The organism is Opitutaceae bacterium (assembly GCA_015075305.1).
In the GTDB taxonomy this organism is placed as follows: domain Bacteria; phylum Verrucomicrobiota; class Verrucomicrobiia; order Opitutales; family Opitutaceae; genus UBA6669.
In genome coordinates, this window is record JABTUS010000012.1 from 1 (window position 1) to 90,570 (window position 90,570).

Here is a 90,570-nt window from a genome sequence, read left to right on the forward strand (position 1 = left end):
AATCCGCGGCGGCAGCAATGGCAGGAAAGCTCTGTGGCGAGTGCGGCGCGCATGCAGTCATACGCAAAGATGGCTGTGATTACTGCACGTCGTGCGGCGCCATGGGCGCCTGCGGCTGACGTCATTACGTGCCGGGCCCTTCGGGGTCCGGCCGTCTTTTCCATGTGGATTCGACCGAGTCCGCAGCGCAAAGGCAAACAAGGAAAGGAGGCAGGAAATGCAGGTGGCTGATTTTTATCTGAACGGGCGTCCCGTGGGCGCCGAATTCTGCAAACAAAACTTCATGCACTCCGCCCTCTCGCAGGGCATGCCGGAAGATGAGGCTCAATCCATTTGGGATGAGGCGCTCAACGACGATTGGCGCGGCGCCCAGGCCCGGGAATCCATGATGGAGTATGGCGTCGAGATCGTCCTGCACTGATTTCGCCTCGAACGAGGCACTTTAGCCGTCGAACGACGGACCTCTTTTCCGCGTCAAGCGGAGACACTTTGCCAACAGGCGAAGTCAAGCGATGGCGCCGCAAGCGCCGTCAATCGAAACCCCGCGGGGATAGGCATCGAACCCCGCAAGGGGAGGTGTCGCCTGCGAACATGGAGTGCACACCATGCAGCAACAGCAAATTACCTCATCCATTCTGGACGAGAAACTCGCACTGGTATCGGTGAACATTGGCATTTATGCCGGTTATCGCCGCGCTACTCGCGAGACCATCAAGCAGCTCGGCGGCAACCTTCCGGACTGCAACGCGGTGACGGAGGGCAGCATCAAGGTCTTCCCGAATGAAGCGCTCAAGGAGTTCCAGACCGTTCGCCGAGCCCTTTTCCGCAAGATCGGGGCCAAGGGCGTCAAAGCCATGGGCTCGGGCAACCTTTTTGCCGTGCCCAAGGACGCTCTGCCCGAGATAGAGCAGGCGATCAAGGAGGCCGAGGCCGACTTCGATGCCGAGCTCGTCAATCTCGACCGCGATTACGACGCGATCTTCGAACGCCATGTCGCGGGCAACCCGACGGCCGAGACGATTCTTCGCGGCCTGAAAGTGGCCAAACCGGACGCCTTGGCGAAAATGCGCTTCGGCACCAGCCTGTTCCGCATCAACCCGGTTGTCCGGGAAGGCGAGGATCCGGCCAAAGGCATCGAGGGCATCGTGGCCGGACTGGCGCGGCGCCTGTTCGAGGAAGTGGCCGCCACCATGACGGAAACGGCCGAGAGCGAGGCGATCAAGAAGGGCCGTGCAGGGCAGAAAACCCTGCGTCCCATCAAGGCGGCGGTGGCCAAAATGCGTGGGCTCGAGTTCCTCGATCCGCGCTTGGTAGGCGGCGCGGTAGGCTTCATCGGCGAAATTCTCTCGGGGCTTCCCCAGGAGGGCTACATCGAGGACGTTGGCCAGGACGATGCTTTTTCGCGGCTGGCAAAGCTGGTCGAGGCGCTCTCCGATGCCGATGACCTCATCAACGCGGCATCGCGCCACGCCAATGGGCAGCCTGCCAAGGATATCCTCTTCCCAGCGCCTGCCGTCCCGGCTCCGCAGCCGGAGATGCAGTCGGCACGAATCGAGGAGCAGGCAAAAGCGGGCATTCCCGCCAAGCCGGCCACCCGGCCTGTGCCAGCCATGACGCGGCCCGGCGGCATTCCGCTGCCTAAACTGCCCATGGCGCCAGCTGCACCCCGTGTGCGTGCTCCTGCGCGCCTGATCTAAGGGGGGGGTGAAATGACTCAGCCCTTGGTTCGCAGCGACGCCCTTTGGGCGGCGCTGCCAGCAGTAGCGGGCTTCATCACCGACAAGACTGGTATCCCGATCTACAGGGGCGCCGGCGCTTGCACGGACGGCTCGAGCATCACGCTGCCGGCCTTGCCGGACGGGCTGCTAGCCTGGAGCGAAATCGTCAAGGCTATCGCCTACCTCTACCACGAGACGGCGCACATCCTGAAAACGGACTTCGCTGACTGGCAGACCATAGCGACACCGCTGGAGCGCGCCATCATGGGCGTTCTCGAGGATATTCGCATCGAGCTCTACGCAGTGCGCAGATTCCCGGCGGCCAGGAAATATCTAGGGGATCTGGTCCGCCAGCTCGCGGAAGCGGGCATGGCGGGCAAGCAGCCTTGTTTTTGCAAGGTGGATGATCAGCACATGTCGGAAGCAGAAGTAATGCAGTGGTACATGCTCTACCGGCTGCGCCACGACATCCTCGAGCAGAAAGGCATTGCTCCGGTGCTGGAAACGGCGGCCGCGGCGATGCCCAAGAAGTTTCCAGCCGGCATGCGTATCCGCCTGGATGGATTGATGTACCAGATCGCCGACTGCGAATCCACGCGGGACGCGCTCGACCTGACCGCCGAGATCATCAAGATGATCAAGGAGGAGAAGGAGAAGGAAGATAAAAAGCAGGACAACTCTTCCGGCAAGCCTCCTTCACAACAACTGCAAGCGGGCGGGGCATCTTCTCAGGAAGCCGGCAACGGCGAGCCAGAACAGGGCCCGCAGGAAACCGGCGCAGGAGACGATGGCGCAGGCACGGCCTCTGGTTCGCAAGGGCCGGGCGCCGACGGCCTGGGCAAGCTGCTGGGCATGGGCAACGAGCAGGTAGCCCAGGATCTTGGCAGCATGCTGCAGGAGTCTTTGAACCAGATTGCTACCCAAAAATGCGGGCGCGCCACCTCGATGCCTAACGTCTGGAAGTTGCCGCTGGCCGAAAAGCCGGCGGACATTGCCGGCGTGAAGGCTTCGATCAACGCAATCCGCACCAAGACGTTGCACTGGATGCATTCGGCGGCGCAGACCGACTTGCGGCATGTCCGTTCGGGCCTGACCATCGATGCCTCAAGTCTGCACTTGGCGCCGGTAGGAGGCGATATCTTTGTTGAAGAAGACGAAGGAATCGACCTAAACGCGGCCATTTCGATCGTCATCGACAGGTCAAGCTCGATGTCGCGTCTTATCGGCAGCGCGGCACAAGCGGCGCTGGCGGCGATGCTGGCATTCGACGTGCCGGGCATCAAGACCAATGTCGCGGTGTTCCCCGTGCACGGCAATGCTAAAGGCGTTAGCGACCACAACGGCGTTGCCGTTGTTAAGCGCTGGGAGGAATCTTCGCGCAACCTGGCCAGGCGTATCTCCAGCCTGACAGCGAGCGGCGGGACGCCGATGGCCGAAGCCATACTATTTGCCGCTGCCGACGTGCTGCGCCGCGAAGAATCGTTGCGGCTGGTCATGGTCGTCACCGACGGCGAGCCAAATGACAAGGATGCTACGCGCGAGATGATCAACAAAGCGCGTGCTTCTGGCATCAACGTCGTGGGGCTGGGCATCGGCGTCGATCCATCGCCAGTGTTCGGCGAGCGCAGCGCCGCCAAGCTGGAGAGTGTGCAGCAGCTCTCCGGCGCCATGGTTCGCCTCATCAGGGCGTCCATGCAAGACAGGTAACATTCAATTCCTTCCATCCCTCCCATACCGGGGGGGGATGGGAGGTTTTTTTTAACACCACCTTGGGGGGTTGTGCTAAAAAAACACGAACTATTTACTTTAGCGAAGCAATCGAAGCAATGATTTATCATTTTGGGCATGGACATCAAGAAATTCTGGCTATGTGCGAACTGAGGTTGGTTCCAACCCTGGATTGCACAGGGCGGATCATCAGAAAAACCTGAAACGCCCCACCTGATTTGAGACGATCGAGGATATGCCAACGAAGAAGACCGCGATCTACCGCACCGACCTGCTGCCGCACCGCATGAACGCCGGCAAGGAGGCGAAGGTTTGCGCCCTCATGAAGGCCTGGCGCCAGACGGCCGTCGCCCAGGCCCGCGAACAGTGGCGCCTGGTCTTCACCACCGGCCGCCCGAGCAAGCGGCATGACGTCAGCCGCACGGGCTACGACGTGCTCGGCACCAGCTACGACCAGCTGCACTTAATCAACCGCTGGCAAGCCTGGTACGACCCGAAGGTGCTGACGATGAAGGATGGCACTCCGATTCCGCCCGAGGTGCGCCGGCTTGCCCGCACGGTCATGCGGCACGTCCTTACCCGGCATCGCAAGCCGAACCTGCGCCTGGCGGGCATGATCGTCGATCAGCGCTGCATCGCCCTGCGCCGGCGCGATATGCCGTTGTCAGCTCGTTGGATGAGCTGCGACTGCGGAAACGAAATGGACCGCGACGAAAACGCGGCTCGCAACCTTTATGCGTACCGTGAGGAACTCGAAACGCCGGAGGAAAGACGCCGAAAACGCGCAAGGAGACAGGAGCAGGGTACGGCAGCAATGCCGCTTCCGGTGCCTGTCGCTGAATGCGAATTTGAAAAGGCAAGGTGCTAAACATGCGCTTCTAAAGTAAATAACCGACAAGAGGAGGTTTTGAATAATCTGCAGTTGCACACAAACAAACGAAGAACGGATTCTGGTGTTCTGAAAACCGGCATGCAGACCTTTGGCTGCTTCGAAGTTTCGATGCCTCCGATGGATGATGCCGCGGTGGCCGCCGAACTTTCGGTTGCGCGTCTGTTGCTCGAGGAGCGCAATGCCTGCGGTCACAACAAGATGGAGCAGGGCTACGCCTTGAAATGAGCTTTGGCAGTATTCGCAAGCTGCAGCGCCATGACTCAGACAAGGCGCATCTTGTTCCTTATGCGATGTTTTGAGGACGCGCTTATTGGGGCGGTAATTGAAATCCGAAAAATCCGATGTGGGCAACCAGGATCACCATAGAAGACCCGGGCGGGTCGAAATTGTTGGCCCCACCCTGTTTGATCGAGGTTGGCGGCATCGGGCCTACTGAAATCACTACGCACGCAATCGATCAGTATCTGGATCGGTTCGAGGCAGGCGTTGTCACCAAGAGAGCTTGGTTGCGATTGACCGACATGGCGCGCGATGCCGGGCTGGTCGCAAACACGGCACGATCAGCGCTGCATGATGCGAAGCATCGTAATGCCAGTAGTTTTGCGGTAAATCAGTCAAGAGATTGCACGTTTGTGGTGATTCCTCCGTCTAGCCTCCATGATCAATATCCAAAACTTGTAACGGTATCAGATTAAATAAAGAGGATAAGTAAAAATAATAGGTCAGCATTAAATATCAATTAACCGCATTAAATCCGATGCCGTAATTATTTGTTGAGATCGGACGCTCAAGGTGTCCAATTCTAGGAATCAAGTAATGGCTCTCCGTGATCAAGTTCAAAAATAAGCTCAGAAAGCATGCGCTGCGACAGGCTGGCGGAATGCGAATTTCTATTAAAATGGCGATGGCCGTTGATTATGGCGGTGTATTTTATGGGAGACGGATGTAGCAAAGGGTTCATCAAGGTATCAGAATCGATGCTACGTCACTGGGCTACACCATAAGCAAACGGAGCGCTCGCTGAGGGCTTGGGAAGAATTGTTCGTAGCAGAAGATTGGGTTATTGCGCGCGAGACAATCGATGATTGCATTTGCAACAACAAGAATGAGTTCTGATTCAATACCGGATGATCGCATCAGACGGAAAGCACTGTTGGTTCCAGTCGCGCGGAACATTTGTGCGAAACAACGAAGGAAGGGCGACCCGCATTCTGGGAGCGGGCATAGATATTTCTGCGCAAAAGGCGTCAGAGGCACAATTAATCCGGATGATCGAGCGGTATCGCAAAATGCGCGACCAGCCTGTTTGGCGCAAACACAGCTGGAGTTGGCACATGGAATATGACATCGCGCGCGGCATCGTGACGTTCGATGGGGTCTATGCAGGGATGACCGGGCGAGGCAGTGAGGAACAGTCCGTGCCCGTCAATGATTGGCAGGCGGACTTCATCGAAAACAGCTGGGGAACGTAACAGCGAAAATAGACCAGTGCCTTTGCGAGGGCTCGAGGAATTCAATTAACCTACGCAGTTAAACATCATGCGGACGGGATTCGGCGCATGTTGTGCCGCAGCCGGCCGCGGATGGGATGGTCAGCCAGCCGGGATTATTGGGCTGCGATTGACATCACGGATCGAGAAAATCATCTGATAGGCATTTCCGCAAGCGAGAAATTCTATCGGCGGTTCTGCGAAGGGTTCCTATTGGAGCGGCGGTCGTAATAGAGAACGCTTGCACATTATAATGCACTGCAAATCTAACAGGGTACAAGAATACCGAACTTCCAAAGCCCTGGATGATTGGTTCCGCAGATGTCATCCGGGAATGCTTCGCAAATGCGGGAGTATTACGAAACAGCAGTTATAGTTAATCCTTCCGTCACGCACGCATAAACATCATCACGTGATGGATATACAAAGTGTTTGTTCTTTGCTGGAACCATGCAGGATGGGATGGATATTTGGACCTTCGCGATATAACACGTAGCAGCGCAACGCGCGGCTTCTGCAACAAGCAGAAAGAATTGCAGGAAGCAGCGGATGGAAATCGACTGCATGTCCGGTGTATTGCATTGGACAGACGGGATGTATCGGCTGCACGAAACCACTCCTCAGGAGATAAGCATTACCAAAGAGAAGTGGCTCCGGTTGTTTGAACAACTTTCCCGATTATAAGTGGGCACCGGGCGGGTTGCCGCAGGTGCAGAGTTGTCCACGGCGTCGGTCGGCGCTTGCGACGAACCGACCGACGCGGTGGGCAACTCAGGGCGCACCAGGGCGTTCATGTTACGCGGCCTGCTTTGGTGGCGCAACGCCGCCAGATATTTTCCGCCGGCGTGAGCCAGTCAGACTGCTATGAGGACGGCTCGCGTTGTACCAGTCAAGGTAGTCGGCGATGTCGGCGCGAGCCGCACTCACACTCGCGTGGCCTTGAGAATTTTCCGCTCGTACTTCACGCTGCGCCAGGCGCTCAACGAAACGTTGTCGCGCCGCGCCGCGCCCGTCCATGGACAGCTTGCAGCCACGGGCGGACGGCGCTGGCAAATTCCTCGGCCGTGATTGGCTGCCTTGGTCAGTGTTGACGATCCGGCACACAGAGCGGGCAAACGCCTGTCAATGGCTTGGCATGCACGGCTTCGGCGGTAAGCGTGTTGGACAGACGCCAGGAGAGCACCCGGCGCGAATGCCAGTCCATCACCGCCACCAGATAGACGAAGCCGCGGCGCATCGGGATGTAGGTGATGTCGGTCGCCCAGACCTGGTTGGGCCGCTCGATGGCAAGATTCCTCAGCAGTTACGGATAAACCGGGTGGGCGGAATGGCGCCGGCTGGTGTTCGGTTTCCGGTAGGGCGCCTCGATGCCCATCTTCTTCATGAGCGTCGTCACGTGCTTGCGCCCGATCTCGTGGCCTTCGCGCCTGAGCATGTCGCGCAGCATGCGGGCACCGGCGAAGGGGTACTCCAGGTGCAGCTCGTCAATGCGGCGCATGAGCGCCAGGTCTTCCGGCGAGGTTGGTTGCGGCGTGTAGTAGGCGGTGGAACGCGCCAGTTCCAGAATCCGGCATTGCCGGGCCACCGGCAGGGGGTGGTTGCGGTCGATCATCTTCTTGCGCTCAGCAGGCCCGCCTTGGTGAGCGCGCTTTCTAAAAAATCGTTCTCCAGCGCCAATTGGCCGATCTTGGCGTGCAGCGGCGCCAGATCCACCGGCTCAGGTCGCGCTCCTGCATCAAAGACTTCCGCGGCGCGCTCAAGCAGCTGCCGCTTCCATTCGGTGATCTGGTTGGGATGCAGTTCGTACTGCTCGCACAACTCTGCCATCGTCCGGTCTTCACGCAGGGCGGCCAAGGCCACGCGGGCCTTGAACGCCGGATTGTGGGTACGGCGCGTGCGCCGCCCAGATGCCTTCTTCTTCTTCAACATCAGAAACTCCTCGGTCTTGGACCCGCTTCGGTCCGTCAATATACCCAGAGTTCCCACTTATGCCGTTGTTCAAATTTGCGGAGCCACTTCTGAGCGCGCAATTCAATTCTTCCTTCCGGAATACCAGGGCATGGTTCGCGACGCCTTGCATAATGCGCAGGAGTTAGGCCTCCCCTGGGACATAAAGGCAGAAAAAATTACTGCTCGAGGAAATAGGTTTTGGGCCAGAAGTCTTGGGTACGCCGAGGTTGTTGGCGGGGTTGTGGTGCGTATTTATGGGGCCATGATGGACATCACAACCGAAATGCGTGAGCAGAAACTAGGCCGGACCGGGAACTTTAGCAAATGCGCCGTAAACTCTCGATCCAATTCAGACCAGGGAGCATCCGGGGTGTAGGCCGTGCAGAGGGAGTGCTTTCTGTTCCGATGCCGCCCAAACTTAAATCTCCCGCCGGGGATTCCCCTGAGCTTTAGCCGGTGATGAAAGGCGGGCGGCGACAGCTGTTACCGGACTCACAAGAGCAGACAGGCCGGCATTTCGAGCTTCAGCGGCACGAACGGGGACGTCCAGCCGCTGTCCGGAATGTGGTCACAAGCACAAACCGAGCGGGCGCGTCTGGGCCTGCAAGGCATGTGGTTTCACTGGTCATCGCGATCTTGTTGGCAGCATCACCGCATTACTCCGATAACCGCCAGGACTTTACCTACGATAGCCAACTCCCCCGAAGCCGCATTAGTAAGGGGATAAGGAAATGTGTCGTAAGGCACCTTCTCCGATGGATACCTTGGGTTGTCGCACGATATCTCATATTCGTCACTCGATACCATCTGGCGTATCCGACGTATTAGCCTGCCATGCCGCATCTGCAGCAAATAAACACCGTTGTCTTCCAGGTGCCGCGGAAAGCGCCAAAAAACAATCTCGTCGCCATTGCGGATGTATGGCTCCATGTGGTCACTGGAGGCTGTCAGTAAATCGATATCGTCGTAGAGCACCCCGGGGAACTTTTCGCTTAACCAGCTTTTTGTAAAAGCGATCAGCTTGCGATCCTTTTTGTCGGAATAACAGGCAATCCTTGGTAACAACACCAGTTGGTCCGCTATTTGTAAGCGCTCTGCACGCTCCAGAAGGGTGAGCTTTGAGGAGGGAGCTCCCTCATTTGCAAGGAGGCTCTCACCTCTGAGCAGATAATCAACGGAGACTCTCAAGAGAATCGCCAGTTCGAGCAATAAAGGCGCATCAGGCATTCTTTCGCCCTGCAGCCACTTTTGAGCCGCTGAAATGGAAATACGGTTCTTTAGGGCGGAAACCAGCATTGTTGCAGCGCCGTTTGTACTGGCCGGGTAGCCGCCACCATCCAATGCCTTACGCAGGTTGCTTGCAAACATCTTCCTGACGTTTTCACCCCAAGCCTCATCACTAGCAAGAGGCGCAAAAAGGAGTGGCCCGGTTTCCGGAAGGGGGGAGATACTCATAAATGAATTTTAATCCATGTATGAGGCAGGAAGAATACTGGAGCAATACACCCAAAATGTATTAACTAACATGCATTTTAATGCTTTTTCCATTTGGGAAATATAATGATGCCAGCCCGGGCGTCACGGCGGGACAATTTAACACTATGAAATAAATAAGGATAATTAGAAGTGTGACATATTTCACGAATTAGATAATGCTAAAATAATTAATTATAAAGACCTAAACAATAATAATAATGGACGCAATGTATTGACTCCCGTAAAGTAAGAATGGAAAATCAACCACCAAAGCGCTTTCTTAAAAGAGGCGGGGAAATGGATGATCTGGCTCTCATCAATCTAAAGCTCGCGGAATTCGCTGTAGGGAAGTTCAACCAAGCTCAACGCGACTATCTCACCTATCTTCCGCGGTGTATCGGGAGGCTGCGCATCGATATAAAGATGATGCGCCATCTTCTATCAGAGGAAGGCGCCAGCGCCCACAACTCGATCGAAATCATTTCGGTCAATAAAAATTACCTTCATTACCTCAGAGTTGTCTCCCTGTTGATCAAAGGGGGGCAATTCCACAGGTTGTTGGAAATCAATATTGACTGGGAAATGGCAATTGCTATTTCCAACCTGTCAGGGGCGCAAATCATGCGCCTAGCAACCCTTTACCAAGGATGTCTGGCTGATATCGATCTCGCGTTCTTCAAAGCCGACTTTGCTGCCTGCATCGCATCCCACCATGCAACGGCAGCAATAACCGGGCAGAGACCTCGTTATGCGGCCCATCCCTGAACAACTACCTGGCAACGATCCAACCTGGCGGGCCGACCTGCTCGTTCTTGCCAGGGGGCTAATCGTTTACGGCGCCAAGCCCAAAATCGTGCGTCGCTACACTGGCGTTACAAAGAAAGACACGCGCGATCTATATCTCTTGCTGCATGGCACGCCGGCCAGTTGCGGGCCAGCAACGCAAGGCAAGGCAACATTCTTCACGACGGCACGGAATGGATCCCATGGTTCCGCGACAAGCTGGAACATACAAGGCAGCATTTTTTTGCGCTGCTATCTCGATATCGCCAAACTTTCCAGCCAACCCATGAATAAGGGGTGGCTGCTGCTGCAAGCCTTCGAAGAATATAAACGCCAAACAGAAAAACTTGCCCAAAGCGCTAACATTAAGCGATTGGACATCAATCAGGCTTTCGCTTTACTGGTGCTGGCAGGCGGTACGTCAGTCGCTGAGTATGCGGACATTGGGCTCATCCACTGCAAACATTGCGACCGTGAGTACCTGGTGAACAAGACGCGAGAACTAGCCACCCAACCATGTCCATTTGAGACAATGCAGAAGACCTATAAGCGGCGCCTTGAGACCTGTATTAGCAACTACCAAAACAGGACAGTAGCCGCATAAACATCAGACCTTTCAATTCGCAAGTACAAGCGCCAAGGCTTGACCTAAACCCCACCATCCCCCCCTGCCGCATGCCCTATTAGCCGTATTTTCCATCAACAGCAGAGGCGATAATTTGCCGCATGCTGAGCATTTTATGGAAGATCCTTGGGTGGAAGCCCGATAACAACGGGCTTTCGCGATCCATAACTCCTCCCGCAGGCCCGCAGATTCCACCAGTGGGGGGGGATCCACTGGAAGATGTCCCAAGATACCCCCCCTTCGATTCAGGAATTCCACTCAAACCAATCGAGCAGATACTGCAATCGCAAAAGGAGTTGATCGAGCGAATTTACCGGGCAAGCGGCCTATCAAAAGGAGAGTACGAGCGGTTGGTACTTCCGGTAATCGAGAATTTGGCCTCGTGCATTCACCTACTGCCTGCCACTGCAATTGAGAACCATAAACTGGCAGGAGGGCTCTTTCGGTTTTCGCTGGAAATCGGGCTCAATGCCATTCAGGGGGCTAATGCATCCGTTTTTCCAATCGGCGGCGGGATAGAACGACGACATTTCACCCAACCAAGGTGGGCGCTAGCGACGTTGCACGCAGGGCTGTGTAGTCAAATCTACAGGCCGCTGTGCTCGATGACCGTGCTTGCTCAGGACGGCCGCCAATGGCAACCCTTTCTAAGCCCGCTCTATTCGTGGGGGAAAGCGGAACGCCTCGAACGATATTTCATTCGCTGGCACGAGGAATCGTCCGTCTTTAGTACACAGGGCGCAGCTGCGTTTTTGGCCAGCAGGGTTATCCCCCACGAAATCATGCAGTATTTAGCGCAAGACAATAGCGATATCGTGCCTGCCATGACAGCGGCTATCTCTGGTTCTGACACATTCGGTGCCGGCAACCCGATAGTTAGAATCATCGCACCATTGATAACGCGCGTAATCGAGGAGGATCTGAGGTCTTCATCAATGAATTACGGGCACCAGAAGCTCGGCCTCCATCTTGAGCCGCACTTGATAGATGCAATGCGCCGCCTGGCGCAATCATCATGGGCTATAAACCGCGCTGAAAGCGTTGTGCTCATCGGGGCGGAAGGAGTATTTCTTGATTGGAGCCGCGCCGCAGAAGACATTACGGAGTTGATGCGGAAGGATCATTTCGCGGGCGTTCCGCGCCATCCGGACACGCTTGCAGAGCTATTGTGCAGCGCAGGAGTTTTTATACTCAATAAAGGCCAACCATTCTGGGAAGTTGTTCGTCCTGATGCCATGCAGCCCTGTGATACAGCAGTCAAGCTGGCACACCCTGCAATAATTCTCAAGCGCGATACACGGTTGGACGAATATTTGGGGGTTCGACTACTACTGGCACAACCCGAAGAAGAGATAGGGGAGAGCGCTCAAGAAGAGACGGCGCCCAAGCCTGGGAAAAGAAAAAAGAACAAAACAGGGCAGGCGGAAGTGCAACAAGAGGAAGATCCGCGTCAAGTCAGATTGTTCGACCCATCCGAGCCTGCGCAAGCACAGGAAAAAGAAGGCAAGGAGACAGCTGCAGCAGGCAAGCCACCACAATCGGCAGGCGAACGACTTCTCGCGGCCATTAAGCCTGAGCATGCCGCGATGATCAGAGTCATCCTGGTTAAAACAAAGGAAGGTGGCCTTACCGGCCACGTTGCCGCAATTCCTAACGGGCTGGGCATTTCTCTGGAGGAACTCTCATCGCATGGCGTGCATGTGCCGTCGTTTATAGAAGATCTAAGTAATCATAAGTGGTTATGGCAGGACGCAACGAAGCCGCTACGCAACATGCATGCGGTAGAGCATGACGGAGGCCGCGATCAAATGGTAATTCTGCGCCGCGACATAGCAACCGCGCTTGGCTTCAAGGTAGCTTGATGCGCAAACAGGAGGCCGCCAAGATACTGTCGCGCATGCTTCGATTTTGCCGGCTAACAGGGGAGGCGGGGCATATCTGGGAGGACTGCCCGGCGCTTCAAAGCGTGGCATTGAAGCTGTGTTGGTATCTATCCCCGTATATTGAGTGCGGCGGGGCAAACCTGCTGGCTAGCACTCTTACCAAAGCAATCTTGGATTATCAGGCAGCGCCGGCAGAATCCAGGGCACGCGCCTTCCTTCAAGCGGTACAGGGCGGAGCGATTGCGCTGTGCGCGGTCAGGGTGTCCGCCAAGGACGATGAAGAGAGCTGGCAGATTTGGGAATGCGAGGAGCCGCTCATGGACTGGATGGAGATGATCGGTGTCAGCGCGATCCAGGTGGTCTTTCGCGAGGAGCCGATCGACGCGGGCCCTGTGATAGTACGCATGATGGGGCATGTGTGTTCTGTACGCGATTTGCGGGTGGCCGGGATGGTCATCAAATAAACACGGACTGAGGCGCACGGCATGTTACGCAAATACGAAATGGTATGGCGGCGCAACTACGAAGCCTATGCGGTTGCAGCATGGGTGGTTGCCATTGCATTGATGACGCTCATCTGGGTAACCCTGGCGCTGCCTACGTCGGCATATATGACGCTTAGCGCCATGGCTAGCGCCTTTCTGGTTATGAATCTGGCGCGCGCCTGGCGGCTCTGGGGGATTACCAGCAATCTAAGCGGCAAAGGCATCAGTTTTCTGACGGACAAGGAACTGCTGGGTAAGTTAAAGCGGGGGAAGGGGGCGGTTTGGGTTGGCCGCGGATTTGACTGGCAAGCAGTTCATTCTCAAAGGCTCTACGAACTGAAACGCGCGAATCCGGAAGTCATGTATCCGCCAGCCATTTACATGTGGGCAAAGCAATTGCTGACAGGTGAGCAAGTGGCGGCATTGTCGCAGGATTATGTCGGCGCGCCATGGATACACGGCGTCGAGCCCGATGAGCGCGATATGTATGTGCCGCTGCAAAACTTCGTCGGCAATACCCTGATCCTTGGGACCACGCGATGCGGCAAGACCAGGATGATCGAAATAATTGTCGAGCAAGCCATCATGATGGGGCACACGGTCATCATGCTGGATCCAAAGGGAGACCAGGCGCTTGAAGCATCGATCAAGGCCGCGTGCAAGGCGGCCGGGCGCGAGAACGATTTTATGCGGATTCATCTGGCCTTCCCGCGCTCGAGTATTCGCATCGATCTTCTAAAGAACTACACCAACCCGTCCGACCTGGCTTCACGCATATCGTCGCTCATGCCGGGAGGAGACAAGAGCTCGTCATTCCGGGATTTCGCTTGGGGGGTGCTCAACGCAATCATTCTTGGCATGCTCTACGTCGGGGAGAAACCAACGCTGGTACGCATCCGTGGTTATGTCGAGAACGGTATTGTTGGGCTACTGCTGCGCAGCCTGCTTATATTCATGGACTCCAACCTGGCCAGTGGATGGGAGGAGGACGTTCTGCGTTACGCCAAAACGCTCAAACAGCCGCGCGGCAGGCAAGGGGAGGAATCGGAAGTCAATGTTCGCGCGTCCGTAGGACTGTTGGTCGCATATTATTCAGAGGTGCTGCGCCAGCGCGGTCATCGCCAAGAGTGCATCGAGGCGCTGAGCACAATCTATCATCACGATAGCGCGCACTACGGAAAAATGATCGCCAACCTCCTGCCAATCCTTGCCATGCTGACAACTGGGGAATTGGGGCCGCTGCTATCCCCAGACGCGGGAGACATTACGGACTCTCGCACCATTACCGACAATCAATCACTTATCCGGTCTAAGGCGGTCCTGTACTTCGGCCTCGATTCACTTGCGAACCAGGCAATTTCTTCGGCGGTCGGGTCGATGTATCTGTCCGACATGACATCGGTGGCTGCGGCAATCTACAACTACGAGCCAGACAGGGGAGAAAGAGAAAAAATATTCCTTGTCGTCGATGAATCGAGCGAAGTAGTCAACGATCCTTACATAACGATGTTAAACAAAAGCGCGGGTGCCGGAGTAGTGAATATCGCGGCAGCACAGACGGTTCCGGATTTCGCTTCAAGATTCGAGTCGATGGATAAGGCCCGCCAGATGCTCGGTAACTTCAACAACATGGTAGCCATGCGGCTCAAGGATAAAGTCACCCAGGAATATGCCGTGGAGACTTTCGGCGAAACGATAATTCAATCCAAGCAGCGTACACACACAAGTTCAACAGGAACGAAGACAAATATTACGCATTTCACGGGGAGCATCCAGGAAAAGGTAAACGAGAAGCTCGAGGCAGTTATTCCGCCGGACACGTTCGGTAAGATGCCGAACTGGCAGTACGTGGGATCGTTTAGCGGCGGGCGCATCATCAAAGGACGGCTGCCCATTATCAAGCACGCCGCCTGACTGTACACACCATGAGCTTAGTTACCCATACTGTTGCAGGCATCCTATTCGCATTGGCGGTACTGCTGCTCAGCCCGATCATAGCTTCTGGCGAAAGTTATCGGCAGGCACTAAATAGCGAGATCGAGGAATCTGTGCGCCTTATGGGGTATGAGCACAGTCGTAATGCGGTCGATGATCTGAAAAAGCGCTACGAATTGATTGCCCGCATAACGCATCTTGAGCGTGTGGTTGATGCGATAGATAAGGGGATATCAAAACTGCCGCACCGCAACGGCAAGCTCCTTGGGGTGTTCGAACTGCAGGAAGGCGCATTTGCTAGAGCCACCGGCGGGCCGGTTTATTCCGTTTACATGATGTGCTGGCGCCTTGGTAACTATCTACTATGGGGCGGTTATGTTTTACCACTATTACTTGCGCTTGCGTTCGATGGACTAATGAAACGCAAAATACTGGCGCTCAATGAGCATTACTGGAGCCCCAGCCATTACAACATTGTTTGGCACATCATCATCACCGTACTCACTTTGGCAATAGCCTCTGTCGGAGTCGCTGTAGCCCTGCCGTCGGCTACATACCCAGCTTTGCTGGTCGGCGTAGGACTGCTGCTGCGCTCACTTATAACGCACCTACAGGTGTCCGCTTGAAAACAGCCCAATCTAGTGCGTTTTTCCGCGGGGGTTCTGCTGCACGAGGGGGGTATCGTAGATCCCTGCTAATTTAGAGGGGGACCGTCTTGCGCGTTCTGTTTTTTCTTACTTCCGTAATATGGGTATCCATCGCCTATGCCGGCGAGACGGAATCCGTAATAAAAAAACTCAAGGCCCTCTATCCAGCCACGCAGTTCGATCACGTCAAAGAAACACCGATCGCCGGCATGTTCGAGGTCAAGATGGGGGAGAACATCGCTTACGTTACCAGGAATGGTAGATATTTTTTCATTGGGGCGCTCTACGATATGCAGGACCAGGTCGATTTAACCGCGCAGGCTGTCAGCGGAAGACAAGCCTCGGCCCAGACGGCGGCGCGGACAACCGGTAAGCGCAACTCGGATATCGCTTCATTACCAGTGGATAAGGATGCAATCGTTCGTGTGCAAGGCACAGGCGCGCGCACAATCGTGCTGTTCTCCGATACGGAATGCCCGTATTGCAGACAACTCGAGCGAACCCTGGCATCTATTCAGAATGTCACGATACACACGTTTCCGGTGGCGATGTTCGGGCCGCCTGAAAACGGCGTGAGCATCTGGTGTTCGGCGGACAGGGCAAAGGCATGGAACGCGCTTATGCTCGACGGCGAGGCGCCGAGAAAAAACGCATGCCCCAATCCGCTGCAAAGGAATACCCGGCTTGCCGGCTCTCTGGGCGTCAGGGGCACGCCGGTCATGTTCAATTCAAACGGGGAAATGCTGGCCGGAGCCCAGACGAAAGAGACTATAGAGGCATGGCTCGACTTCTGATTCTTCTGTCTGTTGCGCTGACAATGCCTGCGGCTGCTCAGAATCTCGGAGCGCATGGGCAGACATACCCCGTGCAAGAACCCGACATGATCGAGATGATCGAGCGCAAGGCAAAAGCGTTCGTTGATAGCGGGCGCTATGAAAAATGGAAAAACGAGTCGATAGAGCGGGCAGGGGGCACATTTCTTTCGCCGCCTGCATCCATCGTTACGAAGGCAACGACTCGGCGGGATCGCTCATTCGACCCGACTTACGTCGTGCCCGAGGACATCACGGGCGCAACCGGACAAGTGCTTGTTGGCGCGGGGACACGATTCAATCCGCTCGATTACCAGCCACCCATCCAGCCGCTTCTATTTTTCGATTCGCGTGACCCCGCGCAAGTTGCATGGGCGGAGCGCATCATCGAGGCAGAAGGCGGCAAAGCGGTTCTTACTGCCGGAGAATGGACGGAGTTGAGTCGTCGCTGGGGGAAGCGTGTGTTCTTCGATATGGGGGGGTGGATCACGCGGCGCTTTGGCATCGAAGCCGTGCCTGCTGTCATTCGGCAAACCGGCCGCCTTCTGACAATCACCGAAGAACCGCCGTTGGCAGAAGGAGGGCAGCAATGAAAGCGCTGCTTTTCGCAATTGTTGCGTTTGCTTGTCTTGCGGCAGATACGGCCAGCGCAACTTGTTCCGGGAGATTCCCAAACCCGATCACCGATATTTGCTGGCGTTGCATGTTTCCGCTTCGTTTGGGCAACACAATCATCTGGGGCCGCGGGCAACACGATAACGATTCATCGAAGGATAGTAAGTTTGTCTGCGCATGCGGGATGAGCTGGGTGGGAATCAGCACGGGGTATTGGGAACCATCCCATCTGATAGACGTGTCAGCCGATCCGTATTGCACTCCGTCGCTAGGGGGCAAGGTTCTCTCCGATTTCGGTCTGCCGGCGGACGCCGAGGGGACCAACTCACCGCAAAGGGGGGTTACCGGGCACAGCTACACCTCATTGCACTACATCACTTACCGTTTCCCGGTGCTGGAACTCCTTCAAGTTCTTTCAGACAACCCTTGCGTTGATAGGTCGCCCTTCGACATCCTTGACTTCAGCGCAGTAAACCCAGGCTGGGTTGATGAGCAGATAGGAGCGCTCCTGAACCCAGACGCGTTCCTGTACGGGACGATCGAAGCACTTATGACAGGTGTTCCCGTGGGGGTCTGCTCCACAACGGAAACTGAGGATGAAGCATGCCTGGCGCTAAGGCGCCTCGCGCATTGGAGCGTTGGGTTCAACGGCATGACTTATCCATTGAGCGGCACAAGCGCCGGGCGGGACAGCACGATAGCTGTAACGATGAATATCGCCAAGCGCGCATTTACTGTTCAACATCGGACAATGCGCGTCTGGGGGACTTCCGGGAAGAAGGGGTTGTGCGGCTATTACCCGCAACCTTTTCTGGATGATACAGATTACAAACTGTCAATGCTTTATCCGCTTCCGCAAGCGACGCCGACATTGAATGGAAAATGCTGCCAGACATTCGGGGGGTCCACGCTGGCATGGGGCGCTGGCAGGACATGGCCAGTCAAAGGGGAAGATTTTTCCTACCTGGTGTTCAAAAAACGAGATTGCTGTCTTGCGGGAGGGAAGCTTGCCAAGTAATCGAATGCTGGCCGTGTGCATTTTAATGATGGCGGCCTCGCAATCCTTTGCCTCCGATTCGATCAATCTCGATCTTGAAGCTATCAGGCGAGCAAATCCTGTGCCGACAGATACCGCGGTGGCAGAAGAATTACGGCGCCTTCAACCCATTATCGATAAGGCCTCTGCCGCATCCCCGGCCAAGGGCAGGGAAGTACCCAGGGTACAGGCCCCCCCCCAAGCAATGCCAGCTAAACCGGCCCGAGGCACAGATGTATGGTCGCCGAAATGGCTCGCCGAACAAAACCAGGTCACGCCACAAATCGATATTAAGAAAATGCTCTCAGGAGCAAGAGTGGCCGCTGAAGGGGCGGTGAGCAGCGCGCAGAATGATGGCGAACTCTACGTATTTTTATCTCTATCCATTCCGGACAAAAAACTCAGGCAATTGATCGAGCTTGCGGCTGATTGGGGGGTAACGGCCGTATTCCGTGGGCCGATGGATGAAGAAGACATGATGGGGACGCGGATGGCGCAAAGGATCCAAAGGCTAAATCCTGCCAATGTGGGAGATATACAAATCAACCCGCCTTTGTTTCAACGCTTCTCGGTAAGCCAGGTTCCATCATATGTCCTTGAGCTTGTCTCTGAAAGGAACAAAGCGATGGATAACGGATGCGCACCGGAAGGCGTTTACGCGCGCGTCGATGGCGACGTAACGCCAGAGTACGCTTTGCGGAGAATTGGCATAAAGGGGGCCGCTCATCTAGCAAGGGCAGCCAGGCGCATTCTGGAAGCCAAGTGAGAGCAACATACCGCACCCATCGTCAAAAGGCGCTGCTGCGCATCGTCATCACCCGTCGGCTGTTTCTGGCTTGCGTGATCGTCGCCGGATTGGTCGCGCCGGCGTCTGCAAACGATGAGACAGGCATCGCGGACTGGATACGCAGCGGTGCGGAGGAGTTTCTCAAGGACATGGGGGTCAAAACACATTCCTTGCGCGACGAGGCAGTCAAGGTCAAAGAATGGCAGGAAACACTTGTGGCGGGGGCCAACCCAGAGGCGCTGGCTGAAATGCAAAGGTTGGCTCAAAGGGGACATTCGGGGGCAATAAACTTCATCGGCTGGCTGCTTGATAACGGAATGGGAGGGGTTCCGCGTGATTCAGCCAAAGCTGCGATTTATTTCAAACGAGCAGGCGAGCGGGGTGAAGACAATGGGGCCTATAACCTGGCGTTGCTAAAGGTGCATGGGCGCGGCGTCAAGAGGGCGCAACAGGAAGCCATCGATGTATTCGTGCGCCTAGACAGGAAGGGACACGAACTCGCGTCGTTCCAGCTTGGCAGACATGCCGAAATACAAGGCAAGCATGCGGATGCAGCTCGATTCTTTGCCAAGGCAAGCCTTGGCAGAAGGCATCCGTATGCGATTTTCAAATCGGGCTTTTATACCTTCACTGGCAGCGGCGCCGGGATGGGATCTCGTGACCGAAAGAGCGGGTTGATGATGATCGAGCGTGCCGCGGGGCTATGGAGCCATGAAGCTATGGCAGCGCTTGTGGAGATCCACGCGAAAGGAATATTTGTTCAAAGCAACCCAGTCGAAGCGGCAAAATGGCTAGTGCTGCTGCAGCAGAACCCCTATCTCAAAGATCGCGCGTCACTCCCAATGCTTCGCGGATCCTTTTCAATCACGACTGAACAATTTAAGCAGGCGGAGCGCAATGCAAGTATTTGGCGTGCGCATCATCCGGTAGAAGCGGCGGGAGAGCCGATGAATTATGACAGGACAGTCTATCGTTGAGCAAACGTCCAAGCTCATCCTCCGGCTACAGCCGGCCAATCACGCGCGGTAGTAGTTATCAGATGCGCCGTAAAACCCCGTCCTTCAGGGCGGGGATATAAGGCGCGGACGCTGGAAGCGGCCTTGGAAGACGAAATAAACCAGCGGCTCTGCCCTTGATTTGGTAATTTGGATCGATGCTCGTTTTGCAGTCCTACCGCTACGCAATGCACCGCGCCAAGCCACTTGAAGCGCGGTTCCGGCGCTTCGCCGGCGCGCGTCGCTGGGTGTGGAACAAGGCGCTGGCTTTGCAGTTCGATGCGCGGTCGCGCGGCGAAAAGGCCCCGCGCTATGTCGATCTGGCCAACCGGCTGCCGCGGTGGAAGCTCGAACACCCCTGGCTCAAGGAAATCCACTCCCAGGTGTTGCAGCAGGCCCTGAAGGATCTCGACCGTGCCTGGGCCAAGCGCTTCAAGGATCTGTCCGCCGTCAAGCGCGGCGAGATGCGCCCGATGGACGCCGCAGGCGAACCGTCCTTCCGGCGCTACGGCATCGGGGATTCCTTCCGCTATCCCCAGCCGAAACCGGAGCACGTCGATGCCGCCAACGGCCGCGTCTTCCTGCCGAAAATCGGCTGGGCGCGCTATCGAAACTCCCGGCGGCCCGAGGGGCAGCCCAAGCAAATCACGGTATCGCTCGATGCCGGGCGCTGGGTGGTCTCGATCACCTCGGAGGTCGAGCGGCAGGCGGGAGCCTTACCCTGCGCCGGCGAGGTCATCGGCGCCGACAGGGGCGTCACCGATACGCTGGCACTCTCGAACGGCCACCGTGTTGCCCCGCTCAATGCGCTCAAGCGGTCGGCCTACCGTCTCAAGCGCTATCAACGCGCTGTCGCTCGCAAGATCGAGGCGCAGAAGCGGGCGATGGGCCTGGACCCCAAGGCACCCTTCCCGAAGGGCGTGCGGCCGGGGAAGTCGAACCGGCAGCGGCGCGCCGAGCAGCGCGTGGCGCGCTGCCATCGCCACATCGCCAATCAGCGCCGGGACTGGCTGCACAAGGAGACGACGCAAATCGCGAACCGCGCCGCAGTCGTGGTGCTCGAAGACCTGAACATCCGCAACATGACGGCCAGCGCCAAGGGATGCGCCGAGGCGCCAGGCCGGAACGTCCGGCAGAAGGCCGGGCTCAACCGCGCAATCCTCGATCAAGGGTGGCATGCCCTGGAAGCCCTGCTGCGCTACAAGCTCGGCTGGCGCGGGGGCGAGGTGATCAAGGTCAGCCCGGCCTACACCAGTCAGAAATGTTCCTGCTGCGGGCATGTCGATGCCGCCAGCCGGAACGGAAAACACTACCTCTGCACGGCCTGCGGCCATGCGGAGGACGCCGACATCAACGCGGCGAAGAACATTCTTGCGGCGGGACTCGCCGTGCTCGCCGGCCGGACGGCCGCGCGAATGGACGTGGAGGATGCGGTGCAGCCAAGCCGGCCGATGAAGCGTCAACCTGCCAGCGCCAAGGGGGGTGCGGCATGCAATCCCTGAGCGCAGTTGGAATCCCCTTCCTTCAGGAAGGGGAGGAGGTCAAACCCGTCCTAGTGGGTTAGCGTATTCAGGCGTCGAATTCACTCGTTTAGCGGGTGTTTTTCCGGGGTAAATATACAAGGCCGCCTCGATAAACTTTTAACTGGCGCTATAAATGCGCAATTTTTACGCAGACTTTGGGTAAGGGAACGTCATGCGATTTTCAATCATGGTCCTCATCGCTGTCCTTTTTCAAGCTGCCTCGGCGTTGGCGGATTTCAGAATTGCCGAGGGGGGTAGCGACATCACGGCCGGGCCCAAGCGGAACACCACGAATGTGCTTGGCGAAATCGGGAGTAGACCATCCCATATCCAAGCGCAGAGCTTCCCCGGGGTCGAGATCCCAATCGGCGAAGCTCTCAAGCGCATTACGCCATCTGGCTGGCGGGGGTACTCGAAAGGGGCGCGGCTTGATGGAGTAGTCGGCTGGGATAGGACTGCCGAGTGGCCAGATGCCCTGGCGAAGGTTCTCGAAGACAGCGGCAACAGGGCTGTTATCGATTGGGAAAAGCAAACTATCACTGTCTATCAGGACGTTCGCAAGACGGCAGCAGCTCCAAAAAAACCGGCCCAGCCTCAACCAGGCACATTAGTTCCGACAGTATCCGGCAAATGGACCTTGCGCGCCGGGCGTGAGATAGACAGGGAGCTGGAGGGGTGGGCCAAGAAAAGCGGCTGGCAGCTGAACTGGCAAATGCAGAAGACATGGAAGGTTGCGGCCGACGCGGAATTCACGGGTGATTTTGTGACTGCGATCACGAAGGTTGTAGAGCTCCTGTATTCCGAAGGCAGGCCCATCCGGATGAAATTATGGGAGGGTAATCGCGTCGCTGACATCTACTCGTCGGACGTGAGATAAACATCGTCCTACTCCTGGCTAAAGCGGAGATTTTATGAAACGGACAATCAATATACTACTGGCGATAGCAGGCACCGTGCTTGCGAGCGGGTGCAACACGATCCCCGCTAAGGAAGGTATTGCCAAGGCGCAATCAGCGGCAGTCGAAGAAAAGACAAGAATGGCGGAATCAGCGACCACTGCGGCGGTAACGCGAACCTCGGCGCCAAAGTTGGCCGGCACCGAGATAGCCATCAAAAGCAGGACCGAGCTGCCGGGGCTTTTCAAGGATCCAGTTGTCTACATCTCGCATAGCGATGATTTGACAGGCGTACTCACCTCGCTGACGCAGCAAACCGGCATTCAAATCGTGCTTTCGCACCGCCGTCCCCAGGAAAGCAGCGGAGCGCCTACGCCATCAACAGGGGGCGCGCAACGCGAGCCATTTCCTGTCGATTGGCGAGGCGGGTCGTTAAAAGCCCTGCTTGACCATATTTCGCAAAAGATAGGGATGCATTGGCGCTATCACGATGGGCGAGTTGAAATCATCAATAACGAAACGCGCTCGTTCCATGTATACGTTCCCGGGGGTTCTAAGACCGTAACCGCATCCATAGCCTTGAGCGGCTCTGGCGCCGGCGGTGGCGGCGGTGCAGCCGGTGGTGGCGCTGGTGGCGCGGCCGGCGGAGCAGCAGGCGGTAGCGCGTCTGGAGGAGGCGGGGGGGGGGCCGACAGCGTTAGCGTCTCATCAACGCAATCGATCGATCCGTATTCAGCAATCGTTAAAACGATCGGCGCTATGCTTTCGGAAGGCAACGCTTCAACGGCATCAGCGGCAGCTCCTGCAACAGGTGCGGCGCGGGGTGGCGCAGGCGCTCCCGCTGCCGGAGGCGGCGCATCTGTCTCGGGAGTCGTGGCCAATCCAGAGCTCGGAATAATCACGGTTACTGCGCCTCCGCCTACCCTAGACAGGGTTGCCGAGTACATCGATTCGATCAACCGGCGATTCGCCCAGAACGTGATGATCGACGTGAAAATCTACTCGGTGAATGCGTCAAAGGAAATGGGGGGGGGGTTTTCGCTCACCGCACTACTGGGCATTCTTGGCAAATACGGACTGGCCGTCGCCGGAGCGCCAATATTGGCGACCACCGCCGCACAAAGCACCATGACGGTAGAGTCGCGCGGCGCCAATCATCAGACCTCGTTAATGATCAGCGCTCTGCAGCAGTTCGGGGATGTGTCGCTGGTACGATCAGGGCAAGTAATCGCGGTCAATGGCCAGCCGGCGCCCATGCAGCTTGCTGAAGAAATCACGTACCTAGCCTCGACAAGCACGACCCAAGCGGCGAATGTGGGTACAACGACAACGCTCACGCCAGGGAAGCAAACGGTGGGGTTTACGGCTAATTTTCTGCCGATGATTCTGGGAGACAACCGCATTCTTCTCCAGTATCAAATCAATCTCTCTTCGCTTTTGGCGCTCACACAGGTCTCTAGCGGGAGTGCCAGCATTCAAACTCCATCTGTTTCGACGCAAACGCTGCAGCAGCAGGCGTTTGTACGAGATGGGGAGTCTATTGTTTTGTTCGGGTTCGATTCCGACCGCAACGCAACCCAAGAGGCAGCGGGCATCGGCAACCTTAGCAAGACCGCGCACACCCAGCGCAATCTGCTGGTGATTGTCATGCAGGTATTCGGCGGTCAGAAAGATGCAGCGCTAAATCCCGCTCAGCGGCCTGCTCAGCACGATTCCCGCAAAGCCGCCTGATCCGGAGAGACCTTATGATCAAGAGACTACCGACATCAATTGCACTCGCAGCGATTCTGGCGGCGCCAGTATGGGCTGCTGAGCCTCACAGTTGGCTAGACGACATGGCGAACATGGATGCGCAGATCAAGATTCTGCGCAAACAAGAAGAGCTACGCGCCGAGCGGGCAAGGGCGGCCTCAAACCTGTCTCCCCTGCCAAAGATTGTCGCCATACATGAGTTTGGCGGGCGTGCGAAGGCAAAGCTGCTACACGAAGATGGCCGTCTTGAGACGGTAGGGGAAAACGACTACATCGGGCAGGGCGTGCGAATCGCGGCCATTACTGCACGAGGAGTAATGGTTGTCATCAGTAGGAAGGGGAAAAAGGAAACCATGACCGAGTTGCTCTTCACTCCGATTGCAACTGCGGGTAGCACTCAACAAGGCAAGGGGCCGGAGATCCCGGCTGCGCTTCTTCCTCCCCCTCCTCCTGTCAACTTTAATGTGGCTGCCCCAACCGCGCCCGCTCAGCCTACGCCGCAACCGAAGTAGCACCATGCTCATAAAGGTCGCTAAGCACACAATCATACTTGGAGGCGATTGGCTGCTTCCTGCCGATAAGGCGGAAGCAAAAAAACAGCTGGTCGAACACAAGGATTGCCATTTCGTTGACAAACGGATTGGCGGCGATCGCGTGCTCGGATTTTTCCGTCCTCCAAAGGGCGCATCCGGCAAACTGCACTCAGGCGTTTTGGCTTGCTCTATGGCATACACCAACGCCATGATCGCTCAGCGTCTGAGTGACGAGGCGGTCTGGGTCGCCGCTATACGGGACGGGATTCCGTTATCGCAGCACGATATCGTTTGCACCGAGGGTGGCGCCCAGCAAATGATCACCGACATTCTCTCCTTCAATCCCGGGGCGAGCATCATCGGCAACTGGCCGGGCGCGGTAAAGTCGCTCGAAGAAGCACTTACCGATCTAACGCCGAAGCAATGGGCAGAATCGCGCGTAAATCCGCCAAGAGCGAGGGCAGTGATTCGCAAGGTGTTCCTCGCGCTTATTATTGCCGCAGTGGCTGTCGCCGGGGTAATTAGCTATACCTCGTACCAAATGCTGATGAAGAATCGCACGCTCGAACAAAGCCGGCAATCGCTGATGCAATCGAAGGAGGAAAAGGAAAAAGAACAGGCTCGTCTCGAAAGCGCGTGGTTGGTCGATATAGGCAAGTCAATTGAGCGGCAAAGAGAGGATTTCAGAAAGGGCGTGCGGCCGAGTGATGCGATGTCGGCTCTCCGCACCATAGTCGCTCAATCAGCGCTACCGCGCAATGGCTGGAGTGCATCAAAAATTGAGTGCGAAGTGGGCGCTCAAAGCTGCACCATCAACTGGGTGCCATGGGCGCGGGCAGAAGGATCTGGCGGTAGCCCGGCATATGCGGCGCATCTTCCGGAAGCGCCAGCCGATATAGCGCAGCTGACAAAGGGAACGGTGCTAACCTCTGCGGCAATCGACTTGCAGCCGAGCCTGCTCAGTCTGGCTAGCAAGGAAGATGCATTAAGGGTGGCCTCATTTCAGTCGAGATTCGGATCTGAGCGTGGCTCCGTGCAATTCATGCAACAAAACACTGAGGTGAAAGCCACGCTGCCAAGTCCACCGCCAGGCTTGGAAAAAGCCACCAATGCTCCGAGCCCTCCAGTGTTGGGCTATATCACGGAATGGCAGGGCACATTTCCTCTCCATACGGCGTCAGCTGCGGCGAATTACCTGTCACAGTCCGGCGTACGCGTCAAAAAGGTCATGATCATGATGAGCGACAACGACGCCACAGTGTCCATGACAGGCCAGGTGCTGCTGTCATTAGCGAAGCAGGGGGATTGATGAGCCTTCTGTTTCCGCGTGCGTTACGCTTAAATCCCGCGGTACAACAAGCGGCAACTGTTACGGAAGTGGAAGAGCAGAGGCGCTCCAATGATCAAAACGTCATAGAGCGCCTCGAGGATCTTCCAAAAGGGGTGCTCATTTCCGGGGCGAAGGGCGCGCTTGAGCTACCGCTGGAGCGCAGGGAGGATTTTGCCCTGATCGCGATCGCCAATAATACAGTGGCAATCCTGGCGACCCAGGAGGCGGCTGCGAAGCCGGTGCTATACGATGTCCGGGGGCGTGTGGTGAAGGCCGGATATCACGCAACAGTCGTTCGCGCTTCCAAAGACATAGTGCGGCTTGCCTATCAGTCCGTCAGAAGTAGCGCCATTGACACCGCGTCTGATGCGACCGATATCGAGCGGCTGATTGGCAAGATCATCAACGCAGCTGAATCCGCGAAGGCCTCCGATGTGCACATCGAGACACGTGGCGCCAGCGCCGACATTCTCTTCCGCGTAAATGGGTTGCGCACCTTCTACGCCAACATTACGTCCGATACGGCACGCGCTGTAGGCCAGGTGCTTTACTCGGTGTTGGCGGATGCCGGATCCAAAGAGGTAGTCTGGAAGGAATCTGAAGTGGCGGATGGCGCCATTGAATGGACGTCTTCTTCCGGTAAGCAGATGCAGCTTCGGTTTAGCAGTTCCCCAATCTATCCGTCTGGCAATTTCCACATCGTTATTCGCCTGCTTTGGATGGAAACCGAAATACCCAAGCTGCAATCCCTGGGGTATTCCAGTTACAAACTGCAACTCCTCGACATGTTGTCTTCCGGCTCGAACGGCATGGTGCTCGTCTGCGGCCCCACGGGATCGGGTAAGAGCACCACCCTGCAATCGGTTATCGGGCGCATTTTCGAGCGACGCGGCAAAGAAATCAAAATCATCACAGTCGAGGATCCGGTCGAATACACAATTCCTGGGGCATGCCAAATCCCGGTTGCAAGGAACCGGGCAATACTGCAGGACAGTACGACAGGCTCGGTGTTTACGACATTCTTGCGCGGCACGCTGCGCCAGGACCCGGATGTGGTCATGGTGGGGGAAATTCGCGATAGCGAGAGCGCCATGGTAACGCGCGACATGGTGCTGGCCGGCAGGAAAGTGTTTGCCACGCTGCATGCATACAGCGCCCTATGGGCATTTGTGCGCCTGCGCGAAATCGGCTTGCCATGGGAGATCCTGACGATGCCGAATTTCATCGCCGGCATCCTGTATCAAAGGCTACTTCCGGTCCTGTGCCGTGAATGCTCCATCCCGATCGTTGGCCGGCGCGAAACCGATCAGGTGGACGAGCAGCTGCTGTATAGGCTAAAGCATGTAGTTGATATGCATGACAGCGATGTCAGGCTGCGAGGCAACGGATGCCAGAAGTGCAACGGCACAGGCATTTCGGGACGGACGGTTGTGTCCGAAATCGTTGTTCCTGACCGCCGCCTACTGTCACTGCTGAGCTCGAATAAATTTCTCGAGGCAGAGGCCTATTGGAAAAAGACGGCAACCGGCGGCCATATCGATGATGCGGGGCAGCCGGCTACGGTATTGCAGGATGCCATCATCAAGATGCGCGGCGGCATGATCAGCCCTCACGACATTGAGAACCAAATAGGCCTTCTGAACTCGGATGCGGGCACCGAGGATTACAGCGCCGAAGGCGGAATATTACGGTGATGGAAGCGCTTCAGGAAACTCTAGCCAGGCTCTCCTTTTCGCAATCAAAGCGGCAGCGCTTCTACGCACTCATGCGTGACTTTGTCGCAGACGGCATGCCGGTGTTCGATGCACTGAAAAGTCTGCATGCGGGGTGCCAGCAGTTAAGCCTGTTTCCTCAGGAAGTATTGTCATCCCTCATGACAGCTATGCGAGGCGCAGGGGGCTCTCCTGCAACGCTTGGGGAGGCCCTTTCCAAATGGGTTGATCCAGTCGAATCGGCACTTATTGATGCTGGGCAAAGGGCAGGGCGCCTGGAAGCCGGTCTCAGTGAAGTTCATTCGATGATGGAGGTCAAGGCCAGAATCCGAGGAACAATTATCAGCAGCATGACCTACCCTGCCATTCTGCTGCTGATGCTGGGTGGGTTCATGTGGATGATGTCATCGCACATCATACCCATCATGCAGGACATTCTTCCGAGGGCACGATGGTCGTTTTCGGCGCGAGTGCTCGGCGGAATTTCGGACAACACGGGGCTGATTCTCGGCTCGCTGTTCGGGGCAATTGCGCTTGTGGCGTTTGGATTTGCCGTAACGGCAACCAAATGGGTGGGGCCGGTTCGCGAAGCGCTCGACAAGTGGGTAATGCCTTGGTCGGTTTATTTACAGATACAGGCATCCATGTTGCTGATCTCAATTTCCATGATGGTTGAGAGCGGCGTTCCGGTCGGGAGTGCAATTAGCCAGCTGCACGCAATTGGCAGTTCGTGGCAGAGGGAGCATCTCGAAAGAATGCAGTCACGCATGCGGCGCGGGCGCAACGAGGCAGAAGCCATTGTGGGCCTTGTGGGGGATAACTCCATGTTCGATAAGGAAACCGCATGGGAAGTGCGCATGTACGGCGGGCGCACAACATTTGCAACCTCGCTGAAATCATTGGCTATGCGCGGCATCGCACGCCTTGAGCGCCGCCTGGTCGTGCAGGCCAACATGATTCGCAACATCCTGATGGCCCTGGTAGCGGGGCTTCTGGCGCTAACGGCCGCCAGCTTTATGTCGATCACCATGTCGCTTACAAGCAGAGCGGTTTGATTTTCTTTTACTGAAAGGAGTAGTCATGATTCAAGGCATTCGAAGCAAACAGAAGGGCTTTACGATCACCGAACTGATGCTGGTGCTCGGTGTGGCAGCCGTTATCATCGGCGGTGCGTTCATCGGTTACAAGAACGTGAGCGCATCGAACACTGCGCAGCAAAATCAATCGTCGACAACCAACCTGGTTGTGGGGGTCAAAACCAAATGGCAGGGCATTGGCTCTTATGCCGCGGTCACGCCGTCGGCCGTCAACGACGCCAAGCTGCTGGCAAAGCCGCTGACGTGGGATTCCGGCACAACGACCATTCGAAACGCATACGATAAGACGATCGGTTTTGCTGGCGCTGCAAGCCACTTCGTGGCTCAGGTCGATGTGCCGGCCGACCAGTGCCTTGAGACCATCGGTTCTCTCGACGGCATTGCCTACCGCATCGATGTGCATACCGCGGCCCGGGCAGCGGCCGATGCCGAGCATGCCACGTATACGGTCAAGGCTGCATCCGGATCAATCGATTCGGCTAAGGCCAATACGCAGTGCGGCGGCGCCACCACCGTGGTTACCGCATACGTCAAGTAACGCACAAGACGGAAGCAAGCGATGGCGCCAGGGCTCCCGCTTTTTTGCGCAGTTCGCAAGAAGCGGGAGAGAGGTGCGGAGGAAATTATCGCAGCCATTGGTCGATGTTTACGTGGCTGCGAATTATCAAAGGCCTAGATAAGATGGAATTGAACGACAAGATAACTGACATGCATCTATGTCTTGCCAGTCCCGGCAAGTCGCTTTTGTTTCCAGGCCCAACCTCCATAACAGCCGAATATGACGATCTTGTGAAAGAGATCACCGCATATACGGACAAGATCAAGAAGGACGACTTCATGGTTACCTATGGGCCGTACTTCTTCCGAGGCCGACGCGATAGGCAGGCTGTCGACGGTGATTGGCTGAGGTTGCGTCGCATGGCCTCTACGCCGCCCATCATCACCGAGCTGCCCACTCCGATGCCAACAGGGGTAAAGAAGCTGGTGATGTCGCCTCATCTGCTTACGGGGGGGCTTGTCTACGTTATCGGAGCACCGGCGTCAGGCAAGACAACGTCATGCTCTGCCGCTGTCGTTTCCAGGTTGACTGAATTCGGCGGATACGCGTACACCGTCGAAGATCCGCCTGAGATGCCGCTAAACGGATGGCATGGAAAGGGGTATTGCTCGCAAACCTGGGTTCCCGGAGACAGCCTGGCGGATTGGCAGTCGGCATTCCGCGGAGTGCTGCGCTCGCAACCATCGGCGACACCTTGCATTCTGTTTGTGGGAGAAGTGCGCGACGCAGAATCTGCAGCCGCATTGGTGCGAGCAGCAAGTTCCGGTTTCCTGGTCTTTGCCACCGGATTCGGCACCGACATTCCTTCGTCCCTTGATACTTTGGTCAGGTTGGCGTCCGAAGGCATGGAATTGAAATCGACGCTGGATTCATTGTCAAACGTGCTGCGTTTGGTGATCCACCAAAGAATCGTGAATGGGCATCTGACCGCGCGCGTGCTGGCCAGCGCCAACGGGCGTACCGCGGTTGCGGCCAAGCTGCGGGAAGGCAGGCTGACACATCTGGAAGGAGATATCCAATACCAGGATAACCAGGTCATGTCTGGCGCGGATATCTTCATGGAACACTTAAAGCAGGCCGCCTAAGAGAGGTATTCCATGCAGGGCGCGTTTCTCATTATGGTTCTGCTCAGCGGCCTGGTGTTGGCAGTCAACCAGCCAGGCATGCTGGCAACCCAGCCTGAGGTGGACAAGGCGGCGCAAATTAACTACCTGCACAAGTACCAGGATTTCGTTCGTTATTCTCATGCGTATATGAAGGCAAACCCTTCCGCAACTGGATCTGTATTCTGGGCAAGCATTAAAACAGCAGGGCCTGCCGCCGTGCAGGATGCCACGTATCCAGCGGACTGGAAATTGGTCGCCGACGGCTCCGGTGGCTTCGTGATTTGCACGCCATTCCCCGACAAGCAAACGGCTGTTGGCATCGAGAGGCACTTGCTGGGAGAGCGCACGGAAAAGGCGGTGCCGGTTGGTACTGACAAGGTTGTCATCGGAGATCCGGCGAATCCGTCCGGCTTGGCGACGGAGGCGGCAAAATGCATTTGAGATCGATGCGGGGATATTTGCTCGTCGAGGTCATGTTGGGCATGACGGTCATGATACTCATCGGTGCGTATCTGCTCCGCCAGTCAGCGCAGTCATCCCACGAGGTGAGCGCGAAAATCTACGCAGACAATATGCTCAAGGTGCGCGAAGCCGCCGACAGCTACGCTGTGGCTAACAAGAGCGGGATCATTGCGGCCACCGACGGCACGACGCCGGAGAATTACTGCAAGGTAAATGTCAATCCAGCCGACGGTACGGGGGGAACGGTTGCCAACAACACCACAAAAAAAACATGCGCCGTCGATGTGACCTGGCTGATCTGGAAGGGGTATCTGCCAGCAGGATTCAAGGAAACAACCCCAGAAGGCAGCCGGTGGGCAGCGATCTATCGCCAGATCGATACGCAAACTCTTGAGGGCATTGTTGTGGCGGCCACCACGGTAGGCGCAGTCACGGTCACGCCCATGGCAACGCTTGCAAAACAGGGGAGCGCCCTCGACAAGGCGGCGACGCTGGCGGGGATAAATGCCGGCATAGTGCCGGATGGCGTCTCGCATCCCTGTCCGTGGCATGCCAGTGATAACACACAGCGCTTCATTTGCGGTACGCAGGGCGCGTGGCAGGCCAAGCTGAGTGATTTTGTGGATTAGGAGAGGAGACTGTATGCGCCATATCTGGAACCTGGCAGCGGGCATCCTTTGCAGCACGCTGTTCGCTGCGGCCCAAGCGGCGCCAATCGTAGTTACTCCTGGAAGCGTTGCAGGGTACATCTACACACCCAAGAGCGCAGGGGCGGGCGGAGGTGATGCCGCTACGCTCGATGCGGCAACGTGTAATGTCACTAAAACCTTTACCAACAGCGTTACGTTTTCCACGCCCGGGACAACGACCTGGACCGTTCCCAATGACATTGGTTGTATCGGATTGGAAGTGGCCGGCGCCGGCGGCGGGGGCGGCGGGGGCGGAAGCGCAGTTTATGGTGTCCCTTATTCAGGGAGTGTGGGTGGAGCCGGCGGGAAGGGCGGAGATTCCTACGTCCAGAATAGTGCCGGAAGATTGGTTTCTATCGGGTGCGGCGGGGGAGGCGGTGCGGGTGGGCCGGGGGCCTACTCAACAGGAACAAGCCCGCTTTGGGTTCTGAACCAGTCCGCATTATCGCGGGGGGGTGGAAGCGGGCATGTCGATAAGACACCCTCGAATATTCTGTCAACCAACAGCCTTTGTGCGTATTCCAACCAGTATTCAAGCACGACTATATGGGTCTATTCAGGAGGAGGCGCATATCCAGGGGTGAATGGGTTCAATGAGGTTGACTGTTTAGTAGCCAACCCAGCGAGAACAAAATCTTCAAAAGGAGGGAATGGAGGAAGTGGGTATAAGTATTTCTCCATAACAACAATCAAGCCTGGCACTACACTTACGCTTAACGTCGGTCAGGGAGGCGGGGGCGGAGGGGGAGCGACAACCGGAGCAATGGGCACGGCCGGCACTCCAAACGCCACATGGTATAGCGCTGAGACCTACCAGTGCCTTGAAAACGGACAAGGCGCGTTGGGCGGTGTGGGTGGGGCAGCGAATGTGAATTGGTGGAGCAGCGGCCCTGGTGGGAATGGCGCAAATGGCGCCAACGGGATGATCAAGATCTATTATTGATTCCTCCCGCGATCGCGGTTTTTTTGTAGAGCCTCTATGAACGAAATACTCCGGTTTCTGGCGAACGAGGAAGGATGCTTCTCGGATGCCCATGTCGAGCAGGGCAGGCCGTTGCGTTTGCGCAAACCCACCGGATGGGAGGATGCGAAGTTCGGTAAAATCGAAGACCATGACATGGAAACCTTCCTGCAGTCTCTCGATAAAGGCTGGGAAGCCAAGATGCGAAAGGGCCAGCCAGTATCGGTGACAATCGATCTGAAGCTGCGGAATATTGGCGATATGCGCTACCGCTGTTTCGCCTATACGATCGATGGCGGAACGCGCGTGGCGGCATCGATGCGCCCGATCCGCAGGGCGCCGGACAGCATGAGCAATCTCGGGCTGCCGCCCATCGTTCATACCTACGCGAAAGCTCCAAAGGGGCTGCTTTTGATAAGCGGCCCCACAGGGTCGGGCAAAACCACGACGATCATGGCGATCCTGTCGAACATTCTCAAGGCCAGACCGGTGCATGTGGTTACCATCGAGGATCCGATTGAATACGTGCTGGACCAGGGGCAGGGGATTACATCGCAACGCGAAGTGGGGGTAGATACGCAGTCCTATGCCGCTGGCCTCAAGGAAGCACTTCGGCAAAGGCCCGACGTCATCATGGTGGGGGAAATACGGGACCAGGACACTGCGTCGACCGCTCTTCGGGCAGCCGAATCAGGCCATTTTGTCGTAGCAACGATGCATTCGCGCAGCGCCATAGGCGCCATACAGAAGCTGCGAGAAATGTCGGAAACGGATGGCAGCACCATAGGGTATTCGCTGATCGGCGTGTTGGCGCAGGTGCTCGTGCCCAGCAAGGACAAGTCCCGCCTTATCTTGGCATCGGAGCTGTTGCATTGCCAGGATCGCGAGATCATCACGAAGATTGGTGAGCAAAAGTGGCCGGCCATTGAGGACGCCATCAAGCGAGGCGACAAGGGGTGTTTATCGATGGGCCAGTCGTTGACCTCTCTAGTGCGCAGCGGGCAGATTGAGCGCGACACGGCATTGGCCGCTGCGTACGATCCATTGTCGCTGCCGGGCTGAAGGGACACGATAAGAGCGGGGGCTTTCGACGAAAACGCATGTTCCGGGGATGTTTTTCCGGCCTAATTAATCAAGGCAACGTGGTTACCATGCATTCTGGGTTAAAAAAAGGATGCGTCAGCCATGTTCTTCAGGAGAAACAAGGAAGCCACTGAGCGGGATGCAAGCGCAGAAATCACGCTTGCTGAAATCCCCAATCGAAAAACCCTAATAGTCCGCGGGATATCGGTGCTGGTGGGCATCGGGGCACTCGTATTCATGGGCTATCAATACCAAAACCGCTCAATCGGCGGTGGCAACGATCCCATATCCAAACTGATCAACCAGCAAGGGGCGAAGAAACCGGACCTGCCCCCATTGCGAGTCGAAGCCGTGCCTCGCCAGGAACAGGGGCCGCAAGCAACGCAACCATCAACGACAGTCTCTCCGGCGACAGAACCGACGACGGCCATTCAACCTGTGGCAGCCACTGCAGGGCCGGCACAATCGGATTCAGCGCCGACCCTCACCCCGCAAGCCCAGAAGACCACCGAGTCCGAGCAAGCCGTCATCGCTTCGCCTGGCCCGGCAGAAAGCCAAGCCAGCCATAGCCCTCCTGCCAAGGGGAAAGAACAAGCGACGCAAAATGTGGTCATTGCCGCCACAGCGATCATCGAACGCGAAGAACAGCAGGCGCCGCAACAATCAAAGGCAGACGCAGGCAAGCTGAAGCGCTCAACAGCATCCAAGACAAAAACGATGACCGCCACTAAAACGGCAAAGGGATCTTCTGTCGAGGACGACAGCGACGCCGGAGTCAGAATCTTCTAGCAACCGGAGGACCACGAATGCGTTATGTGCTTGCAATGATTGCAGCCTTGCTCGGCAGCGCCATACCAGGAGCATCGTCGGCGTTCACCTTGGGCACGCCGGAAGTATTGACGAGGCAAGGGGAGCCGCTACGACTCCGTGTCCCTCTGAATTTGACTGGGAATGAAACAGGCGTTCGGGTTGCGCTGGCCGCTGAAGGGGTATATGCCGCGCTTGGATATTTCTATCCACAGTCGCTCAGGAATGCGAATGCCGAGGTCAAGGACGCAGGCGGGAAAAGCGTCATCGAAATTACGGGTGGCGCGCCGCGCGGGCCGCTGCTTCCCGTCGTCATGGATATTTCAACCAACACCGGAAGCGTCGTAAGACATTTTACGGTGCAGCTGCCAGAGCAAGGCGCGGCTCAGTCGACGGCCACCCCCTCTTCAGCGCCGGCCGTCAAGCGGGCGCAAGTCACGCCAACTGTCGCATCCGGTTCGGCGCAGGGCTCTTTCGCTATCCAGGACATGATCATTCAACAAAGAATCGACTCAATAAAGGAAGCCGAAACGGAAGTCGCTTCAAAAATTGATGGATTGAACAATACCGTCACAGGCCTTGTCACCAGTATCGCGATTTCCATGGATGACACGCGAAAGGTGCAGGAAAGCATAAATAGGCGCCTTGAAGAACGCTTCAGTCGAGATGATCTGACATGGTTCGCGGGCTCCGCGGTAATCGGATTTGTCATCGCCATGCTGCTCTTTGGCGGTCGCAGGAAAGGCTTGCAAGCCGGCATGCGCGTACGGCTGGTCGGGCACGGGCAGCAGCCGATCGAGGGCGAGTTCGTTCGCCTGGTGACGGACAAGAATAAGCCGCTTGCTTACCGCATTGCGGACATGATGTCTGGAGTGCCAAAAACCATGGAAATCAGGGCTCTTGCCGATGATCGCGGGCCGGTCGTGGAGGAAGCGCAGCATCCCCAGCAACTCGACAACTTCAGCCGTCCGGAAACGGCCAGGACTCTTGCTCTTGAACCCATCGCCGAACACGCCGGCTTGAGGCATTAATGGTGATCTCGAAACATTTATTGTTCATCTTCGGGTTGATTCTGGGCGGCACGGTCCACGCCAATGAAGCCCTGCACGGAGTAAAAACAACTCGCGAGGGCGTCCTCTACCGTATTGACGAGGCCGCCCGAACCCCCTCCAGAACAGCCTACCGAATCCTTGAACGGGAGGCCGACGCAGACACGGCCGCCGCGCTGGAGGCCACTCCGGCGCGACTTCATCTCACCGAAAGAATGCAAGTCAAGGATGTGGCTGCCATTCTACTCAAGGATCATGGAATGGCAGTCCGGTTTTCGGGGCAGGGCGCCGTAGTCAAATCCGGTCGCATGGTAGGGCCGGTCGTGGTTTCCGGCTCACTTCTCGGCGCCTTGCGCAACCTTGGCAACCAGGCTGGATTGCAAACAATTGTCCACCGAGATGCAATCGAGTTTGCGGATCGCAAGGGATTTGCGCTCGCGCTTCCATCATTCGAGAACCAGACAGAGATCGCAACCAAGCTGATGGGCACCGGGGCATCAAATATCAAGATGGCTGCGGGCGCGGTTAATTTCGAAGCGGATTCCGATGCGCTGCGCGCCGTCCAACATCTGGTACGCGAATTACGACAAGGACGTCGAGGCGTGAGCCCATTCCTGTCTGACCTTGCTTCACGCCAGCCTGCTCCACCTACACCGCCACCGGCAGCGCCCGATGCGCGCTCTACCGAATTGTCCGTAGCGGAACAGGCGCTCATGAAACAAATGGGAATCGATGCGAAGTCGATCAAGACATCACCTCCCGTATTACCAGTCAAGACAAAGGCCGCAAGTCCGGACCCGTTGCTGGCCTCGACCATAACGATTACTTACGAAGGGGACTTGGTAAAGGCAGTGGAGCGCCTGGCAGAGGAGGCGGAAGTAGCCCATCGCATCGTCTCCAAGCCGCGCAAGCCGGTCAAGGTTAAGCTGAATTTCCGCAACGCTCCACTTCAAGCCGTTCTTGAAGCGCTCGGCCGCCAGTCCAAGGGTAAAGCTGAGATTGTCTATGATAAATCGGCACGCCGCATCGATATTGTTGCTCGCTAGCGCGATTTTGCTAGCGAGCGGCAAGGTGGCCGCCAGCCATCATGTTACATCCTGTTTCGAGCAGGCCGGTGCCCGCTATCGAATTAGCCCGCTCCTGCTCTGGTCTATTGCAAAGACCGAATCCAACTTCAATCCGCGGGCCATTAACCGCAGCAATGCCAACAAAACCTACGATATAGGGATGATGCAGATCAACAGCGCGTGGCTATCGACACTCCAGCGCTACAACATTTCGGAACAAGATCTCTATGACGCCTGCACGAGCATTCATGTTGGTGCATGGATACTTGCGCAGAATGTAGCGAGACACGGGTATACGTGGAAAGCCGTCGGGGCCTACAACGCGGTCACCCCATCCAAGCAGGCCAAATATGCCGCCAAAGTGCTCAAAACAGCAAACGAGGTCGCGGGATCTGCGCCGGCCGTCCCGAGTGTGCGCGAAGCTCCCCGCATCAGAGTCCAAGGATAGGAGGCCGGCATGTCTATGTATGGAATGCCAGACCTATTCATATCCACCAGCTCGCGCGATGCGAAAACGGTCCAGTGGCTCAATTCGCTGTTTCTCTCCGCCGTCAGAAAGGGCGCCTCCGACATCCATTTCGAGGACATGGAGCAGGATACGCGGGTTCGTTTTCGTATCAATGGCACACTGACAACCATTGAATCTGTTCCGCGCATGCTGTCGATCGATGCGATGAACAAGATCCGGGCTCGGACAGATTTACCGCTGTCCGATCTAAGACGCCCGCTCGATGGCAGATTCTCGCTTGATTATAAAAACGATGGCGTCTGCATCGATGTAAGGGCGTCGTTTACGCCGATCATCCACGGTACATCGCTGGTCTGCCGCGTGCTGGATCAGCGCAACACGCTCAGAACGATCGACGAAATCGAGATGACCGATGAGGTGCGTAAGTGGGTGAGCATCCTGCTGCACGAGCCTCATGGCTTATTTCTGGTTTCCGGCCCGACCGGATCAGGCAAAACCTCCACTCTTTACGCAATATTGAACGCTCTGCGCGACGAAACGCGCAAAATCTCAACCATCGAGGATCCGGTTGAATATCGCGTTCCAGGCCTATGCCAGACCAACATCGAGGGCAACCTGACTTTTGCCGATGTGCTGCGCGCGGAGCTGAGGCAGGACCCTGATGTGATCCTTGTCGGGGAAATCCGGGACGCGGAAACCGCGCAGATTGCGTTGCAGGCGTCGATGACAGGGCATCTCGTGCTCTCTACGCTACACGCCAATGATGCCGCGGCATCGGTAGGCCGGATGCTCGATCTGGGCGCCGACCCAAGCACGCTTGGCGCAGCGCTGCGTGGCGTGCTTGCGCAAAGGCTTGTACGCCGACTGGCTGAGCGGCACGACATGGCGCCTCCGACAGAAGCCGAGATATTCTGGCTGCAGAACCATGACATCGAGGTTTCTACGGACAACGTCTTCGGCGTTCCCGTTGAAAACGAAGGAGAGGATGGCTACGACGGACGGGTTCCCGTGATGGAGTTAATCGTCATCGACAGAACGGTGCGCAACGTGCTGCCGCTGAAGGATCCGAAAGCGATACGAACAGTGGCACGCCGGCAGCCGCAGTACCAGACTCTTGCAGCATCGGCCGCCGACCTTGCGCGGCGCGGCCTGACAAGCGTTACCGAGGCCTACACGGTCTCCTCCATTTCCGAACACCTAAGGTCATTCCGTACGCTACCCGAGCGCCTGATCGAGCTGGGCAAGCTATCCCCATATCAGTACGATGTTTGCAAGCAGATACAACTCGAGGCGTCACGTATGGGGCGTCGGATGACGCTTGAGGATGTGCTGGTTTCACAGCGTTACGTTTCGCAATCGGATATCGATGAAGTCACAGATCTATAGCAACTGGCGTGCTGTTCTGTTTGGCGCGGCGATCGGTTTTGCGGCGTGGAGCGCTATGGCGCAAAGCACGGCCGGCATACCGCTTCCGGACATGGACATGCCATATCAGACCGTTTCTGTGCATGAGGATGCGAATGTGGTGCGCGTGTTCTTTATGGGCACCTGCAGCTACTGCAGGCAGGCTCATGCGCCGCTTATTCGATGGGGGAAGAGCTTGCCCAGAACTCTCAAGTTCGAGATGACACCCGTGGCCTCAACGGACCCCGCCCATATGGTGGGGGCGGCGGCTTACTACGCAGTAGAGAGAATTTCGCCTGGGAATACGGATCTGTTCATGGAGCGTGTGTATTCCGCTATCCAGGATCACCGCCAACCGGCAAGCGACCCGCGCACTTATCTGGCAGCCGCACGCGCCATTGGCATCGATCCGCGTGTTTTGAATGATGCGATGCGCAGCAAGGAAAACCGCGACAAGGTGTTTGCAGCGGCACGAATGCTTGCCAGATACAAGGTCGACTCAACTCCATCGATGGCGATCGGCGGGCGCTATGTTGTCGGCACCGAGGTTACCCAGGGGGTGAATTCGAATCTGTTCGATTTGCTTAACGCGGTTACATCGAAATACCTAATTGAGACTGGAAGGGGGAAGGGTTGAGGCTCCAATGGGTAGTCGCGGCCATGCTGTCGATGTCCGCGGGTTGCGTTACGGTAGGACAAAGGGCACCTGATTCGATATCAGAAATCGGTGGGGGCGAAATATCGCTGGTATATGTGCAACCGCCCAGATTGTGCAGTCGCGAAGTCCAGGCCTACTCGGATTTCGCCTTCATACGACCATCTCAGGAAACCGTGGTTGGGAATACGACCTGCGATGGGTTCGATGGCATGGGCGCTGCGGAGGTGGTCTGGTGGCGCCAGGAGGGTAGCGGCCGATGGGAGCCGTCACCTGATATCGAACGCAAACTCCATTTCAAGCAGGAATTCATCAAGGGATCGACCGCAATACCCAAGCAATCCAGTGCGATGGAAGCTCTTCTCGCTGTAGCCAAGGCAAATCCGGGCAGCCCAATACGTCTTACAGTCTATTCAGAGGAGAAGGAGCACAAGCGCATCACCGAGTTGCGCACCAAAGCTGTTCGCGACTGGCTTGCGCGCAAGGGGGTGGATCCGAAGCGCGTCATCGGTGTGGCAGGAAGTGTGGGGACGCCACGCGCGGAGGCTGAGATCGTCGTCATTATCAAGGGATAGCCGCAATTGGAGCCAGTACCCATTCCGCAGTACATCGACAACCCGCCCCAGATACTGTTGTGGGAAGCGGACGAAATCGCCCCTGTTGTCACACTTATTGGGCTGGGCATTATTACCGGGACGCTCACCCAATGCCTGCTGATTTCCTATGCGGTGCATAAGGTGTTCTCTCATTTCAAGAGCAAGCAGATGCGAAATTTTCTGCTTCACTGGCTTTTCCGCATCGGGTTGATACCACTAAATCGCAAATTTACCAACGGGGCAGTTCGTTACTTCCATGTCTAAGTGGCATTGGCGACGTCTGACAGCCTGCTGTGTGATTGTCACCCAGCTGACATCTGCAATAGCGTTTGCGCAGGACCACACCCCGGATCTGGGCCAAGTACGCACCCAGATGGAATTGTTGCGCGCACTTACCGCTAATGCTCCGGAGACAATTGTTGGCACGCCTTCAGAGTATGACGAGGCGACGCTCAACCAGCTGTATGCCCAGGGGAAAACACCAGAGGCGCATACCGCGGCGAATATCCAGCGGATAAAAGAATGCGAGATGGCCGAGAACGTCGGCTATGCCGGCCTCACGCCAAAAGAACGGACAGAATGTCAGGGGGTGCTGACGGTTGCACGTGCGCACAGGAAGCCCAATCCATACCTGGACAAGAACGATCCGAAATTCATCGGCGAGAAGCTCAAGCAGGAAGCTAAGGCAGCCCACGACAAGGCGGAAGAGGATATCAGTCGCGGCCGCGTAGACGTCACGAACGCGATCAGTACACAGTTTGAATGCAGCGAAAAACAGGAGCCGCTGCCAGCAATCCAAAGAGCCGATGTATGCAACGTCGATAAACCGGCGGAGGGGAAAACATGCGACATCCCGGTTGCTATTACCGTTGCCGACCGGGTCATCGGGACCACGAGGGACGAGGCAGCCTGCATCCCGCTCGAGAAAGACGCCAAATGCGAAGTAGGCGAAGAAGAGTGCAGCGAGTATACGCGCGTCAATATCTCGCCAGAAGGCGAGGAGCCAGAGTATGTGACGGTATGTTCTAAATTCGTCCGCGGCTACACCTGCTGGCAACCCGACAAGCCCTGGAACGTAAGTTGGCCTTGCCAGCGTTTGGAAGCTGATCCCAACTGCATGTTTGTTGGGGAGTCTCCGCTGAAATTCATGGCGGGCAAACCGGTTCTTGCAGAAAATCATTATACCTGCGCCTTTACTCCGCCAGACTCAGCAAGGATCGGCACGAATTGCAGCACAAAGGTTTGTATTGGGGACACATGCACCTCAACGCCGGCGCAAAAGAACCCGGACTTTGCAAATGCCATGGTTGGCATGGAAGTGCTACGGCAAGGCGGGGTATACGCATGCGACCGGCAGCGCGAGGAGTGCGTGGATGAAACGGTCGAAGCGGAGGCCCAGCAGCTAAAGCTTTTCTCTGGTGTTGTTGATCGATGCCGGGATCCGATCATCGGTACGAATTGCTGCTCATCGAGCGACGGGGATTCCCTTAAAACTAACCGGCAGGTTTTACCGTCCGTTACCGACGTATTCATCGAAAACGCCTTGGGCAATACGCACCTGGCCTCGAATTACGTCTACGACTTCATGTTCACGAAGGGCGGCGACTGGATGATGGATAAGGCCATCGATGCCTGGTCATCCGGTGCCTGGGATCCGGGAGCCGGATTTAATCTGCGCCTGTCGCTCTATGGGTTTACGCTCAGTTACGGCGGGGGGGCTGGGGGAGGGTTCTTGGCCAATATGCTAGGGGGAGACAGTATTATCGGCCAGGGCCTGAATCTGTTTGGAGAGGGCGGCAACCTATTCACGATTACAGACATCATGGGAATCGAGGGCTTGAATTTAGGCTTCAATCCTTACGTGCTGGCGCTGCAAATCGCGATCTTCGTAATACAGCAACTCATGTCCTGCACAGTGGACGAGAAGATGCTGGCTATGCGAAGAGGCGGCGATTTATGCGTGAAGCTGGGGCGTAAATGCGCCAAGAAAATTCCAATCATTGGGTTGTGTATTGTTTATGTCGAGGCTTGGTGCTGCTGGAACTCGAGACTCGCCAAGATCATCGGAACTTACGGAGCGGCGCAACTTGGGATGGGGCGAGCTAATTGCGCTGGATTTACTCCAGAACAGCTCGCGCAAATCGATTTTTCTCGTCTGCCGCTCGATCAGTTCATGAATGAAATCATGAGGACGGCGAAACTGCCTGGCACGGATTTCACAAGCCGGGCCATGACTCATAGCGATAGACGCCGAGAGGATGCAATCAACTCGGTGGATCCGGCGGCAATATCTGAGCAGGTAATCGACCCTGATTTGGTTGATTACACCGCAGATCGCATTCGGTTCATGTTGGGGAGATAGCATAGTGCGCAAAGCGGCAGCAATCCTGATCTTGTCGGTCGTGCCCATATTGGCACAAGCCGAAGATCTGAATGGCTATATTTTTCTGGCCATAAAGAACGGAAGTGCTGGTGGCCCGGTAACTGACGCCATGGCCAAGATGATCAAAGCCAAAACAGGCTCAGCGGAAACCCCGCAAGCCAAGGTAGAGGTCGTCGGCCAATTCCAGGACCCTACCTGCAAAAGAGTACGCGTGGCCATTTCTCAGGGGGGGGTAAAAACCTTGGAAGGGAAGGTCATAACCCTGCCGATTCCCCCATTCGAACTCAATATTTGCCTAAACGGCCGGCCTCCTGCCGAAACGCTGGATCCAGCGGCTGTCCAAGCCAGGGCAGAGGCGTTACACAAGCAGATGGGGGGTAGTAAGGGCATCGCCGGCACTGGGCGTTGAATTCACCCCTCCTGTAAGCGTTTTTCCCCGGCGCACGGCTTGTCAGAGAACCATATTATTCAGTATGGCTTATCTCTCCCTGACTCTTCGATGAAACTCAGCACACTGAATGCCACATGGCGGATGGCATCGCTCTCGAACAAGCTGCTGCTTGTCGCGAATCTGATACTGTCGGCGGCCGTTCTGGTGTTGGGCGGGGCGGCCATTCATAACCGGGATCGCCTGGTGGTAGTGCCGCCAAACATCGATCAGCCTTACATCATGGGCTGGCGGTCGGCCACCCCGGAGTTTTTCAAGTCGATGGGCTTGTATTTCTCCGGCCTTATCGGACAAATCAGTCCAAGGAATATCGAATTCACGATCGGCATTATTGATCGGTTTTGCGATCCCCCGATTGCGGACGGTATCAAGAAAAAACTGCGCGCTATTGCCGCCGATTATCAGTTCCAGCAATCAACCTCTCATGCTTGGTTCGAGGCGGAGAAGGTCGCCTGGGAGGAGCGCGCGGGAAAAATCTTCGTGATAGGGCGTTTGATGACATCCACCCTTAACCGGGGCGTTTTCATCAAACCGGTCACGTATGAGTACAAGATCGATATTCGAGAGGGGCAGCCCATTATTACCCACTTCGATTCATACGAGGGCAATGTCCCGCATACAGAAGAATGGCTAAGGGATCCAAAAAAGGCCGAAGCGGAAGCCAAGCGTCGATCGGTCGAGGAGCAGACAACAAAGAAGGAACTCGAGCAAATCGAGATTCGAGAATCGAATGCGGCAGCGGCCAAAGGGGGGGCGCAATGAATCTGCGTCCTATTTTGGGGGCGGTTCTCTTATGCCTAAGCCAGGCGGGCGGCGCAAGCGGGCCCAAGTCAGCCGGCCCGACAGGCGAGCACATATTGCCGCCGCCGCCCAGGCTGGACATGAAAGCCATGCCGCCGCAAAGGCGCGGTGCTGTAGTCATGCCTGCAATCGGTTCCCCAGGGCAAGCAGCAATACCTACTGCTCAAAACATCATTCGCATCGGCGAAGGCGGCAATGAAATCGTCTACGTCGGCCTCGGGTTCCTTAACCGCATATCCACACCATTCAGGGAGCCAAAGGTCATTGAGGCTTCCGGCACAGAATTCCAGCGCGTCGGCCAAGATATATATTTTCTCGCCGACAAGGAGGCACCAATAGGAATGTTTATTGCGGAGGGAGCTTCCGGCGGCGGAAGCCGTGTTGCAGCACTGACGCTTATACCTCGTGCGGGCCTTCCAGGGCAAAACATCATGCTTGTAATGGAGGGAGTGGATGGCGCAACCACAGCACAGGCGCAGAGCAGCGAAGATCTGGCTGCCCCACCATCAGACTACACGGACGCCCTGCGGAAAGTCATGACCGCATTCGTCCAGGGCGGTGTGCCTCCGGGTTATCAGGAAGCAACGCTTAGGGTTGGTGCGGCGCGAGTAGGCGGCGTCCTTGTCCTGCCAGAAAAAATGTACCAAGGGTACGCATTCAATGTTTTCCGATATCGCGTTGAAAACGCCGGCCGCGAACCGATCGATTTGAACGAGTCATCCTTTCATGAGGACGGTGTGCGGGCGGTTGCATTCTGGCGCAATGCGCGCTTGGCGCCGGGCGAAACAACCATGGTTTTCATAATCGCGGACCGGAAAGAGGATTAGCGTGGCTCACTTAAAGGAGTGGTGGTCACAGGTATCGCCTCAGCGCAAAAGGGCAATCCTAATCGTGGGGTTGCTCACGGTGTTGTTTGTCGCCGCGTCCGTATTCCGGCGTGAGAAAGCGCCCACGGCTCGCGTGGAAAGCAAAACAGATATGAGCCTGGTCATGCCAAATCGAAAGGATGAAGGGCTAGCAGAACTACGCAACCAGATATCCTCAATGATTCAGGAAATCTCGAAAGAGAAGGAAGAAAACAAAAGAATCAGCGCACAAGTGGCAGATCTCACGCAAGCAAGGAAAGAATCCGAAAACCGGCAGATTATCGAATTGCAGAAGGAAGTGGCTGGGCTGCGTGACGAGCTGAAGCTCCAGCAATCCATTGCGGCAAATCGGCAGACGGCGAAGCCGGCGGGTGATTTTGGAGATCTGCCTCCTCCGATCGACAAGCCCAGCCTGCCATCTGAGCCACCTAAACCGAAAATTAGGGTGCAAGGCGGAGAGGGGGCGTCAATACCGCGCGTAGAGGGCGAAACGGCAGCCCAAGTGGGGATCGGCCAAGAGCGTACCCAAGCGCCGGTTAAAGCGGCGGCAGACGGCGGTAAAGCGCCAGCCACCAATCAGGTCACGCAATACATACCCGCCGGCACTGTCATGCAAGGTGTGCTGCTCAATGGCGTGGATGCGCCGACGTCAGGGATGGGGCAAAAAAATCCGGTGCCAGTGCTGGTGAGACTAAAGAAGAACGCGATATTGCCCAATCGCTTTACACAGGATCTACGGGAGTGCTTCGTCATTATGGCGGGCAACGGCATCATGTCCTCCGAAAGAGTGCGCCTGCGTGCGGAGACAATCTCCTGCGTAACGCAAACAGGGGGAGTGATCGAAACCCGGCTTGATGGCTATGCCGTTGACATGGACGGCAAGGAAGGGTTGCGTGGCCAGGTGGTAACAAAGCAAGGCGCTCTTCTCGCGCGCGGCCTTATGGCAGGCTTTCTGTCGGGTTTCGGCCAAATGATGACGCCAACCACGACACCCACCATCAGCATCTCTGGCAACGGAACCACTCAAACACAGACACCTGAGATCTCGGAGGCGATGCGAGGCGGTGCAATGCGCGGGATATCGCAAGCTGCAGCTGATTATTCGAAATTTTATCTCGATACCGCCAAAGAAATGTACCCGGTGGTCGAACTGCCCGGTGGGGTCGAGGTGTCAATTATTCTGGTGCGCGGTGTGCAGCTCGCAATCGGCCAGTCTGGCAGCAAATCGAAATGGGAGGGTTCGTGGTTCGGGCGTTGATAGTATTTATGGCGGCAGCGGCGATCACCGGCTGCACGACAACAATGGGGATTGGCGAGAAATCCGAGTTTGCCTGCAACAAGAAACAGGACGGGATGGGGTGCTCGTCGGTCGAGTCCGTATATGAGGCCACGAATGGCGCCAACTATCGACAGGCCATCTCGGAACATGCCGTACGCAGCACAAGCAGCGCGCCGACTCAAAGCGTCAGTCAGGCGGCCGTGGCGCCCATGCCGGCGCCGAGTTGGCCTGCCCCGGTTCTCGAGCCGGCGAGTGTGCTGCGCATTTGGATCGCCCCTTGGGTGGACGACAAGAAAGCGCTGCACTGGCCAAGCTATGTTTTTGCCGAGGTTACACCGCGCAAGTGGTCCTTTGGGAATATGGATTTCAGATCCTCCCAGCAACTCGTTCCCTTGCAGGTCGATGGTCCTCGCAAGGGGGCCGAGTCAGGCAGCACCGTCCAACCCCTCCAACCACCTAGATAGGAGAGTAGCACTATGAAAACCCGTCAATCGCAGTATGTTTTCCTCGCTGTTGCGCTCATGACCGTCTCGGAAATGGCGCTGGCCGGCACCGGGGGCTCGTTTCTCGATGGCCTGAAGACATTCATCCAAACTTCGCTCGAAGGCACCCTGGGCATCGTGATCGGCCTGGCTGGCTTGCTCTACGGGCTGGTCGCAGGGATCGCGCGCGGCTCGCTGGGTGGCCTTGGCATCGGAGTAGGCCTGGCCGCCGCCGCCTACTATGGGCCAAACATCGTCTCCACGATGGCTACCGCAACCCTGGCCGGCTTCTGATCGCTGCCGATGCTTGTTGCTCGAACAATCAATTCGATGTTGCGGCGGAGTACGCCGCAAAGCACCTTCCCTGTCGTGGCCTACGAAAGCGGATTGGTGTTCATTGAAGATACCGAGCGCCGATCCTATTACGGTGCCTGCTTCATCGGCAATCCAGCCATCGGCATCAATGACACGATGTTCGAGCAAATCAAGTCGGTCATCTCGGCAAGCTTTCCGGCGAACACATTCCTGCAGTTCATGCAACTCTCGCTTCCAGATATTGATGTCCACGTGGACACATGGATGGAAAGCAAAGTGAGCTCCTGTGTCGGCATGCGCCACATTCGAGAAGATCAGCGCGGGCTAATGCTCGAGTCGGTGCAGGCACAGGCGGAATATTTCCGGTCGGGCAAAACAGTTCCACACATCCGCTCGACCGGGATGAAGCTGCATACCGTCATCCAGGTGGCCACAATCAAGATTCCTGTCTTACCAACCCCCACCGACGATGACATGGAGCGATGCGTCGAGCTGATCGAGAAGTTCGAGCAAGGTCTAGCCACGGCCGGCTTGCCACTGCTTCGCGCCAGCGCAGAAGATTACTTATGGGTGCTACGACGCTGTTTTGATCCATATCTCGAAGAGCAGCCTTGGTATGACGAGGCGCGGGAATTGCGCGAGCAGGTGCTAGCTCCGGGGTTTAGCATCGATTGCGCAAGCCCGGCAGATATGACCTTGCAGTCGTCGAAGGGCAATATCCACATGAGGATTCTGTCGCCTCGACGATTGCCTTACCACATGCACATCGGATTCATGAACCTGTTCCAGGGAGATCCGGCCGGCATCAATAACCAAGTCCCCATTCCTTGGCTGCTCAGCTTCACGATGCATTTGCCTGACCGGAACAAGAAGCGCAATTGGTTCGAGCAGAAGTTCAAGGCGATCACCTTTCAGGCGAGCCAAGGGAACATAGTGAAGTGGGTGCCGCGTCTGGCAGCGAAGCGCGATGACATTGACACAATCAAGCACGAAATCGATAACGGCGGCGTACCCTGCGAGATCAACATCAGCATGGCACTGTATTCGCGCGACAAAAGCGAAATCAACCGTATCTCGTCACAGCTTTCCACCTATCTTTCCGGCTATCAGCTCGACATGGTGGAGGACCGGGAAATCCTCTGGCCGTTGTTCTGGAACGCATTGCCGCTTTTCCCATCCGACACATCGATACTCAATCTCGGACGCTACTGGAGCATGAGTGTGCGGCAGGGAATGCATTTTATGCCACTGACCAGCGAATGGTGCGGCACCAGGCTTGGCTCCACAATGCTGCTCGAAACTCGCCGCGCCCAACCATTCTCGTTCGATCTGTACGATTCCTCAACGAACTACAACGCCCTGGTCTTTGCCCAGTCGGGCGCCGGAAAGTCCGTGTTCCTGAACTACATGGTGACCAACTACCTTACTGAAGGGGCGCGCATCTGGATCGTCGATATCGGCAGGAGCTACTATAAGCTCGCCAAGGCGTACAACGGCGAGTTTTGGTCCTTTAGTGAAAACTCGAACATCTGCCTCAACCCATTCACGAACATCACCGACATCGACGACGAAATGGACCTGCTCGTCGCTTTGCTAGCCAAGATGGCTTCACCCAACGACGGGCTGGACGCTTATCGCATGGCCAGACTGCAGGAGGCCATCAAGGCGGTATGGTCGAACAAGGGTCCGCGCATGACCGTGACTGACGTCGCGCAATGGATGGACAGGCAGGAGGACGAACGCATCGTTGATATCGCCAAGATGCTCTATCCGTTCACCATGCACGGGCAGTTTGGCATGTGGTTCGAGGGGGAAAACAACCTGAACTTCGAATCCAACCTTATCGTGCTGGAACTCGAGGAACTGGAGCAGAAGCCTGTGCTTCAGCAAGTCGTGCTGATGATTCTCATGGCCAAAATCCAGTACGACATGTACCTGACGATGGGCGACAACCTCAAGAAGATTGCCGTCTTCGATGAATCCTGGGCACTGTTCTCCGATCCCGGCGTCGCAAAGTTTCTCAACCATGCCTTCCGTCGCTTCCGGAAATACAACGGGGCCTGTGTGGTCGCGGTTCAAAATATTGCGGATTTCTACACGCACGAACACATGGGGGCGGTTGCCGCAAACGCAGCGACGAAGATCGTCATGAATCAACTGCCGGAATCGGTCGACCAGGCCATCTCCAGCGGCCAACTGACGCTCGATCCGTACGGCGTATCACAGCTCAAAACCGTACACACCGTTCCCGGGGCCTACTCGGAACTGATGTTCCTGTCGGGCGGGGCTTGGTCTGTGGCGCGCCTCGTACTCCCGGAGTTTCTCAATATCCTGTATTCGACGAAGGGCGAGGAACGCACCCGCATCATCGAGGCAGCCGAGAGGGGTATGCCCATAAAAGACGCCATCCATCAACTCATGAGAGAAAGGCAAAATAATGTCTGAAAGCAGTGAAACCTCATCCAGCAAAACCAAATCCACGGGCACCGCGTTCAATTTTCCATTGTGGGCGGGCGCACTCATCGGCGGGCTATTCCTTGCCCTCTTCATGCACCAGGCTGCAACAAATGCCACATCAGGGGTTGCACGTATTGTCGTCATCGATACCAATCGACTGATCCAGGCCAAAGCCATGACCGCATCCGGAAAGGATGCTAAAACCATCACCACCGAAGCGGCAACCTTTTCCAGTCAGCTGGACAGTGTCGTAAAGGGGCTGACGGCGCAAGGCTATGTGGTCATGAATTCAGCGCACATGGTGGGCTGGCCTGAGACGGCCGACAAGACGGCTGAATTGGCCAATCAGTTGGGCGTGGATCTCAAACTGGCAGACGCCGTATCGGACCAATATGCCTCACGCGGCCGCGAGATTCTTCAGCTGGCTAAACCGACCCGCTGAGCGCCGGCGGCGATTTGCAGCGCAGGCGCTGCTTCTGGTGGCAACAATTATTGCCGCAGGCGAGACCATCAGTCTGGTTGGGCGGCATTGGCGCCTGGCCATAGATGTGCAGAAGGTTCCTTGCATGCCGGCAAGGGTGTCCCTGGTGAAAATGGGGCACCCGGGAGATGTGACCCGTGGCGATCTGGTGGCATACAGAACGAACCGGGCCGGTAAGTATTTCAGCCAGGAGCAGATGATGGGGAAGCGCATAGCTGGGATCGCGGGTGACACGATCGTGGTGCGCGACCTGGGTCTGTGGATAAATGGGCAACGAGTCCGAGACCTTGAGTTGTGTCGTCGCAAATACCTGGCGGAATACTGCGCCGATCGCAACGAAACGGTGCCTACTGGCCACGTATTCCTGCTTGCCGACCACCCTGAATCTTTCGACTCGCGTTACTGGGGGGCTATCCCGGCCGGGCAGCTCGTGGGCAGAATCGTTTGGCCGAGTTTCCCCACTAGGGAATAGCGATGCCGGCAGGGTGCATGTCTAAGCGGCTTGCCATAATGGCCCTGGGCGTTTTTGCCGCAGCGCCGTTGGCAATGGGCGGCGAGAACAATTTCTTCCGCGACAAGGAACGGGGATGGTATTGGTACGAGGATCCGCTGCCAGTGAAGCCTGTCGAGAAGCCGAAGGAAGAGCCGATTCCTCCGAAAGCACCGGCACCAACAGCGAAAGAACAACCCAATCTTTTCAGTGCCGAATGGCTGCGCAAGAATCTCGACCGGCTACGCGATGACGCCATCGACAACCCCGATGACAAGGACAAGGTGGCCGCTTACATGTATGCCCAGCGTGTGCTTATGGACAAGGCGCAGCGCTTTGCCAGCGCCGCCTCGGTCATGGCGAAGACCGATCCCTTGCTGGACGAAACGACACGGGTGCCGCTCGATACCGCCGCCGCCGCGGCTTTTCACCGCGGCATCGAAGCGAACAAGGGGGAAGCCATCAAGCTGCTGGCGAAGAAGGGCGGCATTCTGTTCTTTTTCGACTCGAGCTGCAGCTTTTGCATGACTCAAACGCGCGCACTGCGCTGGCTGGAGAAGGAAAGCGGATTTACGGTACTCAACATCTCCATCGACGGCAAGCCGATCGAGGGGATGGCACGCTATGTGAAGGATACGGGGCAGGCTGCGGCACTCCGATTGAAAATGACGCCCACTACCATCTACGCCGTGCCGCCGGACAAGTATTACATCATCAGCCAGGGCTACCATTCTGCGGACACCCTGCTCGACAAGATCATGACGGTGGCCGTTACGGAAAAGCTGCTCCCGGAACACATGATCGAAATTCAGCGCGGCTATGAGCGTGGCGTGTTGACTGCCGGCGACATGCGCGATCCGGCGCTCACGAGCCGGGATGACACAAAGGAATGGGTGCGGGCGCTCCAGGAAAGACTCGGAAATAGGTACTAAAGGGATATGGCATGCTAAGAAAATTCGGTGCTATTGCAATGCTGACCGCCGCCGGGATGGTGCCCTTGAACGCCATGGCACTATCAGAATCTGCGCTGCGGGACATGCTCTATGCCACGACCAGCCCCAGCGTCTACAAGTCGCAGAACCGCATGGGTGCGGTGGGTGGCGCGATCGGTATGCGCGTGCCCAACCAGTCGATCAACCTGATGACGTTCGATCCGCCAAGGCTCGACGTCGGGTGCGGCGGCATCGACATGTTCGGCGGCTCCTTCTCATTCATCAACGCAGAAAAGCTCATCGCCATTTTCCGCAACATCGGGCAGATCGCGGCGGCGGCCCTGTTCAAGTTGGCCGTCTCTTCTATTTCAGAAAAGCTCGGCGCGACCATGACCGAATTCCGTTCGATCATGGATGCCCTGAACAACGTGAAGCTCAACAGCTGCAAGATCGGCTCCGCGCTGGCGCTCAATATCACCGACTACGGGAAGAATCCGGAGAACGAGGCAGCCTACCACGCAAGAAAAGAAATCGAAGCCAATGCCGGCAAGGCCGGGGAGAGCTGGACACAATTCTGGAACATGTTCCTGCCTGACAAGAACGTCATCGAAAAGGACACCAAGAACGTCAAGGCCGGCAACCATACTTGGCGCGCCATGGCGCAGAACCAGACCTTCAAGATGGTGCGGGGGCTGAAGGAACACGAAGCGGCCACGCTCATCATGAACATCATCGGCGCCAATGTCGTCCGAACCAAGGACAACATGGATGGCGAGTGCTCCACGGAAGATGACGGCTCAAACCGATGTACGGAGAACATGATAACGATCCAGGCGAACACCTTGACCATGGACATGCTCATGGACCCAGAAGCCGCCGCCGACGGGCTAAATGCCGGCGCGATGATCATGGCCTGCATGGGCGGCGAACGTGTTGACGACGAATTTGCCTGCCAGAAGTTCGAGCGCAAACAGCTATCAAACTATTTCCCGGGAGCGAAGAAACTGGCGCGCAAGATTCTCTTCGGCAGCGACAACCCTTCAGCCGAGGTGGAGCCGACGGGCGGGGTGACCTACTACATTCTCAACGGGTCATGGGGCGCATTTCCTGATGCTGTCGATTACATTGGCAGCATCGAAATGCCCCTGCTGCAAAAGCTGGTGATGGTGCAGCGCGACAAGCAGGCCCTACTGTCGCACGCGCAGCACTTCAAGGAAATCCTCACCGATGACATCGGCGTGCATTTTGCCAAGGCGCTGGCCGATGCAGCTCTGGCGACCTATTCCGGCATCCGCAACATCGAGGCGCCCAAGGATCCGACACCAGGCGAGGCGGTTAATCGTTTCAGGAAACAAATCGAGAAATATCAGGTGTCGTCGAAGGAGCGTATCGAGCGTAATCGGGCGATCGAGGAATTTACCGCTGCGGTCTCGGGCTCTCTTGGCAGCGGCACCATGCTGCCGCCCGGGGCGAGCAAACGCTAATTTTGGGGATATCGACGTGGAAAAACTCAAGCTGTTCGTTATCGTCGCGGCGCTTGCGGTGTCGTTGCCCGCGTCTGCCGACATGTGGTCGGATATCGGCTGGATCCTCGAAGGCCAGACGGCAAGCGGATCGGCCATGGTAGGGGACTCCGGCATGCTCGATGTCAATAAAACCTTTGCCTTGCGCCGCCCTCTCATCATGGGTGGGCAGGTCATTTTCCCCAGTGTAGGGCTTGCGGGCATTCATCTGCCGAGGCGCCAGGCCGGCTCGGATCTGGCGGCACAGGCGATCTTTCTTTTCAACGACAAAGCCGCCGGCAAAGAATTCTTTTTCGAGTGCTATGTACAGATCCCGGAACTGAATCGAATGCTCTGCCTGCCTGTGCGCAACCCGAAAGATCCCGTGCTCGAGCTGGTCAAGGCGGGGCTGGCGTGGGTTGATAGCCGGCCTGGCGGGCCACTGCGGTATCAGATGATTATCCGTGGATATCGCAAGGCGGAAGCCGAGGCGCGCCAGAACCGTGTCGGCATGTGGGAGAGGGCGGAAACAACCCCTTCGGCGCAGTATCGCGCTCATGTCGAGCGAGACACGGCCTGGTTCCGATAAGGGGGCGCGCGCATGGACTTCACAATCTACACGTTTGGCGACGTCGAGATTTTCAGGGCGGCCCTGATGGGTCTGGCCATGATCTACAACCCGGCCAACGGGTTTTTCGTCTCGAATACTGGCGTCGGCCTTGGGGCTCTGGCGGGGCTAGGACTGTTGATCGGCCTGACAGTGCTGCTCCTACAAGGGGTGACAAAGCAAAAGCTCGACATTGGCGAGTTCCTGATGCTGATCATCGTGTTTGTCGTGCTCTTCGTGCCTAAATTCAGCGTCAACATAGAAGACTACAACGGATCGGCGATCGCAAAAGTCGACGATGTGCCGCTGGGCGTCGCCCTGCCGGCCGGCTTGGTGAGCGGCCTGGCGCATGAACTGAACAACAAGCTCGGCACGGCTTACTCAACGATAAACGGTTACCCGACCGGCCTTATGACGCCGCAGGCGCTGACCTCTCCGCTCAAACTGCTCCATTCCTTGCGAGACGCTGCACCTCAAGCAAGATTCTACGAGCCACGGCTCTACTCCAACCTGAGGAACCTGATCGCCTATTGCGCGGCGGGACGCGAGGGGGTACAGCAGGAATGGGAGCGGCTGCGCGTGGGCGACGATCCGGTTCTGAAATTGGTTACCTTCGCCGGCACGCAGCACGGGCTGACCATGTTCATTCCCGCCGGCGGCACCGAACCCTACCTTGATACATGCAGCAAGGCTGCAAACGACATCGCCAGCGGCATAGCCGCCTTCTCGTCGAACGGCTCACCCGCCTCGACCATCAGCAACGTGCTGACGGCAGCGGCGGCCAGAAGCAATGCCGCCACTATTATTTTCGACGGCACCAGGCCGCGGGTGGAGCCGGTGACCGTTGATAAGCAGGAAGAGGCGCTCGCCATGCTGGCCCTGTCGGAGGCCGGTGATGCGGCGAATTTTCTGCGCTCGGCGATTTTCAATCCGGATATCAATGCCACACTGCATTGCGCCGGAAAGTCCGCCAACCCTGCCGACTGGAAGAACTGCATGCCTTTCCAGGAGGGCGTGCTCAGATATGCGGAGGATTCCGCCGCGGCTGGTTCATTCTTCCAGCGCCTGATGTATCACGGCATGAACCTGGTGTTTTTCCTCTGGATCTGCCTGGCGCCCGTGGTGAGCGTAGTGATGCTGATGATGGGCGTGCGCGGTCTCAGGCTTGCGGGCAGCTATCTTCTGTTCGGCGCGTGGGCCGTGTCCTGGTACGTGGGGGCAAGCATTATCAACTTCTATGTCCTGAAGCAGGTGCAGTACGAGGTTGCGATGCTGGGCGGGATCAAGAATCTCACCCCGGAGTCGATCAACAGCTTTATCGGCTACGGCGGCGTGCTTGGAACGAAGATCGCCATGGCAGGAGACATGCTGGCCTCGGTGCCGCTGCTCATGATGGCGGTCATGTCCGGTAGCGTCTACGGCCTGACGCAACTGGCTTCACGCATGGGCGGTCGGGATTACTACGATGAGGCCAGGAATGTGCCGGCGGCTGCAAGTTCGGCGCCGCTGTTTGAGAGGAGCGCGCGGCATGCCATGCCCTACGACGGGATGACCGAAGATAGACTGTTGGGGACTGGCGGTAACTTCACATTTACCCTGGGCGCTAGCCTCGCGAACACGAATAGCATCCAGAGTCAAAAAATACTTTCATCGACATTGATGAATGGGCTCACCAACGCGCTGTCACAGTCCGTGGAGCATGGGAAAGCGGGCGAGGAAATGAAAGCACTTGGGACGAAACTAGCTTCCCAGGGCTATGCCGGGCTATCGCTGGCTGAAAAAAACGGCAGGACTTATACGCTTGAGAAGAGCGGAAACTGGAAGATAGACCAATCGAATTACCATGATGAATCCGGCGGCAGATCAACAACTGCAGGAGGCTCATTAGGCTACTCACTCGGAAAATTGGCTGCTGGGGCCAGGGCCGGGTATCAAGCAGATGACTCGCGAAGAGCAGGCGAAAAACGCACGGTTACCGAAACGGAGGCAAACAGCGGTAAAGGCGGAAAAGCGTACGCAGTCGAGACGGGTGATGAAACAGGGGTACGTTTCAGCCGCGACCTCACCAGCGATGACATGGTCAAGATCGGCAAGACATTCAAGGAAGCGGCGGGTCACCAGTACCAAAGAGCCTTCGGCGATAACCAACAAAGTGTCGAATCCTATGTCGATAGCGGGGGGGTAACTTATAGCAGCTCTACATCACAAGGCGGGACAATAAGCCTTACTCCAACGCAGATGGCCATGAGGATCCGTGAGATGGGGTTGCAGAGGCGATTGAGAGTTACACGGACCAGCGCTTTGGCTGGTCAAGTGATGCAAGGCAGGCTTATGAACGAGCAGAAAGAATGGCGCGAGCAGAGTATGCCGGCATCAGCGATAGCGCTGACAAGGAGAATTTAATCAAAGCCAATGCCTTGCGCGCTGCGGCCATGAATAGCAGCGACAAACAGGCCAAGCAGTCATGGGAGAACTTCGCAGGGCAAGTGACTGGGGCAGATATATCAGGCATCGCGCCAGTTTCCTTGATGACTGGCGGGAGCAATCAAATTAAAGCGCAAGGATGGGAAGGAAGCGCCAATAGAGGAGCGCTGGCGCAAAATCCAAATGAGAATGAAGCCGGGAAGAAAGGCAGCACGGTTGGCCAACGGGCCGCCAATGGGGCAGCGACAGTTGTACGAGATGCCGGGGAAGGGCGCGAAAAGCTAGAGGAAGATCAAAGTGAACGTTTGAAAGCGGCTCAACAATTGCAGCGCGCGCTGAATCGTGACCCCGGTGGGATGGATGTAAAGGCGCGCCCTGTGCGCCCTAAAGATAAGTAGTGGGGCAGTCACTCATCCTCGTGCGGGGTACAACCATAGGGGTTGCCTCTACAATCGAAAAATTCATCAATCATTGGCAATCCAGAAGCCGGATTTACTCCGAGATGTTCGTATCCGCCGTCCAGGTCCAAGTCTTGAAAAGAATCGGCAATATTCGGGTTTTTTCTTTTTTGCCAATTCTCGTAAAACATTATGGAGAATATAAATGAAAAGAAGGCAACCGCGAAACCATTAAACTCCAGCCATGTCAGCACCAATTCCATAAAGACTCCTTCTATCATCAATCAAAATTAAAACATAATTCGGCTTCAGCTGGGGCAAGTGTTATTGCTGACTGTATGGTTTACCCTTGTAATTATCTATCTCATCCCAAGGGTCACCGATTGATGGAGGTGTAAGCTCAATACCCAAATCCAAATCATCGGATTCGGTATTGAACCAGAAAACCCTCCTCCCGAACGAAACTACGAATGGGAGAGCAGCCACACCAACACATGCGGCAAGAAAGACCACAAGGCCTGGGTTTTTCGCAAAAATTTCGAACATTCTCTTACCTCTTTGGATTACTCGTTTCAAAATTAGCATACCGCGAGCAGCGGTGCAGAAATCTTTACATCCTGGTCTCGATTCCATTGACCTCCTCCCCTCCGTAAACGAAGGGGATTCCAACTGCGCTCAGGGATTGCATGCCGCACCCCCCTTGGCGCTGGCAGGTTGACGCTTCATCGGCCGGCTTGGCTGCACCGCATCCTCCACGTCCATTCGCGCGGCCGTCCGGCCGGCGAGCACGGCGAGTCCCGCCGCAAGAATGTTCTTCGCCGCGTTGATGTCGGCGTCCTCCGCATGGCCGCAGGCCGTGCAGAGGTAGTGTTTTCCGTTCCGGCTGGCGGCATCGACATGCCCGCAGCAGGAACATTTCTGACTGGTGTAGGCCGGGCTGACCTTGATCACCTCGCCCCCGCGCCAGCCGAGCTTGTAGCGCAGCAGGGCTTCCAGGGCATGCCACCCTTGATCGAGGATTGCGCGGTTGAGCCCGGCCTTCTGCCGGACGTTCCGGCCTGGCGCCTCGGCGCATCCCTTGGCGCTGGCCGTCATGTTGCGGATGTTCAGGTCTTCGAGCACCACGACTGCGGCGCGGTTCGCGATTTGCGTCGTCTCCTTGTGCAGCCAGTCCCGGCGCTGATTGGCGATGTGGCGATGGCAGCGCGCCACGCGCTGCTCGGCGCGCCGCTGCCGGTTCGACTTCCCCGGCCGCACGCCCTTCGGGAAGGGTGCCTTGGGGTCCAGGCCCATCGCCCGCTTCTGCGCCTCGATCTTGCGAGCGACAGCGCGTTGATAGCGCTTGAGACGGTAGGCCGACCGCTTGAGCGCATTGAGCGGGGCAACACGGTGGCCGTTCGAGAGTGCCAGCGTATCGGTGACGCCCCTGTCGGCGCCGATGACCTCGCCGGCGCAGGGTAAGGCTCCCGCCTGCCGCTCGACCTCCGAGGTGATCGAGACCACCCAGCGCCCGGCATCGAGCGATACCGTGATTTGCTTGGGCTGCCCCTCGGGCCGCCGGGAGTTTCGATAGCGCGCCCAGCCGATTTTCGGCAGGAAGACGCGGCCGTTGGCGGCATCGACGTGCTCCGGTTTCGGCTGGGGATAGCGGAAGGAATCCCCGATGCCGTAGCGCCGGAAGGACGGTTCGCCTGCGGCGTCCATCGGGCGCATCTCGCCGCGCTTGACGGCGGACAGATCCTTGAAGCGCTTGGCCCAGGCACGGTCGAGATCCTTCAGGGCCTGCTGCAACACCTGGGAGTGGATTTCCTTGAGCCAGGGGTGTTCGAGCTTCCACCGCGGCAGCCGGTTGGCCAGATCGACATAGCGCGGGACCTTTTCGCCGCGCGACCGCGCATCGAACTGCAAAGCCAGCGCCTTGTTCCACACCCAGCGACGCGCGCCGGCGAAGCGCCGGAACCGTGCTTCAAGTGGCTTGGCGCGGTGCATTGCGTAGCGGTAGGACTGCAAAACGAGCATCGATCCAAATTACCAAATCAAGGGCAGAGCCGCTGGTTTATTTCGTCTTCCAAGGCCGCTTCCAGCGTCCGCGCCTTATATCCCCGCCCTGAAGGACGGGGTTTTACGGCGCATCTGATAATCCAAACCGGGCAGCCCCACGGATAAATCCAGGGGGCAGCTTGAATTCCGTCATTTTAAGCCATGTTTTCCGCCACCAATTCAACGAAATCCCGATGCATCCTTGCACTTACTTTTGATGCATAAGGGGGAAGGGTATGAGCCTGATTGAAAAAATCGTCGATCTCGTCGAAGACACCACCATGCCGGACGGGCAAATCATTGACCTCCATGCCATCGAGGACGGTCCCCTCAAGATCAGGGTGCCCACCGGCTGGCGCGACACGGATCTCAAAAAGGTGCCAGCCGAGTGGCTGAACGACATGCTGCTTGTTATCGATAAGAACTGGTCGAACAACCTGGCTACGCGCGGCACCATCTCTTGCACCGTGGACATGAATTCCTGCCGGTTGCGCTGCACGGCATTCAGGGAGCGCAGCGGTAGAAAGCGTGGTCTTGTCATGCGCAAGGTTCCCTACAAACCCATTTCGCTCGAAAAGCTCGGCCTGCCAATCCAGATCATGAAGCTAATCGCCCAGATGCGCGGCCTGGTTCTGGTTACGGGCCAGACAGGTGCTGGCAAGACCACCTCTATCGCCTCGCTGTTGACCCACATCAACGAGACCTATCGTAACCACATTATCACCATCGAAGATCCGATCGAATACGAAATATTCGACCAACAGTCGATCGTCACCCAGCGAGAGGTGCCCACGGACATCCCGAGCTTTGCCCACGGCATTCATGATGCAATGCGGCAAAGCCCTGATGTGATTTTCGTGTCCGAGATCCGCGATGCCGACACGGCTGAGACGGTGTTGCGCGCCTCCGAATCTGGGCACCTGGTGCTAGCCACCCTCCACGCGAGCTCCGCCATCGGCGCCATTCAGAAGCTGCTGAGCTTCTTCCCGTCGAACGAATGGGACGGGCGCCTATCCACGATCGCCAACAACCTGCTCATGGCGGTCTACCAGACCCTGATACCGACTGCCGACGGCATGCGCTTCGCCATGGCGGCCGAGTACCTGTGCAACCACAACCAGCAGATCGCCAACAACCTTCTACATCGCGACCGCTGGCCGCAGGCGGTCGAGTACGCCAAGCGCAGCGAAGACCGCGTCTCGCGCTTGCTAAACGCTTCCATAATGGAACTTCTCCTATCCAAGACAATCGCCCCGTCAGCCGCAATCCAGGCAAGCAATAATCGAATCGACTTGCGTGACAAGATGCAGGCGGCGCAGATCTCGCTGCTCGATCAGACTCGAGAGCGTGAAGTAGCGCTTTCGCGATAAGCGGACAACAACAAGCAGCAGAGAGGGGTGGGCAGCATGGAAATCGCAGCATCCAGACTCGTTTACGACTCTGAGCGCGTATACAGAAGCGTTATCGAGCATTTTCTGACGGACCACCCGGAATGTGCTGACGATCTGGAGCAGCTGTTCTTCTCGTGGGGGAACATCGAGGAGACCGTCAAACGGGCATCCTTTCTTGTGTCCCTGCTTCCACGGTGTGAGGACGACAATCGACCATTGATCACCGCCGCATTGCATGACGGCATTATTGCGGGCAGCAGGTTGGCAGGCTACCAGGCCTACACTCCATTTCTAACGGCGTTCGTGAAGCGGCTCGGGAAAGGTTTGGCGGAGAGCTCTATTTACGGAATGTCGGCCGACGGCAGGCAAGAAAAGTGGGAATTGTGCTGTCCTTTTATATGCCAATGGGCAGCCTCATACGATACGATCGTGGTTATCGAGAACGAGGGCGTCTCGCCGGCGGTCAAGCGGGCTACCGAATTGCTTCTGACGGCCCGATTGCTGACGGCGCGCGACCTGGCGCTACAGATAGAGCAAGGCGAGAATATTTCGGCCTTGCCACACCAAGAGCCGAACGGCCGCTCTTGCTTATAGCGCATGCCGGACAGGCATGCACATCCGCCACATTTTCTTGGCTGCAGGCAAAGCGCGTACCGCATGTGCATTTCGCAAGTTTCAAGCGGGCACAATTGACCGAACGAGCAATAAACCATACTCGATTAAAATCGAGCACAGCCTCGCTGCCCATGGAGTTGAGATATCTTTCATAAGCGTAGGTAATCCGCTCCACCGGGCTCATGCCCTGGCATTTGTGCAGTTCGATCAGCACCGCCGTTACATGAAAGCGCATCATATTGGAGCACAGCAGGCTATCAATGCTTTGCGGAAGTTGCCCTTGAGGGGGAGGTTTGCCGTTGATTGCTCGCCAGGTTGAAAGAATCATCGGACGCGTGATGACCTCCGGGAGTAAATCACGGATAACCGGTGGACGGGCACCAAGACGGCAAAGATTTTCGAGCAACGTATAAGCATCACGAAACCCGCGGTCCGCGGGAACTTTATCTACAGTCACGGATTCGCGAGCAACCGACACATCCGCCGATGCGCCTCCAACCCGCGGCCGGCCGCAGGCACGGGATGATTTCAAAGCGCACGCCGGGCAGTTCGAAACATCCCTCACATCTTCTTTGTTATATGCGTATCGAGTTCCACATTGCCGACAGCAGTGCAAACCAATCTTACCAACCGAAGCCGCCCTGGAAATCATCCAGACTCGATTGAAATCGAACAGCTTCTCATGCGCCATCATGGCGGCATAGATTTCATAAGCGCTGATCGCCCGCTTATATACCGCCATATCTCCTTGTTGCTCAATTTGGAGCAGCACAACAGTTGTGTGCAGCCGCTGCACCGCGGTACTCAGGCAAGTTAGAATGTCGCTAGGTATCAGGCCGCGCGGCGAGCAGTGCCCGTGGATTGTCTGCCAAGTCGAGTAGATCAGCGGCCGCTTGATAATGGCCGGCACAATATCCCGGATGACGGGCGGGCGGGCCCCGAGTTTGCACAAATGAACGAGCAGACGATAGGCGCTGCCGAAATCGGCGGGGGCGTCTCCATGGGGGCCACCGCACATAACTTACCCCGCTCGCGACTCAACCAGCACCGCTCGCACGCCAGGTGACGCTGTTGCGCCAAGCAGCGCGAGCGTGGATCGGTCTATCCTGCCTCTAAACACGAGTGCATTGGTCTTCGCCAGTTCCTCGATCGTATCCAGCGACATGACCGCGATATCCGCGCAAGCCGCCTCATCCACTCCGAAAATCCTTGAAGCCGCAGCGACGCTTTGCCGTGCTTCGCGTTGCAGAACAAGCAGGAAGCGGTAATTCAACGCATGAAGTTCATTTGATTCGGCAATCATTTAGGCTTTCCGAGGGAGAAATTTCGAGGGTCAAACTCCGGGCCATCCAATATCGATGGCGCCGCCGCAGGCACAGAGGCAGGTTTGAATTGGGGTAGGGTTGTGCCGCGTTCGGCGATCAAGCCCTGGCGCAGCAACCCACGCAAGCGACGGGCGCGATCGCGGTAGGCGAGCGGAGCCAGTAATTCGTATAACTCCGGGTCTTCTATCTGAGAGAGGGTCAAGGTCAGCCGCATAACTATGCCGCGTTACCCGCTGCTCGCGCCGCCGATGCTGCAAGCCGTTCGCCGATGTACTGAAACCCTCGCACGTTTGCAAAGGCCGGATTTTCCAGAGTGACGAGTTTGTGCTGCGGGAATTTTGCGGCGAGGGCCTTGGCGTATAGCTTCGCGCCCCCGCCGGCGAGCACAATGACATCAATGTCGACGCCGGACCCAACTGAGTTCTTTATCGCCTGGACGGCCTCCTCAATAACCACGGTGCCGGCGGGCATGAACTTGTCCAGGTCGATCGGCTTGCCGTACATGGTGAATGGCAGCCCGGTGGTGAGGGACTCATCGAGCCGGCGCACCACCTCTGTCACAGTCGCGCCTCGTACGCTCTTGGTAATTTTCTGAGCGATGGCGCGCAGTACCGCTGAGACGCCGCGCAGCGTCGCATTCGAGCGCGACTCGCTTGCGCTCATTCCCTGGACCACGAACCAATCGACCGTGTTGTAGCCGGGGTCCACGACAAGCGCCATTGGCGCGCGGGTCCTGGACTCGACCGGCTGTTCTGTCATGAACGCCATATAGGCGCCAAGCGGCTGCGGATAAACACAGCATTCCCGGACAATGAGGCGATCGCCATTAGCGTTGATAAGCAGGTCGCCGCTGAATTTCTTGCTGACCGCCTCGGAGTGCGTGTGGAAGGTGGTCAACGGCAGGCCAAGGACGAGGAAATCAAGCGTATGCGCGGGAAGGCCGCCTGCCATATATGACAGCGCACCATACAGACGGGCGGCGTAAGGATCGCCCAGCGCGAAATCCTGGTCGAGCACTTCGCTTTCATGATTAGCGCCGCTCGCTAAAGCGACCGCCCGGCCAACCTCGTAAAGATGGTTGCCCACTCGCACAATGTGCGTGTCGCGTCGCTGCACCACGGCGCCGTCCAGAGTGTTTTCCATCGCCGCTGGCGATTGCGAAGGGAAGCTGTCGCAACGTACCGCACCATCATCCGAGCGCCCATCGGTGAATTTGACGTGGCCATATCCAAGATCGAGCGCGCGAACCGAAAATCTGTGTGCTGACATAAAAACTCCAAACCGAGGGTTAAATGAATTGTGCGCCGCGGCTATTCGTACCGTCCCGTAATAAAGGGGCGTCAAAAGGGGGGGGTTGGCGGGGTTTTGGTAAAAATGCCCCGCAAACACAGGGGAAGACGGTATGTGCAAAATGCGTGCATGAAAGGGGACAAAACAACACAAAAGGGGGTAAGAGATATGGCATAAAAAAAAGTGTGCCGAAAACGTGCAAGTTCCGCACAAATAATTACAGGCTCAGAGGTGGGCTGGGTGGTCGTGCAAGCTTTATTGGGCGTAAGGCCTTTCGCAGCGAGCGGCGCAGAACAAAAAAAACCAAACAGTTTTCGAAGGTCTTGACCCAAAAAAGATTTCCGGCAGAAAAAAAATCAACCAGGCGCAAAACAAAAGTTTTTTCTTCGTCCGTTGTTGACGTCGAGCGCATTTCGTGATTCCATTGAGGCACTTTCGCCACAGGCGAACCCGGGTGCGAGGCAACCCGGGAGGCTGGCGCGAGGCAAACCGCCCTGAGCGGACTGCCGTAGCGGTGGGACTTTGAGGTAACGACGAGACCCGCAGCTGAAGCGCACGCAGCACAGTCAATCCTCGCCATTTGCGCGGCCGAGCCGCCGCGCGCAACGCCTGAAGTTCTGGGCGGTCATCCAGGACGGCGCCTGCCGCTCCTTGCTTCACTGGGAAATTCCCACGCCTGTCGTTCTTTGCTGTCCTTCGTGGACCGGGAGCGATGGAGCACTTCCTGAAGCCATGCGCGGAATCGTCAGTCGGTCTTGACGTTTGCTGTTGCGTGAGCCTTCACCCAAACCGCGAATCCGCCGCGTGAAGCGCCTTATTGGCGCGAACCAGATCTGACTTCGTCATCGCGTATTGACGATGGGGGACTGATGCAAGCGCACTCTGGGGCTGGTGGCAGGCCCTGAAATCCCTGGCGGGCAGAGACCGGATTCGAAGAATGAGAGCGGCCGGCGCCTCGATGTGATCGAGCGCCACCCTGCGATGTGATTCGCGGGGGCTTGCGGCATGTGATGCCGCGGCCGGCTTCATGGCGTCCTGCGAGGACGGCCATGGAGGGTAACGCTCGGATGCGGATGTGATCCGCGTCTCGGAGATCGCCGGAAGGGGCGGTCCCGGGCGTTTGGCGCGCTGCGCCTCCTGGGCACTTGCAGAAATGCGGGTGTTGAGGGCCTGAGACTCATCGCAATTACCAGACTGCCTTTTCCGCCAGACCCCCTTTTGACGAATTCACGGCACCGCGCCGGCTCGCGCGGGGCTTTTGCACGCTTGGCGCGACCGACGCCGGGCGGAGGTTTTTTCATTCAACGACTTCAGGAGATCGCCATGAACAGCAAAGAGAGCAAGCAAAGCAAGCAAACGAAGCGGAACAACTGGGCAGTGCAAAACGCCGGGAGTGTGCGTGGCTGCGCGGGGATAGAAGAGATCGACCTGGGGGAAGCCGAGGTGATCGTCTATGACGATCTGTCCCTGCCTGTGCCGCATCTTGAAGTGCGCCACCGCCACCGTCTGGCTGACGCCCATGCCTGATGGAGGAACCATGAAGACAACCACGACCGGCCGGCTGGCTCCCCAACTGAGGGATGAGCTCGAACGGCTGATTGAGAGGCACAACAAGCGCGCCTACAACCGCTGCGGAAAGGCGGTGCGCAACTGCTCATACCGGAGCGAAGTGGCGCGGCGGGCGACGATCCTGCTCGCCTTTGGCGAATTGGCGCAGCTGGGCTACCGGCTTCGCGACCCGAGGAATCTCGCCGACAAACATGTGAGGGCGCTGGCTCGGCACTGGAATGAGAAGGGGCTCTCTTCGCAGACCATCCATGGCCGCTTCTCTGTTCTGCGTGTTTTCTCTGGCTGGATCGGCAAGCGCGGCCTGGTGGGGGATCTGCCGGGATACTTCCCTGGCAAGGACATGCGCCGGCAGATAGCGGCCACGCGCAACCATGGCTGGGAAGCCAATGGCGTCTCGCCGGAGGAATTGGTGCGGCGGGCGCGCGGGATCGATGAGCGTCTGGCGCTGTACCTCAACCTGCAGCACGTCTTTGGGCTGCGCGCCAAGGAAGCCATCATGCTGCGTCCGCTGCGTGCGATCACGCCGGACGGCGGTCATCTCGAGGTAAGCGACGGCACGAAGGGCGGCCGTCCGCGCCTGGTGCCGATCGACAGCGACGAGCGGCGGGCGGCAATCGCCTGGGCGCGCGAAGTGGCCAGCCGCACGCGCAGCCACTGCCTTCGCTGGCCGGGGCTCACTTGGGAACAGGCACAGGCCAGGTTTTATCGCGGGCTGGCCAAACTGGGCGTGACCCGCCGCCAGCTTGGCGTCACCTCCCACGGCTTGCGCCACGGCTACGCGCAGCAGGCCTACCGCGTCCTGACTGGACAGCCATCGCCGGTCGAGGGGGGGGCGTTGGGCAGGATTGACCGCGAGCGGCATCGGCTGGCCGGCATGAAGGTCTCGGCCCTGCTGGGGCATGGCCGGGTGGATGTGACCGGCTACTACTACGGCAGCTATGGGCACGCTTTGCGGCTGTCGCCGGAAATTCATCTCGCTCGGCAAAAGGAAGCGCCGCTGCGCGAATCCGGGTAGCTGGGGTAGATAGTTGTAGAACGGTAGAAACGCATTTTCAACGAAAAGGAGAAGGACATGAATCTCACGGTATTGAGCAAGGGTGACGCATTTACTGCGCCGGTGTTCATGGGCGACGGCGAGCGCCGCGCCTGGTACGGAAGGGCGGCCTGGGAGCTGACGGACGGGCACGTGATCGACATCTGCCAGACGGCGGAGCGCGCGGCGCAGTATGCCGGGCAGGAGGACGCGCACGCCGGGCGCGACCGTGCGGAAGGGGGCAACCCGTTCGATCCGCTGTTTCTTGGGGGGTTGCCCAATTTCATCTGGGATCGCGGCTACCGGCTCGGCCAGTGGCAAGGAGGGCGCGCGCGGGAAAAGGGTGAGGAACCGGCCTGGATCCGCAGCAAGGAAAGGTTGAGCCGGCTTGCGGCTTGATTGCAAGCCAGGGCGGTCTGCTGGCCGCCCGCTCACCGGAGGGCGCATCTGCGTTCTGCGGCGAGCGGGTGAAAGGAATCAACGTCCTGTTACGGGTTTCGGCCAAAAAGGAAACCCGCCAGAAGGAATGTTGCTGATTCGGTCCGCCGCAAGGCGGAATTTGCCCACATGGGGCCGAAAGCCCCTTGGGAGGGGCGAGGTCCGTCATATGAAAGGAAGGAAGAATGAGCACATGGATCCGATTTGTGAGCGACGCTGAAGAACGCGACTCGGGGCAACTGGGCCCGTTCGCCGATGTTGCCATCTCGTTCGGCGCGCTGCGCGTGCGCCGTCACGACGCGAAGTGCTTCGAGAACCTCGCCCGTTTCGACGGCGGGGTGTGGGAGCACAAGGGTCGCCGCTACAGCGATGTGGCGATGACCCATGTCGATAAGGGCTCGCTGCTGTCTTGTCTTGCCTCTGTGATCGGCTGCGCGCAAGCGCATGTCGAGGACATCGAGACCGGGCTGGAGGATGGCATCTACGACAAGGCCGAAAACCAGGACCTGGGCGCGAAGCAGCGCGCCCTGAAGGTGGTCGAGTCCTGGTTTCATGCCGAACTCGGCACCCCCAACATGGGAGGGAGCGCGCCATGCGAAGCAACCCGGGGTTGATGTATGCGGCGCTGATCGGGTTTTGTGCCGCGGCGGGTTATCCGCTTCGCCCAGCCGCCGCCACTGGTGGCGGGGCGAAGCGGCGGACACATTTCAAGACCGCGCAGGATCTCGAGACCCTGGCGCGGGCGCAGGCCAAGCGCGAGCGCAGGGCGGCCAGGCGCCGATAGCAATCGTAGCGGAAATTCCACCCCGGCATTCGCTGCCGGGGGTTTTCCCGAGCGCATCGAGGTGCGCTGGGGAAAATTCTGAACAAGGACGCCTCGCTTGACAAAGGCCGGGCATCATCTCTTCCAGCGCCCACGGCGCGGCTGCAGCAGTTCCGCCAGACGCGCCAAGTCGGCCAGATCGAAGACGTCGTCGGACAAGAAATCCATGGCCGAGCGGATTTCCTCGCACCGCAATTCCAGCCGGGCCAGGGCTGCGGCCGCGCGCCGCTCGGCATCGAGAAAACGGGGATTGGCGCGGCGAGAGGGCGGCAGCCTGTCCTCGCGGGCTTCCTTGAGCGCTTCGATGAGATGCGGCCGCGCCTCGATCAGGCCCATTGCTTCGCGGACCAGGCCGGGCAGTGACGTCGGTGTATTGTCCTCATCGTAACCAGCAAGGAGCAGGGCCGCCGCTACGGCATCGGCGGGCGGTTCGCCCGGGTCATCCGGGAAAGGCACGATGGCGCCGTCCATGGAATGGGAGGAGATTTCGTCGAAGGAAAGATTTGCGCGTTTGGGCATGGAGCCTCCTTGGGTAGCGGCGGCGCCGGGATGGCACCGCTTTACCCAGATATCCCGCACGCGCGAAATATCCCGGCCTGCCGCGCGCCGGGTCAATGCGCCAGGGCGCCGATCCGGGCCTCGACATCCACGCAAAGACGCGCATGGGCCTGCATGTCGGCCCCGGTTGCCGCCAGCGCCTCCTTGAAATGGCTCACGGCGGCGGCGACATCCTGGATGATGTCCTCGACGCGGGCGCGCCGGCACCAGCGGGCGCCGAATTCGACGATCGCCCCCTTGTCCGGGTATTTGAGACCGCCTATCGACAACTGGTGCTCCAGGTTGCGGGCGATATCGGGCAGGAGATCGAAAGCCGGCGCCAGGCGGTATCCGGCCGGGCCGCCCTGCATCATGAAATTCTTCAGGTGGTCGTCCGTATTGCCGATCGCCATATTGAAAACGGCCTGCCGGAACAACGCCAGGGCATCGGCTTCCGGGCGCATGGAATGCCTGATCAGGACTGCCATGATATCCGCGTAGGAATTGACAAAAAGTCCGCCGCGTTCGCGGCAGAGGGTTTTGAAACTGAGCTGATGGATTCGCCCTTTTTCGGTCAGGTCGAAGCGCTCGATGAAGACGGCGCGGCGCCCGCCAAAGACATGCAGCTGCACGTCCGGGCAATCGAGCCCGGCGGTTCTTGCCATGGTCATGGCGGTATATTCGAGTGCCGGCACATCGAGCGCGCCATCCTGGTAGGCGGGGAACTTGGCAATCCAGTGGCGGCCTTCGTGGGCGATCAGGGCCTTCGGGCGCGCACCGCCGGCCGAAGCGCCGACGGCAAACAGCTTGTGCAGCGCGCTCCGGTTGGCCGGCGCAACCCCCATTTCGACATCGCGCGCGGCGTCCATCAGGTCGCCCATCGAATGCAGCCGGGCCTCATTGGGATGCCGCTTTACCGGACCGCCGAAGCCGAGCGCGCCCAGGCAGTCACGGCCCACGTAGGAAAGATAGGCCTCCGGCAGCCGCAGGCTGACGGGGAGGTGTTTTTCAAAATCGATCAGATGCCTCCCCCAGGTATCGGGCAGGGCATCGTCGAACACCGCCAGCGGCGGGGCGAGATGACTCGAGTGGAACTCGCCTGAGGACAGCGGCAGGGAAACCGGGTCCAGGGGGAAGCCGCGCCCGAGCCACTCGGACGTATACCTGAAGGCTGAGCGGCAGGTGCCATCCGGCAAAGGCTGGCCGAAGACGAGCTCGCCGGCCGGGAGCTCGGCCCCATCCGGCAAGGTCGCCCAGACCTTATGGACGGCCATCGCGCTTCCTGCTCACGCGCCGGCGGCCGGCATGGTTTCCGAAAAGGCTCTCCTGCACCAGGAGGCCATCGATCTCCGGCAGCCTGTCGAGCACCCAGAAAGCGGCCAGCCAATGGCCGACCGCCGTGGAAGGCTCGCCATTTTCCATGGCGCGCAAAGTGGCGGCGGAGACCCCGATCCGCTCGGCAAACACGGTCTGGCTGTCGCCGCGGGCGATGCGGGCTTCTCGCAGCCGCGCCCCAAGTGCGCCTAGCTGCAGGGCTGCAATCGATAGTATATCGCTCATAGTAGGCAATAAAGCATCACAAAAGCAATTATAGCTGTTATTAGCAATAAATATCTGGCGCATTGTTGCCGGCATGTTTTTTCGGGCTACCGAAACCTCCACGGGCCGTGGCCACGGCCTGCCTACCGCTCCGAGAGGAGCAACCTTGAATCATGATGAAAGGAAAAACATGGGTGCTACTGTCACCACCGGCAAGAAAGCGGGCGCTTTGCGCGCGCCGGACGGCCGCATCCTCTACGCGCTGTTCGAACAGACGTACGAGAAAAACTGCTACCCACACACGCCCACCTGGAGCTGCCACAGCTTCGGCCCCATCGAAGAGGCCATCGAGCGCGTCTTCCTGTGCGCATCCTCCTGCGAAGGCGGCATGCTGCAGAACAGGAACGGCAGCATCACGCCGGAAGGCTACATCGCTGGCTGGCTGGCTGAGTTGGCCGCGCCGGTGGCGATGGGCGATTGCCGGATCGCGCTTGCCGTGGGCAAGGGCTTCTACGACGCATTCCGGGAAGACCGGCTCGACCGCGCCCGGCAAGTGCTGGCCGGGGCGGGATTCGCGCAAATGGCCGAAACCCTCGCGCCGGGCGAAACCCTGGAGTTGCGCCTGCATGCGCACGCCCTGGCGATCGAAGCTCTGTGCGTCAGCGGCACGGTGCTGCCATGGCGTGTCTTCACCGACATGCGGGGGCTGTCCGGCGCGGACGGGGATGCTGCTCTGGGATATGCGCCTCCGCCGGCGAAAAGCTATGCGGTGGATCGTCCCGAGGCCATCAAGGCCGACCGGGAGAACCGCCTGGTGCGCGGCCCTGACGGCGCCTGGCGCTGTGTCGGCTGGGAATATCGGGCCGTGGGTGGCTTCATCCGCGATCTGTGGCGCGCCGAGCTGGCCGAACCGGGCAGCTGCCGCAAGCGCATCAAGGCGTACCGCGCCGCACTCGAAGCCGCGCCGGCGCTGCCGGCGGGCGCGCGTGTGGTGGTCGACCTGGGCGTGCCGATGAAGCGCTGGGAGCGCGAGCTGGCGGAACATTTGGCCGCCAAGCACGCTGCCCGGCCCACCCGCTCGGGCTTCGAGATCGAGGTTGGCGAAGACCGGATGTACGACCTCACAAGCCTGCCGAGCCATTGCACAACCTGGCTCATTCCCGGGCAAGCCGATCAGTTGGTGGCCTGACCCACAACCCCGCGCGGAGCGCTTCCGTCCCGCAAGGGGCGGGAGCGCTTTGCGCATCGAGAAGGAATATTCAAGATGACGAAGCAGAACATCCTGCTGGTCGATGACCGGCAGCACGCAACCCTCCTGGCCGCGCTGCGCTTCTACCAGGCGCAAGGCATGGGCGAGCCGACCAACCGCACGGACGCCATCCACGACATCGCCACCAACGGCGACGAAGTGGTCTCGCTCGACGCCTCCGGGATCGACAAATTGTGCGAACGGCTGCAGGCAAGCTCCGCCCGCCCGGAAGTGCTGGCGTCCCTGAAGGACGAAGGGATGACGATCGGTGAGTGTGTCACCGCGCTCGCTGTGCCGAACGACGATCCTTACGTGCTCGCCGCCAGGCAGCTGGTGCAAGGCGACAACGACACCGAGATCGATGACAACACGACCACCTCGGTGGGCGAAGACGGCGCCTGGGTGCTGGGCTGGATCTGGGTGAATAACGAGGAGGCCGGCAGTCTCCCTAATACGGAGCTGCTCGAAGCCGTTCTCGACCATGCCCGCGCAGCGATCGAAAGCGGGCGGGCTGTCCAGAACGCCAAGACGTGTCTCGTCCAGGCCGACTGGCTGGCGCATCTCGTCGTCGACTTCGCCGACGAGCTGGACGGCATTGGAAATGAAATGGTGCCCGGCGTGCCCGGCCCGATCGCTTGGCTCGACAAGGAAGGCAATGAGGTTCGTTTCATGCCCTCCGACGCCTTGAACCAGCTGCGGCAGTTGGCCCGCCTGGGCGGCCTGCCCGACGAGCTGGCCAATCAGACCGAGCGCTTCTGCATCAGATATGGCAACAAGCTCGACGCCATCCTGGCGCACGCCCAGGCGGCCTGAGTCGCCACACGCCCCTCGCAAAACGCGGGGGGGGGGGATGCCTCCCTTAACCCGCCCTCGACAAGAGGGCGCTTTTTCAGGCCGCCCTGCCGGGGCGGCCGGACAAAGCGAATCCTTGAACTTAATCATGGAGGAATGATGAAACAGACTTTTACGCTGAACCACCTATTTTCCCTGTCCAAAAAGAACGGGGCCGCCTTCGGCACGGACAGGCCGGCGATCTATTTCGACGGCGCACGCGCCGCAGCCGCGAGCGGCGAGGCCGTCATGTGGATCGACTGCCCGCAGCCCGCGCTCGCGCGTCCCGTGCTCATCTCGGTCGAGGAAGTGAAGGCGGCGCTGCTGGCCGCGCCGTCCCTGTCCATCCAGGACGGGGGCGAGGGCCAGGTGGCGGCCAACGGGCTGAAGCTGGTCGCGCAGGATCCGCGCGAGACGCTGCCCGAGCAAACGCGCGAGATCCTCGATCTTGACCGCGCGGCGTGGCTGCCGATCGTGCGCCCGTTCCGTCTCGATGGCGGGCGCCTGGGGCAGGTGGCCGCGGGCATAGCCGAGGAGGCGTTGCGCGCCTGTCTGAACGGGGTGTTCTTCGATTTCGCCGCCGGCGCCCTGGCTGGCTGCAGCGGCGAGAGCCTGCACGTGGTCGAAGACGCGCTGCCCGTCGTGGCGCTGCCTGGCGCGCGCCAAGGCGTGGTGCTGCCGGCCGCTGCTGCCCGTGCCGGCGAACGGGAGAGACATCCCGGCCGCCCCCCGGCAGGCCCCGGGCGCGGTCCAGGCCGGTCCTGTGCCGCCGCGCCTGGTTTGCGTCGGGGTGGCCAATGCCAGGCTTCGCGCACGCGCCATCGACGCGGAGGATTACCCGAATTACCGGCAGGCGTTCGACCGGCGTCATGGCCAGCCGCACGCGCTGCTGCTCTCGGCCGAGGATGTGACGGCGCTCATGGCGGTGGCGCGCGTGGCGGGCAAGAACAAAACGAGCCAGCTGATGGGGGTAAAGTCGGACGGCCGGCGTCTTCTCGCCACGCACCAGGACCGGATCGCGCGCGAGATCGGCAAGAACGCCGCGCGGGGCAAGCCGTTTGCGACCGCGCTCGACGCTGGGCTGGTGATCGCCGCCATCCGCGCGGCCGGGCAGTTCGGCGCCGCGATCACGCTGCGCTATTTCGATGAGGAGGGCGGCGCGCTCTACCTGGGCACGCAGGATTTCCACTCCATCGTGATGGCCGTCAAGGATGCCGCGCCGTCAAGCCCGTCGGCGGCGGCGCAAATGCAGTCGCTGGAGGATTTTTCGCGCGCGCTCGAGGGCGCGCCGGGGGGCTGATGCCGGGCGCGTCCGGACGGATGTATTGCACAGTACAAACAGACAGGAGGTTTGATCGTGGCGGAAAATGTATTGCACGATGCAAAGGGCGGGAAGCCGACACCGCATGCATATGAAGAGCTGCAGCGGGCGTTCGACTTCTTCAACGAGCGGCTGTTCGATGGCAGGATCCCTCAGTGCCTGCTCACGCTGCAGCGCAAGGCGCGCGCCTGCGGTTGGGTGCGCGCGATCAGGCGCAATAGCTCATCGCCAAAGATCGTCCCGGTAGGCAAGAGAGTTATCATCGGCGTGGCTCAGATATCCCGCGCCCGCGAAATCCAAATCGACTCGCGCGCTACCAACTTGCATATCGGTAACACATGCGTTACCTTCTGGGCGTGAATATCGAGCGAGAAGGAAAGCGCTTGCCGCCGCCAAGAAAGGAAAGAAGCCATGACGCCAACTCGTGATTTCAAGCAAACCGTTGTCAAACGCGTCGAGCGCGATCCGGACTTCGCCAAGGCGCTCCTGGACGAAGCGGCGACGCTCTTTCTTAGCGGTGAGCCGGACACGGCCCGCCTCATTCTTCGCGACCTCGTAAACGCTACAGTCGGCTTCGAAAATCTCGCTGATCTGACCCATAAGCCCAGCAAGAGCCTACATCGAATGCTGTCTCCTAAAGGCAATCCGAGCATGGATAACCTGGCGGTCATTTTTGACGCAATCAGAAGTAAGCTGAATATCGGAATTGCGCCCTATGAGGAAATGAAGCGGTGGACGTTGGCCGTGGCCGCCGGCCGCATCAAGCCTGGCCCCAACGCCCCGAAACTGTGGTTCACCTCGCTCAAGGCGGCCGGCAACGTCTTCTCCGAGGAAAACCGGCAACTGCTCCGTATCATCGCCAAGGAGCGCCCTCAGGCCATCGCCGAGTTGGAGCAGCTGACTCACCGGAAGGCCGCCAATCTTTCGCGCACGCTTAAATTTCCCGCCGGGAATTCCCCTGAGCTTTAGCCGGGGGATGAAAGGCGGGCGGCGACAGCTGTTACTGTCCTTGGCATTCGGTGATGTAGCGCCGGATGGTTTCTGCGCTGACATGCCCTGCGGTGCCAACGTAGTAGGCGCTTGTCCAGAGCTGATCGCGCCCGGTTCTTTTTGCCAGTGCCGGAAATGCCTGGCGCGCCATCTTCGAGCTGTAGCCCTTGAGCAGCCCGACGATCTTCGATGGGGCGTCCTTCGGCGGGGCACTGACGAAGCAATGGACGTGATAAAACTCGAGCAATATGGCGTCGTGCGTCTCGTGGAAGGAGAAGCGGCGAAGGGCCGAAAACCGCTGCGGCCAGAGGTATTGGTCGACACGATCAATCTGTCTTTGACGATCGTTTGATGTCGCGCACTGGATATGCCATTGTTGGGTAGATATCCATCACTTGCCGGATAGGCAAAAGATAATTGGAGAACCGCGGATCATTCAACCGACCATCGAGAACGAAGATGCGCCGATTGTTCGGCAACCCCTCCCGGCGCACCAGACGTCCGATCCCTTGTTTGAAGCGCATGACAGCGTCCAACAGATCCCATGGTACTGCGCTCTGAATACTCATTCTGTGCAACTGGGTGAGTGATTTATTCAGGCCAAACGGGATGCGTGGAATCACCAGGTCGGTGATCAGATTGTCTTCCGTTGGCTTCTTGATGTCATAGTTAGCGCCGTTAACATCCAGGCCTGTCCATGCGCCGCCCAACGCCAGCCAGACGGGCTTTCGGCCGGCTTGTGCGTAATCGATAAACAGAGCCAGCTGCTGGGAGAGGGAAGTCTTGGTGCTCGCTTGCACGAGGGAGGCGATTCGACCTGCGAGCAAATGCGCCACCTGATGCAGCGATTGGTAGCTTGTCATGAGCACCAGCGTACCGCCAACCGCTGTTTTATTGATATCCGCGATGGCATCGGCAACCTCTTCCGTCCATTGCGCATGCAAGCGTTTCGAATGCTCATCGGAGATATTTTCGTCGCTGGTTTTCATGTCTCGTCTTGACGGAGGCTGGAGCCAGTATCGATCTCCAATTTGGCGCTTTTCGGGCACCCATAATCCGGTCACCGGGGATAATGACCATGATGGGCGGATCGGCGGAAACTCGCGGATTCGACTCTCGGGCAGCCGTAATAGATTCGACATGTAGCTGGCGGAATATCTGTCCAGCTTGCGCAGGTACAAAGTGGCTGAGACGCAGGCCACCCCAAGCGCACGCTCCCAGAGAATTCTCAGCTCCCGCTCTATGGATCGACGGCCGTACGTAAGTTGGGGGAATTCGCGCACAGGGGAGTAGCCGAGGGTGCAAGAATTTATCTTGGCGCTCGTATTGACGATATCTAGTGCGCGCTTTATCTCCTGCGCATCACTTCGTATATCTGCAACCGCAGGCGGCTCGTCGGCTTTGCGTCGCGCCGAGCAGATTGCCGCGGCGGCGTCGGCGAGCGCAATACGGGCTTTTATTGCTGCGTTTCGAGGCGCTTCTTCGCCACCATTGGGGTTATTAAGGTCGATATCGCCATTGGCGGACAGTCCGCGCAACGTGGCCAGTGCGCGATTGACGGAGGTAAGCGCACGTTCGGGCAAGTAACCGGCGGCGACCGCTTTTCGGACTTTTCCACGGTATTCCATCATGGAAAGACTCGAGGAGAGAACATTTGCCACATTAGGCTCGAACAAATGAGCTTCGTCGATGATGAGGAACTGCCACGGCGGAAGGCGGCCGTAGTCCATGTCGCGCGCCACCCTGCCAACCATAAGGTCCACCTCGTTTAATGCGTCGAAGATGCGCTTGTTGATTTTTCGGGTATCGGGGTCTCCGTCCAGGAAGGCATCGCGTTCCGCTAGTAATTTACGGACAGTCTCGGAACTGTTGGCGCGCGCTTCGGCCATCGCCTCTGACCTGGCCGAATTTTGCAAGACCATGCGCAGATCGATGGCAACCATCGCGTGCGTGCAATAGACGATTTCCCTTGCTTCGTCGCCCTGCTCGCGCTCGAACTGGCTGCGGTACGCCTGCATTCCGGGATCTTCGCTCGAGGTGCGATCCGTCAGCCGCGCGCCCTCGGCAGGAAAGTTTGGGCTGATGGCCAATAGGGAAGATGCCAGGTAGAAGCAGCCTAGAGACTCATCAGAGCCGATGGGCGGCGCACCGTCGCTCAGCCACTTGCGGATGGGCACCGGATCAACCGCCACGGCGCCTTCGTCGAGTGCTTCCTCGATTAGCTCGCGGGAGACGTATTCCGGTTTCCCAAGAACGACTCGCATACCAGGCAAGTCCGGCATTTCCGAGGCGAGGCGATCATGCGTTGAGATGAATTCGCGGAGCACCTGAATGGTTGGTGTACAGATTACGGCACGTCCGCCGTCGGAAATTGTTTCGCTGGCGGCCGCGATCATTGCCAAAGTCTTGCCGATGCCGGTGGCGCCTTCGATGAGGCCGACCTGGTGTTTCCCCAGGGTATCAATGAGGCAATCGAACAGTAGCGACTGCTCCTGCCGGAAGCCGAGCCCCAGGGCGCCGGTGTATGCCGCCATGTTGTCTTTCTCGGTGATGCGGTGCGCTAGCGCATCGCCCCGGGCAATTGCGGCGTACAGGTAGGCGCGGATCGCCTCGCTTTGAGTCAGATTCGCAGTGTAGGCGTGCTCATCGATGACGCTCATGATGGCCGCGGGGAACGAAACATTGCGATTGACGCCCGGGTCATGTGACGTTGGCAGTTTGGCGGCGGGCACGCCCGCTTCAACAACGCCCACGACCATTTTGCGTGCGGCTTCGATTATGGTGCCCAGAACCTGTTTGGGCGAGTCCGGGCCGGTGTATTGAGGATGCAGGGACGCGCAAAGCGCCCCGGGAATTTGCAGATTTGGCATTACTACTCCATTCGGCTACTTGACTATTCGTATTATCTATTTTATACTTTCTTTCGTCAAGTCAGTTAGATCGTATTTACGAAATAAATATTAATCACGGAGGGCAAGATGATTCAATGTACGCGCCAATCGCTCCTAAGAATTAGGTTGCCGGCTGGCCGTCAGCAACTTTATCCGAATGAATTCAGGGAGTTGCTGGCAAGGGCCGGCGACGGTAACCCGCTGTTGCCATCAGCTTTCTTTCACTGCGGCCCTGACGGCGTGCCTCTCCCTGGGAAACCGGATATCCGCATTGTCGGTGGGAAGAGCTGGGTCGGGATCCTCGATCAAACCGGGCGAAACCCGCTGTTCGATGGCGCCGTTGGTGCGGCCACCCGTATCGTTGCGCAGCATTACGGCCAGCCAGTGACCATCCAGGTGGAGGCGCCTAAATTCGGGGCCAATATCGATGCAGAGGGCGGGTTTTCGGGGGGGCGCGGCTACTTTGTCCGCGACATGGCGATCAAGCGCCGCGGGAAAGGTCGCCGCAACATGGATGATCGCGAACTCGCCCGGCGCATATTACTCGATGGCATTGGTGAAATCGCCAACCGGTATGGCTTCGATGTGCCCCCGGAGAGTACGTTGAATCTGCGCATCCATGATTTTCGCTGCATCGGACTGCGCCTCGGAACGACGCGGGGCGTAACGAACGAATATGTGTCGCTGGTGAACGCCGAAATCACGATGAATTGCGATCTCAGCGGTATTTGGCAGGCGGGTTCCCTGCAGTCGCGCGGGTACGGAAGAATCGTGCCGAAGATCGCCGGTGCCACCATGAAATTATCGGCGCCACAGGAGGTGCTGTCGTGATCATTTCTCCCTCTGCCATTGCGCTCCAGGCGCTCGGTTTGCAGCCCTCTGGCAACTTCAAGGCAACCGCCGCCGGCCCGGCCATGCGGTGCTCAATGTGTGGCGTCGGCATCGAGCCAGGATCCCTTTACGACAAACTCGACTTGCCGGAGTCATTCACGAACAAGCTTGCCATGGCCATCCCGGGCGGCGAACACATCTGCGGCGCCTGCAAAACCGTCATGGGTGAGGGAGCGTTCCAGCAATCGCTGGCCACGGCGATCGTTTCAACCAAGGGGTATTTCCCGATCATGAAGAAGGAGAACCGTGCCTGGGCGTTCCTCGATCCTCCAGAGTCGCCTTTCTTCGTGACTATCCAGAACGCGCAGCAGCAGCACGTCGTCTGGCGCGCGCCCGTTTCGCTGTCGCGGGAAATCATTCTGGTGCGCGTTGGCGAGCAAGTCCTGCGTCTGCGGCGCCAGAAGCTGAAAGCGGCGCGAGAAATCGTGCTTCGTCTCGACGATTTCCGCCACCGGATATCCGTGCATGACGGCAAGGCGCGCAAGCCTAAGAAGGCGGCGGCCGCGCAGGATGCGGCGGAGAGCCCATTCGTCGCCGACTGGAAATATCAATCGGCCGACGGCGGCGTCATGAAACAGTGGTATCGGGATCTGGTTGCGGCCGGCAATGTCCCGGAAGAAGAGCAGGCCGTGCTGTCGTCGTTGAACGCCGGAGAAGTCTGGGCGTTGCAGGCAGTTCTACATCGGACGCCGGTTGAGCCGGAATCCAAATCCGTTTAATCCAAGGAGATTTGAAGCATGAATACCAATAGCATCGAAGTTGCCTTATCCCTGACCGCTCCCATGCACGTTGCCTATCCGGACAACTATGTTAAGAGCGAGGGACTGTCGAAGACCATCACGCAAACCATCACTGTGGGCGACAAGAAGATGTCGCTGCCGTACTACCCGGCAAACGGCTTCAGGGGCGGGCTTCGCCGTGTCATCGCAGACATGATTTGCGACAGCATCGCCGTGACGGAAGGGACGATTTCCGGCGAACTCTACAATGGCCTGCATTGCGGCGCTTCCAGCAGTTCCCCCGACCAGACGGCAAAATCCATTGAGGAAATTATCCGTGCCCGCTCGCACGTCTACATGGGGTTGTTCGGCGGTGGCGCGCGTACCCACGAGTCCATGTACGCTGCCAGCGACATGCTGCCGATCCTGAATGCCACGATCAGTGCCGGCATGGTGCCCGCCCGGTATCGCGACGGATATGTCTCACAGATCGTCGGAAAGGATGGTGTCGTGCGGCATATCGAGCCTTATGAGTTGATCGACGCTCGCCATTTCGTGCGCATCGATGATCTTTACAGGGTGATGGATCCGGTAGGAATCAATAAAACGGTTACCAGCCCGGTTGAAGCCGTCACAAGCCACCAAGAGGCAATTGGCATCCATCGTGCGCAAGACGAGGAAATCCTGAAAAATGAAGGCAAGAAACACCCGCGGGATGTTTCCCAGCTGCAATCCGTTCAAACCATTGCCGCCGGTACGCCGATGTTCTTCCGTATCGACATGAAGAGCGATGCCACGGAAGCGCAGGCCGGTGCATTGCTCCTTGGGATTGCCGGGTTGCTCACGCAGAACAACTTCGGCTGCATGGGGCGGTGGGGATTTGGCCGGGTAAAACCCCTCGATATCAGCATGAACTTCGGCGGCGAGTTGACCGGCGGGCTTTTCGAGAACAACGCCGAGTTCTCCATGCCGGAGAATATGGCCCGCTACGTGGATCAGGCGCGCAAGGAAATCGCCGCCATTCGTACGGCCGACATCGCGGCATTCTTCGAAGACTTCAGTGCGGACAAGAAGGCGGCGAAGAAAGCCGCCAAGGCGGCGCAATAAGGGGGTGGTCATGACTCCACTGAAAGTGGTTTTCAAGGTATCGGGTGGGTTTGCCCCGCCGCCCCTGCCTTTGCACCTGGATGCGCTACTCGCCTACCAACGCACACGCCAGCACGCGAAATTCAAGCTGGCGAAGGATGGCTTTTCCGTGGCGACGCTACGCTCGCTTGGCGATAACCTTGCGCTCGACAAGCACGAGCAGGACGATGAGTGGTGCTGGAAGGCAAGCGCCATCATGCCGGTCGGGCCTATTGAGGTGTCGTCACGGTTCTTCACCCAACGCCGCGATCAGGCCGCATACTCGATGCGCGTTGCACGCGGGGATGTCCAGCATGGACGCCATCCGATCAATGAGAAAGAAGGCATGCGCCAGTGCGCGCCCATGAAGAAAGATGCCTACCAGATCGATACCCTGCGAGGGGTCTATCGAAATCTGCTTGGCTTCTATTCCATCATCAAGGCAAGCGCGCCGATTTCCGGAAACATGGAGTTGGTGGCCTGGTGTGTCGGAGACAAAGGCACCATCGAGTCGCAATTGAGCGATGGGATGATCACACACCTTGGCGCGCGCCGCCGCGTCGGCCACGGGCGGATCGAGGAGGTCACGGTCGAGGAAGACGAATCCGCACTGGAGAATTGGCGTCTTCGTGTCCGCCCGTGGCAGATGATGGATGACGATGCGCCGATACAAGCGGCTTGGCGCGCGCCCTATTGGGCTGCAGAAAACCGTGGGCAGGCGTTCTGCCCAGCCGGGCTGATCTAAGCCAGCGTCGCTCTTTAACAATTCGGAATCACAGGATTGCCTAATCCTGATTTTCTAGGGAAGGGCGTCACGTTGCCGCACCGCATTCGGTCACCATTCGTGGCGCTCGAATACGGCGTGTTACGTGTCGAGGATCATTGCTTATTCCTTGATCGTCAGGACGGAAGCGGTATTGAGGTGCCTGTAGGTATGGTGTCCGCCGTGCTACTGGAACCAGGCGTTTCCGTAACGCATGAGGCTGTCAAACTGGCCGCTGAACACGATGTCTTGTTGCTCTGGGTCGGGGAGGCGGGCGTGCGCGTATATTCGGCGGGTATGCCGGGAGGAAAGCATGCTCCACGGTTGATCGAGCAGGTGAGGCAACACATCAACCATAATGAGCGCATGATGGCCGCGCAGCGGTTGTACTTGCTGATGTTTGCCGAAGCGATGCCGGAAACCCGCTCCTTGGAAAAATTGCGCGGGCTGGAGGGGGTGAAGGTCAGGGAGATTTATAATCTCCTGGCTAACCAATATGGCGTTGATTGGTCTGGGAGAGAAAATGCTGACCTAGCGCTCAAGGACGCCCTTGGTATTGCGGCCAGTTGGCGGTCTGGTTTGGCGGAAGCGGTAATTCTGGCCGCTGGGTTTTCGCCGGCCATTGGGATTATTCATAGCGGCGATCCAAGGTCCCTTGCTTTCGATTTGGCCGATACAGTCAAATTCAAAACGGTTGTGCCAGCCGCGTTCCGGGTTTTTCAAGAATCGCCACTCGATACGCGAAACCGGGTGAGGCGCGTTTGCCGCGATATGTTCCGTGAGCAAAATACGGCATCTGTGCTATTCGATAATCTGTACGAAATACTTGGCGACGATGTGGTTGGTGGTAAAACTAATTAAGCCACGGCAATCATTGCGTGGTTATTGTCGCCGCTTTCTGGTCGAGCCATCAGCGAACTTATTTGTTGGCAAGGCTAATCGTGTGCTGTTCGATGATCTTGACAAGAGGGTATTGGACAGCGGCATCGATGCGGTCGTTATTGCCGGGAACACAAAATCGGATTTGGGTTTGGTTATTCGTGTTTACGGAAGCCCTGATCGATCAATAGTTAGTCTGGATGGATTCCAGGTGATCCTGCGAAAATCAAAGAGATAGTTGAAGGGTATTCCCCGCGTGTCGCGGGGGTTGAAGGCAACGGCCCACAGGCCGGTCTCGACCAGAAGAGTATTCCCCGCGTGTCGCGGGGGTTGAAGGGAGGGGTCGGTGTAGTTGATGACGCGCCCGCCGTATTCCCCGCGTGTCGCGGGGGTTGAAGGAATTCGACCGCTATGCCGCCCGCTACGGTCGGGTATTCCCCGCGTGTCGCGGGGGTTGAAGGCATCGTTGACAATGAGCGGCGTCAGTAGCGCAGTATTCCCCGCGTGTCGCGGGGGTTGAAGGTGGCGGCGTCGAGCTTCCTGCCTTCCAGCGCCGTATTCCCCGCGTGTCGCGGGGGTTGAAGGTACAGGCTCATGGGGCGCGGACTCCTCGCCTCGTATTCCCCGCGTGTCGCGGGGGTTGAAGGCCAGGAGGCTACATGTCTGTGATCGACATCCCGTATTCCCCGCGTGTCGCGGGGGTTGAAGACACGGCATGAGCTATTCCCTGACGCTGCATAAGTATTCCCCGCGTGTCGCGGGGGTTGAAGGCAACAGCTCTTGGCGCGCGCGGTCGATCGGCTGTATTCCCCGCGTGTCGCGGGGGTTGAAGGCAGGCGCCTCCTCACCGCGGCCGCGAACGCCAGTATTCCCCGCGTGTCGCGGGGGTTGAAGGAAACGCATCGCCACCTCGGCATCGATCTATTCGTATTCCCCGCGTGTCGCGGGGGTTGAAGGAAACGGTGCACGGCGCACCGGAAAGGGCGCAAGTATTCCCCGCGTGTCGCGGGGGTTGAAGGCAGAATGAAGGCTCATGGCGCAATCGCGCAACGTATTCCCCGCGTGTCGCGGGGGTTGAAGGGGAGATGGAGGGTGCCTCCGCCGGGGTCGCCAGTATTCCCCGCGTGTCGCGGGGGTTGAAGGGCCGGAGCAACCCCCGTGGGTGCCGAGCCGCCGTATTCCCCGCGTGTCGCGGGGGTTGAAGGCAAGACCTCCTCGGCGACTCGCCGCTCCGAGGGTATTCCCCGCGTGTCGCGGGGGTTGAAGGGCGTGGCCTTGATCGCTAAAGAGGGCGATTTGGTATTCCCCGCGTGTCGCGGGGGTTGAAGGCAAGGAGGGTACGTATGACTTCCGTCCGGCTCGTATTCCCCGCGTGTCGCGGGGGTTGAAGGAATCCGACGCCCTGCTCAAGCTCGTGCGCGACGTATTCCCCGCGTGTCGCGGGGGTTGAAGGAAATTGCCGGGCGCGAATAGCCGAGCGTCTCGGTATTCCCCGCGTGTCGCGGGGGTTGAAGGCAAAGATCTTGCGCAGGACTAACAGGTCAGCCGTATTCCCCGCGTGTCGCGGGGGTTGAAGGAAAGAGCAAGAAGGCTACGACCGCAGCGCCGCGTATTCCCCGCGTGTCGCGGGGGTTGAAGGGCTGCGGGAGCTTGAACTTGTTGGGGCGATGAGTATTCCCCGCGTGTCGCGGGGATTGAAGGAAGAGAGCGGCGCCGTCGTCAGCTGCGAGGTCGTATTCCCCGCGTGTCGCGGGGGGTTGAAGGATTTCGTCGCAGGTCATGGGGCGAAAGGTGATCATCGATGATGCCCCGTCGCGGCCGGCTGCAGGGCGGATGATCAGAGGGTATTGCAAGGCCCTGCAAAACCTGTTACCGTTGGGCTTGGGCTGAATATTGCCCGCAGGATTCTTGACCGGCGCTAGCCGGCCTTACGGGTGGCCTGAGTTCGAGAGAGTGCTCAGGCAGGCAACCCGCCTCCCGCCGCGATTCGCGGCCCCGACAGTCGAGACCTTCTCCTGTCGTCTTGCGTCCAGGTGACCCTGGACACCGGCAAAGGGCAGTTCCCCTCCCTTCTGTCGTATCCGGCCCTTACGGGCCCACCGCGAAGTTCTGCGGTTTTCCACCCCCTGTAGAGGTTGTCCTGGCCCTGGCTTGCGCTTGTCGCGCGCCCGAGGCTGAGACAAATCCGCTGGACGCGCCTTGCGGCGGTCCTGGAGATGCCGGCCGGCATCGAAGGATGGGGCATGTCGATCCGGGGCAGCCGCCCGGGTCACGCCTGCCGGGAGCGCGGTGCCGTTCGCAAGAACGGTGCTGCCTCCCGGCGAGGTTCTTCCATCCGCATCAATCCCGATCACCTGTCGTCCCGCATCAGGGACGATCACCTGTCGTCCCGCATCAGGGACGATCACCTGTAGCGGCATGTCCCGCCGCCCAGCTCCCCCCCCCAAGCACCACCCCCGTCGAATTGCCGCATCAAGGATGATCACCTTTGCCTCTGCATCATTGGCGATCACTCAGCTTTACAAAATCAATCGCGATCACCTGTCTGAAAAGCAGGCTGTTTTCCTGGCGCTTCGTCAATGAGGATTCTGGAAAACAGTTTCTGGGAGCAATCCCATCGTGGGCGCACGTAAATCGCAACCACTTTCCCCGCATGTGATGCGGGGGATTTCAGCTGCGGAGAAATCCGCGGCACCAACCCGTTTGGGGACACATGAATCCCCAACGGGGCTCATTGCGTCCCCAGAAAGGAGATGCTGTGAGCAAATTCTTTCCGACAGCCGAAAGGCCGAAGAACGAAAGAACCGAAGTGACCCTTCGGTGGGCGGAGTGGCAAGCCAAGAACGGCAGCCACCTGTCCAAGCGGATTGGCGTTTTCCGTAAAGGGCAATTCGAACTCGTGGTGTATGAATACGGCGGCGTATGTGGGGTCCTGAAAAGGAAGCCGCGCAAACCGCCGCGTAACCCCGAGCTCGTCGAATTTCGCCCGTGGTCGGAACCGTTCGATGCTGTCGCCAGCAAACTGGCAGGGCGCGGATGGAAGATCCAGCAAGTGGATACGCTGGAGGCCGGCCATGCGAACTGAGCCAAACAGCAAGACGATCAAGCTCAGGATCGCAGCGGAAGGACGCCGGATAGAGCGCATGATGGGCAGTCTCAGCCAGCCATGCCTTTTCACCCCGGCGATCGACCCTGAGGCGGACCGCTTGAAGACGGGGCTGACCCGTCGCGCAGCGGAATTGCAGGCGATCCGCGACGCGATGGCGGTTAATCCCGCCAAGGCCTTGTTCGATGAGGTACTGGCGTATCTGCGCCAGCCGCTCTTCACCCTCGGCCGCGAAGCGCGCAAATCCGATTGGGTGGGCGTAGCGGAGGAAGAGCCGGAGAACGAGGCAGCCGACCCATGGGAGCGCGCCATTCCGTGCGAGCCCTGGGGTGAGCCATGGGTGACCGACAAACAGGGGCACGCCTACTCCACCGATGCCATCGCTTTTCTTATGGCAAAAATCTTCTGGAGCTCGATGGACGAGATGAGCGGAGTTGAGAATGGAGAGCAGAAGCTCGATGTTCTCAAGTGGGTCTTCAAGCCTTCGGTCCGTAAAACCTACGTCTACGACGCCAGGATCGGCAAGTCGCACTGCCTGCAATGGCACGAGCGAGACGAAACCTTCTCATTCCACAACTGCTGCATGGCGGCGCGCGTGGACGAAGAGGAGATTCGCAATGGTTTCCGCCGCAACATTCCGGCCGAGATCATCCAGGCCGTTGAGCGCTACTACGCGCATTGACGGCATCCCGCCAGGGGCAATGACTTCCCCGGTGCGGGGTTGTTGTTGCCCCTTCATTCCTTTGTGAAAGGACAAGCAACAATGCTGGAAAACATTCTGGTGCCGCGCGCCTACCCGCTCGCGAGCACCTTCAACCTCGACCCCAATGAAGTGGATCCCACGATCGAGGTGATCGGCTACGATATTCCGGACCCCGGCACCATTGATGATCCGGAACTGCAAAGCCATGCGGCATTCCTGAAGGCTGCCGTGCCAGAGGTCGATCCGGGCTACCAGTTCCGCCGCGAACTCATCCGCGACGTCTTCTACTGGTGGGACTTCGGCGAGGACGTGCTGCTGCTCTACGGCCCGACCGGGGCCGGCAAGACATCGCTCTTCGAGCAATGGTGTGCGCGCTTGGGGGTGCCTCTGTTTAGCTTCCGTGGTCACCGCGACTTCAAGGAGCACGAGGCCTTCGGGCACAAGGATCTGGTGGACGGCAATACCGTCTTCACGCCCGGCCCGATGACACTGGCGGCACAATACGGCCTGCCGGTGATCTGCAACGAGTACGATCGCATCCAGCCGGGGAAAGCCATCGTCTTCAACGACGTTTTCGAAGGCCGGCCCTTCCCGGTCCCGGGCAACCACAGTCAGATCGTGGTGCCAACGCCCGGGTTTCGCGCCGTGCTTACCGCCAACACCAACCTTGTGGAGGATCCGTCAGGGAACTACCAGACGGCCGTCGCCGCGGACACGTCGCTCCTCGAGCGCATCTACGCGGTGAAGGTCGGTTATCCCGACGTTGAAACCGAGGTGGGCATGCTCAAGAAAGCCCTGGCGGGCTTCGATGACGCGCTGCTCGCCTACTGGTTCGACCAGGAAGGCATCAAGGTGGGCACCGCCAGCGGGATCAAGACGGGCTCGGCGGTCAGCCGCGACGAGTTCATCTCCGGCATGGTGGAAGTAGCCAACAAAATCCGCGCCCAGTCGAAAGACGGCGGATCGGCCGATGACGCCGCGCTCGAGCGCACGATGTCCACGCGCATCCTGCGCAAGTGGGCGGTGCACACCATCCGGCACGCCAAGTCGCCGGAGAAGTACGGCAAGAGCGCGCTGCACCTGGCGCTCAAGAAGTACCTGAGCGGCCTGGCCACCGAGTCGACCACCATCGCGCTGCACCAGGCCGTTGAGACGGTGTTTGGCATCAGCGAAGACCTGAAATAAGGAGCGCCCATGAGCAAGTTCAAGGGCGTTGCCTACTGGTCAGGAGATGGTTTGCCGGCCGACTGGCCCGAGCGTGCCATCGAGCGCCTGGCCCCCGCAAGGGGGCATGGGTGCGAGATCGAGCGTGAGACGGCTGGTATCCGGCTGCGCTTTGGCGAAGACGGGATGATCGTTCCGTTCATGACGGGGCAGTCGCAGGGGGCGGTGCCGCAAGGCAAGGCTTCCGGCGCGCTGGCGGTGTGCATGATGGGGCTTGCCAGAAACCCTGGCGGGATTGCGCTGGCGGACGATGAGGGGCAGATATTGCCAACACTCATTCGTCAGTCGCACCCGCTGTTCGGGGCGGACTGGGAGCGGGTGCAGGCGCTTGCCGAGGCCCTGGGGAGGATGCCGGGCCGCGACTTCATGTTGCGGCATGGCGAAACCCTGCGCGGCTTGATCTAGGGAGGAAACAATGGAAACGCCATTGCTGATTATCCTGGGGCTGGTCGGACTACAAATCCTCAACGAAGCCGAAGCGCTGTACTGGCTAGGCCGGATTGCAGGGCGGTTTGCGTCGATATTCGTGAAACCGGGCCCCACAAGCGGGCGCTACAACTCGGGCGAGAGCCTGGTTGTGCGCGAAATCGAGCACGGTCGCGCCACGCTTATGGTGAGAAGGGACGCTGCGGCCAAGGCCGCCTCGGCCCACCTTATCGTCTGGGGCGCCGGAGGCCACATGTTGGGCAAAACCTACCATGATCTTGGCAGCCGGCCCGCGGAGACCTTCGGCACGGAGGTGGTGGAAGCTTTCATTGCTACCGCCAACGAGCGGCTAAAGCAGATGGCAAGCGCGAAGGAGTCGCAGGACAAGCCGGCGGGGACGCCAGCGAAGACTGCGCCTACCGAGGGAGAACTGGCCATCAGCGTCAAACGCGTGCCGACTGTCACGCGCGGCATGATCCTCGAGATCGGCTTCATGAAGCGCGCCATGTCGGACAGGGAGATCTCCCAGTTCGGCGTGCGCTACCGCACCACAGAAGGCGTCGAGGACGTCGTTTGGGGCGTGGATCTGAAGCGTGCGCTCAAGGAGGCGGAAGCCACCGTCGGCGACAAGGTGGAAATCCTCAAGGTCGGCCGCAAGGTTGTCGAAGAGGGTAGAGCACCAATGAATCTTTGGAAGATTGCGAAGATTTTGTAAGCGATTAGTGAAGCGGGGCCCATCCGGGTTCCCGCTTCGCTTCTTTTGCCATGCGCCCTTACCTGGACGCAGCGCAAAGGATTTTTCTCTCATCGAGAGAACGTGCCCGGTAGTCAATTCGGGCCGGCGCCGCATCCAGCGGCACACCTTCGCATGCGGAGGAAATATTCCTGCGGCGCCCATATCGGATCGGTAAGATCGGAAGGGTGAAGCAAGGAAAGCGTGCGCTTCCGCGCACATCGACGCCCAACGCCGCAAGGCGCGGGCATAACCGGCGACGGCGGGCATGCACAAAGCCGTCGCACGACAACTGAAAGGAAGGCAACAATGGCTTCAATCAACAAAGTGATCCTGATCGGTAACCTCGGCGCGGACCCGGAAACCCGTCACGCACCGTCAGGGGATGCGATCTGCAACCTGCGCCTGGCCACCACCGACACCTGGAAGGATCGGGAAACCGGTGAGAAGAAAGAGGCCACCGAATGGCACCGCGTTTCCCTCTTCGGCAAGCTGGCGGAAATCGCCAACCAGTACCTGAAGAAGGGCAGCCAGGTCTACATCGAGGGCTCGCTTCGCACGCGCAAGTGGCAGGACAAGGACGGCCAGGACCGCTACACCACCGAGATCCGCTGCGACACGCTGAAGATGCTCGGCAGCCGTCAGCAGTCCGGCGGCGAGCAGGCCCCGGCGCCGCGTCCCGCGCAAGCCCCGCAAGGCGGCGGCACACCGGCGCGCCGGCCTGTTCCGGCGGGGGGTGATTTCGACGACGATATCCCGTTCTAAAGTACACCTGGTTTTAAAAAGTAAATAAAGCCCGGTAACCCTTCGCGCGGGGCGACATGAGCGGCGACCCCGCTTTCACGAAGCAGGATCGCGTGAAACGCATTCGCGTTTGATCCGGTAATCCCACCAATCGGCGGGGCGGCGCCTTCTCGGGTGCCGCCCCGTTTCTTTTCCATGGAGACCCACATCATGTACGGTCACCCATCCATGACCGCGTTCGGCCCCGAACTCGTGTCATCCATGAGTGAGCTCGCGGAGGCCATCAAGCGCCGACAGCTGCTGAAACCTGCCGGCCGTTTTGGTCTGCTGGCCGGCGGAGCCAGCTTCGCCGTCGGCTTGCTGCCCTCCGGGCATATCGAGATCGACGGCACGGTGCCGCCTCTGCACCTGGAGAGGGAGTTCGACGCCATGCTCAGGCAGTCGCCCGCGCTGGTCGAAGACATCACGGAGGCAGCATGCACAATCGTTTGATACCCGTCACCAGCAGCAACATCGAGGCTGTGGCGTTCGACGAACTCAGGGAGCGCTTGTACGTTGTCTTCAAGAACCGGCGGCAATATCGCTACGACAACGTACCCTCTAGTCTCTGGGAGCAATTGCTCGTCGCAGGCTCAAAGGGTGGCTTCTTCAACCTCAGCATCAGGGATAAATTCAGCGCAACCGAACTGACAATCCATGTGCTCAATGAAGAGCTGGACGCCCTTCCGGGCGCCGCCACCGAGAAGAAAAAAGCGAGCAAGCCCAAAGCCAGGAAACTGGCTACGCTGTCCAATGGGATGCTTGCGCAGTATCCGTTTCTCAGGATGGTTTAACCCTCACTGCTGTTGCGGGGGGGGCAGATTCTGCACCCCCCGCTCCTAGCGGAGGGGATTTTTCAAGAGGCCCCGGCTTCTTGAAAAATCCCACCCCTTGCAATTCAGATCGGATTCGTATATGTTTAACAAATAAGTGGTTCTACGCCCTTCATGGGCCGGGTAAGCCCGTCATAGCTTGACCTCCTTCCGCCGTCTGGCGGGACGCGCCCAGAGCGCACCAAATTCATCCCGAACGGGAGCGTCCCCGCGAGGGGTACACGTCTCCGGTTCGGTCCCTGCGTTGTAATTTTCGGGGCTTACAGCCCCTGTTTGTCTTATCGCACCCAAAACCCGGCAGGGTTGCGGGCGACCAACCAAACCGAAAGGAGATCGACCATGAACATGGACGAGGGCCCCCTGTTGCCTGAAATGCAGGAAATCAGCGTTGTCACGCTGCGCGAGAAGTACGCCAAGGAAGGCGAAACCAGCGTGGATGACGTGCGTGCCCGCGTGGCCCGTGCACTTGCCGCCAACGAAGCCGATCCGGCCAAGTGGGAAGGCAGGTTCCTCGAAGTGCAGCGCGCCGGCTTTGTGCCGGCGGGGCGCATCGACTCGGCCGCTGGCACCAGCCTGCAGGCCACGCTCATCAACTGCTTCGTGCAGCCGGTGGGCGATTCGGTAACCGAAACCATCGATGGCGTGCCGGGGATCTATACGGCACTTGCCCAGGCGGCGGAAACCATGCGGCGCGGCGGCGGGGTCGGTTACGACTTCTCTCGCATTCGCCCGCGCGGTGCAGCCGTCAAGAGCACTGCTTCGCGCGCGAGCGGCCCGATCAGCTACATGCGGGTCTTCGACCGCTCGTGCGAGACGGTGGAGTCGGCCGGCGCGCGCCGCGGCGCCCAGATGGGCGTACTGCGTTGCGACCATCCGGACATTGAGGAATTCATCGCCGCCAAGCAGCAGGAGGGCAGTCTCACCAACTTCAACATCTCAATCGCCGCCACCGATCGTTTCATGGAAGCGGTGCAGGCTGACGGGGATTGGGAGTTGGTGCATTCGGCCGCCCCAAGCGTCGAAGCGGTTCCCGATGCCGTACAACGCGCCGATGGCCAGTGGGTCTATCGCGTGGTCAAGGCAAGGCACCTGTGGGAGCGCGTCATGCGCGCGACCTACGACTACGCCGAGCCTGGGGTGTTGTTCATCGATCGCGCCAACACGGAGAACAACCTGGCGTACATCGAGCGGCTCGAGTGCACGAACCCATGCGCCGAACAGTGGCTCCCGCCGTATGGCTGCTGCTGTCTGGGGTCGATCAATCTCACCCGATACGTGCGCAACCCCTTCACCGGGGAAGCGAGCTTCGACTGGGAGGGGTTTTCCGCGCAGATCAAGGTCGCGGTGCGCATGCTCGACAACGTGCTCGACGTCACGCACTGGCCGCTGCCCGAACAACGTGAAGAGGCCATGTCGAAGCGGCGCATTGGATTGGGCTTTCTTGGCCTGGGCGATGCGCTGGTGATGATGACGCTTCGCTATGATTCGGAACCCGCGCGTGCGCTGGCCGAAAAAATCACGGAAGTCATGCGTGACGAAGCATACCTTGCAAGTTGCGACCTGGCGGCGGAGAAGGGCGCCTTCCCGGCGTTCGACGCCGAGAAGTATCTTGCCGGAGGCTTTGCCAACCGGCTGCCGGAAAGCATTCGCATGCGTATTCTGGAGACGGGGTTGCGCAACTCGCACCTGTTGTCCATTGCGCCGACAGGAACGACGAGCCTGGCATTTGCCGACAACGCTTCGAACGGAATCGAACCGGCTTTCAGCTGGGTGTACAACCGCAAGAAGCGCGAGCAGGACGGCAGTCATAAGATCTACCAGGTCGAGGACTATGCCTATCGGCTCTACCGCAGCATGGGCCACGATCCCTCCAGCCTGCCGGAGAATTTCGTCTCCGCACTGGAGATCTCCGCGACGGCGCACCTGCAGATGGTGGCGGCCGTGGCCCCGTTTATCGATTCCGCGATCAGCAAGACGGTGAACGTGGCCGAGGATTATCCTTACGAGGAGTTCGAAAGGCTCTACCTCGATGCGTGGCGGGCCGGGCTGAAAGGGCTGGCCACCTACCGGCCAAGCAAGGTGCGCGGCGCGGTGCTCTCTGTGAAAGCCGAAAAGCCCGCTGGCACCGCCATCGATCTTGACCGGCGCCTGGTGCTCAAGAAGCTGCCCGAGCCGGTCATGGGCAGCCTGCGCTGGCCTGGCCGGCCGAATCTGCCGACGGGCAATCCGTCCTGGACCTACATGGTCGAGGGCGAGGAGCCGTTTGCGGTTTTCGTCGGGCATGTCCAGAACGGTCGTGCGCATCCCTTCGAAGTCTGGGTCAATGGCGCCGAGCAGCCGCGAGGCCTTGGCGCGGTGGCCAAGACCCTTTCGGCGGACATGCGCAACCAGGACCGGGCGTGGCTGGCGAAAAAGTTGATCGCGCTGGCTAAAACCGAGGACAACAAGCGGATCGCCATGCAACTGGGGGAAACTCCGGTGCTGGTGACGAGCGCCTCGGCCGCGCTGGCGAAGGTCGTGCAATTCCGGCTCAAGCAACTCGGGCTGGAAGACGTGCCGTTCGACGAGGAGCCGACCCCGCTCATGGATGCCTTGATGGCACCCAAGGAGCCCAAGGGAGTCACGCTTTCCTGGACGGTGGATGTGCTCAATGCCGCGACGGGCGATGATTTCGTTCTGTTCCTGAAAGAAATGGAAACGGACGATGGCCGGCGCCGGCCCTACAGCATCTGGTTCTCCGGGAAATACCCCAGGGAGCTGGACGGGCTGTTGAAACTCATCTCGATCGACATGCAGGTGATCGACCCGGCCTGGGTCGCCATGAAGCTGAGAAAGCTGCTGAGCTACGCCGAACCGATGGGGCACTTCTTCGCCCGTATCCCGGGGCAGGAGAAGCCGCGCAATTGGCCTTCCACTGTCTCCTATGTGGCGGCGCTGGTGCTCGACCGCTACCGTCAGCTGGGGTGGCTGGATGCCGAAGGGCATCCGGTCGCCCAGATGGGGGTTATGGTGGTCGAGAAAAAAAGCGCGA

General features: G+C 58.4%; 91 protein-coding genes, 4 pseudogenes and 1 CRISPR repeat array. Of the genes and pseudogenes, 80 read left to right on the forward strand and 15 right to left on the reverse strand.

Features of this window, described 5'->3' with window-relative positions; translation table 11 throughout:
• Positions 1-217 precede the first annotated feature (217 nt).
• The 6 genes from HS122_19315 to HS122_19340 all read left to right on the forward strand — a co-directional run bounded on the left by HS122_19315 (position 218) and on the right by HS122_19340 (position 5,810).
• Positions 218-421 (forward strand): hypothetical protein, encoded by a 204-nt coding sequence (locus HS122_19315; protein ID MBE7540546.1) that lies wholly within the window; start codon positions 218-220, stop codon positions 419-421.
• A gap of 184 nt (positions 422-605) precedes the next feature.
• Positions 606-1,697 carry a hypothetical protein gene (locus tag HS122_19320; GenBank protein MBE7540547.1) on the forward strand — a complete coding sequence of 364 codons (1,092 nt, stop codon included), beginning with the start codon at positions 606-608 and terminating at the stop codon, positions 1,695-1,697.
• Positions 1,698-1,709: 12 nt separating this feature from the next.
• Positions 1,710-3,425: a VWA domain-containing protein gene (locus HS122_19325; protein MBE7540548.1), complete on the forward strand. Its 1,716-nt coding sequence runs from the start codon at positions 1,710-1,712 to the stop codon at positions 3,423-3,425.
• A gap of 256 nt (positions 3,426-3,681) precedes the next feature.
• Positions 3,682-4,314 (forward strand): hypothetical protein, encoded by a 633-nt coding sequence (locus HS122_19330; GenBank protein ID MBE7540549.1) that lies wholly within the window; start codon positions 3,682-3,684, stop codon positions 4,312-4,314.
• Positions 4,315-4,416: 102 nt separating this feature from the next.
• On the forward strand, positions 4,417-4,563 hold the full coding sequence (locus tag HS122_19335; protein MBE7540550.1) for a hypothetical protein: 147 nt from the start codon (positions 4,417-4,419) through the stop codon (positions 4,561-4,563).
• Positions 4,564-5,465: 902 nt separating this feature from the next.
• The gene (locus HS122_19340; protein ID MBE7540551.1) at positions 5,466-5,810 is read left to right on the forward strand and encodes a hypothetical protein; all 345 of its coding nucleotides are present in this window, start codon (positions 5,466-5,468) and stop codon (positions 5,808-5,810) included.
• A gap of 813 nt (positions 5,811-6,623) precedes the next feature.
• Here the strand turns inward: HS122_19340 and HS122_19345 are convergent.
• A pseudogene (locus HS122_19345) lies at positions 6,624-7,757 on the reverse strand (IS3 family transposase).
• Positions 7,758-8,314: 557 nt separating this feature from the next.
• On the opposite strand from HS122_19345, the pseudogene HS122_19350 reads away from it, so the two are divergent.
• A pseudogene (locus HS122_19350) lies at positions 8,315-8,446 on the forward strand (transposase).
• Here HS122_19350 and HS122_19355 read toward each other — a convergent pair.
• Complete coding sequence (locus tag HS122_19355; GenBank protein MBE7540552.1) at positions 8,427-9,233, reverse strand: S24/S26 family peptidase; 807 nt, start codon at positions 9,231-9,233, stop codon at positions 8,427-8,429. The pseudogene HS122_19350 and the gene HS122_19355 sit on opposite strands and share 20 nt — an antisense overlap.
• 273 nt (positions 9,234-9,506) lie before the next feature.
• Here HS122_19355 and HS122_19360 point away from each other — a divergent pair, with 273 nt between their 5' ends.
• The 13 genes from HS122_19360 to HS122_19420 all read left to right on the forward strand — a co-directional run bounded on the left by HS122_19360 (position 9,507) and on the right by HS122_19420 (position 22,257).
• Entirely contained in the window at positions 9,507-10,019 is a 513-nt protein-coding gene (locus tag HS122_19360; GenBank protein MBE7540553.1) for a hypothetical protein, read from the forward strand.
• A complete protein-coding gene (locus HS122_19365; GenBank protein ID MBE7540554.1) occupies positions 10,003-10,641 on the forward strand; it encodes a hypothetical protein in 639 nt (212 codons plus the stop codon). Before HS122_19360 ends, HS122_19365 begins: the two co-directional genes overlap by 17 nt.
• Positions 10,642-10,763: 122 nt before the next feature.
• On the forward strand, positions 10,764-12,524 hold the full coding sequence (locus HS122_19370) for a TraI domain-containing protein (protein MBE7540555.1): 1,761 nt from the start codon (positions 10,764-10,766) through the stop codon (positions 12,522-12,524).
• On the forward strand, positions 12,524-13,009 hold the full coding sequence (locus HS122_19375; GenBank protein MBE7540556.1) for a hypothetical protein: 486 nt from the start codon (positions 12,524-12,526) through the stop codon (positions 13,007-13,009). Before HS122_19370 ends, HS122_19375 begins: the two co-directional genes overlap by 1 nt.
• Before the next feature lie 21 nt (positions 13,010-13,030).
• Positions 13,031-14,944: a conjugative transfer system coupling protein TraD gene (traD, locus tag HS122_19380; protein MBE7540557.1), complete on the forward strand. Its 1,914-nt coding sequence runs from the start codon at positions 13,031-13,033 to the stop codon at positions 14,942-14,944.
• A gap of 11 nt (positions 14,945-14,955) precedes the next feature.
• On the forward strand, positions 14,956-15,591 hold the full coding sequence (locus HS122_19385) for a DUF4400 domain-containing protein (protein MBE7540558.1): 636 nt from the start codon (positions 14,956-14,958) through the stop codon (positions 15,589-15,591).
• 89 nt (positions 15,592-15,680) lie between these two features.
• Positions 15,681-16,406, forward strand: a complete 726-nt coding sequence (locus tag HS122_19390) for a DsbC family protein (GenBank protein ID MBE7540559.1) — start codon at positions 15,681-15,683, stop codon at positions 16,404-16,406.
• Complete coding sequence (traW, locus tag HS122_19395; protein MBE7540560.1) at positions 16,391-17,017, forward strand: type-F conjugative transfer system protein TraW; 627 nt, start codon at positions 16,391-16,393, stop codon at positions 17,015-17,017. The genes HS122_19390 and traW overlap by 16 nt, the downstream gene beginning before the upstream one ends.
• On the forward strand, positions 17,014-18,057 hold the full coding sequence (locus HS122_19400) for a TraU family protein (GenBank protein ID MBE7540561.1): 1,044 nt from the start codon (positions 17,014-17,016) through the stop codon (positions 18,055-18,057). Before traW ends, HS122_19400 begins: the two co-directional genes overlap by 4 nt.
• Positions 18,058-18,061: 4 nt before the next feature.
• A complete protein-coding gene (gene trbC / locus HS122_19405; protein MBE7540562.1) occupies positions 18,062-18,841 on the forward strand; it encodes a type-F conjugative transfer system pilin assembly protein TrbC in 780 nt (259 codons plus the stop codon).
• Positions 18,838-19,839: a sel1 repeat family protein gene (locus HS122_19410; protein MBE7540563.1), complete on the forward strand. Its 1,002-nt coding sequence runs from the start codon at positions 18,838-18,840 to the stop codon at positions 19,837-19,839. Before trbC ends, HS122_19410 begins: the two co-directional genes overlap by 4 nt.
• Before the next feature lie 176 nt (positions 19,840-20,015).
• Positions 20,016-21,359 (forward strand): IS200/IS605 family element transposase accessory protein TnpB, encoded by a 1,344-nt coding sequence (gene tnpB / locus HS122_19415; protein ID MBE7540564.1) that lies wholly within the window; start codon positions 20,016-20,018, stop codon positions 21,357-21,359.
• Between the two features lie 208 nt (positions 21,360-21,567).
• The gene (locus HS122_19420; GenBank protein MBE7540565.1) at positions 21,568-22,257 is read left to right on the forward strand and encodes a TcpQ domain-containing protein; all 690 of its coding nucleotides are present in this window, start codon (positions 21,568-21,570) and stop codon (positions 22,255-22,257) included.
• 618 nt (positions 22,258-22,875) lie between these two features.
• On the opposite strand, the pseudogene HS122_19425 reads toward HS122_19420, so the two are convergent.
• A pseudogene (locus tag HS122_19425) lies at positions 22,876-22,959 on the reverse strand (RNA-binding protein).
• 190 nt (positions 22,960-23,149) lie between these two features.
• Between HS122_19425 and HS122_19430 the strand changes: the two are divergent.
• From HS122_19430 to HS122_19590, 33 genes are all read left to right on the forward strand, one after another.
• Complete coding sequence (locus HS122_19430) at positions 23,150-24,007, forward strand: hypothetical protein (GenBank protein ID MBE7540566.1); 858 nt, start codon at positions 23,150-23,152, stop codon at positions 24,005-24,007.
• Positions 24,008-24,021: 14 nt separating this feature from the next.
• Complete coding sequence (locus HS122_19435) at positions 24,022-24,540, forward strand: hypothetical protein (protein MBE7540567.1); 519 nt, start codon at positions 24,022-24,024, stop codon at positions 24,538-24,540.
• Between the two features lie 4 nt (positions 24,541-24,544).
• Positions 24,545-25,870: a type 4b pilus protein PilO2 gene (pilO2, locus tag HS122_19440; GenBank protein ID MBE7540568.1), complete on the forward strand. Its 1,326-nt coding sequence runs from the start codon at positions 24,545-24,547 to the stop codon at positions 25,868-25,870.
• The gene (gene tadA, locus HS122_19445; protein MBE7540569.1) at positions 25,870-27,585 is read left to right on the forward strand and encodes a Flp pilus assembly complex ATPase component TadA; all 1,716 of its coding nucleotides are present in this window, start codon (positions 25,870-25,872) and stop codon (positions 27,583-27,585) included. The genes pilO2 and tadA (HS122_19445) overlap by 1 nt, the downstream gene beginning before the upstream one ends.
• Positions 27,586-27,656: 71 nt before the next feature.
• A complete protein-coding gene (locus HS122_19450) occupies positions 27,657-28,658 on the forward strand; it encodes a type II secretion system F family protein (GenBank protein MBE7540570.1) in 1,002 nt (333 codons plus the stop codon).
• Positions 28,659-28,683: 25 nt separating this feature from the next.
• Positions 28,684-29,238, forward strand: a complete 555-nt coding sequence (locus HS122_19455; GenBank protein MBE7540571.1) for a prepilin-type N-terminal cleavage/methylation domain-containing protein — start codon at positions 28,684-28,686, stop codon at positions 29,236-29,238.
• A gap of 104 nt (positions 29,239-29,342) precedes the next feature.
• Positions 29,343-30,344 (forward strand): Flp pilus assembly complex ATPase component TadA, encoded by a 1,002-nt coding sequence (tadA, locus tag HS122_19460; GenBank protein ID MBE7540572.1) that lies wholly within the window; start codon positions 29,343-29,345, stop codon positions 30,342-30,344.
• Between the two features lie 12 nt (positions 30,345-30,356).
• Entirely contained in the window at positions 30,357-30,806 is a 450-nt protein-coding gene (locus HS122_19465) for a hypothetical protein (GenBank protein MBE7540573.1), read from the forward strand.
• A gap of 17 nt (positions 30,807-30,823) precedes the next feature.
• Positions 30,824-31,456 (forward strand): hypothetical protein, encoded by a 633-nt coding sequence (locus HS122_19470; protein MBE7540574.1) that lies wholly within the window; start codon positions 30,824-30,826, stop codon positions 31,454-31,456.
• Between the two features lie 1,039 nt (positions 31,457-32,495).
• A complete protein-coding gene (gene tadA / locus HS122_19475; GenBank protein MBE7540575.1) occupies positions 32,496-33,539 on the forward strand; it encodes a Flp pilus assembly complex ATPase component TadA in 1,044 nt (347 codons plus the stop codon).
• Positions 33,540-33,662: 123 nt separating this feature from the next.
• Positions 33,663-34,349, forward strand: a complete 687-nt coding sequence (locus HS122_19480; GenBank protein ID MBE7540576.1) for a hypothetical protein — start codon at positions 33,663-33,665, stop codon at positions 34,347-34,349.
• 17 nt (positions 34,350-34,366) lie between these two features.
• Positions 34,367-35,398: a hypothetical protein gene (locus HS122_19485; GenBank protein MBE7540577.1), complete on the forward strand. Its 1,032-nt coding sequence runs from the start codon at positions 34,367-34,369 to the stop codon at positions 35,396-35,398.
• Positions 35,398-36,462, forward strand: a complete 1,065-nt coding sequence (locus tag HS122_19490) for a DotD/TraH family lipoprotein (GenBank protein MBE7540578.1) — start codon at positions 35,398-35,400, stop codon at positions 36,460-36,462. Before HS122_19485 ends, HS122_19490 begins: the two co-directional genes overlap by 1 nt.
• Positions 36,422-36,931: a lytic transglycosylase domain-containing protein gene (locus tag HS122_19495; GenBank protein MBE7540579.1), complete on the forward strand. Its 510-nt coding sequence runs from the start codon at positions 36,422-36,424 to the stop codon at positions 36,929-36,931. The genes HS122_19490 and HS122_19495 overlap by 41 nt, the downstream gene beginning before the upstream one ends.
• A gap of 24 nt (positions 36,932-36,955) precedes the next feature.
• Positions 36,956-38,338 carry a type II/IV secretion system protein gene (locus HS122_19500; protein MBE7540580.1) on the forward strand — a complete coding sequence of 461 codons (1,383 nt, stop codon included), beginning with the start codon at positions 36,956-36,958 and terminating at the stop codon, positions 38,336-38,338.
• Complete coding sequence (locus HS122_19505; GenBank protein MBE7540581.1) at positions 38,319-38,993, forward strand: DsbA family protein; 675 nt, start codon at positions 38,319-38,321, stop codon at positions 38,991-38,993. Before HS122_19500 ends, HS122_19505 begins: the two co-directional genes overlap by 20 nt.
• Positions 38,994-39,109: 116 nt before the next feature.
• Complete coding sequence (locus HS122_19510) at positions 39,110-39,586, forward strand: hypothetical protein (GenBank protein MBE7540582.1); 477 nt, start codon at positions 39,110-39,112, stop codon at positions 39,584-39,586.
• A gap of 6 nt (positions 39,587-39,592) precedes the next feature.
• Positions 39,593-39,871: a type IV conjugative transfer system protein TraL gene (gene traL, locus HS122_19515; GenBank protein ID MBE7540583.1), complete on the forward strand. Its 279-nt coding sequence runs from the start codon at positions 39,593-39,595 to the stop codon at positions 39,869-39,871.
• A complete protein-coding gene (gene traN / locus HS122_19520; GenBank protein MBE7540584.1) occupies positions 39,864-41,969 on the forward strand; it encodes a conjugal transfer protein TraN in 2,106 nt (701 codons plus the stop codon). The genes traL and traN overlap by 8 nt, the downstream gene beginning before the upstream one ends.
• Positions 41,970-41,973: 4 nt before the next feature.
• Entirely contained in the window at positions 41,974-42,399 is a 426-nt protein-coding gene (locus HS122_19525; GenBank protein ID MBE7540585.1) for a hypothetical protein, read from the forward strand.
• Positions 42,400-42,489: 90 nt separating this feature from the next.
• Entirely contained in the window at positions 42,490-43,200 is a 711-nt protein-coding gene (locus HS122_19530; GenBank protein MBE7540586.1) for a hypothetical protein, read from the forward strand.
• Between the two features lie 158 nt (positions 43,201-43,358).
• The gene (locus HS122_19535) at positions 43,359-44,066 is read left to right on the forward strand and encodes a type-F conjugative transfer system secretin TraK (protein ID MBE7540587.1); all 708 of its coding nucleotides are present in this window, start codon (positions 43,359-43,361) and stop codon (positions 44,064-44,066) included.
• A 64-nt stretch (positions 44,067-44,130) separates the two neighbouring features.
• Positions 44,131-45,363 (forward strand): hypothetical protein, encoded by a 1,233-nt coding sequence (locus tag HS122_19540; protein ID MBE7540588.1) that lies wholly within the window; start codon positions 44,131-44,133, stop codon positions 45,361-45,363.
• 8 nt (positions 45,364-45,371) lie between these two features.
• On the forward strand, positions 45,372-45,848 hold the full coding sequence (locus tag HS122_19545; protein MBE7540589.1) for a TraV family lipoprotein: 477 nt from the start codon (positions 45,372-45,374) through the stop codon (positions 45,846-45,848).
• 12 nt (positions 45,849-45,860) lie between these two features.
• Positions 45,861-46,160 carry a hypothetical protein gene (locus tag HS122_19550; protein MBE7540590.1) on the forward strand — a complete coding sequence of 100 codons (300 nt, stop codon included), beginning with the start codon at positions 45,861-45,863 and terminating at the stop codon, positions 46,158-46,160.
• Positions 46,161-46,235: 75 nt separating this feature from the next.
• Complete coding sequence (gene traC, locus HS122_19555) at positions 46,236-48,626, forward strand: type IV secretion system protein TraC (GenBank protein ID MBE7540591.1); 2,391 nt, start codon at positions 46,236-46,238, stop codon at positions 48,624-48,626.
• Positions 48,619-49,080 (forward strand): hypothetical protein, encoded by a 462-nt coding sequence (locus HS122_19560; protein ID MBE7540592.1) that lies wholly within the window; start codon positions 48,619-48,621, stop codon positions 49,078-49,080. The genes traC and HS122_19560 overlap by 8 nt, the downstream gene beginning before the upstream one ends.
• A gap of 37 nt (positions 49,081-49,117) precedes the next feature.
• Positions 49,118-49,591, forward strand: a complete 474-nt coding sequence (gene lepB, locus HS122_19565; protein ID MBE7540593.1) for a signal peptidase I — start codon at positions 49,118-49,120, stop codon at positions 49,589-49,591.
• A gap of 38 nt (positions 49,592-49,629) precedes the next feature.
• Positions 49,630-50,541, forward strand: a complete 912-nt coding sequence (traF, locus tag HS122_19570) for a conjugal transfer protein TraF (protein ID MBE7540594.1) — start codon at positions 49,630-49,632, stop codon at positions 50,539-50,541.
• A gap of 38 nt (positions 50,542-50,579) precedes the next feature.
• The gene (locus HS122_19575) at positions 50,580-52,025 is read left to right on the forward strand and encodes a conjugal transfer protein TraH (protein ID MBE7540595.1); all 1,446 of its coding nucleotides are present in this window, start codon (positions 50,580-50,582) and stop codon (positions 52,023-52,025) included.
• A 16-nt stretch (positions 52,026-52,041) separates the two neighbouring features.
• Positions 52,042-52,632 carry a thermonuclease family protein gene (locus tag HS122_19580; GenBank protein MBE7540596.1) on the forward strand — a complete coding sequence of 197 codons (591 nt, stop codon included), beginning with the start codon at positions 52,042-52,044 and terminating at the stop codon, positions 52,630-52,632.
• Positions 52,633-52,644: 12 nt separating this feature from the next.
• A complete protein-coding gene (locus tag HS122_19585; GenBank protein MBE7540597.1) occupies positions 52,645-55,053 on the forward strand; it encodes a conjugal transfer protein TraG N-terminal domain-containing protein in 2,409 nt (802 codons plus the stop codon).
• Positions 54,999-55,472: a hypothetical protein gene (locus HS122_19590; protein ID MBE7540598.1), complete on the forward strand. Its 474-nt coding sequence runs from the start codon at positions 54,999-55,001 to the stop codon at positions 55,470-55,472. Before HS122_19585 ends, HS122_19590 begins: the two co-directional genes overlap by 55 nt.
• 8 nt (positions 55,473-55,480) lie before the next feature.
• Here HS122_19590 and HS122_19595 read toward each other — a convergent pair whose 3' ends face one another.
• Both HS122_19595 and tnpB (HS122_19600) read right to left on the reverse strand, forming a co-directional pair.
• On the reverse strand, positions 55,481-55,735 hold the full coding sequence (locus tag HS122_19595; GenBank protein MBE7540599.1) for a hypothetical protein: 255 nt from the start codon (positions 55,733-55,735) through the stop codon (positions 55,481-55,483).
• A gap of 412 nt (positions 55,736-56,147) precedes the next feature.
• Positions 56,148-57,491 (reverse strand): IS200/IS605 family element transposase accessory protein TnpB, encoded by a 1,344-nt coding sequence (gene tnpB / locus HS122_19600; protein MBE7540600.1) that lies wholly within the window; start codon positions 57,489-57,491, stop codon positions 56,148-56,150.
• A gap of 257 nt (positions 57,492-57,748) precedes the next feature.
• On the opposite strand from tnpB (HS122_19600), the gene tadA (HS122_19605) reads away from it, so the two are divergent.
• Entirely contained in the window at positions 57,749-58,882 is a 1,134-nt protein-coding gene (gene tadA, locus HS122_19605) for a Flp pilus assembly complex ATPase component TadA (GenBank protein ID MBE7540601.1), read from the forward strand.
• Between the two features lie 493 nt (positions 58,883-59,375).
• Here tadA (HS122_19605) and HS122_19610 read toward each other — a convergent pair whose 3' ends face one another.
• The 3 genes from HS122_19610 to HS122_19620 all read right to left on the reverse strand — a co-directional run bounded on the left by HS122_19610 (position 59,376) and on the right by HS122_19620 (position 62,112).
• Positions 59,376-60,536, reverse strand: a complete 1,161-nt coding sequence (locus tag HS122_19610) for a hypothetical protein (GenBank protein ID MBE7540602.1) — start codon at positions 60,534-60,536, stop codon at positions 59,376-59,378.
• A gap of 3 nt (positions 60,537-60,539) precedes the next feature.
• Positions 60,540-60,821: a flagellar transcriptional regulator FlhD gene (locus HS122_19615; protein MBE7540603.1), complete on the reverse strand. Its 282-nt coding sequence runs from the start codon at positions 60,819-60,821 to the stop codon at positions 60,540-60,542.
• Between the two features lie 238 nt (positions 60,822-61,059).
• On the reverse strand, positions 61,060-62,112 hold the full coding sequence (locus HS122_19620) for a PRTRC system protein D (protein MBE7540604.1): 1,053 nt from the start codon (positions 62,110-62,112) through the stop codon (positions 61,060-61,062).
• Between the two features lie 1,344 nt (positions 62,113-63,456).
• Between HS122_19620 and HS122_19625 the strand changes: the two genes are divergently transcribed.
• From HS122_19625 to HS122_19645, 5 genes are all read left to right on the forward strand, one after another.
• Entirely contained in the window at positions 63,457-63,660 is a 204-nt protein-coding gene (locus HS122_19625; GenBank protein MBE7540605.1) for a hypothetical protein, read from the forward strand.
• The gene (locus HS122_19630; protein ID MBE7540606.1) at positions 63,653-64,717 is read left to right on the forward strand and encodes an integrase domain-containing protein; all 1,065 of its coding nucleotides are present in this window, start codon (positions 63,653-63,655) and stop codon (positions 64,715-64,717) included. The genes HS122_19625 and HS122_19630 overlap by 8 nt, the downstream gene beginning before the upstream one ends.
• Positions 64,718-64,774: 57 nt before the next feature.
• Complete coding sequence (locus tag HS122_19635) at positions 64,775-65,134, forward strand: hypothetical protein (protein MBE7540607.1); 360 nt, start codon at positions 64,775-64,777, stop codon at positions 65,132-65,134.
• A gap of 224 nt (positions 65,135-65,358) precedes the next feature.
• Positions 65,359-65,787: a hypothetical protein gene (locus HS122_19640; protein MBE7540608.1), complete on the forward strand. Its 429-nt coding sequence runs from the start codon at positions 65,359-65,361 to the stop codon at positions 65,785-65,787.
• Positions 65,766-65,957, forward strand: coding sequence for a hypothetical protein (locus tag HS122_19645; GenBank protein MBE7540609.1), 192 nt, complete (start codon positions 65,766-65,768; stop codon positions 65,955-65,957). The genes HS122_19640 and HS122_19645 overlap by 22 nt, the downstream gene beginning before the upstream one ends.
• Positions 65,958-66,071: 114 nt before the next feature.
• Here the strand turns inward: HS122_19645 and HS122_19650 are convergent, their stop codons facing one another.
• The 3 genes from HS122_19650 to HS122_19660 all read right to left on the reverse strand — a co-directional run bounded on the left by HS122_19650 (position 66,072) and on the right by HS122_19660 (position 68,093).
• Complete coding sequence (locus tag HS122_19650; GenBank protein MBE7540610.1) at positions 66,072-66,467, reverse strand: hypothetical protein; 396 nt, start codon at positions 66,465-66,467, stop codon at positions 66,072-66,074.
• A 140-nt stretch (positions 66,468-66,607) separates the two neighbouring features.
• Positions 66,608-67,807 (reverse strand): type II toxin-antitoxin system HipA family toxin, encoded by a 1,200-nt coding sequence (locus tag HS122_19655; protein ID MBE7540611.1) that lies wholly within the window; start codon positions 67,805-67,807, stop codon positions 66,608-66,610.
• The gene (locus HS122_19660; GenBank protein MBE7540612.1) at positions 67,794-68,093 is read right to left on the reverse strand and encodes a helix-turn-helix transcriptional regulator; all 300 of its coding nucleotides are present in this window, start codon (positions 68,091-68,093) and stop codon (positions 67,794-67,796) included. The genes HS122_19655 and HS122_19660 overlap by 14 nt, the downstream gene beginning before the upstream one ends.
• A gap of 145 nt (positions 68,094-68,238) precedes the next feature.
• Between HS122_19660 and HS122_19665 the strand changes: the two genes are divergently transcribed.
• Together HS122_19665 and HS122_19670 are read left to right on the forward strand one after the other, a co-directional pair.
• Complete coding sequence (locus tag HS122_19665; protein MBE7540613.1) at positions 68,239-69,261, forward strand: hypothetical protein; 1,023 nt, start codon at positions 68,239-68,241, stop codon at positions 69,259-69,261.
• A 75-nt stretch (positions 69,262-69,336) separates the two neighbouring features.
• Positions 69,337-70,134 carry a hypothetical protein gene (locus HS122_19670; protein MBE7540614.1) on the forward strand — a complete coding sequence of 266 codons (798 nt, stop codon included), beginning with the start codon at positions 69,337-69,339 and terminating at the stop codon, positions 70,132-70,134.
• A 165-nt stretch (positions 70,135-70,299) separates the two neighbouring features.
• Here HS122_19670 and HS122_19675 read toward each other — a convergent pair whose 3' ends face one another.
• Positions 70,300-70,869: a hypothetical protein gene (locus HS122_19675; GenBank protein ID MBE7540615.1), complete on the reverse strand. Its 570-nt coding sequence runs from the start codon at positions 70,867-70,869 to the stop codon at positions 70,300-70,302.
• 46 nt (positions 70,870-70,915) lie between these two features.
• On the opposite strand from HS122_19675, the gene HS122_19680 reads away from it, so the two are divergent.
• The 3 genes and pseudogenes from HS122_19680 to HS122_19690 all read left to right on the forward strand — a co-directional run bounded on the left by HS122_19680 (position 70,916) and on the right by HS122_19690 (position 72,181).
• On the forward strand, positions 70,916-71,452 hold the full coding sequence (locus HS122_19680) for a hypothetical protein (GenBank protein ID MBE7540616.1): 537 nt from the start codon (positions 70,916-70,918) through the stop codon (positions 71,450-71,452).
• Positions 71,453-71,509: 57 nt separating this feature from the next.
• On the forward strand, positions 71,510-71,833 hold the full coding sequence (locus tag HS122_19685; GenBank protein MBE7540617.1) for a hypothetical protein: 324 nt from the start codon (positions 71,510-71,512) through the stop codon (positions 71,831-71,833).
• A 51-nt stretch (positions 71,834-71,884) separates the two neighbouring features.
• Positions 71,885-72,181 (forward strand): annotated as a pseudogene (locus HS122_19690) (transcriptional regulator).
• Positions 72,182-72,473: 292 nt separating this feature from the next.
• On the opposite strand, the gene tnpA reads toward HS122_19690, so the two are convergent.
• Both tnpA and HS122_19700 read right to left on the reverse strand, forming a co-directional pair.
• Positions 72,474-72,710, reverse strand: coding sequence for an IS200/IS605 family transposase (gene tnpA, locus HS122_19695; GenBank protein MBE7540618.1), 237 nt, complete (start codon positions 72,708-72,710; stop codon positions 72,474-72,476).
• A 79-nt stretch (positions 72,711-72,789) separates the two neighbouring features.
• Positions 72,790-75,333, reverse strand: a complete 2,544-nt coding sequence (locus tag HS122_19700; protein MBE7540619.1) for a hypothetical protein — start codon at positions 75,331-75,333, stop codon at positions 72,790-72,792.
• Between the two features lie 147 nt (positions 75,334-75,480).
• Here HS122_19700 and HS122_19705 point away from each other — a divergent pair, with 147 nt between their 5' ends.
• From HS122_19705 to ssb, 13 genes are all read left to right on the forward strand, one after another.
• Positions 75,481-76,185 carry a hypothetical protein gene (locus tag HS122_19705; GenBank protein MBE7540620.1) on the forward strand — a complete coding sequence of 235 codons (705 nt, stop codon included), beginning with the start codon at positions 75,481-75,483 and terminating at the stop codon, positions 76,183-76,185.
• Positions 76,182-76,964 (forward strand): hypothetical protein, encoded by a 783-nt coding sequence (locus tag HS122_19710; GenBank protein MBE7540621.1) that lies wholly within the window; start codon positions 76,182-76,184, stop codon positions 76,962-76,964. The genes HS122_19705 and HS122_19710 overlap by 4 nt, the downstream gene beginning before the upstream one ends.
• 18 nt (positions 76,965-76,982) lie before the next feature.
• A complete protein-coding gene (gene csf2 / locus HS122_19715; protein MBE7540622.1) occupies positions 76,983-78,071 on the forward strand; it encodes a type IV CRISPR-associated protein Csf2 in 1,089 nt (362 codons plus the stop codon).
• Between the two features lie 10 nt (positions 78,072-78,081).
• On the forward strand, positions 78,082-78,834 hold the full coding sequence (locus HS122_19720) for a hypothetical protein (protein ID MBE7540623.1): 753 nt from the start codon (positions 78,082-78,084) through the stop codon (positions 78,832-78,834).
• Between the two features lie 99 nt (positions 78,835-78,933).
• Positions 78,934-79,713 (forward strand): type I-E CRISPR-associated endonuclease Cas1, encoded by a 780-nt coding sequence (cas1e, locus tag HS122_19725; GenBank protein ID MBE7540624.1) that lies wholly within the window; start codon positions 78,934-78,936, stop codon positions 79,711-79,713.
• Positions 79,694-79,969 carry a type I-E CRISPR-associated endoribonuclease Cas2 gene (locus HS122_19730; protein ID MBE7540625.1) on the forward strand — a complete coding sequence of 92 codons (276 nt, stop codon included), beginning with the start codon at positions 79,694-79,696 and terminating at the stop codon, positions 79,967-79,969. Before cas1e ends, HS122_19730 begins: the two co-directional genes overlap by 20 nt.
• Positions 79,970-79,976: 7 nt before the next feature.
• Positions 79,977-81,494: direct repeats of the CRISPR family, unit length 30 nt; unit sequence GTATTCCCCGCGTGTCGCGGGGGTTGAAGG.
• Between the two features lie 372 nt (positions 81,495-81,866).
• On the forward strand, positions 81,867-82,145 hold the full coding sequence (locus HS122_19735; GenBank protein ID MBE7540626.1) for a hypothetical protein: 279 nt from the start codon (positions 81,867-81,869) through the stop codon (positions 82,143-82,145).
• 344 nt (positions 82,146-82,489) lie between these two features.
• Positions 82,490-82,816 (forward strand): hypothetical protein, encoded by a 327-nt coding sequence (locus HS122_19740; protein MBE7540627.1) that lies wholly within the window; start codon positions 82,490-82,492, stop codon positions 82,814-82,816.
• Between the two features lie 121 nt (positions 82,817-82,937).
• Complete coding sequence (locus tag HS122_19745) at positions 82,938-83,519, forward strand: hypothetical protein (protein ID MBE7540628.1); 582 nt, start codon at positions 82,938-82,940, stop codon at positions 83,517-83,519.
• Between the two features lie 81 nt (positions 83,520-83,600).
• On the forward strand, positions 83,601-84,725 hold the full coding sequence (locus HS122_19750; protein ID MBE7540629.1) for an AAA family ATPase: 1,125 nt from the start codon (positions 83,601-83,603) through the stop codon (positions 84,723-84,725).
• 9 nt (positions 84,726-84,734) lie between these two features.
• A complete protein-coding gene (locus HS122_19755; protein ID MBE7540630.1) occupies positions 84,735-85,169 on the forward strand; it encodes a hypothetical protein in 435 nt (144 codons plus the stop codon).
• A 10-nt stretch (positions 85,170-85,179) separates the two neighbouring features.
• Positions 85,180-85,905, forward strand: coding sequence for a hypothetical protein (locus HS122_19760; GenBank protein ID MBE7540631.1), 726 nt, complete (start codon positions 85,180-85,182; stop codon positions 85,903-85,905).
• 327 nt (positions 85,906-86,232) lie between these two features.
• Positions 86,233-86,688 carry a single-stranded DNA-binding protein gene (ssb, locus tag HS122_19765; protein ID MBE7540632.1) on the forward strand — a complete coding sequence of 152 codons (456 nt, stop codon included), beginning with the start codon at positions 86,233-86,235 and terminating at the stop codon, positions 86,686-86,688.
• Here ssb and HS122_19770 read toward each other — a convergent pair.
• Complete coding sequence (locus HS122_19770) at positions 86,685-86,864, reverse strand: hypothetical protein (protein ID MBE7540633.1); 180 nt, start codon at positions 86,862-86,864, stop codon at positions 86,685-86,687. The two genes, ssb and HS122_19770, sit on opposite strands and share 4 nt — an antisense overlap.
• Here HS122_19770 and HS122_19775 point away from each other — a divergent pair.
• The 3 genes from HS122_19775 to HS122_19785 all read left to right on the forward strand — a co-directional run.
• Positions 86,863-87,159 (forward strand): hypothetical protein, encoded by a 297-nt coding sequence (locus tag HS122_19775; GenBank protein MBE7540634.1) that lies wholly within the window; start codon positions 86,863-86,865, stop codon positions 87,157-87,159. The two genes, HS122_19770 and HS122_19775, sit on opposite strands and share 2 nt — an antisense overlap.
• On the forward strand, positions 87,144-87,500 hold the full coding sequence (locus HS122_19780; protein MBE7540635.1) for a KTSC domain-containing protein: 357 nt from the start codon (positions 87,144-87,146) through the stop codon (positions 87,498-87,500). Before HS122_19775 ends, HS122_19780 begins: the two co-directional genes overlap by 16 nt.
• A gap of 378 nt (positions 87,501-87,878) precedes the next feature.
• Positions 87,879-90,570 (forward strand): adenosylcobalamin-dependent ribonucleoside-diphosphate reductase (locus HS122_19785; protein MBE7540636.1); only part of this gene is annotated, 2,692 nt, incomplete at its 3' end.

Coding starts and splice junctions, on each gene's coding strand:
- HS122_19590 (MBE7540598.1), top strand. CDS start 54,999: ATGGCGCGAGCAGAGTATGCCGGCATCAGCGATAGCGCTGACAAGGAG.
- HS122_19355 (MBE7540552.1), bottom strand. CDS start 9,233: ATGAGTATCTCCCCCCTTCCGGAAACCGGGCCACTCCTTTTTGCGCCT.
- HS122_19465 (MBE7540573.1), top strand. CDS start 30,357: ATGCAGGGCGCGTTTCTCATTATGGTTCTGCTCAGCGGCCTGGTGTTG.
- csf2 (MBE7540622.1), top strand. CDS start 76,983: ATGAATACCAATAGCATCGAAGTTGCCTTATCCCTGACCGCTCCCATG.
- HS122_19485 (MBE7540577.1), top strand. CDS start 34,367: ATGCGTTATGTGCTTGCAATGATTGCAGCCTTGCTCGGCAGCGCCATA.
- HS122_19320 (MBE7540547.1), top strand. CDS start 606: ATGCAGCAACAGCAAATTACCTCATCCATTCTGGACGAGAAACTCGCA.
- HS122_19660 (MBE7540612.1), bottom strand. CDS start 68,093: ATGAGCGATATACTATCGATTGCAGCCCTGCAGCTAGGCGCACTTGGG.
- HS122_19495 (MBE7540579.1), top strand. CDS start 36,422: ATGATAAATCGGCACGCCGCATCGATATTGTTGCTCGCTAGCGCGATT.
- HS122_19435 (MBE7540567.1), top strand. CDS start 24,022: ATGATCAAGAGACTACCGACATCAATTGCACTCGCAGCGATTCTGGCG.
- HS122_19645 (MBE7540609.1), top strand. CDS start 65,766: ATGCGAAGCAACCCGGGGTTGATGTATGCGGCGCTGATCGGGTTTTGT.
- HS122_19385 (MBE7540558.1), top strand. CDS start 14,956: ATGAGCTTAGTTACCCATACTGTTGCAGGCATCCTATTCGCATTGGCG.
- HS122_19620 (MBE7540604.1), bottom strand. CDS start 62,112: ATGTCAGCACACAGATTTTCGGTTCGCGCGCTCGATCTTGGATATGGC.
- HS122_19400 (MBE7540561.1), top strand. CDS start 17,014: ATGAAAGCGCTGCTTTTCGCAATTGTTGCGTTTGCTTGTCTTGCGGCA.
- traN (MBE7540584.1), top strand. CDS start 39,864: ATGTCTAAGTGGCATTGGCGACGTCTGACAGCCTGCTGTGTGATTGTC.
- HS122_19545 (MBE7540589.1), top strand. CDS start 45,372: ATGGCGGCAGCGGCGATCACCGGCTGCACGACAACAATGGGGATTGGC.
- pilO2 (MBE7540568.1), top strand. CDS start 24,545: ATGCTCATAAAGGTCGCTAAGCACACAATCATACTTGGAGGCGATTGG.
- HS122_19655 (MBE7540611.1), bottom strand. CDS start 67,807: ATGGCCGTCCATAAGGTCTGGGCGACCTTGCCGGATGGGGCCGAGCTC.
- HS122_19595 (MBE7540599.1), bottom strand. CDS start 55,735: ATGGAATTGGTGCTGACATGGCTGGAGTTTAATGGTTTCGCGGTTGCC.
- HS122_19550 (MBE7540590.1), top strand. CDS start 45,861: ATGAAAACCCGTCAATCGCAGTATGTTTTCCTCGCTGTTGCGCTCATG.
- HS122_19575 (MBE7540595.1), top strand. CDS start 50,580: ATGCTGACCGCCGCCGGGATGGTGCCCTTGAACGCCATGGCACTATCA.
- HS122_19365 (MBE7540554.1), top strand. CDS start 10,003: ATGCGGCCCATCCCTGAACAACTACCTGGCAACGATCCAACCTGGCGG.
- HS122_19370 (MBE7540555.1), top strand. CDS start 10,764: ATGCTGAGCATTTTATGGAAGATCCTTGGGTGGAAGCCCGATAACAAC.
- HS122_19700 (MBE7540619.1), bottom strand. CDS start 75,333: ATGCCAAATCTGCAAATTCCCGGGGCGCTTTGCGCGTCCCTGCATCCT.
- HS122_19375 (MBE7540556.1), top strand. CDS start 12,524: ATGCGCAAACAGGAGGCCGCCAAGATACTGTCGCGCATGCTTCGATTT.
- HS122_19490 (MBE7540578.1), top strand. CDS start 35,398: ATGGTGATCTCGAAACATTTATTGTTCATCTTCGGGTTGATTCTGGGC.
- HS122_19560 (MBE7540592.1), top strand. CDS start 48,619: ATGTCTGAAAGCAGTGAAACCTCATCCAGCAAAACCAAATCCACGGGC.
- HS122_19630 (MBE7540606.1), top strand. CDS start 63,653: ATGCCTGATGGAGGAACCATGAAGACAACCACGACCGGCCGGCTGGCT.
- HS122_19675 (MBE7540615.1), bottom strand. CDS start 70,869: ATGTCTCTCCCGTTCGCCGGCACGGGCAGCAGCGGCCGGCAGCACCAC.
- traD (MBE7540557.1), top strand. CDS start 13,031: ATGTTACGCAAATACGAAATGGTATGGCGGCGCAACTACGAAGCCTAT.
- HS122_19615 (MBE7540603.1), bottom strand. CDS start 60,821: ATGATTGCCGAATCAAATGAACTTCATGCGTTGAATTACCGCTTCCTG.
- HS122_19755 (MBE7540630.1), top strand. CDS start 84,735: ATGAGCAAGTTCAAGGGCGTTGCCTACTGGTCAGGAGATGGTTTGCCG.
- HS122_19420 (MBE7540565.1), top strand. CDS start 21,568: ATGGTCCTCATCGCTGTCCTTTTTCAAGCTGCCTCGGCGTTGGCGGAT.
- HS122_19325 (MBE7540548.1), top strand. CDS start 1,710: ATGACTCAGCCCTTGGTTCGCAGCGACGCCCTTTGGGCGGCGCTGCCA.
- HS122_19585 (MBE7540597.1), top strand. CDS start 52,645: ATGGACTTCACAATCTACACGTTTGGCGACGTCGAGATTTTCAGGGCG.
- HS122_19535 (MBE7540587.1), top strand. CDS start 43,359: ATGCCTGCAATCGGTTCCCCAGGGCAAGCAGCAATACCTACTGCTCAA.
- HS122_19770 (MBE7540633.1), bottom strand. CDS start 86,864: ATGGAAAAGAAACGGGGCGGCACCCGAGAAGGCGCCGCCCCGCCGATT.
- tadA (MBE7540572.1), top strand. CDS start 29,343: ATGTTTACGTGGCTGCGAATTATCAAAGGCCTAGATAAGATGGAATTG.
- HS122_19480 (MBE7540576.1), top strand. CDS start 33,663: ATGTTCTTCAGGAGAAACAAGGAAGCCACTGAGCGGGATGCAAGCGCA.
- HS122_19610 (MBE7540602.1), bottom strand. CDS start 60,536: ATGTGCGGTGGCCCCCATGGAGACGCCCCCGCCGATTTCGGCAGCGCC.
- HS122_19640 (MBE7540608.1), top strand. CDS start 65,359: ATGAGCACATGGATCCGATTTGTGAGCGACGCTGAAGAACGCGACTCG.
- tadA (MBE7540575.1), top strand. CDS start 32,496: ATGAACGAAATACTCCGGTTTCTGGCGAACGAGGAAGGATGCTTCTCG.
- HS122_19625 (MBE7540605.1), top strand. CDS start 63,457: ATGAACAGCAAAGAGAGCAAGCAAAGCAAGCAAACGAAGCGGAACAAC.
- HS122_19360 (MBE7540553.1), top strand. CDS start 9,507: ATGGAAAATCAACCACCAAAGCGCTTTCTTAAAAGAGGCGGGGAAATG.
- HS122_19670 (MBE7540614.1), top strand. CDS start 69,337: ATGACGAAGCAGAACATCCTGCTGGTCGATGACCGGCAGCACGCAACC.
- HS122_19340 (MBE7540551.1), top strand. CDS start 5,466: ATGATCGCATCAGACGGAAAGCACTGTTGGTTCCAGTCGCGCGGAACA.
- trbC (MBE7540562.1), top strand. CDS start 18,062: ATGCTGGCCGTGTGCATTTTAATGATGGCGGCCTCGCAATCCTTTGCC.
- HS122_19650 (MBE7540610.1), bottom strand. CDS start 66,467: ATGGACGGCGCCATCGTGCCTTTCCCGGATGACCCGGGCGAACCGCCC.
- tnpB (MBE7540564.1), top strand. CDS start 20,016: ATGCTCGTTTTGCAGTCCTACCGCTACGCAATGCACCGCGCCAAGCCA.
- ssb (MBE7540632.1), top strand. CDS start 86,233: ATGGCTTCAATCAACAAAGTGATCCTGATCGGTAACCTCGGCGCGGAC.
- HS122_19500 (MBE7540580.1), top strand. CDS start 36,956: ATGCCAGACCTATTCATATCCACCAGCTCGCGCGATGCGAAAACGGTC.
- HS122_19750 (MBE7540629.1), top strand. CDS start 83,601: ATGCTGGAAAACATTCTGGTGCCGCGCGCCTACCCGCTCGCGAGCACC.
- traF (MBE7540594.1), top strand. CDS start 49,630: ATGGCCCTGGGCGTTTTTGCCGCAGCGCCGTTGGCAATGGGCGGCGAG.
- HS122_19330 (MBE7540549.1), top strand. CDS start 3,682: ATGCCAACGAAGAAGACCGCGATCTACCGCACCGACCTGCTGCCGCAC.
- tnpB (MBE7540600.1), bottom strand. CDS start 57,491: ATGCTCGTTTTGCAGTCCTACCGCTACGCAATGCACCGCGCCAAGCCA.
- HS122_19315 (MBE7540546.1), top strand. CDS start 218: ATGCAGGTGGCTGATTTTTATCTGAACGGGCGTCCCGTGGGCGCCGAA.
- HS122_19635 (MBE7540607.1), top strand. CDS start 64,775: ATGAATCTCACGGTATTGAGCAAGGGTGACGCATTTACTGCGCCGGTG.
- traW (MBE7540560.1), top strand. CDS start 16,391: ATGGCTCGACTTCTGATTCTTCTGTCTGTTGCGCTGACAATGCCTGCG.
- HS122_19505 (MBE7540581.1), top strand. CDS start 38,319: ATGAAGTCACAGATCTATAGCAACTGGCGTGCTGTTCTGTTTGGCGCG.
- HS122_19780 (MBE7540635.1), top strand. CDS start 87,144: ATGCACAATCGTTTGATACCCGTCACCAGCAGCAACATCGAGGCTGTG.
- HS122_19455 (MBE7540571.1), top strand. CDS start 28,684: ATGATTCAAGGCATTCGAAGCAAACAGAAGGGCTTTACGATCACCGAA.
- HS122_19720 (MBE7540623.1), top strand. CDS start 78,082: ATGACTCCACTGAAAGTGGTTTTCAAGGTATCGGGTGGGTTTGCCCCG.
- HS122_19335 (MBE7540550.1), top strand. CDS start 4,417: ATGCAGACCTTTGGCTGCTTCGAAGTTTCGATGCCTCCGATGGATGAT.
- HS122_19775 (MBE7540634.1), top strand. CDS start 86,863: ATGGAGACCCACATCATGTACGGTCACCCATCCATGACCGCGTTCGGC.
- tadA (MBE7540569.1), top strand. CDS start 25,870: ATGAGCCTTCTGTTTCCGCGTGCGTTACGCTTAAATCCCGCGGTACAA.
- HS122_19530 (MBE7540586.1), top strand. CDS start 42,490: ATGAAACTCAGCACACTGAATGCCACATGGCGGATGGCATCGCTCTCG.
- tadA (MBE7540601.1), top strand. CDS start 57,749: ATGAGCCTGATTGAAAAAATCGTCGATCTCGTCGAAGACACCACCATG.
- HS122_19760 (MBE7540631.1), top strand. CDS start 85,180: ATGGAAACGCCATTGCTGATTATCCTGGGGCTGGTCGGACTACAAATC.
- HS122_19450 (MBE7540570.1), top strand. CDS start 27,657: ATGCGTGACTTTGTCGCAGACGGCATGCCGGTGTTCGATGCACTGAAA.